The sequence below is a fragment of the Sphingobium sp. CCH11-B1 genome (assembly GCF_001556865.1).
Classification (GTDB): Bacteria; Pseudomonadota; Alphaproteobacteria; order Sphingomonadales; family Sphingomonadaceae; genus Sphingobium.
Window position 1 is genome coordinate 167740 of the sequence record NZ_LSJY01000202.1, and the last position, 101386, is coordinate 269125.

The 101386-nt window shown below is 64.7% G+C and carries 105 protein-coding genes, 2 tRNA genes and 1 pseudogene (1 of these 108 cut by a window edge); 61 read left to right on the forward strand and 47 right to left on the reverse strand.

Annotated features, from left to right (window positions below):
• A protein-coding gene (locus tag AX724_RS20435; protein WP_197421654.1) for an acyltransferase family protein crosses the window boundary here: on the forward strand, nt 1-1553 show its 3' portion. 343 nt of this gene lie to the left of the window's left edge; only the last 1553 of its 1896 coding nucleotides appear in the window; the start codon falls outside the window, past its left edge; it ends in the stop codon at nt 1551-1553.
• Here the strand turns inward: AX724_RS20435 and AX724_RS20440 are convergent.
• On the reverse strand, nt 1532-2425 hold the full coding sequence (locus AX724_RS20440; RefSeq protein ID WP_066770737.1) for an N-formylglutamate amidohydrolase: 894 nt from the start codon (nt 2423-2425) through the stop codon (nt 1532-1534). The genes AX724_RS20435 and AX724_RS20440 overlap by 22 nt on opposite strands.
• 137 nt (nt 2426-2562) lie before the next feature.
• On the opposite strand from AX724_RS20440, the gene cpdR reads away from it, so the two are divergent.
• Nucleotides 2563-2940 (forward strand): cell cycle two-component system response regulator CpdR, encoded by a 378-nt coding sequence (gene cpdR / locus AX724_RS20445; protein ID WP_066770441.1) that lies wholly within the window; start codon nt 2563-2565, stop codon nt 2938-2940.
• A gap of 11 nt (nt 2941-2951) precedes the next feature.
• Here cpdR and AX724_RS20450 read toward each other — a convergent pair whose 3' ends face one another.
• On the reverse strand, nt 2952-4283 hold the full coding sequence (locus AX724_RS20450) for a dicarboxylate/amino acid:cation symporter (protein WP_066770443.1): 1332 nt from the start codon (nt 4281-4283) through the stop codon (nt 2952-2954).
• 130 nt (nt 4284-4413) lie between these two features.
• On the opposite strand from AX724_RS20450, the gene AX724_RS20455 reads away from it, so the two are divergent.
• A tRNA-Val gene (locus AX724_RS20455) sits at nt 4414-4488 on the forward strand.
• Nucleotides 4489-4576: 88 nt separating this feature from the next.
• On the opposite strand, the gene AX724_RS20460 is transcribed toward AX724_RS20455, so the two are convergent.
• Entirely contained in the window at nt 4577-5497 is a 921-nt protein-coding gene (locus tag AX724_RS20460) for a class I SAM-dependent methyltransferase (protein ID WP_066770445.1), read from the reverse strand.
• Nucleotides 5498-5559: 62 nt separating this feature from the next.
• On the opposite strand from AX724_RS20460, the gene AX724_RS20465 reads away from it, so the two are divergent.
• The 10 genes from AX724_RS20465 (at nt 5560) to AX724_RS20510 (ending at nt 15777) form a co-directional block, all read left to right on the forward strand.
• The gene (locus AX724_RS20465; RefSeq protein ID WP_066770448.1) at nt 5560-6408 is read left to right on the forward strand and encodes a transketolase; all 849 of its coding nucleotides are present in this window, start codon (nt 5560-5562) and stop codon (nt 6406-6408) included.
• A complete protein-coding gene (locus tag AX724_RS20470) occupies nt 6401-7264 on the forward strand; it encodes a transketolase family protein (protein ID WP_066770450.1) in 864 nt (287 codons plus the stop codon). Before AX724_RS20465 ends, AX724_RS20470 begins: the two co-directional genes overlap by 8 nt.
• Nucleotides 7265-7301: 37 nt before the next feature.
• Entirely contained in the window at nt 7302-8078 is a 777-nt protein-coding gene (rfbF, locus tag AX724_RS20475) for a glucose-1-phosphate cytidylyltransferase (RefSeq protein ID WP_066770457.1), read from the forward strand.
• Nucleotides 8060-9154, forward strand: a complete 1095-nt coding sequence (gene rfbG / locus AX724_RS20480; protein ID WP_066770460.1) for a CDP-glucose 4,6-dehydratase — start codon at nt 8060-8062, stop codon at nt 9152-9154. The genes rfbF and rfbG overlap by 19 nt, the downstream gene beginning before the upstream one ends.
• Nucleotides 9151-10065: an NAD-dependent epimerase/dehydratase family protein gene (locus AX724_RS20485; RefSeq protein WP_066770462.1), complete on the forward strand. Its 915-nt coding sequence runs from the start codon at nt 9151-9153 to the stop codon at nt 10063-10065. The genes rfbG and AX724_RS20485 overlap by 4 nt, the downstream gene beginning before the upstream one ends.
• Nucleotides 10062-10448, forward strand: coding sequence for a GtrA family protein (locus AX724_RS20490; RefSeq protein WP_197421655.1), 387 nt, complete (start codon nt 10062-10064; stop codon nt 10446-10448). Before AX724_RS20485 ends, AX724_RS20490 begins: the two co-directional genes overlap by 4 nt.
• Nucleotides 10445-11449, forward strand: coding sequence for a glycosyltransferase family 2 protein (locus tag AX724_RS20495; RefSeq protein ID WP_066770467.1), 1005 nt, complete (start codon nt 10445-10447; stop codon nt 11447-11449). Before AX724_RS20490 ends, AX724_RS20495 begins: the two co-directional genes overlap by 4 nt.
• 118 nt (nt 11450-11567) lie before the next feature.
• Nucleotides 11568-13031, forward strand: coding sequence for a hypothetical protein (locus tag AX724_RS20500; RefSeq protein ID WP_197421656.1), 1464 nt, complete (start codon nt 11568-11570; stop codon nt 13029-13031).
• Nucleotides 13028-14983 carry a hypothetical protein gene (locus tag AX724_RS20505; RefSeq protein ID WP_066770471.1) on the forward strand — a complete coding sequence of 652 codons (1956 nt, stop codon included), beginning with the start codon at nt 13028-13030 and terminating at the stop codon, nt 14981-14983. Before AX724_RS20500 ends, AX724_RS20505 begins: the two co-directional genes overlap by 4 nt.
• 164 nt (nt 14984-15147) lie before the next feature.
• On the forward strand, nt 15148-15777 hold the full coding sequence (locus AX724_RS20510) for a 5'-methylthioadenosine/S-adenosylhomocysteine nucleosidase (RefSeq protein WP_066770474.1): 630 nt from the start codon (nt 15148-15150) through the stop codon (nt 15775-15777).
• Nucleotides 15778-15802: 25 nt separating this feature from the next.
• Here AX724_RS20510 and AX724_RS20515 read toward each other — a convergent pair whose 3' ends face one another.
• From AX724_RS20515 to petA, 4 genes are all read right to left on the reverse strand, one after another.
• Nucleotides 15803-16336, reverse strand: coding sequence for an adenine phosphoribosyltransferase (locus AX724_RS20515; RefSeq protein ID WP_066770476.1), 534 nt, complete (start codon nt 16334-16336; stop codon nt 15803-15805).
• A gap of 73 nt (nt 16337-16409) precedes the next feature.
• Entirely contained in the window at nt 16410-17258 is an 849-nt protein-coding gene (locus AX724_RS20520; protein ID WP_066770478.1) for a cytochrome c1, read from the reverse strand.
• 14 nt (nt 17259-17272) lie between these two features.
• Nucleotides 17273-18592: a cytochrome b gene (locus AX724_RS20525; protein ID WP_066770480.1), complete on the reverse strand. Its 1320-nt coding sequence runs from the start codon at nt 18590-18592 to the stop codon at nt 17273-17275.
• An 11-nt stretch (nt 18593-18603) separates the two neighbouring features.
• On the reverse strand, nt 18604-19170 hold the full coding sequence (petA, locus tag AX724_RS20530) for a ubiquinol-cytochrome c reductase iron-sulfur subunit (protein ID WP_066770485.1): 567 nt from the start codon (nt 19168-19170) through the stop codon (nt 18604-18606).
• A gap of 204 nt (nt 19171-19374) precedes the next feature.
• Here petA and AX724_RS20535 point away from each other — a divergent pair, with 204 nt between their 5' ends.
• From AX724_RS20535 to AX724_RS20545, 3 genes are read left to right on the forward strand one after another with little or no spacing between them, the layout of a single operon-like run.
• Nucleotides 19375-19833, forward strand: coding sequence for a tRNA (cytidine(34)-2'-O)-methyltransferase (locus AX724_RS20535; RefSeq protein ID WP_066770487.1), 459 nt, complete (start codon nt 19375-19377; stop codon nt 19831-19833).
• A complete protein-coding gene (gene hemF / locus AX724_RS20540; protein WP_066770488.1) occupies nt 19830-20714 on the forward strand; it encodes an oxygen-dependent coproporphyrinogen oxidase in 885 nt (294 codons plus the stop codon). The genes AX724_RS20535 and hemF overlap by 4 nt, the downstream gene beginning before the upstream one ends.
• Nucleotides 20715-20718: 4 nt before the next feature.
• Entirely contained in the window at nt 20719-21315 is a 597-nt protein-coding gene (locus tag AX724_RS20545) for a GNAT family N-acetyltransferase (protein ID WP_066770492.1), read from the forward strand.
• Here AX724_RS20545 and AX724_RS20550 read toward each other — a convergent pair.
• The gene (locus AX724_RS20550; RefSeq protein WP_066770497.1) at nt 21300-22061 is read right to left on the reverse strand and encodes a hypothetical protein; all 762 of its coding nucleotides are present in this window, start codon (nt 22059-22061) and stop codon (nt 21300-21302) included. The genes AX724_RS20545 and AX724_RS20550 overlap by 16 nt on opposite strands.
• A gap of 79 nt (nt 22062-22140) precedes the next feature.
• On the opposite strand from AX724_RS20550, the gene lipB reads away from it, so the two are divergent.
• The 3 genes from lipB to AX724_RS20565 all read left to right on the forward strand — a co-directional run bounded on the left by lipB (nt 22141) and on the right by AX724_RS20565 (nt 23978).
• Entirely contained in the window at nt 22141-22848 is a 708-nt protein-coding gene (lipB, locus tag AX724_RS20555; protein ID WP_066770500.1) for a lipoyl(octanoyl) transferase LipB, read from the forward strand.
• A 58-nt stretch (nt 22849-22906) separates the two neighbouring features.
• Nucleotides 22907-23194, forward strand: a complete 288-nt coding sequence (locus tag AX724_RS20560) for a hypothetical protein (RefSeq protein WP_066770503.1) — start codon at nt 22907-22909, stop codon at nt 23192-23194.
• An 88-nt stretch (nt 23195-23282) separates the two neighbouring features.
• Complete coding sequence (locus AX724_RS20565; RefSeq protein ID WP_066770506.1) at nt 23283-23978, forward strand: hypothetical protein; 696 nt, start codon at nt 23283-23285, stop codon at nt 23976-23978.
• A gap of 4 nt (nt 23979-23982) precedes the next feature.
• On the opposite strand, the gene queE is transcribed toward AX724_RS20565, so the two are convergent.
• From queE to AX724_RS20690, 25 genes are all read right to left on the reverse strand, one after another.
• Nucleotides 23983-24630, reverse strand: a complete 648-nt coding sequence (queE, locus tag AX724_RS20570; RefSeq protein ID WP_066770508.1) for a 7-carboxy-7-deazaguanine synthase — start codon at nt 24628-24630, stop codon at nt 23983-23985.
• 15 nt (nt 24631-24645) lie between these two features.
• Nucleotides 24646-25338, reverse strand: coding sequence for a 7-cyano-7-deazaguanine synthase QueC (gene queC / locus AX724_RS20575; RefSeq protein ID WP_066770510.1), 693 nt, complete (start codon nt 25336-25338; stop codon nt 24646-24648).
• Between the two features lie 50 nt (nt 25339-25388).
• Nucleotides 25389-25796 (reverse strand): DUF3617 domain-containing protein, encoded by a 408-nt coding sequence (locus AX724_RS20580; RefSeq protein WP_066770741.1) that lies wholly within the window; start codon nt 25794-25796, stop codon nt 25389-25391.
• A 134-nt stretch (nt 25797-25930) separates the two neighbouring features.
• Complete coding sequence (hslO, locus tag AX724_RS20585; protein ID WP_066770513.1) at nt 25931-26836, reverse strand: Hsp33 family molecular chaperone HslO; 906 nt, start codon at nt 26834-26836, stop codon at nt 25931-25933.
• A 96-nt stretch (nt 26837-26932) separates the two neighbouring features.
• Complete coding sequence (gene argF / locus AX724_RS20590) at nt 26933-27862, reverse strand: ornithine carbamoyltransferase (protein WP_066770517.1); 930 nt, start codon at nt 27860-27862, stop codon at nt 26933-26935.
• Between the two features lie 112 nt (nt 27863-27974).
• Nucleotides 27975-29171, reverse strand: coding sequence for an aspartate aminotransferase family protein (locus AX724_RS20595; protein WP_066770519.1), 1197 nt, complete (start codon nt 29169-29171; stop codon nt 27975-27977).
• A gap of 160 nt (nt 29172-29331) precedes the next feature.
• Nucleotides 29332-29727, reverse strand: a complete 396-nt coding sequence (locus AX724_RS20600) for a flagellar export chaperone FliS (RefSeq protein ID WP_066770521.1) — start codon at nt 29725-29727, stop codon at nt 29332-29334.
• 17 nt (nt 29728-29744) lie between these two features.
• Nucleotides 29745-31163: a flagellar filament capping protein FliD gene (gene fliD / locus AX724_RS20605; protein WP_066770522.1), complete on the reverse strand. Its 1419-nt coding sequence runs from the start codon at nt 31161-31163 to the stop codon at nt 29745-29747.
• Between the two features lie 78 nt (nt 31164-31241).
• Complete coding sequence (locus AX724_RS20610; protein WP_066770525.1) at nt 31242-31691, reverse strand: hypothetical protein; 450 nt, start codon at nt 31689-31691, stop codon at nt 31242-31244.
• 232 nt (nt 31692-31923) lie between these two features.
• A complete protein-coding gene (locus tag AX724_RS20615) occupies nt 31924-33060 on the reverse strand; it encodes an EscU/YscU/HrcU family type III secretion system export apparatus switch protein (RefSeq protein ID WP_066770527.1) in 1137 nt (378 codons plus the stop codon).
• A gap of 1 nt (nt 33061) precedes the next feature.
• Nucleotides 33062-33844, reverse strand: coding sequence for a flagellar biosynthetic protein FliR (fliR, locus tag AX724_RS20620; protein ID WP_066770529.1), 783 nt, complete (start codon nt 33842-33844; stop codon nt 33062-33064).
• The gene (gene fliQ / locus AX724_RS20625) at nt 33841-34113 is read right to left on the reverse strand and encodes a flagellar biosynthesis protein FliQ (protein ID WP_066770532.1); all 273 of its coding nucleotides are present in this window, start codon (nt 34111-34113) and stop codon (nt 33841-33843) included. Before fliQ ends, fliR begins: the two co-directional genes overlap by 4 nt.
• A 41-nt stretch (nt 34114-34154) precedes the next feature.
• The gene (fliP, locus tag AX724_RS20630) at nt 34155-34943 is read right to left on the reverse strand and encodes a flagellar type III secretion system pore protein FliP (protein WP_066770535.1); all 789 of its coding nucleotides are present in this window, start codon (nt 34941-34943) and stop codon (nt 34155-34157) included.
• Nucleotides 34933-35199 carry a FliO/MopB family protein gene (locus AX724_RS20635; protein WP_066770538.1) on the reverse strand — a complete coding sequence of 89 codons (267 nt, stop codon included), beginning with the start codon at nt 35197-35199 and terminating at the stop codon, nt 34933-34935. The genes fliP and AX724_RS20635 overlap by 11 nt, the downstream gene beginning before the upstream one ends.
• 85 nt (nt 35200-35284) lie before the next feature.
• Entirely contained in the window at nt 35285-35620 is a 336-nt protein-coding gene (gene fliN, locus AX724_RS20640; RefSeq protein ID WP_066770545.1) for a flagellar motor switch protein FliN, read from the reverse strand.
• A complete protein-coding gene (locus tag AX724_RS20645) occupies nt 35617-36501 on the reverse strand; it encodes a flagellar motor switch protein FliM (protein ID WP_066770548.1) in 885 nt (294 codons plus the stop codon). The genes fliN and AX724_RS20645 overlap by 4 nt, the downstream gene beginning before the upstream one ends.
• A 120-nt stretch (nt 36502-36621) precedes the next feature.
• Nucleotides 36622-37272, reverse strand: a complete 651-nt coding sequence (locus AX724_RS20650; protein ID WP_066770552.1) for a flagellar basal body-associated FliL family protein — start codon at nt 37270-37272, stop codon at nt 36622-36624.
• 28 nt (nt 37273-37300) lie between these two features.
• Nucleotides 37301-39253, reverse strand: coding sequence for a flagellar hook-length control protein FliK (locus tag AX724_RS20655; RefSeq protein ID WP_066770553.1), 1953 nt, complete (start codon nt 39251-39253; stop codon nt 37301-37303).
• Between the two features lie 4 nt (nt 39254-39257).
• Complete coding sequence (locus AX724_RS20660; RefSeq protein ID WP_066770556.1) at nt 39258-39683, reverse strand: hypothetical protein; 426 nt, start codon at nt 39681-39683, stop codon at nt 39258-39260.
• Nucleotides 39680-41008, reverse strand: coding sequence for a FliI/YscN family ATPase (locus AX724_RS20665; protein ID WP_066770558.1), 1329 nt, complete (start codon nt 41006-41008; stop codon nt 39680-39682). The genes AX724_RS20660 and AX724_RS20665 overlap by 4 nt, the downstream gene beginning before the upstream one ends.
• Complete coding sequence (locus AX724_RS20670) at nt 41005-41700, reverse strand: FliH/SctL family protein (protein WP_156448196.1); 696 nt, start codon at nt 41698-41700, stop codon at nt 41005-41007. Before AX724_RS20670 ends, AX724_RS20665 begins: the two co-directional genes overlap by 4 nt.
• Nucleotides 41687-42703, reverse strand: coding sequence for a flagellar motor switch protein FliG (gene fliG, locus AX724_RS20675; RefSeq protein WP_066770560.1), 1017 nt, complete (start codon nt 42701-42703; stop codon nt 41687-41689). Before fliG ends, AX724_RS20670 begins: the two co-directional genes overlap by 14 nt.
• Nucleotides 42696-44465 carry a flagellar basal-body MS-ring/collar protein FliF gene (fliF, locus tag AX724_RS20680; protein WP_066770571.1) on the reverse strand — a complete coding sequence of 590 codons (1770 nt, stop codon included), beginning with the start codon at nt 44463-44465 and terminating at the stop codon, nt 42696-42698. Before fliF ends, fliG begins: the two co-directional genes overlap by 8 nt.
• Nucleotides 44466-44468: 3 nt before the next feature.
• The gene (gene fliE / locus AX724_RS20685; RefSeq protein ID WP_066770746.1) at nt 44469-44828 is read right to left on the reverse strand and encodes a flagellar hook-basal body complex protein FliE; all 360 of its coding nucleotides are present in this window, start codon (nt 44826-44828) and stop codon (nt 44469-44471) included.
• Between the two features lie 20 nt (nt 44829-44848).
• Complete coding sequence (locus AX724_RS20690) at nt 44849-46126, reverse strand: sigma-54 interaction domain-containing protein (RefSeq protein WP_066770749.1); 1278 nt, start codon at nt 46124-46126, stop codon at nt 44849-44851.
• 56 nt (nt 46127-46182) lie between these two features.
• Between AX724_RS20690 and AX724_RS23795 the strand changes: the two genes are divergently transcribed.
• From AX724_RS23795 to mdoH, 4 genes are all read left to right on the forward strand, one after another.
• Nucleotides 46183-46380 carry a hypothetical protein gene (locus AX724_RS23795; protein ID WP_156448197.1) on the forward strand — a complete coding sequence of 66 codons (198 nt, stop codon included), beginning with the start codon at nt 46183-46185 and terminating at the stop codon, nt 46378-46380.
• 86 nt (nt 46381-46466) lie between these two features.
• Nucleotides 46467-47291 carry a flagellin N-terminal helical domain-containing protein gene (locus AX724_RS20695; protein WP_066770574.1) on the forward strand — a complete coding sequence of 275 codons (825 nt, stop codon included), beginning with the start codon at nt 46467-46469 and terminating at the stop codon, nt 47289-47291.
• Between the two features lie 232 nt (nt 47292-47523).
• Complete coding sequence (locus AX724_RS20700; protein WP_066770752.1) at nt 47524-49011, forward strand: glucan biosynthesis protein; 1488 nt, start codon at nt 47524-47526, stop codon at nt 49009-49011.
• Between the two features lie 59 nt (nt 49012-49070).
• Nucleotides 49071-50951: a glucans biosynthesis glucosyltransferase MdoH gene (gene mdoH, locus AX724_RS20705; protein ID WP_066770580.1), complete on the forward strand. Its 1881-nt coding sequence runs from the start codon at nt 49071-49073 to the stop codon at nt 50949-50951.
• Nucleotides 50952-50972: 21 nt separating this feature from the next.
• Here the strand turns inward: mdoH and AX724_RS20710 are convergent, their stop codons facing one another.
• The 8 genes from AX724_RS20710 to AX724_RS20745 form a co-directional block, all read right to left on the reverse strand.
• Nucleotides 50973-51704, reverse strand: coding sequence for a sigma-70 family RNA polymerase sigma factor (locus AX724_RS20710; RefSeq protein ID WP_066770582.1), 732 nt, complete (start codon nt 51702-51704; stop codon nt 50973-50975).
• Nucleotides 51705-51718: 14 nt separating this feature from the next.
• Entirely contained in the window at nt 51719-53839 is a 2121-nt protein-coding gene (gene flhA / locus AX724_RS20715) for a flagellar biosynthesis protein FlhA (RefSeq protein WP_066770583.1), read from the reverse strand.
• A gap of 9 nt (nt 53840-53848) precedes the next feature.
• Entirely contained in the window at nt 53849-54664 is an 816-nt protein-coding gene (locus tag AX724_RS20720; RefSeq protein WP_066770755.1) for a flagellar biosynthesis protein FlgJ, read from the reverse strand.
• A gap of 146 nt (nt 54665-54810) precedes the next feature.
• The gene (locus AX724_RS20725; protein WP_066770585.1) at nt 54811-55119 is read right to left on the reverse strand and encodes a hypothetical protein; all 309 of its coding nucleotides are present in this window, start codon (nt 55117-55119) and stop codon (nt 54811-54813) included.
• A gap of 10 nt (nt 55120-55129) precedes the next feature.
• Entirely contained in the window at nt 55130-55402 is a 273-nt protein-coding gene (gene flgM / locus AX724_RS20730) for a flagellar biosynthesis anti-sigma factor FlgM (RefSeq protein WP_066770592.1), read from the reverse strand.
• A 45-nt stretch (nt 55403-55447) separates the two neighbouring features.
• A complete protein-coding gene (locus AX724_RS20735; protein ID WP_066770758.1) occupies nt 55448-55984 on the reverse strand; it encodes a flagella basal body P-ring formation protein FlgA in 537 nt (178 codons plus the stop codon).
• 101 nt (nt 55985-56085) lie between these two features.
• On the reverse strand, nt 56086-56583 hold the full coding sequence (locus AX724_RS20740; protein WP_066770595.1) for a flagellar motor protein MotB: 498 nt from the start codon (nt 56581-56583) through the stop codon (nt 56086-56088).
• Complete coding sequence (locus tag AX724_RS20745) at nt 56580-57248, reverse strand: MotA/TolQ/ExbB proton channel family protein (protein WP_066770598.1); 669 nt, start codon at nt 57246-57248, stop codon at nt 56580-56582. Before AX724_RS20745 ends, AX724_RS20740 begins: the two co-directional genes overlap by 4 nt.
• Nucleotides 57249-57489: 241 nt before the next feature.
• Here AX724_RS20745 and flgB point away from each other — a divergent pair, with 241 nt between their 5' ends.
• The 14 genes from flgB (at nt 57490) to AX724_RS20815 (ending at nt 68981) form a co-directional block, all read left to right on the forward strand.
• Nucleotides 57490-57858, forward strand: a complete 369-nt coding sequence (flgB, locus tag AX724_RS20750) for a flagellar basal body rod protein FlgB (protein WP_066770766.1) — start codon at nt 57490-57492, stop codon at nt 57856-57858.
• Nucleotides 57859-57875: 17 nt separating this feature from the next.
• A complete protein-coding gene (flgC, locus tag AX724_RS20755; RefSeq protein WP_380914367.1) occupies nt 57876-58268 on the forward strand; it encodes a flagellar basal body rod protein FlgC in 393 nt (130 codons plus the stop codon).
• A complete protein-coding gene (locus AX724_RS20760) occupies nt 58265-58921 on the forward strand; it encodes a flagellar hook assembly protein FlgD (RefSeq protein WP_066770606.1) in 657 nt (218 codons plus the stop codon). The genes flgC and AX724_RS20760 overlap by 4 nt, the downstream gene beginning before the upstream one ends.
• Before the next feature lie 39 nt (nt 58922-58960).
• Nucleotides 58961-59791 carry a flagellar hook-basal body complex protein gene (locus AX724_RS20765; protein WP_066770608.1) on the forward strand — a complete coding sequence of 277 codons (831 nt, stop codon included), beginning with the start codon at nt 58961-58963 and terminating at the stop codon, nt 59789-59791.
• Between the two features lie 23 nt (nt 59792-59814).
• A complete protein-coding gene (locus AX724_RS20770; RefSeq protein WP_066770610.1) occupies nt 59815-60558 on the forward strand; it encodes a flagellar basal body rod protein FlgF in 744 nt (247 codons plus the stop codon).
• Nucleotides 60559-60642: 84 nt separating this feature from the next.
• Entirely contained in the window at nt 60643-61431 is a 789-nt protein-coding gene (gene flgG, locus AX724_RS20775; protein ID WP_066770620.1) for a flagellar basal-body rod protein FlgG, read from the forward strand.
• 9 nt (nt 61432-61440) lie between these two features.
• Nucleotides 61441-62118 carry a flagellar basal body L-ring protein FlgH gene (locus AX724_RS20780; protein ID WP_066770623.1) on the forward strand — a complete coding sequence of 226 codons (678 nt, stop codon included), beginning with the start codon at nt 61441-61443 and terminating at the stop codon, nt 62116-62118.
• A gap of 20 nt (nt 62119-62138) precedes the next feature.
• Nucleotides 62139-63239: a flagellar basal body P-ring protein FlgI gene (locus AX724_RS20785; protein ID WP_066770771.1), complete on the forward strand. Its 1101-nt coding sequence runs from the start codon at nt 62139-62141 to the stop codon at nt 63237-63239.
• Nucleotides 63239-63583, forward strand: a complete 345-nt coding sequence (locus tag AX724_RS20790; RefSeq protein ID WP_066770624.1) for a rod-binding protein — start codon at nt 63239-63241, stop codon at nt 63581-63583. Before AX724_RS20785 ends, AX724_RS20790 begins: the two co-directional genes overlap by 1 nt.
• Nucleotides 63580-64914, forward strand: coding sequence for a flagellar hook-associated protein FlgK (gene flgK / locus AX724_RS20795; RefSeq protein ID WP_066770625.1), 1335 nt, complete (start codon nt 63580-63582; stop codon nt 64912-64914). The genes AX724_RS20790 and flgK overlap by 4 nt, the downstream gene beginning before the upstream one ends.
• Before the next feature lie 17 nt (nt 64915-64931).
• Nucleotides 64932-65777 (forward strand): flagellin, encoded by an 846-nt coding sequence (locus tag AX724_RS20800; protein WP_066770627.1) that lies wholly within the window; start codon nt 64932-64934, stop codon nt 65775-65777.
• 121 nt (nt 65778-65898) lie between these two features.
• Nucleotides 65899-66762 carry a flagellar motor stator protein MotA gene (gene motA, locus AX724_RS20805; RefSeq protein ID WP_066770629.1) on the forward strand — a complete coding sequence of 288 codons (864 nt, stop codon included), beginning with the start codon at nt 65899-65901 and terminating at the stop codon, nt 66760-66762.
• Between the two features lie 3 nt (nt 66763-66765).
• Nucleotides 66766-67812 (forward strand): flagellar motor protein MotB, encoded by a 1047-nt coding sequence (locus AX724_RS20810; RefSeq protein ID WP_066770632.1) that lies wholly within the window; start codon nt 66766-66768, stop codon nt 67810-67812.
• Between the two features lie 272 nt (nt 67813-68084).
• On the forward strand, nt 68085-68981 hold the full coding sequence (locus tag AX724_RS20815) for a LysR family transcriptional regulator (protein WP_066770635.1): 897 nt from the start codon (nt 68085-68087) through the stop codon (nt 68979-68981).
• On the opposite strand, the gene AX724_RS20820 is transcribed toward AX724_RS20815, so the two are convergent.
• Entirely contained in the window at nt 68947-70191 is a 1245-nt protein-coding gene (locus AX724_RS20820; protein ID WP_066770641.1) for a cation:dicarboxylate symporter family transporter, read from the reverse strand. The two genes, AX724_RS20815 and AX724_RS20820, sit on opposite strands and share 35 nt — an antisense overlap.
• A 153-nt stretch (nt 70192-70344) precedes the next feature.
• Here AX724_RS20820 and AX724_RS20825 point away from each other — a divergent pair, with 153 nt between their 5' ends.
• From AX724_RS20825 to AX724_RS20860, 10 genes and pseudogenes are all read left to right on the forward strand, one after another.
• Complete coding sequence (locus AX724_RS20825) at nt 70345-71202, forward strand: substrate-binding domain-containing protein (RefSeq protein ID WP_231736779.1); 858 nt, start codon at nt 70345-70347, stop codon at nt 71200-71202.
• Complete coding sequence (locus AX724_RS20830) at nt 71199-72515, forward strand: MFS transporter (protein ID WP_066770642.1); 1317 nt, start codon at nt 71199-71201, stop codon at nt 72513-72515. The genes AX724_RS20825 and AX724_RS20830 overlap by 4 nt, the downstream gene beginning before the upstream one ends.
• 50 nt (nt 72516-72565) lie before the next feature.
• Complete coding sequence (locus AX724_RS20835) at nt 72566-75445, forward strand: TonB-dependent receptor plug domain-containing protein (protein WP_082733627.1); 2880 nt, start codon at nt 72566-72568, stop codon at nt 75443-75445.
• Between the two features lie 54 nt (nt 75446-75499).
• Nucleotides 75500-75712 carry a hypothetical protein gene (locus tag AX724_RS20840; protein WP_066770647.1) on the forward strand — a complete coding sequence of 71 codons (213 nt, stop codon included), beginning with the start codon at nt 75500-75502 and terminating at the stop codon, nt 75710-75712.
• 74 nt (nt 75713-75786) lie between these two features.
• A complete protein-coding gene (locus AX724_RS20845; RefSeq protein ID WP_231736780.1) occupies nt 75787-77166 on the forward strand; it encodes an MFS transporter in 1380 nt (459 codons plus the stop codon).
• 283 nt (nt 77167-77449) lie between these two features.
• Nucleotides 77450-77527, forward strand: a pseudogene (locus AX724_RS24645) (hypothetical protein); the annotation flags it as partial.
• A gap of 16 nt (nt 77528-77543) precedes the next feature.
• The gene (locus AX724_RS24650) at nt 77544-78155 is read left to right on the forward strand and encodes a hypothetical protein (protein WP_231736785.1); all 612 of its coding nucleotides are present in this window, start codon (nt 77544-77546) and stop codon (nt 78153-78155) included.
• Nucleotides 78055-78381, forward strand: coding sequence for a DUF1214 domain-containing protein (locus tag AX724_RS24655; RefSeq protein WP_231736784.1), 327 nt, complete (start codon nt 78055-78057; stop codon nt 78379-78381). The genes AX724_RS24650 and AX724_RS24655 overlap by 101 nt, the downstream gene beginning before the upstream one ends.
• Nucleotides 78378-79106, forward strand: a complete 729-nt coding sequence (locus AX724_RS20855) for a phosphotransferase family protein (RefSeq protein WP_066770653.1) — start codon at nt 78378-78380, stop codon at nt 79104-79106. The genes AX724_RS24655 and AX724_RS20855 overlap by 4 nt, the downstream gene beginning before the upstream one ends.
• Nucleotides 79103-79885 carry an enoyl-CoA hydratase/isomerase family protein gene (locus AX724_RS20860; RefSeq protein WP_066770655.1) on the forward strand — a complete coding sequence of 261 codons (783 nt, stop codon included), beginning with the start codon at nt 79103-79105 and terminating at the stop codon, nt 79883-79885. Before AX724_RS20855 ends, AX724_RS20860 begins: the two co-directional genes overlap by 4 nt.
• Nucleotides 79886-80276: 391 nt before the next feature.
• Here the strand turns inward: AX724_RS20860 and AX724_RS20865 are convergent, their stop codons facing one another.
• A complete protein-coding gene (locus AX724_RS20865; protein WP_066770774.1) occupies nt 80277-81092 on the reverse strand; it encodes a hypothetical protein in 816 nt (271 codons plus the stop codon).
• A 131-nt stretch (nt 81093-81223) separates the two neighbouring features.
• Here AX724_RS20865 and AX724_RS20870 point away from each other — a divergent pair, with 131 nt between their 5' ends.
• The 8 genes from AX724_RS20870 (at nt 81224) to AX724_RS20905 (ending at nt 89374) form a co-directional block, all read left to right on the forward strand.
• Nucleotides 81224-82480 (forward strand): glycosyltransferase, encoded by a 1257-nt coding sequence (locus AX724_RS20870; RefSeq protein ID WP_066770663.1) that lies wholly within the window; start codon nt 81224-81226, stop codon nt 82478-82480.
• Nucleotides 82477-83415, forward strand: coding sequence for a hypothetical protein (locus tag AX724_RS20875; protein ID WP_066770666.1), 939 nt, complete (start codon nt 82477-82479; stop codon nt 83413-83415). The genes AX724_RS20870 and AX724_RS20875 overlap by 4 nt, the downstream gene beginning before the upstream one ends.
• A complete protein-coding gene (locus AX724_RS20880) occupies nt 83412-83957 on the forward strand; it encodes a DUF2141 domain-containing protein (protein ID WP_066770669.1) in 546 nt (181 codons plus the stop codon). The genes AX724_RS20875 and AX724_RS20880 overlap by 4 nt, the downstream gene beginning before the upstream one ends.
• 3 nt (nt 83958-83960) lie before the next feature.
• On the forward strand, nt 83961-85136 hold the full coding sequence (locus tag AX724_RS20885) for a glycosyltransferase (protein WP_066770672.1): 1176 nt from the start codon (nt 83961-83963) through the stop codon (nt 85134-85136).
• Between the two features lie 121 nt (nt 85137-85257).
• Nucleotides 85258-86355, forward strand: a complete 1098-nt coding sequence (locus tag AX724_RS20890; protein ID WP_066770776.1) for an endonuclease/exonuclease/phosphatase family protein — start codon at nt 85258-85260, stop codon at nt 86353-86355.
• The gene (locus AX724_RS20895; protein WP_066770675.1) at nt 86355-87527 is read left to right on the forward strand and encodes a TonB-dependent receptor domain-containing protein; all 1173 of its coding nucleotides are present in this window, start codon (nt 86355-86357) and stop codon (nt 87525-87527) included. The genes AX724_RS20890 and AX724_RS20895 overlap by 1 nt, the downstream gene beginning before the upstream one ends.
• Nucleotides 87528-87541: 14 nt before the next feature.
• A complete protein-coding gene (locus AX724_RS20900) occupies nt 87542-89035 on the forward strand; it encodes a glycosyltransferase family 39 protein (protein WP_066770678.1) in 1494 nt (497 codons plus the stop codon).
• A gap of 141 nt (nt 89036-89176) precedes the next feature.
• Nucleotides 89177-89374, forward strand: coding sequence for a hypothetical protein (locus AX724_RS20905; RefSeq protein ID WP_066770681.1), 198 nt, complete (start codon nt 89177-89179; stop codon nt 89372-89374).
• Nucleotides 89375-89853: 479 nt separating this feature from the next.
• Here AX724_RS20905 and AX724_RS20910 read toward each other — a convergent pair.
• A tRNA-Ser gene (locus tag AX724_RS20910) sits at nt 89854-89943 on the reverse strand.
• A gap of 122 nt (nt 89944-90065) precedes the next feature.
• Here AX724_RS20910 and hspQ point away from each other — a divergent pair.
• The 5 genes from hspQ to AX724_RS20930 all read left to right on the forward strand — a co-directional run bounded on the left by hspQ (nt 90066) and on the right by AX724_RS20930 (nt 93598).
• A complete protein-coding gene (gene hspQ, locus AX724_RS20915) occupies nt 90066-90455 on the forward strand; it encodes a heat shock protein HspQ (protein WP_066770684.1) in 390 nt (129 codons plus the stop codon).
• A complete protein-coding gene (locus AX724_RS20920; RefSeq protein ID WP_443018774.1) occupies nt 90418-91050 on the forward strand; it encodes a GDSL-type esterase/lipase family protein in 633 nt (210 codons plus the stop codon). The genes hspQ and AX724_RS20920 overlap by 38 nt, the downstream gene beginning before the upstream one ends.
• A 107-nt stretch (nt 91051-91157) precedes the next feature.
• The gene (locus tag AX724_RS20925) at nt 91158-93095 is read left to right on the forward strand and encodes an OPT family oligopeptide transporter (protein WP_066770690.1); all 1938 of its coding nucleotides are present in this window, start codon (nt 91158-91160) and stop codon (nt 93093-93095) included.
• 84 nt (nt 93096-93179) lie between these two features.
• Nucleotides 93180-93356 carry a DUF3606 domain-containing protein gene (locus AX724_RS23175; RefSeq protein WP_082733628.1) on the forward strand — a complete coding sequence of 59 codons (177 nt, stop codon included), beginning with the start codon at nt 93180-93182 and terminating at the stop codon, nt 93354-93356.
• Nucleotides 93357-93403: 47 nt separating this feature from the next.
• Nucleotides 93404-93598 (forward strand): hypothetical protein, encoded by a 195-nt coding sequence (locus AX724_RS20930; RefSeq protein ID WP_066770693.1) that lies wholly within the window; start codon nt 93404-93406, stop codon nt 93596-93598.
• A 169-nt stretch (nt 93599-93767) separates the two neighbouring features.
• Here the strand turns inward: AX724_RS20930 and AX724_RS20935 are convergent, their stop codons facing one another.
• Nucleotides 93768-96539 (reverse strand): TonB-dependent receptor, encoded by a 2772-nt coding sequence (locus AX724_RS20935; RefSeq protein ID WP_066770696.1) that lies wholly within the window; start codon nt 96537-96539, stop codon nt 93768-93770.
• Between the two features lie 199 nt (nt 96540-96738).
• Between AX724_RS20935 and AX724_RS20940 the strand changes: the two genes are divergently transcribed.
• Nucleotides 96739-97815 (forward strand): phytase, encoded by a 1077-nt coding sequence (locus AX724_RS20940; protein ID WP_066770697.1) that lies wholly within the window; start codon nt 96739-96741, stop codon nt 97813-97815.
• A 38-nt stretch (nt 97816-97853) separates the two neighbouring features.
• On the opposite strand, the gene AX724_RS20945 is transcribed toward AX724_RS20940, so the two are convergent.
• Nucleotides 97854-100505: a M1 family metallopeptidase gene (locus tag AX724_RS20945; protein WP_066770701.1), complete on the reverse strand. Its 2652-nt coding sequence runs from the start codon at nt 100503-100505 to the stop codon at nt 97854-97856.
• A gap of 159 nt (nt 100506-100664) precedes the next feature.
• Nucleotides 100665-101126, reverse strand: a complete 462-nt coding sequence (gene queF, locus AX724_RS20950) for a preQ(1) synthase (protein WP_066770703.1) — start codon at nt 101124-101126, stop codon at nt 100665-100667.
• Between the last annotated feature and the right edge of the window lie 260 nt (nt 101127-101386).

Genomic DNA, 101386 nt, shown 5'->3' on the forward strand with positions numbered 1-101386 from the left:
AATCCGCGTTGGCGGCGACCCTCTTCGCCTCCAACCTCTGGTTCTTCACCGACACAGGCTATTTCGCGGGCGGCGCGGACGTGAAGCCGCTGCTTCACACCTGGTCGCTCGCGGTGGAGGAGCAATATTATATCGGCTTCCCGATCCTGCTGATCCTGATCGCCCGCTACGCGCCCCGCCGGCGCGGCGCGATCATGGCGGCAGCCATGCTGGCCTCCTTCGCCCTGGCCGCGGCCATGCAGCGCGACACGAGCGGCTTCACCTTCTACCTCCTGCCCGCGCGTGCGTGGGAATTGCTTGCCGGCGCCCTCCTTGCGCTTGGCATAGTGCCGCCCGTTTCCCGCCGCTGGATGCGCGAAGCGCTGGGGCTTGCCGGGCTGCTGGCGATCGGCGCGACCGTCCTGCTTTATGACAAGAACAGCCCCTTCCCCGGCCTTGGCGCGCTCCCACCCGTTCTCGGCGCGGCGGCGCTCCTCCACTGCACGCCGGGCACAGGCACGGGAAGACTATTGTCGCTGCCACCGCTGGTAGCCACAGGCCTGCTGTCCTACTCGCTCTATCTCTGGCACTGGCCCCTGATCGTATTCACCGAATATGCGACCGACCTGCCTCTATCGGGATCGGGCCGGTGGATCGTCATCGCCGCGTCGTTCGCCTCCGCCTATCTGTCGTGGCGCTTCGTCGAACGGCCGTTCCGCGACAGCCGCAAGATCACCGGAAAGGCCATCTTCATGATCACCGGCCTATCTGTCGCCTGCCTGAGCAGCCTGTCGCTAGCCCTGATGACCGCCGGAGGATGGCCCACGCGTTTCTCCCCCGCTGTGCTGGCCCAAGTGGCGGGGCGGGATGATTTCAGCCCGGCGCGCAAACAATGCCATGACAGCTTCATGCGTGACGCCGCCCCCTGCGCGCTGGGCGCGGACGTTCCGCCGGACGCCCTGCTCTGGGGCGACAGCCACGGCGTCGAACTGGCCTATGCGCTGTCGCTGCGCGCGCGGGACCAAGGCCACGCCCTCATCGAACGCACGACGTCCAGTTGCCCGCCGGTGCTGGACTATGAGGCCATGGATGCCCGCTGCGCGCAAGCCAATCGTGCCGCCTTTGCCGCCATCCAGGCCAATCCCGCGATCCGCACCGTCTATCTTTCCGCCTTCTGGGCCAATGGCGATTTCGACGCGCCTGCCTTTGTCGCGAAGCTTGACCGCACGGTACGGCGCCTGCGTGCGGCGGGGCGAAGGGTGACGATCATCGGCCCGGTGCCGCCGCAGCCGTTCGACGTGCCCCGCCGCCTCGCCCATCTGGCGCAACGCGGCCAACTGTCTGAAGCCAAAGGGGTTTCGCGTGCCTTTGTGGACGCAAGAACCACCCATCTGCGCGCGCTTTTCGATCGGCTCCGGCGAGAGGGCGTGGGGATCATCGACCCCGTGGCTGCCCTTTGCGACCGCCAGAACTGCGTCATCCAGCGGGACGGCAAGCCGCTCTACTTCGACTCCCACCATCTGAGCGTCAGCGGCGCAAAAAGGGTCATCGCCTATTCGGCCGCCAAGGCGTAGGTCGGTCGCCGCAATTCATCTGCCAGCGTGTCCACGATATCGCCGATCACCTTCTGGACCAGCGGCAGGCCGGCGCCCGGCCCGTCGAGCGACGGATCAAGATAAAGCGTCCGGTCGATCTCGATCTGAATGGCATGCATTCGCTGTTCGGGCCGCCCGTGCCGCTCGATCACATGATCCCCGGCATAGGGATGATTGTGCGCAACAAGCAGGCCATGCCCCTGCGCCACGTCGGCAGCGAGCGCCACCAGCCGGGATGACGCGCTGCGTCCGAACCGATCGCCGAAGATCATCGTGGCGGAAGGCTGCCCCGGCGCGGACGATGGGACGGGTGGCATCGAATGAAGGTCGATCAGGATGGCCTGCCCATGTGCATCCCGCGCCGCCAGCAGCGATTGCCGGATGGCGGCGTGATAGGGACGATGGATGTCATCGATCCGTCGACGGGCCTCGTCCCAGCGGATCGGCTGCCGCCAGAGTTCAGGCGCGCCGGGCAAGCGCCGGGGGAAGAGGCCAAGCCCGCCGCGCAACTTGGCGCTGCTCTGGACCGCAGCGCCCCGCGGCAAATCCGCGATCATCGCTGGGTCGATCTCACGCTCGTTGCGATTGAGATCGATAAGGGCACGCGCGGTGCGAGCAACGATCACATTGCTCCCGCGCTCGATCAGCGGGTGCGTGATCAGGTCCACCCAACGATCTTCGAGCCGCCGGAGCGTTGCGAGATCGACCCGGGCGCTCTCCAGCAACGCGTCGGTATAATCCCGCCCCGCATGCGGAACGGAAATGATGACGGGGTGGCGCGGCACGATCGCACCGTAGAGATCGAACGCCGGCTCGCTCACCATCGGCATCTGTGGCGCGGGATGATCCACCATGTCTTTCTTCATCGAGGCGCCAAAAAACATCTGCTCGGCTGGATAATATTTACACCTTGTCGCATATATGGGGGCTGCGCGCCACCCGGTCCGGCGCGAGCGATCGGCGGCGCGGCCGAAGGTGAAGTGGGGCGATGATCCGCATATTATTGGCAGAAGATGACGAAAGCATGCGCACCTATCTGGCGCGCGCGCTGGAAAAGTCGGGTTATGATGTCGTGTCGGTGGGCACCGGCACCGAAGCGGTGCCGCATATCGAGGCCGACCGGTTCGACCTGTTGCTGACTGACATCGTCATGCCCGAAATGGACGGGATCGAACTGGCCCAGCACGCCGCCCAAATCGCACCCGACATGCGGATCATGTTCATCACGGGCTTTGCGGCGGTGACGCTGAAAGCCGGCAAGGCCGTGCCGCAGGCGAAGGTGCTGTCGAAGCCCTTCCATCTGCGCGACCTGGTGCTGGAAGTCGAACGCATGTTCGGCACGGAAAGCCTGTCGGGGCTTAACTGAAATATCCCGCGTCAGTCGGGCACCACTTCCTCGCTGCCCGGCGCCGGCTCCAGCGGAAGCCCCGCCATGGCAGCGTTGAACCGCTCACGGTCCAACCCCTTTTCCCACGCCGACACGACGATGGTGGCAACCGCATTGCCGATGAAGTTGGTCAGGCTCCGGCATTCGCTCATGAACCGGTCGACCCCCAATATCAGCGTCATCCCGGCAACCGGGACGGAAGGCACGATGGACAGCGTCGCGGCCAGCGTGATGAAGCCCGCCCCCGTGACGCCCGCCGCGCCCTTGGAAGAGATCATTGCGACCAGCAGCAGCAGGATCTGCTCCTCCAGGCTGAGATGGACGTTGCACGCCTGCGCGATGAAAAGGGCCGCGAGCGTCATGTAGATGTTGGTGCCGTCGAGGTTGAAACTATAGCCTGTCGGCACGACCAGTCCGACCACCGACTTGCGGCATCCCGCACGCTCCATCTTCTCGATCAGGCTCGGCAGCGCGGCCTCGGACGAAGATGTGCCGAGCACCAGCAACAGTTCCGCCCGCAGATAGCGAATGAGGTGGAGGATGTTGAACCCGACCAGCCATCCCACCGCGCCGAGGATCACCAGCACGAACAGCAGTGAGGTCAGGTAGAAGGTGGCAACAAGGCCGGCCAGATTGGCGAGCGTGCCCACGCCATATTCGCCAATGGTGAAGGCCATCGCGCCAAAGGCGCCGATCGGGGCGGCCTTCATCAGGAAGCCAACCAGCTTGAAGACGGCATGGCTCGCTGAGTCAAGCACCGTCAATAATGGCGTGGCCTTATCCCCGATCATCGTCAGCGCGATCCCGAACAGGATGGCGACGAACAGAACCTGAAGGATGTTGCCATCCGCCACCGCCGATACCATGGTCGACGGGATGATGCTCATCAGGAAGCCTGTCAGGGTGCGCTCATGCGCCTGATGCGCATAATCGGCCACCTTGCCCGCGTCGAGGGTCGCGGGATCGATATTGAGGCCCGCGCCTGGCTGCACCAGATTGGCGATGATCAGGCCGACGATCAGCGCGAGCGTGGAGAAGGTCAGGAAATAGCCGAACGCCTTCGCCGCCACCCGGCCAATGGCACCCAGTTCCTTCATTCCTGCGATGCCGGTCACGATGGTCAGGAAGATCACCGGCGCGATGATCATCTTCACCAGCTTGATGAAAGCTTCGCCCAATGGCTTGAACTGACGCCCTGCGTCCGGCCAGAAATGGCCGATCAGGACGCCCAGCGCGATGGCGGTCAGAACCTGGACATAGAGCTGGCGATAGAAAGGAAGGCGCGGCGGCGTCTGGATCGGCGAGGATGTCGATGGCAGCATGTCGCGGAAGCGTCCCCCTGTTTGCGTCGCAGCATATGATCGGCCCCCGCCCTGTCCAGAAGAATATGGCCGGCCACCATTTTCCCGCTTGCACCCTGTCCCGCCCCCCGCTATTGGCCCCCTCCACAGTGGGCGTGTAGCTCAGTGGTAGAGCACTGTGTTGACATCGCAGGGGTCGCAAGTTCAATCCTTGCCACGCCCACCATCAAAAAGCCTGCCAACCTTCGGGTTGGCAGGCTTTTTGTTTTATCTTTTAGACCGCTAGCAAGGCTGGGGCATTCACGCCTTCCCCATCAATTCCCCTTGAAGCCCCAGCTCATGAAATTCCCGACGTTGAGCGGCAGATGCCATCGGTCGAACCACGATCCGCGGAGAAGCCGGGTCGCCACGCGCTTAAACGCAGCGGGCATCGGAACCAGCCGCAACCAATAGCTGGGCCGATAGCTGTTGCGGAAGCTGGCACCGCCGACTGCGTCATAGCCGTTGTGCTGAAGCAGTCGTCGAGCGCTTTGCGCCGAAAAAAGCTGCATATGCTCGATATCGACGATCGGCGAACGCCGGCCGAGCAGACGGTTGAGCCATGCCCGGCGGTCATGGGTTACGCCGACGAACACGCCGCCAGGCTTCAACAGCCGCAGCGCGGACGCCACCAAAGCGCCGGGATCCTGAACATGTTCCAGGGTCATGAAGCAGCAGATAAGGTCGAAACTTTCGGCTCGGAAATTCGCTTCTTCGAATATGCCTTCGCGTATCCATGGCCGCCGGTGGGCCGGCGCGGCCGCGATCGCGGCGCTGGAAGGTTCGATCCCCACCAGTTCCGCGAAACCTGCGTCCTTCAGCCTGTCGAGAAACGCAGCCGTCCCGGTTCCGATCTCCAGCGCAGCGCCACGGCCCTTCAGTCGTTGCAACACCGGCGCCAGCGCGCGCGCATAGGCATCTGCGGCATCCTCCGCCTCATCGGCACTGTCATAGTCCGCCGCATGATAGCTGGCGGCAAGGTACTCGACGCTTGGCGGGCGATCGACATAGGCCAGATCACACACGCGGCAGCATACCATTGCGTGACTCATATATTCCGGCACCTTGCGGGAAGCGAAGCTGGACGCGCTCAGCCGGCTCTCGTCCCGCGAATCCGACAGGAAGGGTTCGGCTTGATCGGCACCAGCCCCGCAAAGCGGACAAGGGCGGACCGTCAGGATGGGTGCGTGTTTCATGATCGCGACGCTAGGGGGCTTTGGTTGAATAAATCTTAACCATATCGGCCGATTTTGTGGCCATGAAAGAAACGCCAATCATCGGGGCTGGCCTGCAAGACACACGCGCGTTGGCCACGCGCATCCGGGGCCAGGCCCTGTGCATGGTCACGCAGGCGAAGGCATCCCATATCGGATCTGCGCTATCGATCGCCGACATCGTCGCGGTACTTTACGGCCGCGCCCTGCGGGTCAACCCTGCCGCGCCCCGGCATCCGCAGCGCGACCGCTTCATTCTCTCCAAGGGTCATGCCTGCGTCGCCGTCTATGCGGCACTTGCGGAAACCGGCTTCATCGACCGGCGGTTGCTGCAAACCTACGGTACGGATGGATCGATGCTGATGGCCCATATCAGCCACAAGGTGCCGGGCGCCGAATTCTCGACCGGGGCGTTGGGCCACGGCCTGCCTTTCGGCACCGGCAAGGCGATGGCGGCAAAGCGTCGGGGCGAGGGCTGGCGCACTGTCGTCCTGACCAGCGACGGCGAATGGGGCGAAGGAAGCAACTGGGAAGCCGCGCTGTTCGCTGCGCACCATGGGCTCGATAACCTTGTGTGCATCATCGACTATAACAAGCTGCAAAGCCTCAAGAGCGTGGACGAGACATTGCGACTGGAACCATTGCATTCCAAATTCGAAGCCTTCGGCTGGGCTGTGCGAGAGGTCGATGGGCATGATCATGATGCCCTGATCCAGAAGCTCGAAGGGCCGCCCTGGGAATCAGGCAAGCCGATGATGCTCATCGCCCACACCACCAAGGGCAAGGGCGTCAGCTTCATGGAGAACAAGGTGGAGTGGCACTACCGCAACCCCACGGCCGAACTGCTGGACGTCGCTCTGGCGGAGATCGAGGGACCGGCAGGCAATGCGTAATGCCTTCATCGAAGAACTGACCGCGCTCGCGGAAGCCCGGGACAATATCGCCCTGATTGTCGGTGATCTGGGCTATAGCGTGATCGAGGAGTTTGCCGACCGGTTCCCCGACCGCTTCATAAACGCGGGCGTCGCGGAACAGAATATGACCGGCCTGGCCGCCGGGATGGCGAGCGAGGGCTATCATGTCTTCACCTATTCCATCGCCAATTTCCCGACCTTCCGTTGCGCCGAACAGATTCGAAACGATGTCGATCATCACCGACTGCCGGTGACCATAGTCGCCGTGGGCGGCGGCGTGGCCTACGGCGCGCTTGGCTATTCCCATCATGCGGTGCAGGACTATGCGCTCATGCGGGCGATGCCGAACATGACCATCGCGGCTCCAGGCGATCCGCTGGAAACGCGTGCTTGCCTGCGCTGGCTGGTCGCCAATCCAGGCCCCTCCTATCTGCGGCTCGGCAAGGCCGGAGAGCCGCAATTTCACGACAGCATCCCCGCCGTCATGCCTGGCCGATGGGTGCCGGTGCGTGAAGGCGATGGCGACGCAATCCTGCTGTCCACCGGCGCGGCGCTGGGCGCTGCCATTGCGCGCGCAGAGGGCAGGCCCGTATGGTCACTCCCCCTCTGGAGCATGGCGACCAAGCAGCAGCAGCCCGAACAGCTTGCACGCCACGCACGAATAACGACTTTGGAGGATCATCTGGCCGATGGCGGCTTCGGCTCCTGGCTCACCGAAGCCGTCGCGGGCACGCCCGCCGCCGCCTGTATCGAGCCGATCGCTTTGTCCGCGGAGATTTGCGACCTGGTCGCCGGACAATCCACGCTCAACCGTATCGGGGGCCTCACCCTTTAACGGCTTCTTTACCACGCCTGTTCATAGCATATCCCCTATGAAAGCGATCATCCTTGCAGGGGGCCTCGGCACCCGCCTCGCCGAGGAAACCTCGGTCCGGCCCAAGCCCATGGTGGAGATCGGCGGCAAGCCGATTCTTTGGCATATCATGAAGATATATGCCCAGCATGGCGTGGACGAGTTCATCGTGTGCCTTGGTTACAAGGGCTACATGATCAAGGAATATTTCTTCAACTACGCGCTCCACATGTCCGACGTCACCATCGATCTGCGGCGCGGCACGATGGATGTCCATCGCAATGCCTGCGAAGACTGGAAAGTCTCTCTGATCGACACGGGCGCGGAAACGATGACCGGGGGCCGCCTGCGTCAGGCAATGCAGTATCTGGGCGAGGACGAGGACTTTTGCCTGACTTATGGCGATGGCGTCAGCGATCTCAATGTTCGCGCCGCCATCGATTTTCACCGCAGCCACGGCCGCAAGGCGACGGTAACCGCCGTGCGGCCCGCCAGCCGCTATGGGCAGCTGGACCTCGAAGGCGATCGCGTTGCCGCCTTTGCCGAAAAGCCGGTGGAGGAAGGTGGCTGGATCAACGGCGGCTTCTTCGTCCTTAACCGCTCCATCCGCAATTATCTGGCTAACAGCGACGCATGCATATGGGAACGCGAACCGCTGGAAGCGCTCGCATCCGATGACGAGTTGCGCTCCTTCTTCCATGACGGTTTCTGGCAGCCCATGGACACGCTGCGTGACCGGCAAATGCTCGAAGGCATGTGGGAACGGGACGAGGCTCCATGGAAAACCTGGCACTAAAGCGCCAGGGCGCGCTGGCGCTCACGCCCGATCCCGCTTTCTGGACCGGGCGACGCGTACTGGTTACCGGCCATACCGGCTTCAAGGGCAGCTGGCTGCTCGTGCTCCTCCAGGCTTTAGGCGCGCGAACGACGGGGCTGGCGTTGCCGCCGGACACGACGCCCTCGATGTTCGAGCTCATCGGCGGCGCTGCGCTGTGCGACCATCACCTTGCCGATATCGCCGATGCGGCTGCGGTCGAGGCGATCGTCGCCGCGGCACGGCCGGAAATCGTCCTGCATCTTGCCGCACAGCCGCTGGTCCGCGCTTCCTATGCCGACCCGCTCGGCACCTATCGCACCAATGTCATGGGTACGGCGCATGTGCTGGAGGCCTGCCGCAAGGTGGGATCGGTGCGCACCATCGTCTCGGTCACGACCGACAAATGCTACGCCAATGACGGCCGCGCCCAAGGCTATCGCGAGGATGCGCCGCTTGGCGGCCATGACCCCTATTCCAACAGCAAGGCTTGTGCCGAACTGGTCAGCGCCTGCTGGCGCGACAGTTTCCTCGGTGCGCAGGGTGTAGGTCTCGCTACGGCCCGTGCAGGCAACGTCATCGGCGGCGGCGACTGGTCGCCCGACCGGCTCGTACCCGACGCGATCCGCGCTTTTTCCGCGGGCCGCTCGCTCGAAATCCGCAACCCGCAAGCCGTTCGTCCCTGGCAACATGTGCTGGAACCCCTGACAGGCTATCTGCTGCTTGCCGAAGCGCTCGCCGCCGATCCTGCGCGCTTCGCACGGGGATGGAATTTCGGCCCGGCAGCAGGCGACATGGCGAGTGTATGCGAGGTCATCGATCTGCTCGCGGGCCATTGGGGCATGACGCAGCCATGGACCAGACAGGCTGGTGAGCATCCGCACGAGGCTTCCATGCTGACGCTCGATTCGGCGGCGGCGGCAGAAGCGCTGGGATGGCGCCCGCGCCTGACGCTCAGCCGAGCCCTGCAGGTCACGGCCGACTGGTATCGCGCTGGCGACAAGCGGGCAGCCACGCAGGCTCAAGCCGAGGATTTCCTCGCCATGGCGCCGGCATGAGCCGCATTCTTGTCACTGGCGCGGGCGGATTCGTAGGAGCCGCAGTTGCCGATCTCGCGGCACGGCGGGGGCACCAAGTTACCATGATGGTGCGCAATCCCGCTTCGCCGCGCGTCGTGGCGCTGCGCGGACGCTGCGCCATTGTCGTGGCTGATCTGGCAGATGACGAAGCGGTGCGCACCGCCCTGGCGCAGGCGCGGCCCGACATCGTCATCCATTCAGCCTGGGAAGGAGTCGGCGGTCCTGCCCGAGCGGGCACTATCCAGCTCGACAACATCCGTACGACTGTAGCGCTGCTCGATGCGACGATCGCGACGGGCGCGCGCCGCTTCATCGGCATCGGCAGTCAGGCCGAATATGGGCGACACGATCGTCGCATCGATGAAAGCGCCGCAACCGAACCGTTTCTTCTCTATGGCGCCGCCAAGCTTTCCGCTTACCATCTGACCCGCCAGCGTGCGGGCGAAGCCGGAATCGGCTTTGCCTGGCTCAGGCTCTTTTCCCCCTACGGGCCGGGCGACAATCCAAACTGGCTGATTCCGTCGGTCGCTGCGCAAATTCTTGACGGACGCGCACCGCGCACCAGCGCCGGCACCCAGAAATGGGACTATCTGCACATCACCGACTGCGCGGAAGGGGTATTGGCTGCGGGCTTAACCGACAGCGCCCAAGGCGTGTTCAACCTTTCAAGCGGGCGGGCGGTGTCGGTACGTTCGATCGTCGAGCGTATTCGCGACCTGGCCTGCCCGAACCTGCAGCTCAGATTCGGCGACATTCCCTTCGGCCCGAACCAGATCATGCATCTGGAAGGAGACTGCGGCCGACTTTGCGCCGCGACGGGATGGGCTCCCCGCATCGCCATCGAAGACGGCCTCGCTACGGTGGTCGACGCCCTGAGGCTGGCGGCATGATCATGCGCAATGTCGACATTCGATTCATCGGCTTTCTGATTGCAGGCGGCATCAATACGCTGTTTGGCTACGCCGTATTTGGCGGCCTCATGCTGCTGGGCGTGTCGCCTCATATCGCCCTGATCGGCAGCACGGCTTCGGGCGTACTATTCAATTTCCTGACGACCAGCGCCGTATTCCGTTCGCGTGACCCGCGCAGGCTGCCGCGCTTCCTGCTTGTCTATGCAGGCGTGCTTGGCCTCAACATGGCTCTGCTGGATCTGGGCATGCGCGCGGGGCTGCCCGCCCTTCTGGCGCAGGCGGTCATTTTGCCGATCTTCGCCCTCACCTTCCTTGTCATGCGCCGCTTCGTGTTCGCGGCCTCGCCGGAGCAGACATCATGAAGACTATCTCCATCGTGACGCCCTGCTTCAACGAAGCGGACAATGTCCAGGCCTGTCGCGACGCTGTCGCAGCCTTGTTCGCCCCCGGCGGGCCGCTGGCGAGCTATGGCCGCGAACATATCTTCGCCGACAATGACAGCAGCGACGGAACGCAGGACATTCTTCGTACGCTTGCCGCCGGCGACCCGTCGATGAAGGTGATCCTGAACGCCCGCAATTACGGCCCCTTCCGGTCCAATTTCAATGCGCTTCGGGCCGCCACCGGCGATGCGGTGGTCGTGTTCCTTCCCGCCGATCTCCAGGATCCCGCGGAAATGATCCCCGAATTCGTGAAGCTGTGGGAAAGTGGCGTTGAAGTGGTGGCTGGTGCTCGCGTGAACCGGCAGGAAAGCCTGGCCCTGCGCAGTTGCCGGGCAATCTTCTATCGCACCGTCCGCACACTCAGCGATATCGACATCCCGCTCAACGTCGGCGAGTTCCAGCTGCTGGACCGCAAGGTGTGGGAAGCCGTCGTCAGCCATGACGACCATTATCCCTATATCCGCGGCATCATCGCCTCGGTGGGCTTCCGCCGGGCCATCGTTCCCTACACCTGGGCGGCACGTCGATCGGGCATATCCAAGAACAATCTGCCCCGTCTCATCGATCAGGCGCTCAACGGCATCTTCAGCTTCACCAATGCGCCGATGCGGCTCTGCACCTTTGCGGGCGTCACCATGGCGGCGCTGTGCATGCTGTACGCCATCGCATCCATAGGCCTGTATATCGCGCGGCCCGATCTCGCCCCGCGCGGCATCATGACCCTAATCGTCGCTCTCTTCTTCCTGTCCGGCGTCCAACTCGCTTTCATGGGCATATTGGGCGAATATGTGACATCCATCCACGCTCAGGTCCGCAAGCGGCCGCTGGTGGTAGAGCGCGAGCGGATCAACATGGGCCTTGAGCAACCCGAAAATCCAGTCCACGCGCTTCAGCGCAAGCTGGATGCCGAGGCTGCGTGACGCGGCTAAATCATCCGGATTGTTGATCGTGTCCGCTGCACTTCAAGCCGCGCCGGCCAGGCCGGGCCGCGCTACGCGCCAGCGCATTATCCCGGCTTCGCTATCCTTGCGGACGCTGGTGGCAACACTTGTCGCCTTGTTGGCGCTCGACAACGTGCTGCTGCTTGGGTTGCTCGGCCTGCCACCCCCGCTGGTCGGAACGCTGGCTTTCGCCGTCCCGGCGGCGCTAGCCTTGCTCATCCGGGCGGCAATGCCCGGCAAGATTGAGGTCGGCACATCCACTATTCTCGTCTGCTTCCTGGTCGCCGCCCTGCTGCTGATTTTGGGTGGCGAAGGTCGCCTTTTCTACGCCACGGCCGACTGGCAGATCCGCGACGCCGTGCTGGCCGACATGGGCAATCATCGATGGCCGTTCGACTATTGGCTCGAAGACAGGTCGCAGATGCTGCGTGCGCCGGTCGGCATGTATCTGGTTCCCGCGCTGCTGGGCGGCGCAAGCCAGGCCGGCCGCGACTGGGCGCTGCTGGCACATAATAGCGTGGCGTTCGGGCTGGTTTTCGCCGTCGGCTCGGCTCTTTTTCCGTCGCGCGGGGCGCGGTTGATCGCGCTTGTCGTGTTCGTGATGTTCAGCGGCCTCGACATAGTCGGCAGCATCATCCATCAGTGGGTCGCCGGGTGGGCCGACTGGGATCATATCGAACATTGGGCCGGCGCATATCAATATAGCGCCCACATCACCCAGATGTTCTGGGTGCCCCAGCACTGCCTTGCGGGTTGGACGCTGGCGCTCGCCTATCTGCTCTGGCGCAAGGGCATAGCGCCCATCGGCCTTTTTGGAGCGACGCTCCCGCTCATGGCGATCTGGTCCCCCCTCGCGGTGATGGGTGCCCTGCCCTTCGCCCTATATGCCGGTTTCGTCGCCCTTCGGACCAAGGTCTGGGCCTGGCGCGATGTCCTGCTGTGTACGACAGCAATGCTGCTGGCCATTCCCGCATTCCTGTATCTCTCCGCAGATGCCGCGTCCGTCGGCTCGGGCATCCGCCCTCCCAATGCGGCCTACAGCCTCTTCATTCTGCTGGAAGTCCTGCCTTTCCTGGCCCCCTTGTTGCGGGACCAGGATAATGCGGCCGATCGCGCGACGATCATGATTGCCGGCGCATGCCTTTTCCTCATGCCGCTCTGGGGAATTGGCTCGAGCATAGATTTTCAGATGCGCGCGTCCATCATGCCGCTGGCGCTGGTCGCCATTGCCTTTGCCAGATGGGGAAGTCAGCGGAAAAATTGGCCGGGCAAAGCCTGGTTCGGCGCGGTTGTCGCACTTGGGGCGATAACCGGCACCGCAGAAACGGCGCGCGCGCTGCGCCTTGCTCCTTCGCCCGTACCGCGCTGCTCGCTTGCCGGCGTATGGGACCGTCAGACCGGATTTGTCGTGCCGCACGCCTCCTACTTCGCCAAGCGCAGTGCCTTTCCGATCAGGATTGACCCGGTAGATCGGGTGACGGTCGCGCAGCCAGCTCGCTGCTGGGATCGACCATGGCCCATGGCAAAGGACGCTCACACGGACAGGCGGGATCGCCGATGACATCTTCCCTCACGATCCTCGCCGCCTACGCAATCCTCCTCGCTGCCGTGCTGCTGGCGCCCTATGCGTCGTTCGGTGTCCGGCCGGAGCGCTTTTCGGGACGCCTGCTCTGTGCATTTTTGCTGGGCGGCGCGATCATTCTGACGATCGTCCGGCAGGACCTGCCGGGGCTGGCCGCGTTCCTGCTGTTACCGCTTGCCGGACTGGGAGTGGCCGCTCTGCTGGGCGGCGTGACGGCGGCGCTGCTGTTCGCCACCGTCATCTGGTGGTGGTCCACCTTTCAGATCAGCACTGGTCCGGCCATATTTTTCGCTGCGCTCGCGCTCGCGGCCAGCGCTCTGCCGCGCTGGAAGCGCCTCTCGGCAATCAGCGATCGCGACCCCCGCCTGCTCGCGCCCATGCTGGCATGCCTGTTGATTGGCCTGGGCGCAGGGTTGGTCACCGTCCCCTTCGAGTCTCAAGACCCGCTCTATACCGCCTGGCATCACTGGAGCGCCCTCCTCGCCCCGGTTGAGGCCTGGCGCGGCGGCGGCGTGCCGTATCGCGACTTTCCCATCCAATATGGGCTTGGGCCGACAACGCTTTTGCTGACCACCTGCGGCACCGATTGCTGGCGCGGCCTGTTCTACACGGCTGTCGTCGCCAACGCGCTCTATTTCGCCACTCTGGCAGGCAGCGCGATCATCCTGACCGCGCGTGCGCCTCTTGGCGTCCGCTGGCTGGCGCTGCTGGCTCTGTTCTGCGCCAGCTTCATCTGGACAGGCTTTCCGATCCAATATGCGGGGCCCGTCATAACGCCGGCGGTAGCCGGCCTGCGCTTCCTGACCATCTCCGCCCTGTTGTTTCACATACTGCTTTCAGAACAGCGACAGGTCCGACGCGACTGGATAGGCCATGCGATCTGGCTGGCCGATTTGTTCTGGTCGCCGGAAGCCGCCTTTTTCGCCACCGTGATCTGGTGGCCCTACCTGGCCCTGCGCGACGCGACCGCTGCCCATGATCGGCGCGCAGCCTTCCTCGCCCTGGCGCGCGGCGCCGGGCGCGGCGCCATCGCGCTGGCCGGCGGGGTCGGCGCCCTTATGCTCGTCCTGTGGCTGCTATCGGGTGGCAGCATCACGCTGGCTGACTTTTTCGCCTATATTCAGCATCCGCCGGGAATGCGGCCGATCAAGCCCACCGGTACGATCTGGATCGCGCTGGCTTCGATTGCGCTCGCCATGCTGGTGCTGGCGCGGCACGGTCTGTCGCCCGCAGCGCGTTCCTTCTATGCCTGCCTTTCGGGGTTCGTCGCTGCGGGCATCTATTATCTCAGCCGCAGCCACGACAATAATATCCTGAACCTCTTTCCGCTGCTGATTCCAGTGCTGCTCGCAACGCTGGCGGGTGCCTTCCTCAGGGGTTTCGTCCATACCGCGCTTGCGGCGATGGTCGCGTTCGTGGCCACGTTCAACTACCAGCCATGGCGGGAAGGCCTCGCCAGGGCCGGGTTTGTGACAGGGCCAGATCGGTTGCTGTCCCGCCTCGCGCCGGAACGCGGGGACAGCGCCATTCTATCGCCGGATGCCGTCGGGGCGCTGGACTATCTTCGCGGCCGCAACGCCGGGACGGTCATGCTGTTCGATGAGCGCCGGGTCGTACCCCGTGCGCCCGGCAGCATGCCCTGGACCAGCGTCAACAACGTCGCGAACTTCGAGCCCCTGCCCGGCGCGATGATTCTGGACTATGTCCAGCGAAGCGCGGCAACCTACCGGCGTCCGGGCTGGATCGTCGTCGGACCGGGATTCCAGCCTTGGGCGAACGCCTTTCGAACCGCCTATGACGTTCGGGAGCGGAAAAGCCTGGGCAGGTACGAGGCCTTTTACCTTACACCCCGCAGCACGCCGGCCAATATACCGGAAATCCGCCGCGTCGCGCAGGAACTCGACCGCGCGGCAGAGCATCGCGATCGTTAGGCGGGTGCATGGCCCAACGGGTTTCGGGTTAAGCCTGCCGCGTTTCATGCGCGGAGCGCCGTGCCGCCCTCCCCTTCATCCGGCCTCTCCCTCAAATAGGCCTCAAGGACGCATCTTGCCCGCATCCCGCGACCTTTCTAAGGCGCGTGGCTGGAGGACGCTCGATGCCCTTGGGATGCGAAACGATCGGTGGCAGACGCGTGCTGTTCGTCATGGCGGTCGAAGCGGAATATGGCGCGCATTTGCGCGCGCGCTTTTCGCCGCTGCTCACCGGCGTCGGCCCTGTCGAAGCTGCGCTGGCGACCGGCATCGCGTTTCAGGAGCTTGAGCGCCAGAATGCCCTGCCGGATCTTGTCGTTTCCCTGGGATCGGCGGGGTCGAGAACCTGCCCGCTGGGTGACATTTTCCAGATTGCGAGCGTGTCGTGGCGCGACATGGACGCATCCCGGCTGGGTTTTGCCAGGGGCGTGACTCCCTTCGCCGACCATCCGGTCGACATTCCGCTCGTTACCCCCCTTCCGCTGCCGCTCGCCCGGCTTTCCACCGGCGCCAATGTCGTAGGCGGCGACGATTATGCCTCGATAGACGCGGACATGGTCGACATGGAGACGTTCGCGGTGGCGCGCGCCTGTGCGCGTTTCGACGTGCCGCTCATGGGACTGCGTGGCGTTTCCGATGGCCCGGGTGAGCTGGACGGCATCCACAGCTGGATGGAGTTGCTGGGCCTCATCGACGAAAGACTGGCCGTGGCGGTGGATGGTCTGGAGCCTGCCTTGCGCGACTGGCAAGTCTAGCGGTGCAACGGCCAAAGAAGGCCGATCAATGTCCGTCGAAGGTCAGGATCGCGCGCACCGGAACTCCTTCGGCCTCCAACGCGGCGCGGCCGCCAAGGTTCGGCAGATCGATCGCGAACAGCGCCATCGAGATGCTCGCCCCCTGTTCGCGCAGCAGCTGAGCGGTCGCTATGGCGGTGCCACCGGTGGCGATCAGATCATCGACCAGAATGACGCGGCTTCCCGCGGGCACTTGCCCGCGATGCAGTTCCAGGCGGTCCGTGCCATATTCCAGAACATAATCGATGCCGACGGTCGGCCCCGGCAGCTTGCCCGCCTTGCGGACGGGGACGAAGCCCTTGCCGATGGCATGCGCGATCGCCGCGCCCAGAATGAAACCGCGCGCCTCTATGCCGATGACAAGGTCGGGGTCGAGAGGAGCGGCGATCGCCGCGAGTTCATCGACCAGATCCCGGAAGCCCTCGCCATCGGCCAGCAGGGTTGTGATGTCGCGAAACTGGACGCCTGGTTTTGGGAAGTCCGGGATCGTGCGGATCAGATCGGCGAGATGGGTGCTCATGCCGTCTCCATAGGGAAAGGGCGCAGCCTCCTCAAGGAAGCCACGCCCTTCATCCTGTTTGCAGATGGCGCGCTCAGGCCGCCTTCTTCTTGTCCGCCCAGATATTCTGGTAGGCCATGTAGGCGAGCGCGGTCGCGATCAGCAGGAAGATCACGCTGGCGACGCCCGCGCGGTGGCGGTTCTCCAGCTTCGGCTCGGCGGTCCAGGTCAGGAACGCGGCAACGTCCTGCGCCATCTGATCGACCGTCGCCTTGGTGCCATCCCCATAGCTGACCTGACCTTCGGCCGTCAGCGGCGGCGCCATGGCGAGGTTCAGGTTGGCGAAATAGGGATTGTAGTGCAGCCCCTCCGGCGTCTTGGAGTCCGGGAACTCCTTGAGCAGTGCGGCCGGCTGCGCCTGAAAGCCCGTGAGCAGCGAGTAGACATAGGCCGACCCGTGGTGACGCGCCTTGGTCATCAGCGACAGGTCAGGCGGGATGGCGTTGTTGTTCGCCGCCGCCGCCGCGACATTATTCGCGAAGGGCTTGGGGAAATGATCGGCTGGAACCGGATCGCGCGTCGACATCTCGCCGGTCTTGGGATCAACGTCGGGAGTCTTGATCGCCCACTGCTTGGCGATCGCCTTCACTTCCGCCTCATTGTAGCCGAGCGCTTCCAGATCGCGGAACGCCACGAACTTCAGGCTGTGGCAGGCCGAACAGACTTCCTTGAACACCTGGAAGCCGCGCTGCAGCTGGCGGCGGTCATATTTGCCGAAAGGGCCGTCGAAGGAGAAGGAGACATGCTTGGGCTGAAGGTGGAACTCATGTTCCACCGTAGGCTGCGGCGGCTCGCTGACATAAGCCGCAGCCCCCACCAGGAAGGAGATCAGCAGCCAGCCCGCGAAGAAGAGGCCGACAAGAAATGCGCCGATGCGAACCATTGATGCTGTCCCCCTTAACCGGCGTGCGAAGGCTGCGGATCGGCGCCCATGCCGGGCAGCGCATCCTCTTCGCCTTTTATGTTGTGGCGATTAAGCACCGATTCCGTGATCGATCCCGGCAGCGGCAACGGCTTTTCGAAGCGCGCGATGAGCGGCAGGATGATGAGGAAGTGCGCGAAATAATAAGCTGCCGCGACCTGTGAGATCATCACATAGGGCTCTTCCGCCGGCGCGCCGCCGCAATAGCCCAGGATCAGCACGTCGAGGATGAGGATCCAGAAGAACTTCTTGAAAGTGGGGCGGTAGTTACCCGACCGCACCGGCGACGTGTCGAGCCAGGGCAGGAAGAAAAGCAGCAGGATCGAGGCGAACATCGCCAGCACGCCCAGCAGCTTTGCCGGCACGAAGAAGAAGTCCACCGTGAAGGCGCGCAGGATCGCGTAGAAGGGCCAGAAATACCATTCCGGCACGATGTGCGCGGGCGTCGAGAGCGGGTTCGCCTCGATATAATTGTCCGGGTGGCCCAGATAATTGGGCGCGAAGAACAGCATGATCGCAAAGAGGATCAGGAACACGCCGACTCCGAAGCCATCCTTGGCGGTGTAATAGGGGTGGAAAGGCACGGTGTCCTGCGGCCCCTTCACCTCAACGCCGGTCGGGTTCGACGATCCCGGGATGTGCAGCGCCCAGATGTGCAGGATGATGACGCCTGCGATGACGAAGGGCAGCAGGAAGTGCAGCGAGAAGAAACGGTTCAGGGACGCGTTGCCCGGCGCGAAACCACCGAGCAGCCAGGTCTGGATCGGCTCGCCGACCACAGGGATCGCGCCGAACAGGCCGGTGATGACCTTCGCCCCCCAATAGCTCATCTGCCCCCAGGGCAGCACATAACCCATGAAGGCGGTGGCCATCATGAGAAGGAAGATGACGAGGCCCAGCAGCCACACCATTTCGCGCGGCGCTTTATACGACCCGTAGAACAGGCCGCGGAAGATATGGAGATAGACGACGATGAAGAAGAAGCTCGCGCCGTTGGCGTGCGCATAGCGCATCAGCCAGCCGGCGTTGACATCGCGCATCGTCTGCTCGACCGTGCCGAACGCGACCAGGTCGTTCGCGCCATAATGCATCGCCATGACGACGCCAGTGACGATCTGGATCACCAGCGCAAGGCCCGCGAGCACGCCGAAATTCCAGAAATAGTTGAGGTTGCGCGGCACGGGATAGCCCGCGCCGATCGCATTGTAGACGAGGCGCGGAAGCGGCAGCTTTTCGTCCACCCACTGCATCAGCGGATGCTTTGGCGTGTAATGTTCAGCCCAGGGAAAGCTCATCGTTTCTTACCTCAGCCTACGAGAATGGCGGTGTCGGAAGTGAAGCTGAACTTCGGAACTTCCAGATTCTTGGGCGCGGGGCCTTTGCGGATTCGCGCGGCGGTATCGTAGGACGATCCGTGGCAGGGGCAGAAATAACCGCCAAACTCGCCGCGATTCTCACCCTCGCCCGCACCCAGCGGCACGCAGCCCAGGTGAGTGCACACGCCCATGGTGATCAGCCACTGCTTCTTGCCATCGACGGTGCGCTCTTCCAGCGTCTGCGGATCGCGCAGAGTGGAAGGATCGACCTTGTCCGCTTCCGCGATTTCCTTCTCGGTCAACTGCCGCACGAACAGCGGCTGCGAGCGGAAGGTGGTCTTGATCGCCTGGCCCGGCTGGATCGCCGAAAGATCGACCTCTGTCGAAGCAAGCGCCAGCACGTCGGCACTGGGGTTCATCTGGTCGATAAGCGGCAAGACAACCGCAACCGCGCCAACCCCGGCGAAGCTGACCGCAGCGATATTGATAAAATCGCGGCGACGCACACCTTCTTCGCCGGATAGATCGTGACCGTCAGAATGCTCTACGCTCGCCATGCACCTCTACCCTTGCAAGACTTCCCTGGCACACCGCATGCCGTTACCGGCGCTGATTATCAAGGGAAATGGGTCGCCGGTCATGGCTGCCCCGCCTTCCCCCCGGCGTGGTTCGAGGGCCTGATAACCGGACTGCAAGCGCTTTGCCAACAGCAAACTCGCGCGCACTATGACAATTTGCCGCAGTGCATTAAGGCGCTGCCCATGCGTATCGCCCTTTATCAACCGGAGATCGCCGGCAATGTCGGCGCAATTTTGCGCCTCGCGGCCTGCTTTTCCGTGCCTGTGGACATCATCATGCCGACGGGTTTCGCTTTTTCCGACGCGCGGCTGAAACGTGCGGCCATGGATTATGGGGAGGCCGCCGACGTGACCCGCCATGCCAATTTCGCGGCATTCGACGACGAAAGGCGTGCGCGTGGCAGGCGACTGCTCCTGATGAGCGCCCATGCCTCGCAGCGTTTGCCCGACGTGCGGTTTCAGCGGGACGACGTCTTGCTGATGGGATCGGAAAGCGCGGGCGTGCCGCCCGAAGTGCGCGACTTGGCCGATATTCGTGTGCGCATTCCTATGGCGGCGGGTTTCCGGTCGCTCAACGTGGCCGTTTCCACCGGCATCGCCATTGCCGAAGCACTGCGCCAGACCGAAAGCTTCCCATCATGACCAATCCCGTTCCTTCCGTACCCTTCGCCCTCGATCCGCGTCAGCAGGCCGCGCGCGCCTGGTTCGAATCGCTTCGAGACCGCATCTGCGCCGAGTTCGAGGCGATCGAGCGGGAGGCCGGGAGCGATGCGCGCTTCGACTTCACGCCCTGGGACCGCGAAGCGGCAGGCCAGGCCCCCGGCGAAGGCGGCGGCGGCGTGCGCGGCGTCATGAAGGGGCAGGTTTTCGAAAAGGTCGGCGTGAACGTCTCCACCGTGGGCGGCGAGTTCGCGCCGGGATTTGCCGAGACGATCCATGGCGCGGCGGAAAACCCTGCCTTCTTCGCCACCGGCATCAGCCTGGTCGCGCACATGGCCAATCCGAACGTGCCCGCGGTGCACATGAACACCCGCTACCTCGTCACGACCAAGGCCTGGTTCGGCGGCGGCGCGGACCTTAATCCCCCCCTGCCGCGGCAGGAGGATACGGACCATTTCCATGCCGTGCTGAAGGCGGCGTGCGACGCCCATCACCCGGATCATTATCCCCGGTTCAAGGCATGGGCGGATGATTATTTCTTCCTCCCCCACCGGGGCGTTCATCGCGGCGTTGGCGGCATCTTCTACGACCATCTCGAATGTGCCGACGATGCGGCATTCGACGCGACCTTCGCCTTCACCCGCGATGTGGGGGACGCGTTCCTGGCCGCCTTCCCGCCGATCGTGCGCCGCCGCATGCACGAAAACTGGTCTGACGCCGATTACGCCACCATGCTGGAATGGCGTGGGCGCTACGCCGAATTCAACCTTGTCTACGATCGCGGTACCTTGTTCGGCCTCAAGACGGGCGGCAACATCGACGCCATCCTGATGAGCCTGCCGCCCGTGGCGCGCTGGAACTGACGGCATGGCGCTGATACCGGTGGAACCGGGCATGGTCGCGACCATCGTCACGCATCTGGAAATGCTGGATCGGCCCAGGCCCGCGCCGATACCCGCCGCGCCGCTGCGCCTCGTCCGGTGGAAGACGCCGGACCCCGACGCCTATCGCACCCTGTTCCGCCGCGTGGGCGAGCCGTGGCTGTGGTTTTCCCGCCTCGTCATGCCGGACGCCATGCTGCGCGCGATCATCCATCACCCCGATGTGGAGGTCTATGCCGTCACGGATCCACGGGGCGCGGAAGTGGGATTGCTGGAACTGGACTTCCGCTCGGCCCCGGATTGCGAGTTGAGCTTCTTCGGCCTCGCGCCCGGACTGACCGGCAAGGGGTTCGGCCAATGGCTGATGGCGCAGGCCAAATCGCTTGCCTGGCGCAAGGGCGTCGACCGTTTCTGGGTCCATACCTGCACGCTCGACAGCCCGGCCGCCCTGGGATTCTACATCAAGGCGGGCTTCGTCCCCTATGCGCGGGAAGTCGAGACCTTTGCCGACCCGCGGCTCGCCGGCGTCCTGCCACGCGACGCCGCGCCCCATGTGCCGCTGCTGGATCAGCCCGCCGCCTGACGGTAGAGCCGCGCCAGCATCACTAGCATATAGACCTGCACCACGGCCGACACGCCGGCCGACGCGATGCCGCCCACCAGCCGCGCGCCATCGACGCCCGCGACCAGCCCGCCGAGGACGCCGAACACGGCCTGCGCCGCCGATCCCGCTATGGTCGACAGCACCAGCACGATCGCAAGGAAGCCGAAGATGCGCCAAAAGCCGCCCTTCGTCAGCGCCCAGGCGCGCTTGAGCGACGCCAGTACGCCCAGATTGTCGTCGATCACCACCGGATTGAGGAGCGCTAGCCGCGTCCCGATGAACAGCCCCACGCCCACCATGGCGATGACTGGCCCCGCATAGCCCGCCACCATGACGAGAGGGGCGGACACCACAAGGAGGGCGACGAACAGAAGCAGCCCCGCCAGCACGCTCGTTCCGATGAGCACCGGCAAGCGATGCAGCGCGAGCCTCAATGCCTCGGCAACGCTGATCCCCGGTCGCAGCGCCAGGGCGAAAAGCGTCAAAGACCCGAACCAGATCAGCAGGATCGCAAGTGTCAGACTAAGCCAGTAACTGGGGGGCACCGGCGGCATCGGCCCCTTCATTGTCGAGGACCATTGCACCAGCGCGGCCGGCGTCATCTCCTGAAGCAGGACGATCGGCAGCGCCACGAACAGCAGGGCGACAGGCAGCAGCAAAGCCGCTTCCCGCGCGACGAAGGCTACCGCTTCCTCCCACGCCTTGCCGATCGACATCGTCGCCATATCTTGGTGCTCGCCTGAACTATCCTGAAAATGCGGCCCGAGACTTGATCGCTCGCCCCGCCCAAGTCAAGGAAAGCCCATGTCCGTCGCCGCGTCCGACCCATCCGCCTTTCCCGCATCCGTCGAATGGCGAATGCAAACCGCGCCAGTCGATTATCCTTCGGCGCTGGCCGACATGGAAGCGCGCGCCGCCGCCATCTTCGAAGGTCAGGCGCCCGAACGCGTGTGGCTGCTGGAGCATCCGCCGCTTTACACGGCCGGCACCAGCGCCAACCCTGCAGAGCTCATCGACCCCCGCTTCCCGGTCCACGACGCGGGCCGTGGCGGGCGCTACACCTATCATGGGCCAGGCCAGCGGATCGGCTACCTCAACATCGACCTGCGCGAGCGGGGACGGGACGTCCGTAATTTCGTGCATCATCTGGAAGGCTGGATGATCGCCGCGCTGGCCGAACTGGGCGTCGCCGCCCGCCGAGCGGACGGACGTATCGGCATATGGACCGAGGACCGGGACGGGCGCGAGGCGAAGATCGGCGCGCTCGGCATTCGCGTCCGCCGCTGGGTGACGCTGCACGGATTTTCGATCAACGTCGATCCCGACCTGTCCCATTTCGGCGGCATCGTTCCGTGCGGCATCAGCGAATTTCCCGTCACCAGCGTCGCAGCGGTGGGCGGGAACGCGTCGATGGCGGCGCTCGACGCTGCTCTCAGGGCCCACTTCCCGTCCTTTCTCAACAATCTACGGCGGTGCGGCCCGGCACTTGAGCAATGTGCAACCGGCGGCTAGGGTTGCCCCGTCATTTGCCGGTTGGCCACCGGACATCAACCCTTCCGAGGAGAACCGGATGCGCCGCACCGCTACGACCGCCCTTACCGCTGCGCTGCTTCTCGGCTGCCTTCCCCTTGCCGCCTGCGGAAAGCAGGATGAGACAAGCACGAAAGTGCAGATGAAAGACATGGAGGTCGTGGACGGCACGGCCACCGACGCGATGACCGATCTGGACGGCGTACAGGGCGAAGGCGCGTCCGCCGCCATGCCGGGCGGCAACGCAACCTCCAACACCAGCGCGCCGGCAGCGCCCGCGCAGGAGAAGGCGACGACGGAACCGACGGAAGTCGTTTCGGATCAATAGGGGTAGGCTGTCATTCAGCGCCCGTGCAGGCGCATGATGAGAAACAAGATGCGGGAGCGCAGGCGGGCTTCCTTGAGAGGGTGGATTCATGACATTTGGTTTGTTTTTACGCCGCATCGCAACTGCGTCGGCGATCCTGATCGCGCCATTGCTGTCGCAACCGGCGCAGGCGCAATTTTTCTGGACTCCCCCTGACCTGAGCGCGCCGCCATTTACCGACGCAACGGCCGCAACGGCCTTGGGCTTGCCCGGCGCGACCGCAGCGGAGGTCAAGGCCGGGCTCGCCTGGAATCTGCGCGCCGCGCTCAATGTCGCCGCGCTCCAATGCGATTTCGACCGCACGCTGCTGACGACGAGCAACTATAACGCCATGATCGCGCATCATGATGCGGAGCTGGACGCGGCTCAGGCAGCGCTGCTCGGCTATTTCCAACGCACGGTGGGCAAGGGAAAGGCAGGCCAGTCCGCTTCCGACATGTACAACACCCGCATCTATTCCAGCTACTCGACGGTTCAGGCACAGAAGGGATTCTGCCAGGCCGCAGCGGTCGTGGGGCGGGATGCGATCTTTGCCGATCGCGGCACGCTGAGCGATGTCGCGCGCAAGGGGCTTGGCTCTATCAAGAAGGCAACGATACTCGCCGGCGAGCAATTCTACGGAACGCCGGGCTATGACTATGCGGTCGCCATGCCGTCGCTAGACCCTGCTTGCTGGAAGAAGGGCGTGCTTCAGCCCGCCTGCCATCGGGCATGGAACGAGAAGACCGGCGTGGGCCAACCCTGAACGGTCAACGCAGGCCCAGATATTTATGGGCCTGCACCGTCAGCCGCCACTGCGGCCGTTCCATGACCAGCGCAATGGCCGAACGGGCATTGTCGATGGCCCGAACATCGTCCAGCGGCTGGATCAGATGATGGTCGAACGGCCACGCCGCCATGGCATCGACCTCGGCCACGCTGTGTCCACCCCCCGGTTGCGGCCATACCAGCTTGAGTTCATGGCCTGACCGCTGAACGACATCGCTGCCCGCCTTGGGGCTGATACAGATCCAATCGACGCCCGGATGCACTGGCAGCGTACCGTTGCTTTCGATGGCAATGGTGAAATGCCGGGCATGCAGCGCATCGACCAGCGCATCGTCGATCTGGAGCATCGGCTCGCCGCCCGTCAGGACGATGTAGCGCCCTTCCCGTCCGTCTCCCCAAAAACCCAGCGCGGCGTCCGCCAGACTGTCCGCATCGGCAAACTTCCCGCCGCCAAGGCCATCTGTACCCACGAAATCCGTGTCGCAGAAACGGCAGATCGCGCTCGCCCGGTCCTGTTCGCGCCCGCTCCACAGGTTGCAGCCGGCAAAGCGCAGGAACACGGCGCGACGGCCCGCCTGCACGCCTTCACCCTGCAGGGTCAGGAACATCTCCTTGACCGCGTAGCTCATCGTCCCGCCGCCTTTTCAGGGCCGCGCGGCGTAGCGTGTGGGGTCCGGCACGCCTGCCTCCTCGAACCCCTTCGATCGCAGCCGGCAGCTGTCACACAGCCCGCAATGCCGGCCGTCGGGCGTCGGGTCGTAGCAGGACCAACTGATCCCGGCGTCCAGCCCCAGCCGGTCGGCTTCCCGCACGATGTCGGCCTTGCTCATATATTGCAGCGGCGTGTTGATCCGTATGGGATGACCCTCGACCCCCGCCTTGGTGGCCAGCGTCGCCATTTTCTGGAAAGCGTCGATGAACTCCGGCCGGCAATCCGGATAGCCCGAATAATCGAGGGCATTGACGCCGATGAAGACATCGCTCGCCCCCGCAACTTCGGCAAGGCCCAGGGTCAGCGAGAGGAAGATGGCGTTGCGCGCCGGAACATAGGTGACGGGGATATCCGCCCCCACCCCGCTCTTTGGCACGGCAATATCTGCCGTCAGCGCCGATCCGCCAAAAGCCGTGAGATCGAGTGGCAGCACGATATGCCGGATGGCGTTCAGCGATTCGGCCACTCGCGCGGCCGCGCGCAGCTCGACCCGGTGGCGCTGGTTATAGTCGATCGACAGGGCAAGGAGGCGGTAGCCGGATTCCCGCGCCAGCGCACCTGCAACCATGGAGTCGAGCCCACCCGAAAGCAGGACGACGGCGAATTTTCCGTTATTGGCAACCATGGCTTCGCGCTAAAGCCCGCGTCGCCGCAAAGCAAGCGGCGGCGCATGCCTCATCCCGCGCAAGCGCCGACCCGCCGGCCTTCCGCAGCGAAGGCGAAGGGCGCGCCTTCGGCCACGCCCTGCGACCGGATTTGCACCAGACGGGATGTTTCCACCCGAAGGTCGGTGCGCCCGTTCCCCGCGGCCGCGCAATCATAGGTCACGGACGTGTCGTGTGGCGCATCGCTTATTATAAAGCTGCGGCAGAGCGCCTTGCCGTGGCGGACCTGAAGCAACTGGCGCAGGTCGGTGACGCACAGCTTGCGCACCTCCGCCCCTTCGCCCCGGCCGCGCAATTCCCATTCGCCCGGCTCCAGCGTCTGCAGGGCGGCAGGTACCGGCGCGTTTGCCGCACTGGCGCTTGCGGCCGCCATCATCGCCGCCGCGACCCAGAATGTCCGCACCAAAGCCGTGGTCATGCTTACGCCCGTTCCGATCGATTCGCCGCCGGCGTCGACGCCCGGCACTGTGCCCTTGGCGGGCAATTGCGGCGATTTCATAACGAAAGTGGCACGGTTCGCCTCAATTTCAAAGCGGCGGCGGCAACCGTTCATCAATGCGTCTGAAAACTTTCGAGTGTCAGCGGAAAGACGCGCGAGCAGAAAGCGCAATCGACCCCGATCACCCCTTCCTCGTCCGCCATCTCGGCACGCTCCGCCGCCGGAAAACGGCCGATCACGTCGCGGATGTGCGCCAGGTCGCAACGGCATCCCTTGGCTACGGCGCCTTCCTCCGTCACCCGCACTTCCTCTTCCTCGTGGAACAGGCGCCACAAAATGTCTGTCAGCGGCAGCGTATGATCCGTTAGCTCTTCCGGCTTCAGCGTCTCCGCCAGCACCTGCACATGCTCCCACTCGGGATGGTCATGCCGCACATGAAGCCGCTCGCGACCGACCTCGCCCTCCGGAAGATGCTGGAGCAGCATGCCCGCGGCGACGCAGCCCTCGCCCGCATCGTGGCGTGTCGCGATCCGGATGACGCTCGGGATCTGTTCCGACTGGAAGAAATAATGTTCGGCCGCCTCGGCCAACGACTGGCCTTCCAGTGGCACGATGCCCTGATACCGTTCACCGGTTTCGGCGAGGTCGAAGGTGATCGCCAGATAGCCTTTGCCGAACAGACCGAAGAGCGACGGGTCCGTGCCCAGCTCCGCCAGGCGGTCGGCGTCGAACTTGGCATAGCCGCGCAGGTCGCCATTCTTGTAATCCGCGACCAGCAGGCTGACGACGCCCGTTTCCGTCTGCGCCTGCAGGGTCAACTGCCCACCTTCCTGCTTCAGCGTGCTCCCGAGCAGCGCCGCGAGCACAAGCGCTGACGCCAGCAGCCGTTCGACCGGCGGCGGATAGGCATGGGCGGCAAGAATCTGGTCCAGCACGGGGCCAAGCCGCACCACCCGCCCGCGCGCGTGCCGCGCGGGGATGGTGAAGCCAAGGCACTGGTCAATATGGTCGGCGGTCAAGATAAGGCTCCGTTCGTCCGGCGCGCGAAGCGACAGAACAGATAAGCATCCGATGATGCGGGCAGACCGCCTAGATAGGGCGGCCCTCCTCATTTCTCAATCGAGCCGCCCGAGCGCCCAGAGCAACACGGATTTCTGCGCATGAATGCGGTTTTCCGCCTCGTCCCATATCAGCGATTGCGGACCGTCGATCACGTCCGCCACCACTTCCTCGCCGCGATGCGCGGGCAGGCAATGCAGGAACTTGGCGGTGGGCTTGGCCAGCGCCATCAGCGCAGGCGTCACCTGATAGGGCATCATCGCCGCGAGCTTTTCCTCGGCGTGGGCCTGCCCCATGGATATCCACGTGTCGGTAACGACGACATCCGCCCCTTTCACTGCCTCCGCTGCATCGCGCGTCAGGGTGATATTGGCGCCCGCAGCGCGGGCCGCCTCGGCAAAGGTGGGATCGGGATCATAGCCTTCCGGCACGCCCACGCGCACGTCGAACTTCAGCAGGCCCGCCGCCTCGATGATCGAATGAAGGACATTGTTGCCGTCACCCAACCACGCCCACTGGCTACCCGGCAAGGCCAGCCCATGTTCGACCACCGTCAGCAGGTCCGCGACGATCTGGCACGGGTGCGACAGGTCGGTGAGGCCGTTGACGACGGGGACAGTGGCATGACGCGTCATTTCCTCGATCTTGGCATGATCGTCGGTGCGGATCATGATCGCGTCGACCATGCGGGAAAGGACGCGGGCGGTGTCCGCGATGCTTTCGCCGCGTCCAAGCTGACTAGTCGCGCCGTCGAGGATGAGCGAGGTGCCGCCAAGCTGGCGGATCGCCATGTCGAAGCTGACACGGGTGCGGGTCGAATTCTTCTCGAAAATCATTGCGAGCGTATGGCCCGCGAGCGGGGCGTCGGCATCCGCAGCGCCCCTGGGCTTGCCGATCCGCGCCGCCTTCCGGTCGATCGCGTCGGCGATCATCGCGGCGATGGCGTCGCCGCCCGCGTCGGACAGGTTCAGAAAATGTCTTGGCATGTCATGCCCCTAAACAATGTCGCGCTCCTGCAAAAAGCAGGAGCCCAAGGTTCCGGACATTACGCCCAAAGGCCCTGGGCTCCGGCTCAAAGCCGGAGCACGGAAGTTCTGGTCAGGCCGCTTTCGCCTCGGCGAAGCTCCGCGCGCCGGCGGAAATCTTCTCCATGGCTTCGGCGATATGGCTTTCCTCGATGACGAGCGGCGGCAGGATGCGCACGACATTCTGCCCCGCCGATACCGCAAGCAGGCCGTGATGATCGCGCAGATGCGCCACGAACCCACGCGCGTCATAGGCCTCGTTCATGCGGATGCCGAGCATCAGGCCCATGCCCCGCACATCCTGGAACATGCCGTCATGATTGGGGATGAGCTGTTCCAGCGAGGAGCGCAGACGCGCGCCCATCGCCTTCACATGATCGAGGAAACCGTCGGCCAGCACTTCTTCCAGCACGGCCAGGCCCACCGCCATGGCAAGCGGGTTGCCGCCATAGGTGGAGCCGTGGGTGCCGAACACCATGCCCTTGGCCGCCTCTTCCGTGGCGAGGCATGCGCCGAGCGGGAAACCCGCGCCGATCCCCTTGGCGACCGCCATGATGTCCGGCGTCACGCCATATTGCTCATGCGCGAAGAAGGTGCCGGTGCGGGCATAGCCGCACTGCACCTCGTCCAGGATCAGCAACAACCCCTTCTCATCGCACAGCTGGCGCAGGCCCTTGAGGAATTCCTGCGTCGCCGGCGTCACGCCGCCCTCGCCCTGCACCGGCTCCAGCAGGAAGCCGGCGGTGCTGTCGTCGACAGCCGCCGTTGCAGCATCCAGATCGTTGAACGGCACAACCTGAAAGCCGGGCAGCAGCGGTTCGAACCCGTCGCGCATCTTGGGCTGGCTGGTGGCCGAAATCGTGCCCAGCGTCCGCCCGTGAAAGGCGTTGTCGAAGCTGATGATCTTGTGCCGGTGCGCCTCGTCATTGGCATAATGGTAACGGCGCGCGGTCTTGATCGCGCACTCTACCGCTTCGGCCCCCGAATTGGTGAAGAAGACAGTGTCCGCGAAGGTCGTATCGACAAGGCGCTGCGCGAACTTCTCCCCCAGCGGCATGCCGTAAAGGTTCGACGTATGCATCAGGGTCGCGGCCTGATCCGCGATCGCCTGCACCAGCCGCGGGTGACCATGGCCCAGCAGGTTGACCGCGATCCCGCTCGCGAAATCCAGATAGCGCTCGCCGCGCTCCCCGATCAGGTAGCAGCCCTCGCCTCGGACCGGACGCACATCGCACCGGGGGTAAACGGGCATGAGCGGCGTAATCGACATGGTCCTTCCCTTTCTGGACTGATGTGGTCGTCACAAGCGCGTGATTGCGCGAAACGCAAAAAGGCGGCCCCCGCCGGGCCGCCCTTTGCGAGCGCCGCCTATACCCTCGCCCGACAGGGGGTGCAACCCCGCTGGACCGGGCCAGCCAGCAGCAATTGGATCAGCCGATCTGGTTCCAGGCTTCGGCGATTTCTCCCACGATCGCACGGGCGCGATCGACGGGCGCTGCAGATCGCTCCTGGGCGCCGCTCAGCAGAAGACGGCGCGCTTCACGGTAGATTTGCGCGAGCCCGGTAGCGACATCGCCGCCCTTTTCGAAGTCCAGGCTGGATTCGAGCGCGAACAGGATGGACATGGCGCGGGCCTGCTTGTCCGAAACCTTCGTCCGGTCGCCGTTACGTTCCGCCAGCGCCGCCGCATCCATCGCCAGCAGCAGTTCGTCGAACAGGATCTTCACCAGCCCGTGCGGCGTCGCGCCTTCGGTCCGGCTGCCCGAATGGACCGCCGCATAACGCCGCGCCGCAGCACCGCCTGCATAACCCTGACTATAGAACATCGCCTTATCGTCCCGATTCAATCATTATTACTGTTGGTCCAAACCTTGACCTGCTGTTCAAGGTAACTCTGCGTCGCCTTGAGCGCGCTGAGGCGCGTGTCCATGGCGGCGTAGATTTTGGTGAGCTGCGCCTCATAGTCGGTCATCTGCTCGTCCAGCTTCTTGAGCTGTTCGGTGAAGTCCTTGGCCAGCGTGTCATACCGCTTCTGCGCCTGCTTCATGGCGCCGTCGTCCTGCTCGATCGTATCGCGAACCGTGTCCATCAGCTTGGACAAGCCCGGATTGGCGGTCGTGGAAACCTTTGGATTGACCATGTTGGTCACAGCTTGCGGATCGCGTTCGATCGCGCTGGCGAGCTGGGCCGTATCGAGCTTGAGCGTGCCGTCCCGGTTGGTGGCGATGCCGATGTCCGCCAACGTCCTGAAACTGCCGCTTGCGCTGAGCTGGGCAGAGGTGATGCTGGATAGCTGGCGCTTCATGTCGCGGACGGCGGCCACGCCGTTCAGCACCCCTGCGCTGGAGGAGTCAACGCCCGCCGCGGTCGCCGTGTTCAACGCCTTCATCAAGGTGTTATAGGCGTCGACAAATTCCTTGAGCAGGTCCGAAATGCCCGATGTCGGCTGCGACAGGGACAGCGTGACCGTGGAGGACGGCGCCGCCTTGTTGAGGTCGATGCGCAGATAGTCGATCGCCCCGTCGATGCTGTTGCTGGCATATTCATGGTCCACGCCATCCAGCGTGATCATGGCGTTTTGGGGGGCCGAATTGCTGGTGAGCGAACCGGTTTCCGTCGCCGCATCGAAGCTGAGGCCGGCGAGGACGCCGCTGCTGCCGGATGCGGGCGTCATGCTGAAATCGTTGGCTTCGCCGGTCGCGCCCTTGAACACCAGGCGCGTGCCGTCGGCGTCGGTGACAACGCGGGCGGTCACGCCGCTATCGGCGGCGTTGATCGCGGCCGCAAGACCCGCATAGCTGTTGTTGCTGGCGTCGATCGTGATCGTCTTGGGGGTGCCGTTGCCAACCGTGATGGTGATCTGTCCGGTTCCGACCTGGCTCGCGCTGGTCGCCGCCGGGTCGGCGGCCGATGACAGGACACGCGCGGTGGCCAGCTGCTTGACCGTCAACTGCGCGGGCAGGCCGCTCGGCGATCCGCCGCTCAGCAATGTCACCGACGCGATGCTGGCGTCGTTGGAACTGGCCGATCCGATATAGCTCGGTCCGGCAAGCACTTCGTTCAGAGCGTTGGCGAAGGTGTCGAGCGAGCTGATCGCAGAGGCCAGGGCCGAAATGCGCGAGCTGTTGAGGCTTTGACGGCTGGTGATGGACTGCTGCTTGGGGTCGCGCGTCGCGCTCACCAGGCTTTGGACGAGCGCTGAGGTGTCGATGCCCGACCCCGCGCCAAGCGCTCCCAAAACCGTGCTGCCTATCGAACTCATCCGCCGTCCTTTCAAGAGGGTAGAACGGCAGTAGCGGCGAGACCTTTAGGAATGATTTTCAGCGACGTGACCGACCGGTCAAGGCGCGGTGATCTGCTCGACCGCACCGCGCGATACGTGCGCTTGGGCGGAATGCGCATAAGAGGCGCGCTCGACGATCCGCCGGGCCACCGCCTTGGCGTGCTCCACGTCTTCCCGGCTGGCGGGCGGCAGCGGGACGAGCACCATTGGCCGGGGGATCATGGCCTGGATCGCACCGGCGGCATCATCGACGCCCATCAGGCCGTTGCCCAGATCGGCCAGGATTTCGGACACGCGCGCATGCACTTCGACATATTCAGCGACGCTCGCCACATCCGAATCGACGGCGACAAGGACGGCGGGATTGGCTGCGGAACGCGTATCGTCATCCGCCCGGTCGCTTGCGCGGCTGGCCGTCACGGGCTTGATCGCCTGTGTGGGCGCAGCCGACCGCACCACCGTCCGGTCGACCGGCGACAGTTCAGCCCGCGATATGAAATCGTCCATGACGCATCATCCTTACACGTCCCCAACATCCTAGGACGGACGGATGCGCAAAAACTTTAGGGCCGGATCGAAAAATTTTTAAATTTTTTGCAAATGTTTGAAAGATATATGATTTTTAACTTAGAACAACGACATGAGACAGGGAAATGGACAGCCGAAATGGCGTCGAACGCCGTTGACGGCCGCGACGGGATAGCTGTCTACTTCGTTGTCGCCTTATCCGGATGCCGCGCTAAATCTTGCGGCCGTCAGCATCGAAGCGCAGATCTTCGGGAATCGTGATGAAGGGCCTGTCCATTTCGCTGGCCATCCGGTTTTCGACACGGAACACGAAGGCCAGCACCGTCGCCACAGCCATATAGAGACCTTCGTTGACGATCTGGCCGGCGCGGCTGGTGAAGTAAATGGCGCGGGCGAGTTCAGGATATTGCAGCACCGGCACGCCGCTGGCGTCGCCAAGTTCGCGGATGGCCCCGGCGATGGCATCGTTGCCGCGTGCGACGACGACAGGCGCTGCATCGACGCCAGGCTTGTAGCGCAGCGCGACCGCGAAATGGGTGGGGTTGGTCAGGATGACGCTGGCGTCCTGCACCGCCTTGCGCGTCGATCCGCTCAGCACCTCGAACTGGCGACGGCGGATATGGCCTTTGAGCTCAGGCGAACCTTCGCTTTCCTTATGTTCGTCCTTCACTTCCTGCTTGGTCATGCCAAGGCGTTTGGCGCGCTGCATGATCTGCGCGGGTACGTCGATGCCAGCAATCAGGAACAGGCCGCCCGCCATGACCAGGCAGGTGAAGATGAAGATGTTGCCAACGTCGGCGATGGCGGCGGTTACGCCTGCCTTCCCCAGCCCGCTGATCTCCGCCAGCCGGTCCCAGATGATCCAAACGCCGATGCTGCCCAGCAGCAGCACCTTTGCGATGGACTTCACCAGCTCGATCAGGCCCTGCATGCCGAAAATGCGCTTGAGGCCCGCGGCCGGGTTAAGCTTTTCGGGCTTGGGCGTGAACGCGCCGGGACGAAAGCCGAGCGATCCCAGCAGCGCGGGCGCGGCGACCGCGGCAAGGAAGGTCGCCAACATGACGCCCGCAACCGGCAGCAATATGCCCGTCAGCAATTCCACGCCCCGCCGGGCCGGCGAGAAATCGACGATATCTTCCCGCTTGAAGCGCAATCCTTCCACCAACATGGCGGACAGCGCGTCGATCAGCGCCGGGCCGATTACGGCCATGCAGCCGATCCCGGCCATCACCACCAGCGCGGTGCCGAGTTCGCGCGACTGGAGGATATCGCCCTTCTTGGCGGCATCCTGCAATTTCTTGGCTGTCGGCTTTTCGGTCTTTTCGCCGCCTTCGCTCCCGCCGGCCATGTCAGCGGCCCTCCGACAGGTCGCGCGCCTGTTCCAGGCCGGCCTTGAGCGCGGCGGTCATCCCTTCCGCCAGGATCGGCACCGAAATGGCGAGCAGGACGAGGCCGGCCATCATCGCCATCGGCATGCCGACTGCAAACAGGTTGAGCGAGGGCGCCGCGCGCGACAGCATGCCCATGACGATCTGCACCAATATCAGCGCGAAGGCGACCGGCAGCGCCACCGTCACGCCAGCGCCAAGCAGCGATCCGCCGAATTCGATCATGCGCCAGATGGTGTCGTTGGACAGCAGCGCGCCACCCGGCGGAATAGCGACATAGCTTTGCACGACGAAGCTGGCGAGCAGCAGGTGACCGTCCATGCCGAGCAACAGGAAGGTCGCGAGGATCGACAGGAACTGGCCCACCGCCTGGGTGCCCTGACCCGAAGACGGATCGACCATGGCCGCGAAGTTGAGGCCCATGGCGTTGCCGATCGTCTCCCCCGCCACGAAGGCGGCGGCGTAGCCGATCTGCACGGCAAACCCCATGGCAAGGCCGGCCAGCACTTCCCCCATCACCATCAGCACGCCCGCGAAGCTGGCGACGCCATCTTGCGGCAGCTGGATCGTGACGCTGTTGAGCGCCGCGAGGCCGAGCGCGAGGGCCAGGATCAGGCGCAACTGGAGCGGGACGGCGGGCGCGCCGAATACCGGCGCTGCGATGAAGGCCGCGCCTGGCCGGATCATGGCGATCAGCCAGACCCAGAGCTGCGTCTCCACGCCCACAAAGCCCGGCGCGATCATTGGAGGAGGTCCGGGATGCGCTCGAAGATTTCACGGGTGAAGTCGGCGATCAGCACCATCATGGAGCCGCCGAACAGCACCAGCATGCCGCCCACGACCAGCAGCTTGGGAATGAAGCTCAACGTCTGTTCATTGATCGACGTCGCGGCCTGCACCATGCCGATGACGAGGCCCGCGATCAGCGCCGGGATCAGCACGGGCGCGGCCGCAAGCGCCGTGATCCACAGCGCCTGTTGGGCCAGACCCATGAAGAAATCGGCGTTTTCCATGCGCTATCGCTCGCCGAACGGAAAAGGCACGCCCCCGCGCGTCATGTCGCGAACGACCCGGCAAGCGACCCCATGGTCAGCGCCCACCCATCGACCAGCACGAACAGCAGCAGCTTGAAGGGCATGGATATGATGGTGGGCGACAGCATCATCATGCCGAGCGCCATCAGCGTGGAAGCGACGACCAGGTCGATGATGAGGAAGGGCAGGAATATCATGAAGCCGATCTGGAACGCCGTCTTGAGTTCGCTCGTCACGAAGGCCGGCAGCAGGATCGAGAAAGGGATGTCGGCGGGCGTGCGGAACGCCGGCGCCTTGGCAAGGTTGGCGAAGAGCTTGAGGTCGCTTTCCCGCGTCTGCTTGCTCATGAAGCCGTGCAGCACCTTGCCCGACCGGCCGACCGCTTCCTCGATGCTGATCTGCCCCTTGCCATAAGGATCGAAGGCCTGCGCATTGATGGTGTCGATCGCGGGCCGCATGACGAACAGCGACAGGAACAGCGCCAACCCCACCAGCACCTGGTTGGGCGGCGTCTGCTGCAGGCCCAGCGCCTGGCGCAACAGCGAAAGGACGATGATGATGCGGGTGAAGCTGGTCATCATGAGCACGAGCGACGGCAGCACCGTCAGCAGGCTCATGAGGATCAGGATCTGAAGCGACAGGGACAGCGAGCGGCCGTCGCCCGACACCTGGCCCAGCGCGCGGGTCAGCGCGCCGCCATTGTCCACCGGCGCGGGCGCGGCAGGCAAGGCCTGGGCCAGCGCCGGATCGGCAAGACCAAGGCCGACGACGAGCAGCGCGCCGCCGATCAGCCAGATCCTAGCGCGCACGATAGGGCTCGCCTTCCGCGATCTTCTCGATCCGGTTGCGGGTGACGGCGACAAGGATCTTCCTGCCCTCGAATTCCACCACCGCAAGCTTGCCGAACGTGCCCATTGGCAGCGCTTCTAGCAGTTTGAGGGAACGGTCGCCCTGCCCCGCGCCGATCATGCCAGGCTGATATTTGCGCCACAGCCACAGCGCGCCGAACGCCATACCGCCGACCAGCGGCAGGAGGATCAGCAGTTTGACGAAATACCAGACCATGGAAGGGCCGCCCGCTTGTCGTGGTTAATGCCTGTCGATTCGCACTTTCCGCGTCCAAGGCAAGCGCAAAATCCAAAGCGCGCGATCAACCGCGCCGTTCGATCCCGGCCAGGCGGTTTTCGGTGGCGGCGATATCGACGATGCGGATGCCATAGCGGCCGTTCACCGTCACCACTTCGCCCTTGGCGATCAGCGCGCCGTTGACCATGATGTCGAGCAGGTCGTCCGCCTGCCGGTCCAGTTCCACGATGCTGCCTTCCGACAGGTCCATGACCTCCGCAAGACGCAGCGAGGTCGATCCGACCTCAACCGACATGCGGACCGGAATGTCTGCCAGCAGCTTGAACTGGCGGTTGCTGGTCATCCGGCTGACCGGATCGTCCAGCCGGTCCATCCGGGGGGCTTCGCTCATATCGCTCATTGGTCGGTTTCCTGTGCAAGCTTTTCGATCTGGAATGCGGCGCGGCCGTCCTGTTCGCCGATGCTGCCGTGCGCGACGATGCGGTTGCCCACGATGAGCGGCAGCGACCGGCCGATGGTGACGGGAATGACATCGCCGACCTTCAACTGCATGAGGTCGGAGATGGAAAGATTGGGCCGTGCCAGTACGGTGCGGGCGGGCAGGCGAATGTCGCGCATCCGGCGCGCGATCCGCGTCTGCCATACGGGATCGCGATGTTCATCGTCGGCGGGCAGGCTCGTGCCGGTCAGCGCTTCCACGGCGCGCAGGGCCGACAGCGGGAAAAGGATGTCTATCGGCCATTCCTGTTCGCGGGTGAGCGAGACCGTGAAGCGCTGCAACACCATCTGGTCGGTCGGCTGGGCGGCCGCGGCGTAGCCGATGCCGCTTTCGCGCAGGATCAGGCTGCGGTCGAGCGGCAATATGTCGGTCCAGGTATCAACCAGCCGGGCCGCGATGGAATCGGCAAGCCGGGCGATCAGGCGATCTTCGGTGGGCGTGAATTCCCCGCGCGTCGGCAAGGGGCGGTTGCCGATGCCGCCGTAGAAACAATCCACCAGCGTGGAGATCATGCCGGCATCCAGGCACAGCATCATCTGCCCCTTGAGCGGCAACATGCGGTAAAGGGAGAGGCTGCAAAAGGCCGGCACGTCCGCCGACCAGGCGCCGAATTCGATGACACGCGTATCCTGCACCGCGACATGCGGGCGGACGCCGGCGATCGGCTCGATCAGCGCGCGCATGCGCCGGCCGAGCTTTTCCGCCAGCCGGTCGAGGCCCGACAGCATGATCGGCGCCTGCGTGTCCCCCCGCCCGAAGGCGTAGGCCTGAACTTCGGTCATAATGGTCCCCTGCTCCATGGCGGAGCGGGGGACGTCCCGTTCCGTGTGGAGCGGGCCTATAAAATAACGAAAATGGTAAAAGTCCGGTTAATCCGAGCGTCGCGCCTGCGCAGTTGGCGCTTACTGGATCACGAAATTGGTGAAGTAGACATTGTCGACGCCGCCATAGCCGGTCTTCTGCTTCAGCACGTCGTTCACCACGTCGCGAATCTTCTTCTGCAGCATCTGCTTGCCCTGCGGCGTGTCGAGCACTTCCTGCGGCTGTTGCGCCAGCATCATCAGCACCTGGCTGCGGATGGGCGTTTCATGCTGCTTGACCGCGGCGATCACGCGATAGTCATAATAGGTCGACACCGCGACGCTGATCTGGGCAAAGGCGTCCGTGTCCGACATGTTGGACGTGAAGGGCGCCTGCAGCTGGAAATAGGTCGCCTGATAGGCCGCGGGATTGGCGGGCGTGGGAAGGTCAATGCCCTTGCCCGGCGCATGACCGGCGGACACGGCATGGCTTTCGCCGCCGCCACCGCCATGGCCGCCGCTTTCGCCGGCCCAGCCGTGCGCGGTCGCGACGGCCTGCGCGTCTTCTCCTGCCAGGACCAGCACGGGCTTGTTGGGGTCCACCTTGGGGCCTTCGGCCTTGGGGCTGAAGAAGCCGGCGGCATAGAGCCCGCCAGCCGCGCCTGCGCCACCAACGACCACACCGACGACCAGCAGCAGGATCATCTTCATGCTCCCGCCTTTTTTCTTCTTGGCCTTCGGCTCGTTGCTCATGTCACCTGTCCCCTGAATTCATCGCGGCTTACGCATAGCGCGCGCGCGGTGGCTCCACGGCGTGTCCACCGCTCTGCTCATGGTTAAGAACGGCCGGATCCCCGCCGCTTTTAGCCGTTGCGCCGAAATTTTCGCGGCCTTGCCCACGCCCCTGCATGTGCGATTGCGCCGACGACTGGCCCCAGCCCTGTCCCTGCATCGTCCACGCGCCGCCCTGGGACTGCGATCCCGTCGATTGCTGACCGGAAGACTGTGCGCCGGCCCCGTCCGACCGTGACGGTTCGCTCACGATATGCGCGCGTTCCACCTTCACGTCGCTGATCCGCACCGCCGCCAGACCCGCGTCCAGCTTCAGCCGGTCGCCTTCCTGCCGCAGCATCTGTTCGGCAACGTCGCTGGCGACGGTCAGGCTGACGGCCGCGCCGTCGACACCCTGGCGGATATCGACCTGAACGGGACCGAGCTGCCCGGCGTCGATTCGAAAACGCCCCTGCGCCCCGTCCGCGGAAAAGCTGGCTATATCGCGCGCCAGGCCATCGATCCACTGCCCCGAGATGCCCATGTCAACGACCTGCGCGCCAAGGCTGGCCGAAAGATCGACCACGGCGGGCGCGGCAAAAAGCTGCGCCGTTCCTTGGGACATCACCACATGCTGAGACATCAGGGGCATGAACGGCCGGTCCGTCCCCGTCGGCGTGGCGACAGCGGGGTCGCTGCTCCGCTCCGGCAGCGCCGGGCTGCGGTCGCCTGTCCGATCATGCAGTTGGTCGCGCGCCAGTTGCAGCAGCGACAGCGCCTCGGCGATCGAGGGCCGCGACGCGGCATGTGTTGCCCGGATGTCATCCATGCCCGAAGGGACCGGACGCTCCTGTGCCGACATACGCGCATCGGCCATTGCAGGGGCGACACCAGCACCGGGCTGTGCAGACACAATGGGTGCCGAAGCCGCCTGAAACGTCTGCAGGTCGGTTTTCATGGCCTGGGTGGGAGCCGGCGGTGATGGCGCATCGGCAATCCGCCGCGACTGGGGTTCGGAGTTGCGCGGCGCCGCCGGGGTTTCGCCTGCGAGAGACCCGTTACCGACAGCTTTAACGTCGGAATCCTCCGATGGCGCGATTGCCGTGGCGGTCGGGACGACTGTCCCGGCGCCTTCGAGAGGACTCGCTGTCGACGATGCGTCGTCGCTCCGCGATAAAACCCCGCCGGATTTCGTTGGAACAGCAGGAATGCTGCCCGAACCTCGCTCCGTAGGGGCATCCTTTACGTCAACGCTTCCTGCCGAGGCGGCGGAAGGCGCAGCAGCGGCGACATTGGAAAGTGGGACGGGAAGAGGCGGAACGAGCTGGGGCGTGGCGACGTCCTTTGGCTGAGCGTCATGGACGTGCCCCAGGGGTGCGTCGTCCTGCTGACCCGTATCGCGTTCACCCACAGCCTCTTCGATCGTACCTTCATCCAGCCGGGACATCGCCAGGCCGGCGGATGCCCCGGCTTGGTGTTGCGCGGCGGCGTTGTTCGGCTTCGGCGTTGTTCCGGTAGCCGGCATTGGTTCGGACGCGGAGGGAGGCAAGCTATCGGGCAGCGCCGCATCCATGGCCACAGGTGCCGGCACAAGCGGTTCGCTCACCTCGCCCGCCGCCTGATCGGCCATGGGCGGTTGGATCTCGGCTGCTATGGCGGCTTGCGGCGCGCCATCGACCGGCGGCGCCACCTCCACCGTCACCGGCGGCACCGGCAGCGGCAGCGGCGCGCTTGATCGATCCGGGGGAAGCGCCCCGGTCAAAGGAGAAGGCGCGGGCGCGGCTTCTGCGTCCAGTTTTGCAGGCGCGGGGGCTTGCCCGGCGGCGGCCTTCAGCATGTCCGTGACGCCGTTCAGCAGGGCGGAAAAGTCGATGCCTTCGGCGGCACCGGCGATGGCGGTAGGCGCCTGGCCAACAGCGGTCGCGGGAAATAGCAGCGCCTTCAGGCTGGTCAGCATGTTCATGTCTTTATGCCCCCTCTGTCCGTTGCATGCGGCGATAGCGCGGCAGCGCGGCCAGCTTGTTTTCGCGCCATTCCTCCAGGTTCGCGCGGGCGCGGTCCTTGAGGCGCGTGGCGATTTCCTTTTCGCGGTTCGCCGCGAGCGTCAGCCCTTCCTTGGTCTCGACCTTCTTCTGCGCATCATAGAGCGCGCCGTCGAGTTGACGTCCGGCCTTCTCCAGCCGGGTCGCCAGTTCCTGCATCGCAGCGAAGGAAGCGCCGGTCGCAAGTCCCTGCGATTCGAACAACTCGTTGCGCACGCGGGCGAGCCGTTCGATATTGTGCGCGATGCCTGCCGCCTCGTCGCGCGCGCGCGCCGTTTCGGCGACGGCCATGGCATGCTGCACATGGCGGACGCGCAATACGCGCTGGCGGCGGCCTACCATCCCCTTCATGCGCCGAAGCCTGCGACGAGCGCGTCGGCGCTGGCGACAAGATCGACGCGGCTCTTCTGATCCTGCCGGATGAAGTCCAACATGTCCTGACGGCGGCGCACCGCCTCGTCGATCACGGGATCGTTGCCCGGGCGATAGGCACCCATCAGGATGAGATCGCGATTTTCCTCGTAGGCGGCCCAGAGGCGGCGATAGCCCGCCGCCGCCTGCCGATGTTCGTCATCCACCACATCGGCCATGACGCGCGACAGGGATTTGCCGATGTCGATGGCGGGAAAGATCGCCTGTTCCGAAAGATGCCGGGACAGCACGAAATGCCCGTCGACGATGGCGCGCGCTGCATCGACGATGGGGTCGTCGGTGTCGTCGCCATCGGCCAGGACGGTGTAGAGCGCGGTGATCGACCCGCCAGTGCGGGTATCCACCCCCGCCCGTTCCACCAGGCGCGGGATCAGGGCGAGTGCGGAGGGCGGATAGCCTTTCATCGCGGGCGGTTCGCCCAGGGCCAGCCCGATCTCACGCTGGGCATGGGCACAGCGGGTCAGGCTGTCGATCAGGAGCAGCACCTTCTTGCCCCGCGCGCGGAAGTATTCGGCGATGGCGGTGGCGCGGGCGGCGGCGCGCAGGCGCAGCACGGGCGGATGATCGGCGGGCACGGCGACGACGATGGACTTGTGCATCGCGCCCTTGAGCTTGGTTTCTAGGAAATCACTGACTTCGCGGCCGCGTTCGCCGATCAGTCCGGTCACGACGATATCGGCTTCGGCCCCGGCGATCATCTGGCCCATCAGCACCGATTTGCCCACGCCCGATCCAGCGATGATGGCGATGCGCTGGCCGCGCCCGGCGGTCAGCAGCGCATTGACGGCGCGAACGCCAAGATCGAAAGGTTCGGTGACCCGTCCCCGGTCCAGGACATTGCCCTTGACGCCGTTGAGCGGCCACAGCCCACCGGCGATGATCGGCCCCTTGCGGTCGAGCGGCTGGCCCATGGCGTCGATGACCCGGCCGATGAGGCCGTCGCCCACCTGCACCATATTGGCCTGGCTGTCCGGTTCGACGCGGATGCCGTTTTCCAGCGGCGCGTCGGCGTCGAGCGGCACCAGCAGCGTGCGGTCGCCGCGAAAGCCCACCACCTCGGCCCGGCAGACGGACCCGTCGCTGGCCAATACGCGCGCGCCCGAACCGATCGGACGGCGAAAGCCGCTGACTTCCAGCATCCCGGCGTCATGGCTGACCAGGCGGCCGACATGGCGCGGCGCGCGATTCTGCACCTGAAGGTGATCGAACAGGCTTTCCGCCTGCATCAGCGCCGCGCGGATCATGCCTTCCCTTCCATATCGTCGAGCAATGCCCGCAAACGGGAGAGGCGCACGTCCGGACCGTCCTCGACCCACCCATCGGCGGTTTCAAGCCGCACGCAGCCGCGCTGCATCGTCTTGTCCGCGACCAGGGGCACGCCGATCGCCTCGTCCTTCAACAGGTCTGCGTCTTCGGGATGGACGTGCAGCGCGCTGCGGTCCTGATTGCTCTCGATGAAGGCGGCGACCGTGTCGCAGCGCTGCACCAGCCGCTCCATGTCGATCTCGACCTCGCCGACAATCTGTTCGACGAGGCGCACGACCGTGGCCGACAACATGGTGGACAGCATGCCGCTCGGCGCGGGCGAAAGCATCTCCAGCGCCTCGGCCAGCCGGGCCTGCGCCTCGACATCGGCGGCATGGCCTTCGGATGTGATGCGGCACCCTTCCTCGAACCCCATGGTGAAGGCTTCCATCCGCGCTTCTTCCATCGCGTCGACGGGCTCCGCCGACATCAGTTCGCCGCGCAGCGCGGCGGTCTGCTGTCCGGCTGGCGCGGTGTACAGACTGCGGAATCCGCCCTCTACCGGCCGGAACCCGGCGACCGCGACGGGCGCTGCATCATGGGTGATCTCTGCGCCCCAGATTCGTCCTGTTGGCGCATTTTCCGTGTCTTCGGCAAAAAGCCGACTTGAAAATGCGTTAGACAAAGTCATTGCCCTTTCCGCCAAGCATGATGGTGCCGGCGTCGGCCATGCGGCGCGCGGTGGCGATGATCAGCTTTTGCGCGTCGATCACTTCGGCAAGGCGGATGGGTCCGCGTTCCTCGATCTCGTCGGCAATGGCCTGCGCGGCGCGGGCGGACATGGAACCGAATATCTTGGCCTTCAGCATGTCGTTCGCGCCCTTCAGCGCCACGACCAGCACGCTGCTGTCGATCGTGCGCATCAGCGTGCCCAGATTCTTGTCGTCCATGTCGATGAGGTTGTCGAAGACGAACATCTCCTCCTCGATGGTCTGGGCGATCATCTTGTCGCGCTTGGCGACGGCCTTCATGATCCGCTGCTCATTGTCCTTGCGGACATTGTTCATGATCGCGGCCGCTTCGACCGTGCCGCCGCGCTGCGATGCCGCGCCCTGTTTGTTGACCGGGCCGCGCAGCAGCAGGTTCTCCAGATCCTCCAGCGCCTCGTTCGACACCGGGCCGAGCGTGGCGATGCGATAGACGATCTCTTCCTGATATTCGGAAGGCAGCAGTTGCAGCACGTCGGCAGCGACCGGCGCTTCGAGATGGGCGAGCACGATCGCCATGATCTGCGGATGCTCCGCCTCGATCAGCACGGCGATTTCCTTCGCGTCCATCCACTTCAGCATTTCCAGCTGGGTGGACCGGGTCGGCGGGGTGATGCGCGCCAGGATCGTCTCCGCGCGCTCCTCGCCCAGAGCCTTGGTCATCGCGCCGCGAATATGCCGGGTCGCGCCATAGCCGATGGTGGTGCGCTTTTTCGCCTTGTTGACGAAATGGTCCAGCGCCTCGTTCACTTCCTCGGGTTCGACATCCTGCACGTCATACATGGCGTAACCGAGCTGACGCACTTCGTCGGGTTCCAGGCGGGAAAGGATTTGCGCGGCCTCGTCCTCGTCGAACAGCATCAGGAGGACCGCGGCGGCGGCGCTGCCCTTGAGCGCCTCGGGACGGCCGGGGACGATCTCAGGCATTTTCCTTTTCCTTCTTGGCTTCCTTCAGAAGGTCGCGGACGACGAGCGCCGCGCGGTCAGGATCCTGCTTCACGAAGTTGCGGATCAGGTCAGCGCGCTGGGCATAGTCATAGGTGGAGGAAATCATGTCGAGCGTGACCTTCGGCTCGCCCCCGCTCATGGTGGCGACGGCGGCCTGGCGGGACAATTCGCCTGAAATCTCGCGGCCGATGCGCTGTCCGGCTTCGGCGCTCTGTTCGCTGGCGGCGGCCTGGGCCGCGGCGCGGCGCTTGAGCAGCGGACGGCCAATACCGAAGATGACCAGCAGCGCGACCAGCAGGGCGGAAATGTTGCGGGCCAGCGGCGCGATCCAGTCCGCTTCATACCATGGGGCGGCAACCACCGCTTCCTTGACGAAGCTGCGCGACGACAGCGCGACCACGTCGCCACGCGCCTGATCGAAGCCGACAGCGCCCTTCACCAGCGCTTCCAGTGCCGCGATCTCCTGCGCCGAGCGGGGCTTGCCATCGGGGCCATTGTCCAGCGCGACCGCCACGGACAGCCGCTTGACAGTGCCGATCGCATCCTTGGTCACGGACACTTCACGGCCCAGTTCGAAGCTGCGGTTGAAGGTTTCCTCGGTCTTCATCAGCGGATTGGGCGGCGTGCCGGGCTGCCCCGCCTGCGCGCCCTGCGCCGTTTGCCCCTGCGCCACGGCTTGACCGTTCGGATTGGTCTGCGTCACGGTCGGATTGACCGGCGCCTGGTTGCTGAGAGCGCCCGGAATGCCGGAAGCCTCCCCAGCGCCCTGTCCGCGCGGATCGGACGCCCAGCTGCCGGTTTCGGCGCGCAGGCGCGCCTCATCCTGCGGATAGGTTTCGCGCGTCGCCTGGCGCTCGGCGAAATTCAGCTCAGCATGCACCTCGGTCGAAAAATTGCCCTGCCCCAGGATCGGGGTCAGCAGCGCGATCACCGACTGGCGATAGCGATCCTCCATCTTCGACTGGACGGCAAGCTGACGATCGTCGGCGGCATTGCCGTCATTGTTGCTCAGCAGGCGGCCATTCTGGTCCACCAGCGAAATGTCGTCCGGGCTCAGTTCCGGGATGGAGGAGGCGACGAGATGGACGATGGCGCTCACCTGCTGGTCGGTCAGCGTACGACCGTTGGCGAGGCGCAACATGACGGACGCGGACGGCTTCGCCCGATCCCGCAGGAAAACGCTGGGCGGTTCGACCGCGAGGTGCACCTTGGCGCTCTCCACGCTGTCGATCGCCTCGATCGTGCGGGCGAGGTCCATTTCCCGGGCGGAGCGCAGCTTTTCGCCCTCCACCGCCCGGCTCGCGCCCATGGGCAGGCTGTCGATCATGCTGTTGCCGTCGGGCGCACTCTTGGGCAGGCCCTGGGCGGCGAGCATCATCTTCGCCTTGAAATAATCGCCCTCGCCAACGGTCATCGCGCCGCTATTGTCGAAGTCATATTTGATGCCGTTCTGGTCCAGCACCTGCGCCACCGCCGACTTGTCGGCATCGGGCAGGCCGCGGAACAGGTCGCGCTGCGGCGGTTCGCGCAGCGCCAGCCAGGCCGCGCCGGCGACCGCGACCGTGCCGAGCAGGCCGATCAGCGGCAGGCTCTTGGCAACCGCAGGCTGTTTGATGAAGCCTGTGAAGCGCGCCTTGATGGCGTCCATGCCCTTGGGTCCGCTTCCGAAGGATGCGGCCGGGGCGGCGGGCAGAGCGGGCGCAGCGGCGCCGACCGAGGTGGAGAGTGCGTTCTCGCTCATCGTTTATACCGGCATGCTCATGATGTCCTTGTAAGCGGACAGGAGTTTGTTGCGGACCTGAAGGGTCGCTTCGAAGCTGACCGACGCCTGCTGCTTGGCCAGCATCACGGCGGCAATGTCCGTGGTTTCGCCCCGTTCGAACGCGGCGGCGGCTTCGCCGGCCTGGTTCTGGAGGCCATTGACTTGCTGCAGTGCGTTGCTGAGCGCTTCGGTGAAGGCACCGGGCTTGGCGTCCTGCGCGCCGCCAATCGGAGCGTTGCCGCCGACAGCGCCGGCCGAGGACACGTCGCGAAGCGCGGCGTTTTTCTGCAGGATAGCGTTGCGGATCGCCATCACGCTGTCAGTGGGTGACATGCCGTTGATCGCCATGGTTCAGCGCTCCTTCAAGCCGCGGCCAACTCGCGCATCTCGGCGAGCCGGTAGCGCAGCGTGCGTTCGGAAATGCCCAGCTTGCGGGCGGCGGCGGCACGGTGACCGTCCGTTTCGCGCAGGGCGGTGCGGATCGCCTCCAGCTTGGAATGGCGGGCGACGTCGCGCAGCCGGATGGGCTCGGCGGGCGCCAGGGAGGCGGGAGCAAAGATCGGTTGCGCGATCACGGGCGCGATTTGCGGAGCCGATCCCATGTGCAGGTCGCCTGCCTCGATCCGGTCGCCGTCGCGCAGCACCAACGCGCGCTGGAGGATATTGCCAAGCTCGCGGGCGTTGCCGGGCCAGCCATGGGCGGCCAGCTTGTCGATCGCGTCGGCGGTCGGCCAGACGAGGCCGGCCTTGCCCATGTCGGACAGGCGCAAGAGCATGGCGGCGGTGATGGCGCTCACGTCGCCGCGCCGCTGGTTGAGCGGACGCAGTTCCAGCGGCATGACGTTGAGGCGCCAGTAAAGGTCTTCACGGAAGCGGCCTGCGGCGACTTCCTCGGCAAGATTGCGGTTGCAGGCGGCAACGACACGGACATTGACCGGCACCGGATGGGTCGCGCCGACCGGCAGCACTTCGCCTTCCTGCAACGCGCGCAGCAGCTTGGCCTGGAGAGCGATCGGCAGTTCAGCGATTTCGTCGAGAAACAGCGTGCCGCCATCGGCCGCCAGGAAAAGGCCGTCCGACGCGTTGGCCGCGCCGGTGAAGCTGCCCTTCTTGTGGCCGAAGAGCATGGCTTCCATCATGGTTTCGGGAAGCGCGGCGCAATTGACGGCGATGAAGTCGTGGTCGGCGCGACCGGACTGGGCGTGAAGGAATCGGGCCATCCCTTCCTTGCCCGTGCCGGTGTCGCCCTGGATCAGGACGGTGGCGTCGCTGCGCGCGACCCGGCCGGCCAGCGTCATGAGACGCGCGCTGCCCGCGTCGCCGACGGCGGGGACGAAGGCGGGGCGCGCCAGTTCGGCGATCAGGGCGAAGGCGAAGCCCATGTCCGCGATGCCGAAGGCGACCCGCGCAGGCAGGCCGTTCGCCGCGGCGACGAGCGACGGGGCGCCGTCGACAAGCGTGATCAGGATGTCGCGATGGGTGGCATGACCGATTTCGGTCGCCAGCAGCACGCGGCGGCTCTCTTTGTCGCGCGGGCTGGCGGCATCCACGATCCGCACGGCGTAGAGCGCATTTTCGAGCCAGTGCTGCAGCCCGGGAACGAGCGCGCAGACGCCACGGCTCACGTCAAGCGATGACATGAACAGAAACCCCAAATTCCACTGGCTTGTACCCCCGTACGCCCCAGGCACCTTCGATGGTTAATGTTTACCCCGTGCGTGGTTATCAGATGGTTAATGCCGTCCGGCAGCTTGCCGCAGGGCGGCAATTTTTTTCCGGTAGAAACGGCAATATCCTCGGCTTTGATATGACCCGCGCGCGTGACGCGCACGTAAGGGGCGGGAAACAGCCGCCGATTCGCCCGGCCGATCAAAAAAATCGCGGTGCGCGTTAAAGGCTCCCGACCCCTTGCCGTTATCCCCTTTCGAGGCCGCAAGCGCCCTGATGGCAGCGACCTGATAGACACGGAAAGGGAACATCATGACTGTTATCGGAACCAACTCTCCGGCCCTGCGCGCCGCCAACTCTTCGAACAGCGCCAACAAGGCTCTGCAGACCGCGATGGAACGCCTGTCGACCGGCAAGCGCATCAACAGCGCGAAGGACGATGCCGCCGGCCTCGCCATTGCCTCCAGCATGACCGCCTCGATCCGCGGCATGACCCAGGGCATCCGCAACGCCAACGACGGCATTTCGATGGCGCAGACGGCGGAAGGCGCGCTCGGCGAAGTCAGCAACATGCTGCAGCGTATGCGTGAACTGCAGGTCCAGGCGCTGAACGGCACCTATTCGACCACCGATACGGCGAACCTCCGTTCGGAGCAGCTGGAACTCAAGAACCAGATCAACGACATCGTCACGAAGACCTCGTTCAACGGCAAGCTGCTGTTCGACGCCACCGCCGCCACCGGCTTCTCGATCCAGACCGGCGCCAGCGCCACCGACACCGTCACGCTGAAGTCGGTCGATCTGACCGCAGCCGCCGGCGGCGTGGGCGTCATCAACGCCGAAACCTTCGCCGACGCGGCGAACGTCGCGACACTGGCGGAATATGACACCGCTCTGTCGCAGATCTCGAACGCCCGCGCCGCTCTCGGTGCGACGCAGAACCGCCTGGAATCGGCTGTCAACAACATGACCGCGAACGTCACCAACCTGACCGACGCCCGCAGCCGCATCGAAGACGCCGACTTCTCGGCCGAAACGACCATGCTCGCCAAGCAGCAGATCCTGAGCCAGGCTTCGACCGCGATGCTGGCGCAGGCCAACCAGAGCCAGCAGGGCGTGCTGAAGCTGATCGGCTAAGCCCCGCCTAAAGATTGGTCGGCTGGGGTCATGGTCACCTGACAGCCGCCCAAGTGGCCTCCGGCGCATCAACAGTCCCCACCGCGCCGGGGGCGACACCTTCGATCGAACGACCAGAAATCCCGAAGCCTCCGTCCCCCCGGGCGGAGGCTTCATCGCGTCGGCCGGGCATCGGGGCGGACCGTGGATACAAGACTTGGCTTGGTCGTTCTGGCGTTCCATGATCGATCCCATGACAAAGCTAGACCGGCGCGCGATGATCGCCGCCACCGGTGCCGCCATGTTCCTCCCCTTTCCCGCCGCCGCGCAGGACGGATCGCGTCCATTTTCGTGGGAGGCGGCGGTGGCGCAGGCACGGGCACTGTCCCGCGCGCCCTATCGGCAAACCCCGCTCTATCCCGGCGCGGCGAAGGTCAATTATGATGCATTGCATGCCGCTCGCTTCCGCGACGACCGCACGCTCTGGGGCGATCTTCCCGGTGACACGGGCATCCGCTTCTTTCCGCTGTCGGCCAACGCGGCCCAGCCGGTGCAGATCGCAATTGTGGCGAAGGGACGCGCGACGCCGTTGCGCTACGATCCCGGCATGTTCGACGCACCCGCCGGCAATGCCGTCGCCGCCCTTGGGCCAGATGCCGGCTTTGCCGGGTTCCGCATCATGAACGCCGCGCGCGATGGCGACTGGCTCTCCTTCCTGGGCGCGAGCTATTTCCGCGCGCCCGGCCCCACCAAGCAATTCGGCCTGTCGGCCCGTGCCATCGCGGTGAACACCAGCATGCCGGGCCGGGAGGAGTTTCCACGCTTTACCCATTTTTGGCTCGAACGGACCGGGGCAAGCAGCGTCACGGTTTACGCCCTGCTCGATGGCGCATCCATCACTGGCGCCTATCGATTCGTCAACAGCCTGGGCCGGGAAGGCGTGAAGCAGGAGGTGACCGCCGCCCTCTTCCCCCGCCGTGCGATCGAGGAACTCGGCCTGATGCCGATGACCAGCATGTTCTGGTACGACCAGTCGAGCCGGGCCAAGGGAACCGACTGGCGGCCGGAAATCCACGATTCCGACCTCCTCTCCATCGCCAGTGCGGACGGCACGGCCCAGGCGCGGCCGATCGTCAACCCGTCCACCCCGCATTTCAGCGCCTTTCGCGAAACCAGTCCCAGGGGGTTCGGCCTCCTGCAGCGGGACCGGGATTTCGATCATTATCAGGATGACGGCGTTTTCTACGACCGGCGGCCATCATTATGGGCGACCCCGACCCGCCCGCTCGGCGCGGGCCAGGTCCGCCTGTACGCCTTCCCGACCGACAGCGAATATACGGACAATGTCGCTGCATTCTGGACCCCCGATGCCCCTGCCAGAGCGGGTTCGCGGATCGACCTGGCCTATCGGCTCGATTGGACGGCCGACCCTGCGCCTGCGGGCGGCGGCATGGCGATATTGCAGGATGTCTGGCGCGGGCGCGGCGACGGTGCCGGGTCCGACAGGCTGATACTGGACTTTTCAGGGTTGCCCGCAGGGACAAAGCCCGACATCTGGACCGATGTCGCGCGTGGCACATTGCTGAAAAGCGCCGGCTATCCGCTGGTGAACAAGCCCGGCATCTATCGCGTGATCCTCGACTTGAGGCGCGAGGGCACCGCCCCGGCCGATATTCGCGTGCAATTGCGGTCCGGCAATCGCGCATTCAGCGAATATGTGCATTATCCCTTGGGTGCGTAACGGAACCGACTGGCTTAACATAGGTTCCCATGCCTGGGTTAATAGCGGACGAATGGATCATGGCAAATCGAGGCACGCCGACGGCAGGCGCCCCGGCAGAGGACCGGCCGTTGGCGCACGCGTTTGAAAGCGTGCCGGCCGAAAGCCCGTTGGCCATGCCGGAACAGGATTTCGCGTCCCGGCCCCTCTCGACCGACCGCCGCCCCCTCAACATAGATATCTGGGCGCGCCGCCTGTTGGTCGTGGCTCTCGCCCTGCTGCCGGCGGCGGTCGCCGCGCACGAAATGCGCCGGTCCATCGGCCTGGACGGGATCAGCCCGATGGAGGGCATCTATCTGGCCCTGTTCATTTCTCTGTTCGCCTGGATCGCGTTTGGCTTTTCCACCGCGACCATCGGCTTTCTGCTGCTGACAGTCGGCAAGGGCCGGGGCGTCACCCCCCGCCCGTTGCACGCATCGGAACGGCTGCAGGGCAGGACGGCGATCCTGCTGCCGGTATGCAACGAGGATTTCCTGGGCGTGCTCGGCCGGCTGTCGATCATGGAGCGGTCACTGGCTCAGGTTCTGGGCGGCGAACGGTTCGAATTCTTCATCCTGTCGGATTCGAACGCAGACAATGGCGAGGCGGAACGGCGCGCCTATCTGGAAATGCGCGACTCCTTCTCCCGCCCCGTTCATTATCGTCGCCGTGCGATCAACATCGGCCGCAAGCCGGGCAATATCGCCGAGTGGGTCCAGCGGTTCGGCGGCGCTTACGACCATATGGTCGTGCTGGACGCCGACAGCGTGATGAGCGGCCAGACCATGGCACGCCTTGCCGCCGATATGGAACGCCACCCGCATGTGGGCCTCATTCAGACAGTGCCGACCGTAATGGGCGCGGCGACGCTGTTCGCCCGCTGGCAGCAATTCGCCAGCCGGCTGTTCGGGCCGATCTCGGCTGCCGGCATGATCTGGTGGGCGGGATCCGAAGGCATGTTCTGGGGGCATAACGCCATCGTGCGGGTCCGTGCCTTCGCGGAAAGCTGTGGGCTGCCCGAACTGCCCGGCCGCGCGCCCTTCGGCGGCCATATCATGAGCCACGACATGCTGGAGGCGGCACTGCTCCGCCGGCGCGGCTGGGACGTGCATATGGTGACGGCGGACGACAGTTTCGAGGAATTCCCGCCTTCCATGCCCGATGTCTTCACGCGGGACCGGCGCTGGTGCCAGGGCAATATCCAGCATGTGCCGCTGCTCTTTCGCATTGCCGGCCTGCATCCGGTCAGCCGGTTCCAGCTGTTCGTGGGAGCAAGCGCCTATTGCACATCGCCCATGTGGCTGGCGCTCATCCTGGTGGTGCTGGGAGGTGCGGCCAGCGGCCTGTGGCCCCCTGCCGCGGTGCTGCCGTCTGGTGGCTTATTGGCGGTGACGGCGGTGCTGCTGTTCGGCCCCAAGATCCTGGCGATCCTGTGGGCGATGGCGGACCCGGCGCGGCGCATCGGCTTTGGCGGCGCGGCGACCATGATCCGCGGGGTCATTGCGGACATCATCCTCTCCATCCTCATGGCGCCGGTCGCGATGCTGACGCAGACGATCAACCTGTTCGGCATCCTGATGGGTCGGAAGAGCAGCTGGAACGGTCAGACGCGCGATCGGGACGGAATGGCGATCTTCAGCGCTGTCTGGCTGTTCAAATGGCATCTGTTGCTGGGCGTCGGGCTTACCGCCCTCGCGATCCGCGCTGGCGCGCTTGGCTGGACGCTTCCCGTTGTCGCCGGGCTGTTCGCCGCGCCGCTGCTGGCGGCGATCACCGCGCGCAAGGATCTGGGACGCAAGGCGGAAGAAGGCGGCCTGTTCAGGGTGGCCGATCCCTGGTGGCGCACGCAAAGCTATCGCCCCCTGCGCTTCCGCTGGCCCACGCGTGCCAAGCGGCCGGTCATCGTCGCGAACGACGAATGAAATGGCCGCGCCTCGACTGCCTTAATCGCTCCAGTCGCGCAGCTTCTCGCGCAGCTTGTCGAGCGCGGACTTCTTGATCTGGCACACGCGCGCCGCGCCGATGTCCAGCGTCCGCCCTATTTCTTCCAGGTTGAGTTCCTCGACGAAATAAAGCTGGAGCACGATCGCTTCACGCTGCGGCAATTCACCGATGCAGGCGGCCAGCGCCTTCTTGAGCGATTCGCGCTCCATCACTTCGTCTGCGCGGTCCTCGACGTCGGCGAACCACATGGACTGGTCCGAATAGACCTCGTCCATGCTGCTGTGCTGAACCATCTCGACGCTGTCGGCGACTTCGCGATAGGCGGCGGGTTCCAGCCCCATGTCGGCGGACATTTCCGCTTCGGTCGGCAAGCGGCCGAGCTTCTGCTCCAGCCGGTTGCGCACGCCCGCCAGTTCCTTGCGTTTGGCCATGGCGGAGCGGCAGAGCGTTGCCTGCCGCCGCAGATGGTCGATCATCGCGCCACGCACGCGCAACTGCGCGTAAGCCGCAAAGCCCAGCCCCCGGTCCTCGAAGCTGTTCGCCGCCTCGACAAGCGCGACCATGCCGATCTGCAGCAAATCCTCCACTTCGATGGCGGTCGAAACCCGGCCATGGACGTGCCAGGCGATCTTGCGCACCAGCGGCATATACTGGCGGGCGAGCCGTTCGGGGCTGTTTTCCCCAGGCTTGCCGTAGGTGTGGGCGCCGGCCGCGATCTTGTTCATGTACATGGCTCAGTCTTCCCTCAGGCCACCCGTTCCCGTTGCGGCAGCGGATCGTGCCGCGGCGTGGGCCGTGATTCGTTTCCTACGACCGCAACCACTTCCACTCCCTTACCGTCCGGGATTTCCAGGAAGGACAGGACGGGGGTTTCGGGCAGGTGCGGCTTGAACAGGCGGGCGAGCGCGCGACGCGCCACCGGCGAGGTCACAATGGCGAAGTTACGGGCCTGCCCCATGATGGGACGGGCGGCCTGAATGACCTGTTCGACGATACGGTTGGCAAGGCTGGGTTCGATCGGATGCTTGGCGTCGCCCGCCACGCGCATCGCCTGCGCCAGCATGGCCTCCAGTTCGCCATCGAGCGTGATGACGGGCAGCGGCATCTTCACAGGCACCAGACCCTGGATGATGAGCGCACCGATGCGCTGGCGCACCGCCTCGACCAGTTGTTCATGGCTCATGTCTGGCCGCGCCGCGTCGACCATCGCCTCGCAGATGCGGCGGAAGTCCTTGAGCGCGATCCCTTCGGACAAGAGCGCGCGGCACAGCGCACTGATCTGCGTCAGGCTGAGCAGCCCCGGCGTCAGCCCGTCGACCAGTTGCGGGGCGGCGTCCTTCAAATTGTCGAGCAGCTTGCGCGCTTCGTCCAGGCCGAACATTTCCGAAGCGTTCATGGCGATAAGCTGGTTGAGGTGCGTCGCGACGACCGTCGGCGGATCGACCACGGTATAGCCGGCGATCACCGCCTCGCTGCGCTTCGCCTGCGAAATCCAGACCGCGTCGAGGCCAAAGGTCGGATCCTTGGCCACGCGGCCCTGCACCGTGCCTTCCAGCGCGCCGCTGTCCAGCGCCAGCAGGTCGTCGGGCCAAATCTCGTCCTCGCCCACGACCACGCCGGCGATGGTGATCCGATATTGATGCGGCTCCAGCGCCAGATTGTCCTTCACGCGCACCATCGGCACAACGAAGCCCAGTTCCTTCGACAGCTGGCGACGGATGCCTGTGATGCGCGCCATCAGGGGCGCGCCCTTGCGCTCGTCGACCAGGGAGATGAGCCCATAGCCGATCTCCAGCCCCAGGATCGCACCGTCCGACACATCGTCCCATTCGATCAGCGCCGGGTTGGGCGCAGGCGGCGGCGGGGCCGGCTCTGCGGCCTTCTTCTGGCTCGCCTTGCGCAATTGCCAGGCGATGCCGCCGGCGACCGCCGCAGCGGGCAGGATGATCATGTGCGGCATGCCGGGCAGGATGCCCAGGAAGCCGAGGATGGCGGCGACGGGGACCCACGCCTTGCCGGTGCCGAACTGGCCCGCGACCTGCGCCGACAGATCCTGCTCGCTCTTGACCCGGGTGACGATGGAAGCCGCGGCGATCGAGAGCAGCAGCGCGGGGATCTGCGCGACCAGCGCGTCGCCGATCGCAAGGATGATATAGGTCTGCGCGGCTTCGCCGATCGGCAGCTTGTGGCTGACGACGCCCAGGATGATGCCGCCCACGATGTTGATGGCCAGGATCAGGATGCCCGCGACCGCATCGCCCTTCACGAACTTGCTCGCGCCGTCCATGGAACCGTAGAAGTCGGCTTCGGTCGCGACTTCCTGCCGGCGGACCTTGGCCTCTTCGGGCGTGAGCAGGCCTGCATTCAGGTCGGCGTCAATCGCCATCTGTTTGCCCGGCAGCGCATCCAGGGTGAAGCGCGCCGACACTTCCGACACGCGGCCCGCGCCTTTGGTAATGACGACCAGGTTGATGATCATCAGGATCGCGAAGACAAAGATGCCCACGACATAGTCGCCGCCGATCAGGAAGTGGCCGAAGGCTTCGATCACCTGACCCGCAGCGTCCGATCCTTCATGCCCCTGTACCAGCACGACGCGCGTCGAAGCGACGTTGAGCGCCAGGCGCAGCAGCGTCGCGAACAGCAGGACCGTCGGAAAACTGGAAAAATCGAGCGGCTTGGCCGCGTTCAGCGCCACCATCAGCACGGCAAGGCTGATCATGATGTTGGTGATGAAACCGATGTCCAGCATGATCGCGGGGACCGGCACCATCATGAACAGCACGACCATCAGCGTGGCGATGGGCAGCACCGCCCCCTTGGCGGCGCTCATCCAGATCTTCGCTTTGACTTGGGCGGGAGTCATATCGGGCCGTTACCTTCCGAGGGTGGCGAGCATGAGATAGGCGAGACGCGCGGTCTGCGGCTGCGGCGCGACGGTCACGTCGGGCCGTTCGGAGAGGCGCTGGGTTTCGATCCGCACATAGTCGGCGGGTTGCACGGTCTTCGCGCCCGAAGGCAGCGAAGCGTCGGCATATTGGACAGGACCGCCGAGCGCGTCGGAACCCTTCTGCAGCTTGGCGGCAAAGCGATCGCGGATTTCGGTGAAGCTGCGCGGCGTGCCTTGCCGGTCGTAGAAGATGGAGCGGTTGGCGCGCGCCGCCGCCGGAAACAGCGATGCGGCCGTGGCGTCGGGCGCGCGGTCATGCGCGGACAGGAATTTGGCCGCGCCGCCCACGCCCAGGAAATGGGCAAGATAGAGGTCCACCGGCTGCGTTTCGCGGCCGAGGCGACTTTCCAGATAGGCCTTGTTGTCGGCGGCATGTTCGGCCGCCATGACCGACGCCGTTTCAGGATGCTTGCGCAGGTCGAGTATCTGCTGCCGCAATTCGGGGTCGGCGACATAATAGCGGCCGCCGCTCTGCTGGATGGCATCGGCCGCCCAGCCCAGACCATATTGCGCGCCGTGCTTGTCAACGATGGCGAGCCAGCTCTGGTCGATGAATTGGTAAAGGCCGGTCGCGGAGGATGTCGTTGCGCGAGCGGCGGGATTAAGGCTCGACTCGATCTTCGCCTGCCCCAGCAGATAGCTGAAGTCGACGCCGGTGCGCCGGCTCGCCATGGCAATCGCGTTGGTAACGCGATTGCCCGCCGATGCTGCGGTTGCCGAAATGTCAGCGAAAAGCGACACGAACGCGAATATCCTCACTTGCTAGCGAGGACATTAGAGCAAGGCTTGTGCCAAGATTTGGTTAACGCGCCTTCATGAAAAAGACCCGCATAACGAAAAACGGCGCCAATCGGCGCCGCTTTAGGGACAGGTGAAATTTTTTTCGTTCAGCGGCCGTAGGTCAACGGCGCGGTGCTGGACCCGTGCGAGGCGAGCAGGGCAAGACGCTGATTCGCATGATCGGCGAGCAGGCTGGTGCGGATGCGCGCGCTTTCCAGTAACGGCAGCATCGCCTTCAGCCGTTCGGTCACGGCGGCATCGGATCGCCACGCGCCGATGGCGCGAACGGCAGCCGTCGCGCGGCTCACCCGCCCGCTGGCTGCTTCGATCATGGCCGGGTCATTCCCGTCCAGCGTAGCGCGAAGCTCCTCGAACGCATCGAAGAGGTCATCCAGCGCGGCCAGACCAAGGGGCATGGGACGCAGCTCAGGCCGGCAGGTCGAGCGCGATCATGCGCTCGGCAATGGCGTCGGGATCGACCGGATAGTTGCCCGAAGCGATCGCGGCCTTGATCTGCGCGATTCGGTCCAGGTCGACAGGCGCGCCTTCTGCGGCCATGCGGGCGGCTGGGCTGGCCGAAGCCGATGCGGACGCGGACAGGCTGGATCCACCCACGGCGGATGCACGGGTCTTGCCGCTTTCACGCAGGCTGTTCGCGCCGATCGCGCTGCTGATGCCTTGGCCAACGGAGTTGATCATTGGGTTCAATCCTTCACTCGTCCCTGTCGACTATAACGGACAAGTTCAAAAATCATTAAATCCCGGAATGCGCACAACCCCCATTTCCACGACCTGCGCGAAAATCGGCGCACTTTTCTTGTCTTCGCGCACGCGAATGGTCTCGCCGGCGGCACCATCCTCGTCCGCGACCATCATGCGCGACACGCTGAAGGCGGCGTTGCCGGCCATCAATTGCACCGGATCGCCCCGGCGCACCACCGCTTCGCGCGATGGCGCGGCGGCCGGGCGTGCGAACCGGGATTGAGGCGCCGCGGCTGTGCGCGGCAATGGACCGGAAGCGCCCGCAGCCGCGCCTGCCGCCAGCGGCACGCGGATGCGCCAGCCCAGCGCGTCGCACTTGACCATCGCAGCACCGAAGACCGGCCCTTCTACGGTTGGGGTTGCAGGGCAGGCCGCCAGCCGCAGGCGGCGGTCGACCGGCGCGGCGGGGCCGCCCGGCTCGCCCAGATTGGCGCCCACCGTCATCGCGACCAGACTGTCGATGCGATCGAGATTTTCGAATTTCTGCTGCGCCAGTGCGGGCTGCACGCCCACCAGCATGGCCACGGCGGCAAGAAGGAACGAAACGCGGAACACGGCCTGTCTCCTGATAAGGCGGACAATCTATACCGCGTTATCAGCAAAATCCGTGCCATCCGGTATCAGCGCGGGCCGGAGGGCCTTGTCGCGATGCGGATCGTCTGCCCCTTGCCCGCTTGGTCCTGCGCCTGATCCAGCCCGCGTATGACCAGGCGATCCTGCGCCACGCCGTTCGCGCGCAAGGCTCGCGCGACAGCCCCAAGACGAGCCGCCGCCAGATCCCATCCATCGAAGCGACGGGCGGACGGATCGATCCCGTCGCTGCGCAACTCGATCCTGTCCTGCCGCCCGATATCATGTGCGATGCGCGTGAGACGCGCCTGCCCGCTCGCGCTCAGCAACGCCTCATCCGGCAGGAAAAGGTCCGCCGCGTGCAGCTCGATGCCGCGTGGCGCGGTCTTTCCGCCAAATCGTGCGCTCACCTGCGCCAGCATGGCGTCCCGCTTGCTGCCGCTCGCCTGCAGCAGGACGAAAAAGCCGAGCAGCAGCAGCAACAGGTCGGCAAAGCTTATTGCCCAGCGATTGCGCCGGGCAGCAGTAGTTGAGGCGGGGCCGGTCATGCGACCTCGCGGATCGTCGCACGGCGCAGCGGCGCATTTTCCCGCCGCGCGATCAGCAGCATCCGGTCGGCGACCTCGCGCTGCCACGCCAGTTCCCGTTCCGACAGGTCGGCAAGCCTGGCCGCGATGGGCGCGGCGATCATGTTGGCGATGATGACGCCATAGAGGGTGGTGAGCAGCGCCAGCGCCATTGAAGGCCCCAGCCTGGCGGGGTCGTCCATTGCCGCGAACATGCCGACAAGGCCGATGATGGTTCCCGCCATGCCCAGCGCGGGCGCGGCGTCGGCGATCGACAGCCATAATTTGTGCGCGGCGCCGTGCCGTTGGGCCCGATCGGACAGCGTCTGTGCCGCCCACTGCTCGAACTGCTCGGCGCGCTCGCAATTGGCCAGCTTGCGCGCGGCCTCGGTCAGGAATGCGTTGGCGGTTTTCACGCGATCCGTGCAGGCAAGGCCGCGTAGCTGCGCCACCTGGTCGATCTTCAGCATGGCGGCGCGCGCGCCATCCCTGGCGCGATCGGGATCGGCGATGAGCAGGGGCCTCAACGCCGCGAAGCCGCGCCCCATCGATGCCCAGCCATTCTGGAACAACGCCACAAGGGCGATCCCGACCAGCATCGCTCCAAGGGTAACGGGATCGAACAAATGGCCGATAATCGCGATCATAATGTCCCTCCCTCGTCAGCCGCACCTGTGGCGGCAACAGCCTGCCGCTGGCCGGCAAATAATTGCCGCCCTTGCCGCCCGCCCACGCGGAAGCCCGGTTTTCCGCCGATTTCCGCGCCAACCATGCGTCACCCACGCAAATTGGCACGGCTCTTGCTGATTACAGGCTGGATCACCCGCAGGAGACGCCATCAGGCTTCAGAACGGCGGGTGAAGGCGAAACTTTAGAGCGAATATGAACATGTCGGTTGAAGACAATCTGTTCGGGATACATGGGAAGGCGCTGGCCCTGCGGTCGCAGCGCCTGTCCCTGCTCGCGTCCAACATCGCCAATGCCTCCACGCCCGGCTACAAGGCGCGGGACATCGATTTCGAGGCGGCGCTGAAGGAAGCCACCGCCCGGGGCGGCGGCTCCGCGACCGACGTGTCGAAGGCCGTCGACGATTCGATGGGCTATCGCGTCCCGCTCCAGCCCAGCCTTGACGGTAACACGGTCGAGCTCAGCACCGAACAGACGCTCTTTGCGGAGAATGCGGTCAAATATCGCACGACCCTCTCCTTCCTGGAGGGCCGCATCAACACCATCAACCGCGCGCTGAAGGGAGAATGAGCATGAGCAATCCGCCCATGAACGTCTTCGACATCGCCGGCCGCGCGATGAGCGCGCAGCTGGTCCGGCTCAACGCCACCGCATCGAACATGGCGAACGCCGGCAATGTCACCGGAAGCGCGGGCGAAGCCTATCGCGCGATCAAGCCGGTGTTCGAATCCGTCACCGACACGCCCGGCGTATCGACCGTGAAGGTCAAGAACGTCGTCACCACCAACGCGCAGCCGACGAAGCGCCACGACCCCAACCATCCGCTCGCCGACGCGAACGGGGATGTGTGGGAAGCGGCGGTGGACGAGAATGCCGAGCTGGTCGACATGATCGAGACCGCCCGCATGTACCAGAACAACGTCCAGGTGCTGAATACCGCCAAGTCGCTGATGATGGAAACCATAAGGATCGGCAAATGACGACGACCACCGCAACCGACAGCGCGGGCCTTTCGGTTTACAAACCCACGGCGAATGTCGGCACCGGCAGCGCGACGATGGACCAGTCCAGCTTCCTGACGCTGCTGACCGCGCAGATGCAGTTCCAGGACCCGTTCGAACCGGTGAAGAACAGCGACATGGTGGCCCAGATGGCGACCATCACCAATTCGTCCGGCATCGCGGAAATGAACGCATCCATAAAGACGCTTACCAAGGAAATGACCGGCACCCGGCTGGGCGACGCCGCCAGCTGGATCGGCAAGTCGATGCTGGTGAACAGCAACATCGCCGCACCCGACGTCGCCGGCACCTATGCGGGTCAGGTCACCCTGCCCGCCGCGACGGATGGCGCGTCGATCGATCTGGTCGATGCCGCAGGCAACACCGTCAAGACCATCGACATGGGTCCGCAACAGGCCGGTGACGTCACCTTCTACTGGGACGGCAAGAACGACGCCGGCCAGACGGTCTCCACCTCCGCCCTTCAGGTCAAGGTGAATGGCGCGACGCCCACCAGGGTCGCGACCTGGGCAACCATCGCCGCCGTGCAGTCTCCTGCCGACGGCTCGTCCTCAAAACTCATCACCGCGCTCGGCAGCTACAGCCCGTCCGACGCGATCAGCCTCATGTAATTTTTCCGAACCCTTCCTTTTCACCCAAGGAGCAACGCCATGTCCTTCTACATCTCTCTCTCGGGCCTCAAGGCTTCGCAGGTCGATCTTTCGACGATCTCGAACAACGTCGCCAATGTGAACAGCACCGCGTTCAAAAAGAGCAAGACGATCTTCGGCGACATCTTCGCCGCCGCGCCGATGCAGACCACCAACCAGGTCTCGGGGCAAGGCGTCCGGGTCCAGGGCGTGACCCAGCAGTTCACGCAGGGCACGCTGGAAACCACCGACAAGACGCTGGATATGGCCATCGCGGGCGAAGGCTATTTCACGGTGAAAGGCGAGGATGGCACCATCAGCTATACCCGCAACGGCGCCTTTGCCGTCGACGACAACCGGTTCGCCGTCGACACGACCGGCGCGCGCATCCAGATTTTTCCCGTCGATCCGCAGACCGGCGTTCCGACCGGCAATCCAGCGACCGCGACGCCCGCCGACCTTACCGACCTCAATATTCCCACCAGTGCCAACAATGCGCAGCTGACCAGCGTCGGCGTCGACAAGAAAGGCATGGTCTCGGCCGTCTATGCCGATGGCAGCACGGTCTATCTGGGCCAGGTCGCCATGGCGACCTTCAACAGCCAGGAAGGCCTGCGCCAGGAAGGCGATGCCCACTGGAGCGCGAATGTCGCCAGCGGCGATCCGATCTTCGGCACCGCCAATCAGGGCATGTACGGCAGCGTCAACAGCGGCATGCTGGAACGCTCCAACGTCGACATCACCGATGAACTGGTGGCGCTGATCGCTGCCCAGCGCAACTTCCAGGCGAACAGCAAGGCGATCGAGGCAGCCAACACGCTGACCACGACCATCGTCAACCTGCGCACCTGATCGGAAGGTAGAAGGGTCAGCCCATGGATCGGCTCGTCAACACGGCACTCACGGCGATGCGCGGCGCGATGGCGCGGCAGGCGTCGGTCGCGAACAACCTGGCGAACGTCAACACTGTCGGCTTTCGCGCGGAGATCGCCAATGCCGAGACGCGCTGGATCCAGGGCGACACCTTCGACACGCGGGCGCAGGCGTCCGAGCAGGTGATCGCCGCCGACATGGCGCAAGGCGCGGTCACCGCCACCGGCAACCCGCTCGACGTAGCCATGGACGGAGACGCTTTGCTCTCCGTCCAGGCCGCGGACGGCAGCGAAGCCTATAGTCGCCGGGGCGACTTGCGGGTCACGGACAGCGGCCTCCTCACCACGGGCGAGGGCCTTGCCGTGCTCGGTGAAGGCGGTCCCATCGTCCTGCCGCAGATGGACAGCATCTCGATCGCGCAGGATGGCAGCATCTGGGGCGTGCCGCAGGGCGGCGACCCCGCCAACCCGCAGCAGGTCGACAAGCTCAAGCTCGTCAACGCGGCCGGATCCAGCATCGCCAAGGGCAAGGACGGCCTCTTCCGCGAAGTCAATGGCGGCGCGCTCCCTTCCGACCCGCTGGCGACCGTCACGTCGGGATCACTGGAAGGATCGAACGTCAACGCGACGGCCGCGCTGATCCAGATGATCGAGGCCAGCCGCGCCTACGAGACGCAGGTCAAGATGATCGATACCGCCAAGCAGCTGGATGACGGCGGCGCGTCGCTGATGCGCCTCGACGGCTAGGAAGAATGGTTAACATTGGCACGCCTCTTGCTTTGATGCGTGCATGATCAGCCCGATCAAGGGCCGTGTCACGGAGAAGTCTAGATGAGCAACGCCGCCCTTCATGTCGCCCGCACCGGCCTCGACGCGCAGAACACGAAGATGCGCGTGATCGCCAACAACCTGGCGAACGTCAACACGACCGGCTTCAAGAAGGACCGTGCGGATTTCGAGACGCTGGCCTATCAGCAGATCGTCCAGGCCGGCTCCAATTCCGACAGCGAAAACAAATTCGCCAACGGCCTGAACCTGGGATCGGGCGTCGCCCTGCAGGGCACCAGCAAGATCAATACGCAGGGCACGCTGAACCAGACCAGCAATGTGCTGGACATGGCGATCGAAGGATCGGGCTATTTCCAGGTGCAGAAGCCCGACGGCTCCATTGCCTACACCCGCGCCGGCAATTTCAGCGTCACGGCGGAAGGCACGATTGTCACCGCTGACGGATTGCCGCTGATCCCGCAGATCACTGTGCCGCAGGGCGCGACGTCCGTTTCCATCGGCAATGACGGCACCGTGGCGGCGACGCTGCAGGGCGAAAGCGAACCCAGCCAGCTGGGCCAGATCGAACTGGCAAGCTTCATGAACCCGGCCGGCCTTCAGTCGCTGGGCGGCAACCTGCTTGCGGAAACCGCCGCCAGCGGCACGCCGCAGGTCGGCGTGGCGGGGCTTGAAGGGCGCGGCATGATCCGCTCGGGCTATCTCGAAACCTCCAACGTCAACATCGTGGAGGAACTGGTCGACATGATCGAGACGCAGCGCGCCTATGAGGTCAATTCCAAGATGATCAAGGCCACCGACGAAATGCTCCAATACGCCAATCAGAATATCTGAGCCTGATCGATGCGCCTCTCCCCCATCCTTGCCGCCCTGCCGGTTCTCGCGCTTGCCGCCGCTCCCGCCGATGCGGGGCGCAAGAAGCGCGACGTCGAACGCGAATATTACGCGCCGACCGTGGTCGCACAGCCGGCCGCGCCGGCGGCGAACGGCTCCATATTCCAGGCTTCGATGGGTTATACCCCGCTGACCAGCGGCGCGCGCGCGACCAGCGTGGGCGACATCATCACCATCGTCCTGGTCGAACGCACACAGGCGACCAAGAGCACCAGCGCCGATACCAGCCGCGCCGGCAATATCGGCCTGACCCCTCCCAGCACCGGCATCCTGTCCAAGCTCTTCTCGGCGAGCGATGTGGCGGCCGGCGGGCAGAACAGCTTCACCGGCAAGGGCGGGGCCAGCCAGTCCAACGCCCTGTCCGGCGAGATCACGGTGACGATCGCCGCCGTCTATCCCAATGGCACCATGCTGGTGAAGGGTGAGAAGGCGCTGACGCTCAACCGGGGCGACGAATATATCCAGCTGAGCGGCCTCGTCCGCCAGGCCGACATCGCGCCCGACAACCGTATCGCATCGACCCGCGTGGCCGACGCCAAGATCATTTACAAGGGCAAGGGCGAGATCGCCAACGCCAGCCGCCAGGGCTGGCTCCAGCGTTTCTTCTCCGCGATCAGCCCCTTCTGACGAGGGATTTGGATAGCATCATGACCCGCCTGTTCCGCTTCCTCCTCGCCGCACTCGCGATGGCTTCGGCGCCGGTCGCCCATGCCGAACGCATCAAGGATCTTGGCAGCTTTCAGGGCGTCCGCCCCAACCAGCTGACCGGCTACGGCATCGTCGTGGGCTTGGCCGGCACGGGCGACGACAGCATTCAATATGCGACGGAAGGCATGAAGGGCGTCGTCTCGCGCTTCGGCCTTACGCTGCCGCCGGGCGTGAACCCGGCGCTCAAAAATGCAGCGGCGGTGCTGGTGACGGCCGATCTGCCCGCCTTCGCCAAGCCCGGCCAGCGGCTTGACGTCACCGTCTCCGCCCTGGGCAAGGCCAAGTCGCTGCGGGGCGGCACGCTCATCATGACGCCGCTGCGCGGCGCGGACAATGAAATCTACGGCATGGCGCAGGGCAATCTCGCCGTCGGCGGCCTCGGCGTTTCGGGCGCGGACGGCAGCCAGGTGTCGGTCAACATTCCGTCTGCCGGCCGCATTCCCGGTGGCGCGACGGTGGAGCGCGCGGTCGCGACCGGCTTCGACACCGCGCCCGTGCTGACCTTCAACCTCGCCGAAGCAGACCTTACCACCGCGCTGCGCGTCGCGGACGGCATCAACCGCGCCTTCGGTGACAAGCGCGCCAGCGCCGTCGACGCTGTGTCGGTCTCGATCGCCGCGCAGCCGGGCGCGGAAACCCGTATCATGATGATGGGCATGATCGAGAATATCGAGATCGCGCCCGCCGATGCCCCTGCCAAGGTGATCGTCAACGCGCGCACGGGAACGGTCGTCATCAATGGCGCGGTCAAGATCCATCCCGCCGCCGTGGCGCATGGCAAACTGACCGTCAGCGTCAACGAAAGCCCGCGCGTCGTTCAGCCCGCGCCTTTCAGCCAGGGGCGCACGGCGGTCGAACAGTCGAGCAGCATCAGCATCGACGAGCAGAAAAAACCTATGGTTAATTTTAAAGGCGGGGCCTCGCTGGCCGATATAGTCAAGGCGGTGAACGCCATCGGCGCTTCGCCGGCGGACATGGTCGCGATCCTTGAGGCGCTCAAACAGGCGGGCGCGATGAAAGCGGAACTGGTGGTGCTCTGATGCAGGTTTCTACACTTTCTCCCGCGTCGGCTCCCGCCGCCGCCGGCCAACCCGGCAAGGCCGCGCTCGAAAAGGTCGCGCAGCAGTTCGAGGCGGTGTTCCTGCGCCAGATGATCGGCGCGATGCGCTCGGCGTCCCTCGCCGAGGGCATCACCGATTCGAGCGCAACCCAGCAGTTTCAGGACATGGCCGACGCGCGCACCGCCGATGCCATGGCGTCCAAGGGCGCGATGGGCATTGCCGAGCTTCTGATTCAGCAGTTCGGTTCGCGCGTCGCCCCTGCCCCCGTCGACAAGCCCTCACCCAACGCGCCGGACGGCCCCACCCCGGCTGAAGGCGCATGAGCGACCTTTTCATCATTGGCGCATCGGGAACGAAGGCCTATCGGTCCGCGATGGCGGCCATTTCCGAGAATATCGCGAACGCAAGCACCGCCGGCTACGCCCGCCGGTCGGTATCCACGGTCGAGTCCGGGTCGTCGACGGCGACTATGGCGACCTATGTCTCGCTCGCCAATTTCGGCGGCACGCAGGTGAAAAGCATCAACCGCGCGGCCGACCCCTATCTGGACGCCACCATGCGGTCGACCGGCATGGCGCTGGGCAGCGCGACGGCGCGCCTGCGCTGGCTGAGCGACGCGGAAAATGCGCTCAACGACAGCAGCACCGGCATCGGCCAGCTGATGAGCGGCATGTATCAGAATTTCGAGAAGCTGGCCGCCAGCCCATCGGACAAGTCGCTGCGCGTCACCACGCTCGACAGCATCACGCGCGTCGCGCAGGCCTTCAACCAGACCGCGTCCGACCTTCAGACCGTATCCAGCGGCATCGCCACCGAAGCCAATTCGTCGGTCGATACGATCAACGAATCCCTGTCGGCGCTTGCCAGCATCAACAACAGCCTGCTTCGCGCCCAGCCGGGAACGTCGGCCTATGCGCAGTTGCTGGACAGCCGCGACGCCGCGCTTCAGGATCTGTCCGCCAATCTCAACGTGACCGTCACTTTCGGCGCGCATGACAGCGCGCAGATCACTTATGGCAGCCAAACGCTGGTCAGCGGCGATCAGGCGACAACCGTCGCCGCGACGGCGGGCACGGACGGCCGACTCTCGCTCACGCTGACGGGTGGCGGGGCGCTCGATACGCCGGCAAGCGGCACATTGGGCGGACTCTTCTCCGCAGCGGCGACCGTGGCGACGCGGCGAGAAAGCCTGGACAGCCTGGCGGCACAGTTCACCGCCAACCTCAATGCCTGGCATGCCCAGGGTCGGACCGATGCCGGGACGGCGGGCACGCCGCTGCTGTCGGGCACGACCGCCGCCACGCTCACCGCGCTCATCAGCGATCCGACGGCGCTTGCGACCCGGTCCGCCGATGGCAAGCTCAACGGCAATCTGATCGCGGCGAACACCGTCCTGCGCGGCAACGGCAGCGTCGAACAGAATTGGACCGCGCTGATCTCCGGGCACGCGACGCTGCTTGCCTCGACCAAGGCGGAACATGACACCGCCACAAGTCGCAACGATCAGGCCGTCGCCGCGCGCGAAGCCGTCAGCGGCGTCGATCTCGACATGGAGGCGGCGGATCTGCTGCGCATCCAGCAGGCCTATTCGGCCAGCGCCAAGGTGCTTCAGATCGCCAAGGAAACCATCGACTCCATCCTCAACATCATCTGACCGCGAAAGGCTGACCCATGGTAGGCATCACCAGCAAGATCATGATCGCCGAAATGCGTCGGCAGCAGCAACTGTCGCAGAGCATCGTCGATGGTCAGACCGCCATTTCCAGCGGCGTGTCCCTGACCAAGCCGTCGCAGGACGTGCTTGCCTGGGTGCAATTGTCCGAGGTGGGTCGCGCCCAGGCGCAGCAATCCGCCTGGCAATCCAATGTCAGCTATGGATCGGCCCGCGCCGGCAATGCCGAGGCCAACCTGTCGGAAATGGACAATCTGTTGAAGCGCGCGCAGGAACTGGTGACGTCGGCGCGCAACGGGTCGCTGAACGACACCAGCCGCGCGGCGTTGACGGAAGAATTGTCGACCATCCGTACGACCGTCAACGAACTGCTGAACCAGAAGGATTATCAGGGTACTCCCGTCTTCGACGACGGACAAAGCGTGCTGGTGCCCGTCAGCCGCGGCCTCAACCTCGCCGTCGTCGGAACGAAGCAGGAAGTATCGGAAGGCATCGACGTCAACGGCACGCCCATGTCCATCGACGACATCCTGGCCCAGAGCATCGCCGCGATCCAGAATGGCGGCGACGCCGGGATGGAGGACGCGCTGAAGGCCGTTCAGGCCGCGCAGGGACATATCGTCCTTGAACAGGCCAAGCAGGGCGTGCGCGCCGACCGGCTTGAAACGGTGGGCGATCGTCTTACCGACGTCGACCTGGACCTGAGCGACCGTCGGGAAGATCTGCAATCGACCAACCTGCAGGAAGTCATCTCGCGGGTGCAGGCGCAACTGCTCCAGTTGGAAGCGGCGCAATCGGCCTTCGCCCGCATCAATCGGCAAACCCTGTTCGACCTTATCCGCTAAATAAAAAAGGCGGCGGCTTTCCTAAACCGGATGTCAACCAGGCCGTATTAACCATCTGACAGGCATCCGGTGCGATGCTCAAACGGCTTGGCGCCTTCGGGCCATTTTTTCGGGGATATTCATGTTCGCAATCATCGGCCTAGTCGTCCTGCTCGGCATGGTGTTCGGCGGCTTCATCTTCACCGGCGGCGACATCGGTCCGGTGCTGCACGCGCTTCCCCATGAAATGATCATCATCGGCGGCGCAGCCGTCGGCGCGCTCATCATCGGCAACAGCGGCGCGGACCTCAAGGCGCTGGGCGGCGGCCTGGGCAAGGTGTTCAAGGGGCCGCAATATAAGAAGCAGGATTTTCTCGACTGCATCTTCCTTGTCAGCAAGCTCATGAAGACGCTGCGGGTCGAAGGGCCGGTGGCGCTGGAGCCGCATATCGAGGATCCGGCCAGCTCGACCATCTTCTCCGAATATCCCAAGCTGATGAAGGACAAGACGCTGATCCACCTTATCAGCGACACGCTGCGCCTGGTGGTCGTGTCGTCCGGCACGCTCGATCCCCACGCGGTCGAGGAGGTGATGGACAACAGCCTCAAGACCCATCATCACGAAGCCCTGAAGCCCGCCGACAATTTGCAGGGCCTGGCCGACGCCCTCCCCGCGCTCGGCATCGTCGCGGCGGTGCTGGGCGTGGTCAAGACCATGGGCTCGATCGACCAGCCGCCATCGGTGCTGGGCGCGATGATCGGCTCGGCGCTGGTCGGCACTTTCCTCGGCGTGCTGCTTGCCTATGGCATGGTCAACCCCTTCGCCAATCGTTGCCGCGCGGTGATCGAGCAGGACGGCGCCATGTATCATGTCGTCAAGCAGATCATCATCGCCTCGCTCCACGGCCATCCCCAGCCGCTGGTGATCGAAGCCGCGCGCTCCAGCCTGATGCACGCCAATCAGCCCGGCTTTGCCGAGGTGTTTGACGGCATGCGGGGCAAATAAGCGATGGCCGAGAAGAAGCGCGGCGCGAACGAGCCCGAACCCAGGCCGATCATCGTCAAGAAGATCATCGTCGATGGCCATGGCGGCCATCATGGCGGCGCATGGAAGGTCGCCTATGCCGACTTCGTGACGGCGATGATGGCCTTCTTCCTGCTGATGTGGCTGCTGGGCGCGACCACCGAAAAGCAGCGCAAGGGCCTGGCCGACTATTTCACGCCGACGCTGGTCGAGCTGAAGATGGCGTCGGCCGGTTCGACTGGCTTGATGGGCGGCGACAGCATGATGAGCAAGGAAAATTACCCGACCACAGGCGGCCAGGGCAATCTTGCCATCACCATCCCGCGCGACGCCACCGGCACCAAGGATCAGGGCGGAAAGGCGACGCGCGCCGCCGACCGGCAGAAGTTCGAGGCGATCAAGAAGAGCCTTGAGGAGCGCATGGCGAAGAAGGGCTTGGCCAAGCTGCGCCGCAACATCCGCTTCACCGAAACGCGCGAGGGACTGCGCATCGACCTGATCGACGAAGCCGATTTCGCCATGTTCAAGTCGGGCACGGACCAGTTGGTGCCGCAGGCGCGGGCGCTGATCGCGGAAGTGTCGCAAGCGCTTCAGACCATGCCCAACCCATTGATCGTGCGCGGCCATACCGATGGCCTGCCCTATGCGGCCGGTCGGACGATGAACAACTGGATGCTCTCTTCCGCACGCGCCGAATCGACGCGTCAGGTGCTGAGCCAGAGCGGTATTCCCAACGCCCGCTTCGCCCGGATCGAAGGGGTCGCCGACCGCGAACCCTTCATCAAGAACGATGCCTATGACCCCCGCAACCGACGCATGTCGATCATCCTGGGCTGGACCCGGGGCGGCGGCAGCGGCGACGACGAAATGGACGCGGAAACCCGCGCCGCGATCAAGGAACGGGACGATCCGGCCAGGGTCGCGAAGGAAGCCGCGCGCAAGCTCGACATGGGCGGCACCGCATTGCCAAGCGGCGTCCAGCTGATCAATCCCACCGCCAGCAGCCATGAAGGCAAGGTCGGCAAGCATTAAATATACGGGCATTGGGCTTGCCGAGGGCGACGCCGCCTCCCTTCCACATGTCGGGCACCAGGGCGCTGCCCCTGTGCTGTCGTGGAAAATCAACCCATAGGGGCACAGCAGCGGATGGGCGTCGGGATCGGCGGCATCGCTCCTGAGGCGCGGGCGCGGGACAATATTCGACCACCGCCCGATGGTGTCGGATGACAGGCTTGTCAGTGCTTCATCCGACATGTCACTTGCACATCATCGCACAGTACCGCTTCAACCGCAGGACGAGCCCGATGATAAATTGCGAATTGCTTGATCTAAGGGCCTTGGTCGCGGTGGCTGAAGGCCGCAGTTTTCATCGTGCGGCACAGCAACTGAACCTGTCGCAACCTGCGCTCAGCAGGCGTATTCAGAAGCTGGAGCATTCGGTCGGCACTGTCCTGATAGAACGCACCACCCGCCACGTCCGCCTCACCGCGGCGGGTCGGGAAGTGGTGCCGCTCATCCGGCGCATGCTGGATGAAGTGGACGGATCTCTGGTCGGGCTAATGGCGGACGGCGAACGGCAGGCAGGCCGCATCACGCTCGCGAGCGTGCCAAGCGCGACCGTGCGTTTCCTTCCTGAAGTGCTGCAACGGTTCGGGCAGGACTATCGCAACACCCGCGTCCGGATCCTCGATCTGTCCGCGACGGACTGCGCGGAAGCGGTCCGCACCGGGGAGGCCGAATTCGGCTTGTCCTTGCCGGTGTCGACCGATGCCGACCTGTCATACGAGCCGCTGCACGACGATCCCTATGGTCTCGTCTGCCGGAAGGACGATCCGCTTGCGTCGATGGCGGATGTCGCGTGGAGCGATCTGGCGGATTTGCGCCTCGTCACCGTGCATAGGGCCAGTGGCAACCGGACGACGCTGGAGGCCGGGTTGGCGGCGCAAGGCATTCATCTGACCTGGTTCTATGAAGTCACGCGGCTCACCTCCGCGCTCGCCCTTGTCGACGCGGGGCTGGGGCCGTCGATCCTGCCCCGGCTCGCCTGCGCCGGGCCGGAAGCGCGCGACCTTGTCTGGCGGCCCTTGGGAGAGCCCGTAATTTTTCGGACCATCGGTCTTCTCAAACGGCCGTCCGCGCCCATTTCTCCTGCCGCGGCACGCCTCGTCACGCTTCTGGCGGAGGCTTGGCAGGCGGCGTGATCCGCTCGATCCGGGCTCCGTCCCATCGTGCCACCAGCAAGGTGGCGCTGATGTTCGCCAGACCGCTGGTCGTCGCGCGGATGGGCGAGAGGATGCGATCCACCGCGATCAGCATCGCAGCTGCGCTCAAGGGGATATCCGGCAGCAGGGACAAGGTCAGCAAAAGCGCCGAGAAGCCGCTGCCAGTCACGCCGGCCGCCGTCTTCGACGTCGCCAGCATGACCAGCAGGTAAGGCGCCAGCCTGTCGGGCGGCAAGGGGATGCCGAGCGCTTCCGACAGGAACAATGTTGCGACAACGAGATAGACAGCCGTTCCGGCGAGATTGAGCGTGTAGCCGAGCGGCACGGTCAGGCCGACGACCGCCGGACTGACGCCCATCGCCTCCAGCTTCGTTATGAGCCGCGGAAGAACCACTTCGCTCGACGACGTGCCGACCACGATCAGCAATTCGTCCCGGAAATGACGCAGCAGCGCCCAGCCATGCAGGCCAGTGGCGATCTGTACGGTAAGGACGAGGATGCCGGCAAGAACGAGGCAGGCGACCGCGAGCGTGGCGACCAGCATGCCCAGTGAACCGATGAAGCCGATGCCATAGGCCCCGACCGTGTAGGCGATGGCGCCGAAGGCTCCGACCGGGGCCAGGCGGACGAGAAAGCCGAAGATCGCGAACTGCAACTGCGTAAGCGCTCGAAGTCCCTTCGCGATCGGTTCTCCCGCCGGGCCGATGCGGATGAGGCCGAAGCCGACCAGCCCGGCGATGAAAAGCACGGGAAGGACATCCCCCGCCGTAAAGGCGGAGAAGAAGGTGTCCGGAATCATCCGCAGCAGGAAATCGCCCGGTCCATTGATCGGCGCGCCGCTCTGCTGGACATGCGGCGCAACGTCCAAGGCGACCGACCTCAGATTCAGCCCCGTGCCCGGCTGCATCACCATGCCGACCATCATGCCCGACAGCAGGGCGACCATGGTTATGGCCAGGAAGATGACGAGCGCACGGGCGATGGTGGAGCCTGTGCGCAATGCGCCGCCATGGAGCACGATCCCGTTGACGATAGTGCAGAAGAGGATCGGGGGAACCATCATCCGCATGATCTTTATGAAGGCAAGCCCAAGCGGCGCGAGCGCGATGCCCGCCGCCGGCCAGGCATAGCCAAGCACTGTGCCGGCCAGCACCCCCACCACCATCTGCACATAAAGCTGACGGAACAATCGCGCCTCCCCATTTATGCGCAAAATGGATCACATGGCCCATTCATTGCATTTGATAAAAATATTGGGCGGCGCGTAGATCGTCAACACAATGCGCTGCCGGTCGCGTCACAAGCGGCCACAGCGAAGAGGCCGAAGAGAGGAGAGGCGGCAATGCGCTCGCCAGATGAGCGACTTGGCATGACCGGGTCGACACGCACGACGCGGCGCGCATTTTGTCGCATGCCGATGCTGGCGGCGGCAGCCCTCCTGCTGGCCGGCTGCCAGACCCATGCCGGCTCCTCGGCGCGCCCCGCCGAACTTCACGTCTTTACCTCGGGCGGATTCAGCGCCGCCTTCGACACCCTGGCGTCGCAATATAGCGCCCAGACCGGCATCAGGATCGTGACCGGCCATGGCCCGTCGATGGGCGATACGGCCAACGCCATTCCCGCCCGCCTCGCCCGGCGTGAGCCCGCCGATGTCGTCATCCTCGCCCGTTCCGCGCTGGACAAGCTGGCCGCCGCGGGTCAGGTGGCGCCCGGCACGGAGATCGACCTTGGCCTGTCCAAGATCGCGGTCGCGGTAAAGGAAGGCGCGCCCCTTCCCGACATTTCGACGGCCGAGGCCGTACGGGCGACATTGCTCAAGGCCAAGTCCGTCGCCTGGTCCGACAGTGCCAGCGGCGTCTATATCCAGACGACCATGCTCGACCGGCTGGGCGTCGCCGATCAGGTCCGTCCCAAGGGCACGATGATCCCGGCGACCCCGGTGGGGGAAATCGTCGCCCAGGGCAAGGCCGAGATCGGCTTTCAGCAACTGTCCGAGCTGAAGCCGGTCAAGGGCATCCGCATCGTCGGCCTGCTGCCCGATTCGCTTCAGAAAGTGACGCCCTTTTCCGGCGGTGTTGTCGCCTATTCGCCTCGCCAAAAGCCGGCCAAGGCGCTCCTCGCCTATCTTTCTTCCCCCAGGGCCTATGCGGCGATCCGCGACACGGGCCTGGAACCGGCATCGCAAAAGGTGACCCCATGACCGCGCACAGCATTTCGTCGTCCACCGATCGTCCGGCGGAAGACGCCGAAAAGAAGAAGTCGGCCTTCAAGTCCATTTTCATCGTTGCCAGCGGCAACTTCCTGGAGATGTTCGACTTCATGGTGTTCGGCTATTACGCCACCTACATCTCGAAGGCGTTCTTTCCGACAGGCAGCGAGTTTGCGTCGCTCCTGCTGACGCTGATGACCTTCGGTGCTGGCTTCCTGATGCGCCCCGTCGGCGCGCTGGTGCTGGGCGCCTATGTCGATCATCATGGTCGCCGCAAGGGGCTTTTGCTGGTGCTTGGCCTGATGGCGCTGGGCACGCTCGCCATCGCGGTCACCCCGACCTATGAACAGATCGGCCTTGCCGCGCCGATCATCATCCTGGTCGGACGCCTGATCCAAGGCCTGTCCGCCGGCGTGGAGGTGGGCGGCGTATCCGTCTATCTCAATGAAATCGCACCGCCGCACCGCAAGGGCTTCTTCACGTCGTGGCAATCCGCCAGCCAGCAGGCAGCGGTGGTGTTCGCCGCACTCATCGGCCTTGCGGTTTCGACCAGCCTGTCGCCCGAAACGATGCAGGCCTGGGGCTGGCGCGTGCCCTTCATCATCGGCTGCGTGATGATCCCCTTCCTGTTCGTCATCCGCACCCATGTCGAGGAAACCGAGGCGTTCCTGAACCGCAAGGAGCATCCGCAGATCGGCCAGATCATGCGCATCATCGGCGCCAACTGGGGCATCGTCCTCCAGGGTGCGCTGATGGCGGTGATGACCACGGTCTTTTTCTACATGATCACCGCCTACACCCCGACCTTCGGCAGCAAGGTGCTGAACCTGGGTGCGGGCGAAAGCCTCTTCGTCACCGCCTGCGTTGGCGTCACCAACTTCGTCCTGCTGCCGGTCATGGGCGCGCTGTCGGACAAGATCGGCCGCCGCCCGCTGCTGATCACCGCCACGCTGCTTGGCGCGGCACTCGCCTATCCGCTGATGAGCTGGCTGGTGGCCGCGCCGACCTTTGGCAAGCTGCTGGCCGTCGAGCTTCTGCTGGCGGCGATCTACGCCACCTACAACGGCGCCTTCATCGTCTATCTGACCGAAGTGATCCCCGGCCATGTCCGCACCGTCGGCTTCAGCCTGGCCTACAGCATGGCGACCGCGATCTTCGGCGGCTTCACGCCGGCGATCAGCACCGCCCTGATCGGCGCGACGGGGGACAAGGCGATCCCCGGCGCCTGGTGCGCCGCCGCCGCCTTGCTGTCCCTGCTCGCGCTGCTGATCGGCAGCCGGGTCAACCGGGCAAAGGCCGAATAACCGCAGATTGATCGAATTCGACATAACAACATAAAATTGGGAGACTGAAGATGAACCGCACTCTGAAAGGCATGATTTATCAAGGCGCGGCACTCGCGCCGCTGGCGATCGCGCTGGCCCTTGGCGCGCCTGTCGCCGCGCAGGTGCAGGATGCGACGCCCCCCGCCGCCGAACCGGCCAGCGCCACGCCCACTGACGCGGCGGCGCTGGACGCCAGCGCCGAAGCCAGCGCGCCTGCCGCTTCCGATGGCGACATCGTCGTCACCGGCAGCCGCGTCGCCAACGGTTTCAAGACGCCCACGCCCGTCACCATGGCGAGTTCCGAACAGCTGCGCGTCGCAGCGCCGACCAACCTTGCCGATGGCCTGAACCAGCTTCCCGCCTTCAACGGCAGCACCAAGACGTCCAACCCCTCGACCACCAACAGCCGTGGCGGCAGCAGCGGCCAGAACCTGCTCAACCTGCGTGGCCTGGGTGCGCAGCGGACGCTGATCCTGCTCGACGGTCGCCGCCTGCCCGCGACCAACAGCGGTGGGTCGGTGGACATCAACATCATTCCGCAGGGATTGGTGAGCCGCGTCGACGTCGTGACCGGCGGCGCGTCGGCCGCCTATGGCTCGGACGCGGTGGCCGGCGTCGTAAACTTCGTGCTCGACACCAAGCTCAAGGGTTTCAAGGCCGAAGCGCTGACGGGCATTTCGACCCATGGCGACCTGCCGTCCTTCGGCGGATCGCTGGCTTATGGCACATCGGGCGCGGACGACCGGCTGCGCTTCATCGCTGGCATCGACTATTTCTACCAGAAGGGCCTGCGCGCCGACCAGGAGACCCATCGCGACTGGTTCGACGACAATGCGGGGCAGATCGTCAATCCGGTGGCGGGCGCCCGCCCGCTCAACCTTATCATCCCCTCCATCCGCAGCTCGATCGGCACCTATGGCGGCCTGATCAGCGCAGGGCCGCTGCGGGGCACGCAGTTTCTCGAAGGTGGCCGCTCCGCGCCGTTCAACTATGGCACGATCACCGGCACGGCCTTCCAGAGCGGCGGCGATGGCGCGCGCGCCAATATCGGGCTTCAGCCCACGCAGGAACGCTATAATGGCTTTGCCCGCGTCGAATTCGAAGCGTCACCCGCCTTCACCCTTTTCGCCGAAGGGCTTTACGCGCGCAGCCATACCAACCAGGGCGCGTTCGTCAGCCAGAATGTGGGCTCCAACGCCGCCTACACCATCTATCGCGACAACGCCTACCTGCCCGCCGACATCCTGGCGCGCATGATCGCGGCCAACGTCCAGTCCTTCCAGCTCGGCCGGTTCGAAGGCGAATTACCGCTGGTCGAGAATGAATCGACCATCGACGTCTATCACGCCTCCGTTGGCGCGCGCGGCGACATCGGCGGAACGTGGAAGTGGGACGCTTCCTATAATTTCGGCCAGTCCGATCAGGAGTTGCGGTCCAATCACCTTACCATCGCCCGCAACCTCTACGCCTCGGCCGACGCGGTTCGTGCGCCCTCCGGGCAGATCGTGTGCCGTTCGACGCTGGCCGGCCTCGACCCGGGCTGCACCCCGCGCAACCTCTTTGGCCCGCAGGCCCCGAACCAGGCGATTAGCGATTATGTGACGGGCGACAACGTCCTCAACCTGCGGCTGAGGCAGCATGTGGTGTCGGCCAATATTCGCGGCGACCTGGGCGAAAATCTGCAACTGGCCGGTCCCATCGCGGTCGCGGCTGGCGTTGAATATCGCAAGGAATCGGCCGATCAGACCACCGATGCCCTCTCGCCCACGCGCATCGATTTTACCGGCATTCGCGGTGGCCCGGCTGCGCTCAACGGACGTCAGGGCCCCTATCGCTTCTTCAACCCGCTTCCCTTCTCCGGCGAATATGACATTCGCGAAGGCTATCTGGAGGTCGCGATCCCGGTCCTCAGGGACAGCGCGATCGCCCAGTCGCTCGACCTGAACGGGGCCATCCGCTACGCCGACTACAGCACGTCGGGCGGCGTCACGACATGGAAACTGGGCGGCAGCTGGCAGGTGAATGACGCCGTGCGCTTCCGCGGCACCTGGTCGCAGGATATCCGCGCACCCAACCTGCTCGAACTGTTCAATCCCGCGACGCAGCTTAACGGCAATGTCGTTTACCGGGGCGTGACGACACCGCAGGTGAACTTTGCCACCGGCAACCCGAACCTGAAGCCGGAGCGCGCCCGCACGCTGACCTTTGGCGGCGTCTATCAGCCTGGCTGGCTGCCCGGCTTCCAGGCGTCGGTCGACTATTACAAGATCAAGCTCAAGGACGCGATCACGACGCTAGCGGAACAGCGCGTGGTCGACGAATGCGCGGCGGGCAACCAGACCCAGTGCGCCAACATCACGGTGCTGCCTTCGGGATCGCTCAGCATCCTGCGCCCCAACCTCAACCTGGCGGTGCAGACCGTCGCCGGCATCGATTTCGAACTCGGCTACAAGACCGAGTTTGCCGGCGGCGACCTTAACGTGCGACTGATCGGAAACCACGCGACCGAAAACAACTCGCAGACTCCCGGATCGCCGGTACGCGAGGCGCTGGGCGAAACCATCACGCCCAAATGGAGCGGCGTACTTCAGGCCAACTGGTCGAACGAGGCCTTCTCGCTGTTCGTGCAGGAGCGTTTCATCAGCGCGGCGAAGCTGGACGCGACGCGGATCGAGGGTATCGACATCAATGACAATACGACGCCCGCGGTCTTCTACACCAACGTCACCGCAACCTATAATCTCAATCTGGGCGGCGGGAAGCAGCAGGTCTACCTGTCGGTCGCCAACCTGTTCGACCGCGATCCCCCGCTCTCGCCGCCGCCCGTGACGACTTTTACCACAGCGGCCAGCAGCGCCTATGATCCGATCGGCCGCTACATCACGGCCGGCGTGCGGCTATCGTTCTGATCCTCCCTATGGGGGTGCGGTCCGCCGCGCCCCCGCCCTTTTATGGAGCATTCCATGGTCACCGCCCCACCCGCCGGCATGAGGCCGGTGCAACGGCAAGTGCTGGATCATATGCTGGCCCAGATGCGCGGCCAGACGAGCGATGTTCTGATGATGCAATATGGCATCAGCTATAATACATGGCGCAAGATCCGGGCAGGCGATCCGATCCGCAACTCGGTCGCCGAACGATTGGAGCAGCGGGTTTTTGACGGTATCAGTCGGTAGGGCATCGCGATCATTGGAGGTGAGCCGGGGCAATTGTCCTTGCTTACCGCATGTCATCGAATTTTGGTCGGCCCATGCCTGATTCCCCCCGCTCTTACCGCGTCATTGCCCTGGTCGTCGCGTTCGCGCTGTTCATGCAGCAGCTGGACTCCACCGTGCTGTCGATCGCCCTGCCTGCCATGTCCCGCGACTTCTGCATCCCGGCATCGGGCCTCAGCCTCGCGCTTACATCCTATCTGGTTGCGCTTGCCGTGTTCATTCCCGCAAGCGGCAGCTTGTCGGACCGGTTCGGATCCCGCACGATTTTCTGCGCCGCGATCGTTGTCTTCATGGCCGGCTCCATCGCATGCGCGCAATCCTCCACTCTTGCCGCCCTCGTCACCGCGCGCTTTCTGCAGGGGATAGGCGGGGCGATGATGGTGCCCGTCGGGCGGCTGGTGCTGCTGCGCAGCGTCGACAAGGACGATCTGGTCGCAGCCCTGTCCTGGCTGGTCATGCCGGCGCTCGTCGGCCCCATCGTGGGTCCGCCGATCGGCGGCTTTATCGTGACCTATCTCGACTGGCGGTGGATTTTCTACATCAACGTGCCCATTGGCCTGGTCGGCCTTGCTCTCGCGATCGGCCTGATACCCCAGATCAAAACGACGGTCGCGACGCGGTTCGATTTGCCGGGCTTTCTGCTCTCCGGCATCGCGCTCGGCTGCGCCGTCTTTGGCCTGGAACTGGCGAGCCATGCCGTTCCCACCGCCTTGATCGTCGGGCTTCTCGCCTGTGGCATCCTGTTCGGGGCCGCATATGGCCGGCGCGCGCGGCGCGTTGCCGATCCGATCCTGGACCTGTCCCTGTTGCGGATACCGACCTTCGGTCTATCCGTGGCTGGCGGGACGCTCGTCCGCATCGCGCAGGGAGGGCAGCCGTTCCTCCTGCCACTCCTGTTCCAGCTCGGTTTTGGATTGTCGGCCGCCACCGCAGGCACGATCATGATGGCCAACGCCCTGGGCGCTCTGGCGATGAAGCCGCTCGCGCCTGCAATCATTCGCCGGTTCGGTTACCGCAACAGCCTTACCGGCGCCAGCATCGGTGCCGCGATCGCAATCGGCAGTTGCGCCCTGTTCAGGCCTGATTGGCCCCACCTGGCGGTGGCGGCGATCCTGTTTGCGTCCGGCTTTTTCACATCGCTGCTCTTTACCGGCTACAACGCCCTGGCCTTCGTCGATGTGGATCAGATGAAGATGAGCGCGGCTACCGGCCTCTATGCCACCTTTCAGCAGCTCAGCCTGTCGCTCGGAATATGCTTTGCCGCCACCTTGCTCGAACTGAATGGCGCCGTGTCCGTTGACGCGATCGCAGCAGTCTTCATCGCCATCGGCCTGACGGCCTTCTGCGCGACATTCACGAACCGGCTGCTGAAATCCGACGCCAGCAACGTGGTGACCAACAGGGATGAACAGTAATTTGCGTCAGGCTCGGGCGCTGGCGATAGAGCATTGCGCTGCGCTGTAACGCTTTCTCGTCGTCTTCATTCCCGTCCATTCCTTGGGTCGGAATGAGCTTAACACCCTGTCCAGATTTCCAGCACAACCTCAAACAGGCATGGTCTGCGCTGGCTGATCGGATACAAACATGGTTCGGCATGCTTGACATCCTTGTGAACAACGCCGGGTTCGGAAAATTCTCGTCGATCGCTGACACGACGCTCGCGCAATCGACCTGAGCAAGGCTCCGGTCGAAATCGCCATACCGGCAACCCGGTTCAAATATTTCACGCTCAACATCTTCGATATTTTCGGCAATCCCAGCAACCTCAGCAATCGCACCATCGCCGTCAAGGGTGGCCGCTTCCTGCTCGTGCCGCGCGGCTGGCGGGGAACCTGTCTCTTATACACATCTGACGCTGCCGACGATTCTGGTGCGCGCCTTCGCCCAGTCCGACGCCGAAGTCCGGACCGCGCGCGCTTTTCAGGATGCGGTCAGGATCATCGCTCCGCAAGGCGACGGAACGGCGGGCTCCGATGGCGACGCATTGCCACCACCACCCGTCCCCGGCGCCATCGGCTATATCCGGGCGCTCGACCATGTGCTTCGGGCCAATGGCTTGCAGCCGGGCGAGGAGGCGCTCGTGGCGCGTTTCCGGCCGCTCGGCATAATGGGCGACCGCCCCTTCGATCCCGATACGCTGTCCCCCGCGACGCGAGCGGCGATCGAAGGCGGTTATGCGGATGCGCTGGGCATTCTTACACCTGCCAAGTCGCAACTGGGCGAGCCGACCGGCACGGGCTGGATGAAGGTCAACAAGGGTGTGTACGGCTTCAATTATCTGCGCCGTTCCGTTATCAACATGGCTGGGCTCGGCGCAAACGTGCGCGAAGAGAACGCCGCCGCCCGTCAACAGCTTCTGGTCCGTCACGCTCTACGACGCGAAGACCTTCGCCCTTTATCCTAACCCCCTGCGCCGCTATCTGGTAAGCGACCGGACCAAGGGGTTGAAGGTACAGAAGGATGGGTCGATCGACATCCGCATACAGCACGCTACATCGTCCGGGGGAAACTGGCTTCCTGCGCCCGCGGGCCCATTTTTCGTCGTGATTCGCGCCTACGGGCCAAAGCCTGAGAGGCTGACCGGCCAATGGCTGCCCCCGCCCATTTCGAAGGAAGACGACGCGCGATGAACGCCCTTGTCGAAGACAATAGCGGCACTGCCGCCGTGCGTCCGGGATATGAGTTGGATCTGGGAGCACTGGACGCTTGGATGCGCGCCAATGTCGCTGACTATGGCGCACCGCTGACTGTTGAACAGTTCAGGGGCGGGCAATCCAACCCCACCTACAAGCTGATCACGCCCGCCAAGACCTACGTCCTGGGCAAGCAACCGCCCGGCCCCCTGCTCAAGGGCGCCCACGCGCTCGACCGGGAGGCAAGAGTGCTCACCGGCCTCTCGCAGGCGGGCTTTCCGGTCGCCGCCGTCCATGGCCTGTGCACCGATCCCACCGTCATCGGCACGATCTTCTACGTCATGGACATGGTCGAAGGCCGCATCTTCTGGGATGCTGCGATTCCTGAAGTATCCCATGCGGAAAGAGCCGCGCTATTCGATGCGATGAACGCGACGATCGCCGACCTCCACAGCATCGATCATGTGGCGGCCGCCCTCGGCATAGCCGATGAAGAGGCCTATCTCGCCGCCTATTGCCGGCGCAGGGGATTGGCAGACATGCCGGGCTACGACTTCTATATCGCCTTCAACGTCTTTCGCCTCGCGGCCATCTTCCACGGAATCAAGGGTCGGGTCATCCGAGGCAACGCCTCCTCCGCGCAGGCGCGCGAGCGCGTCGCCGTGCTGCCGGAGCTGATGCACCTCGCGTGGCGGCAGGCGGAAAGAGCCGGCGCTCGATGAACGGTCCGGCCATCACTCTCGACATTGATGACGGCATCGCATGGCTGACGCTGGCACGCCCCGAAAAGCGCAACGCCGTCGATCCTGAATTCGCATTCCGCCTGTATGAACTGGCGGAGCGATGCGCGTCGGACCCGGCCATACGCTGCGTCGTCCTCAGCGGAAGCGGCAAGTTCTTTTGCGTCGGCGGCGACATTGATGCTTTCTCCGCCGCCGGGGAAGATGCCGAAGCAGCGGTCGGGGCCCTCGCCCGCAGTTTCCACACCGGCATTCATCGGCTTGCCACGATGGAAAAGCCTTTGGTCACGGCGATCAATGGTCCTGCCGCCGGCGCCGGGCTCAGCCTTGCGATACTGGGGGACATCGCCCTTGCGGCCGCCTCTGCGCATTTCACCTCGGCCTACAGCGCCGTTGGGCTCACGCCGGATGGTGGCGCGTCATGGTGGCTCCCCCGCCTGATCGGTATGCGCCGGGCGCAGGAGATGATCTTGACCAATCGACGGATCGGGGCGGAGGAAGCGGCCACCATCGGCCTGGTAACGCGCGTGGTTCCCGACGACGCGCTCCGTACCGAAGCATCGACTGTTGCCTCCGCGCTTGCGAAGGGGCCGATCCGCGCGCTCGCCAGATGTCGCGCTTTGCTGGTCGAATCGGCAACCGCCGACCTTTCCACCCAACTGGATCGCGAAGCCGCCTCTATTGCCGAGTCCGCCGGAGCGGCCGAAGGGCGGGAAGGAGTCGCCGCTTTCTTGGCGAAACGACCACCGCATTTCGTATGACCGCAGGTTGACGGACAAGGCACGCTACAAGCCGCATGAACGTCGACCAGCCTCAGATCGCTCGCCTCCGCCAGCAACGCCGCAACATGATCGGCTTGCTCCAAAAGGTTGGAGCGACGATCGCCTCCCATCGACCGCGCCGAGTATGTCTGGGTCGGCCGATAAAGCCGATGCCAAGGTCATTGCGGTGCTCGGCGCTATCCCAAACGCGTCTCTCACTGCCCGGCAGGCGCCACCACCCTCCATCGCCGCCACAATACGCACCCGCAAATCATCAATAGGGCCTGCCCATATATCGCCAGCCTCAAACTCGGCTGAAAGCCTCAATCAGTTTTCACGACAGATGGGAATCCTCCCAACGATTCAACTCGGTCGGATACGAGTCTAGCACTTATTTGTGCATGCCTTCATTCCAGCGGATTTCACTTGCCACGATGACAGACTGGTCGCGCGTGATCGACCAGAGGCGATGTGGCATTTTGGGATCCCAGTCGATCGCCTGACCTTCGGTGGCGATGGGGATGGTCGTCGCCAGTTCCAGCGTCGATCCGGCTTCGGGCAGACGCATGACGTAGAGTTCAGGCCTGTCATGTCCTGTGACGTAAAGGCGGCCGTCCGCCCCCCAGCTCATGCCGGAACAGCTGAAAGGCGCGAAGCGTGCCAGCACCTCGGCAGGAAACAGCCAGCCGCGCAGCCGCCGGAAATCATCGTCAAGCTGCACCAGCGTGGTGTAGCGATGGTCGCGGCCAGCTTCCCCGCCCTTCCCGTCATAATTGGCGAACATCGCCCACCACGTTCCGTCATGGCGATCAAGGGCCGTTAGCGACCCCGGCCCCATGCCCAGGCTGATGCTGCGGACATGGCGCAGGCTTTTCGTATCGAAGATTTCGACGGCGCTGGTTTGCGGCACGGCAGGATAGTTGGAGGCGGCGCATATTAGTTCGCTGCCCACGATTGTGCAGCTGTTCATATGCGGGAAAAGTCTCCGGTCGCCCTTCCACTGCGCGATACGGACGCCGTCGCTGATCCGGTATTTTCCGATCCGGTCATTGTCGATCGCATAGATATGGACGCCATCGGACGCGACGCCCTGCCGCGCTTCCTCGGCTGCTATGCGCAACGTAACCGGCGCGCTGTTCGCAGGGGATGGCGGTGCTTCGATGCCCTGAACGGCAAGCAGAAATGGCAGGAGGAGCGGCGCAAACATGACCCATATATATCCCGATATTTGTGACGGGATCATGATCGGTGCAATCATGACATGCCATTCGTTCAGACTTCATCGTTCCGTCACGAATAGTGCATCAGCCTGTTACCAACGTCCGACATGGGCGGTTTATGCAGTGCTTCCGTGAGCCGCTATCGCCGAACGATAAAGCTATCGTCGATAGCGATGGCGAAGTCAGTTCGCCGCCACATATCCTGGTCTTTCTTCACGCCCCCGGACCAGGTGGAGTAGAGCGTATTGCGTTGCGGCTGGTCACGGGCTGGCAGAAAGTCGGGATTGACGTGCGCCTGATGCTAGGGAATCCGGCAGGCCCGATGCAGCATGACCTGCCGCCCGGCAATGCCACCCAATATATGCCATCCTGGCCGCTGATCGGTCGCCGCCTGGCTAGCCTCCACCTCCTGGTCGCGACATTGCGCGCCATCGATGCGCGACGACCCGACATTCTGTTTTGCGCTGGCAACGTCTATGCGATCATTGCCGTGCTACTGAAATTGCGGCTGGGACGGCGCTGTCCGCTCATTCTGGCCAAGGTCAGCAACGACCTCATGCGATCCGACATGCACTGGATCATGCGGCCCCTTTATGGCTTCTGGCTGCGCATGCAGGGCAAAATGATCGACCATTTCGCCGCCCTGTCCGATCCCATGGCGCGGGAAGTGGCGGCACGGATGGGCGTCGATCGGGCGCGCGTGCATGTGGTGCCCAATCCGGTGCTGGCGCTGACGGATCTGGATGCCGTCGTGGCGCCACCTTCATCGTCATCACCGCAACAGGGCAGGCGTTTCGTGGCTGTCGGCCGGCTGGAACGCCAGAAAAATTATCCGCTGATGCTGCGCGCCTTCGCAGAGGGGCGTGGGCCAGACGACAGGCTGACCATTTTCGGGGAAGGCCGTGCGCGTTTTCAGCTGGAACGCCTGGCCGACCGCCTCGGCATTGCGGCGAAGGTGCATTTTGCCGGGTTCAGCGCCGATATTCGTCGCCAACTGCCGCACCATGACCTGCTGCTGCTCTCATCCCGCTATGAAGGGCAGCCAGGCGTCGTGGTCGAAGCGCTGGCGTGCGGCCTTCCGGTCATCGCCACCCGCTGCTGCGCGAGCATGTCCTCCCTGCTGGACGATGGCGCGCTCGGCACGCTGATCGATGGTGGCGACGAGACCGCATTCGCCAATGCCATCCGCACCGCGGACCCGGATAGTCAGGACCGCCCGCGCGCTCGTGACAAGGCGGCGTCGTTCACCATCGAACGCGCTGTTCCCGCCTACCGCGCGCTCTTCCATCACATGCTGGCAACGCACCCCCACCGGCGGCGCGCTGCCCTTGCCAAACCTTGTTCGCAATCTCTTTTTGAGGCGCAGCTATCATGAGCCATGCCGATGCGCTTGTCCCGCTGATCAATGCGCAGGGTACGCGCGCGATGCTGGACCCCACCCCGCTTGTCCGGTCCGGTCGCAACTGGACGGCATGGTTCGGCCCGCTCATCTCCTTTGCGATACTGGCGGTCGTGTTCGTTCAGATCGGCTCCTTCGATTTTCACAAACTCATCGCGATGCTGCCGCGCACGCCGCTTTTCTGGCTGGTGTTCGCTGTGACATACAGCCTGACGCCGCTATGCGACTGGGTCATCTTCAACCGGCTGTGGTCGATCCCCGCCGGCGGCCTGTCTGCCCTGTTCCGCAAGCGGATCAGCAACGAACTGCTGCTCGGCTATGTGGGCGACGTCTATTTCTACGCCTGGGCGCGGCGGCATGTGTCGATGGCCGGATCACCCTTTGGCGCGGTCAAGGATTCAGCGATATTGTCGGGCGTGATGGGCAACATTGTCACGCTGGCGATGCTGCTCTTCACGCTGCCCCTCCTGTCATCGCTGCGACTGGCGATGGACGGGCGGGCGCTGGGGATATCGCTGACCATCCTTGTTGTGACCTCCTTTGGCCCGGTCCTGTTCAGTCGCAAGGTATTCAGCCTGCCCTGGCGGGAGCGGCGGATGGTGGCAGGGGTCCATCTGGCGCGGATCATCGCCAATGTGCTGCTCTATGCAACGTTGTGGCACCTGCTGCTGCCCGATGTCGCGTTGAGCTGGTGGTTCATGCTTTCGACGCTACGGCTGGTCCTGTCCCGCCTGCCGATGGTGCCGAACAAGGATGTGCTGTTTGCAGGCGTCGCGGTGTTCCTGGTCGGGCGTGAGCTGGAAATTGCGGAGGTGCTGGCGATGGTCGCCAGCCTGCTGCTCGCCGCGCATCTGCTGGTCGGACTGATCCTTGGCCTGAGCGGCGTCGTGAAACATCGGAGGCGGGCATGACCGTCCTGGCGATCTGGGTAACCAGCATGATCGCCGCCGCTGCGGTGCCGATCATCCCTTCAACCCCCGATCTGGGCAAGGCGGAGGCACGCTGTCGCCCCGGTGAGAACGGCCCGTCCTTGCTGCTCGACATAGTGGGACTGAAGGACCGAAAGGGCCGCCTGAAGGCGGAAGTCTATCCCGCCAACGATCAGGACTTTCTTCAGGACGACAATATCCTGATCTCTCAGGGCAAGATTTTCCGCCGGGTCGAGGTGCCGGTCGGGCAAGGTTCCACGCAAAATGACCATAGCGCGCAAATATGCGTCCGTGTGCCGGGGCCGGGCCGTTATGCGGTCAGCGTGCTGCACGATCGCGACGGTAACCGGAAATTCGGGTTGTCGGTTGATGGCGTCGGCTTTGGCGGCAATCCCAAATTGGGCATGGGCAAGCCAAAGGCGGCGTCGGCCACCCTGGTTGTTGGCACCGGCCCTACGCGCGGGCGGATCATCATGAATTACCGTCGGGGATTATTGTCCTTCGGCCCGCTCAAGGCGCTTTAGGCCATGCGGATCGTCGATATATGCGCCTTTTACGCACCGCAGGGCGGGGGCGTCAAAACCTATGTCCGGCACAAGATGCTGGCGGGCCCCGCGCGCGGCCATGAAGTCATCATCCTTGCGCCGGCGGCGCAGGCGCATGTCGAATATTTCGGCGATCATGCCCGCATCGAATATGTGCCGGGTCGCCGCTTCCCGCTCGACGGGCGCTATCATTATTTCCATGACGAAGCGGCTCTACACGCCCGCCTGGACGCCTTGCGTCCCGATCTGGTGGAAGCATCGACCCCGTGGGGCAGCGCATCGATGGTCGCCAACTGGCGTGGCGATGTGCCACGCAGCCTGATCATGCACGCCGATCCGCTGGGCAACTACGCCTATCGCTGGTTTCGCAGTCTGGCCAGTCGCGAGCAGATCGACCGCGGGTTCGACTGGTTCTGGCGGCATTTGCGGCGTCTGGACGCGCGCTTCGATCATATCGTCTGCGCCAGCGACGAACTGGCGACACGGCTGGCGAATGGCGGTTTGCGGCATGTGGTCACCAACCGCATGGGGGTGCAGCCCGGCATCTTCTCCCCCCGGCACCGCGACACGGATCTGCGGCGACGGCTGCTGCAATGGTGCGATCTGGATGAAGATGCGCTGTTGCTGTTCGGCGCGGGCCGTCACGCGCCGGAAAAACGGTGGCCAATGATCATTGAGGCCGCGACCGCCTGTGGCTTTGATCGTCCGGTCGGCCTCGTCATTGCTGGCGATGGCCGCGCGCGCGCCAGCGTGCAACGCGCCGCGGCGGACAATCCGCATGTCCGGTTGATGGCACCTGTCACCGACCGCCAGGCCTTCGCCAGTCTGCTCGCAAGCGCCGATGCGCTGGTCCATGGCAGCGAATCCGAAACCTTCTGCATGATCGCGGCAGAGGCGCGGGCCAGTGGCATTCCGATGTTCCTGCCCGATGGCGGCGCGGCGGCGGATCATCTGGTGCCGGGCGCTGGCCATCATTACCGCGCGGCGGACGCATCCAGCCTGGCGGCCGCCATTCGCCTGTTCCTGACGCAGGGGCCAGCCGATCATCTCGCCAACGCCTGCTCAGTGGCCGCCGGCACGCGCACGATGGACGCGCATTTCGCTGAGCTTTTCACCCTCTATGAAGGGACCAGACGGAGACTTCCCCTCGCTGCATGACAATTGCTGGTCGGATCGGTGACGGGGTCCGCCTTCGAACTTTCATCATATTGCAGCGCACAAGAAACGCGCACGACTCAATGGCGGGCTATGACGAAGCCAGCCATTGGGGGGCATCATCATGTACAAGACTATGCGAGCCGTGCTGTTTGCAGGGCTGGTCAGTTTCGTCGCGACCGGATCGACCAGTAGCAGCCTGCCATATCGTCTCGATACGGCGCAGCTATTGCCGCACGGCGGCAATACGACGCTCTCCATGATGACCTATAATATCAAGGGTTTGCCGTGGCCGCTCGCCTTTGACCGCGACGCCGCGCTGGCGCGGATAGGCGGACGTCTGCGCGCGCTGCGACAACGGGGGCAGCAACCCCATATCCTGTTATTGCAGGAAGCCTTCACGCCACAGGCGGCAGAGATTGCGCGGACGTCCGGCTATCGACACATGACCTTCGGACCGGATCGACTGATGCGTTCGTCGATCGCGCCCGCAACGGCGGACCAGGCGTTTCTTGCTGACGCCCGGTGGGATCGCGGCGAGGCGATGGGGAAACAGACCGACAGCGGCCTCATCATCCTGTCTGACTATCCCATCCTCCGCGTCCAGCGCCTCGCCTTCCCCGATTTCGCCTGCGCCGGGTTCGATTGCCTCGCCAACAAGGGCGTTGTGATCGCCGACATACAGGTTCCCGGCGAAGAGAAGCCCGTGGCCATCGTCAATACCCACCTCAATGCGCGCAAGGCGTCGGGCGTCTCCGTGGCGCGATCGCTGGCGGCCTTTGCGCGGCAGGTCGATCTGACCGCGCGCTTCATTGCCCGCGCCGTCCCGCGCGACCGCACATTGATGATCGGCGGCGACATGAACATTGGCGGCAATAACGATCGCAGCCACATCTTCTTCGACAGCTTTTCCCGCCATGGCCTGTCGTTCGTCGCACCGGCGCAGGGCGGCGCGCAGATCGCGCTGCAACAGGCAGCCGTCCCCGTTCGGCAGGTGCGCGATGACCTCATCCACGCGGCCCAGCGTCGCAAGGACTGGATCTTCGCGCGCGCCGGGCACGGCACCTCGCTCGTCGTGAAAGGCGCGCATGTGCCGTTCGGGTCGGAGCCTGACGGCGAGCCGCTCTCCGATCATTTCGGCTATGTCATCGCCTATGACCGCCAGCGCCCACAATTGGCGCTTGCCGATGCCAGCCCTGCGCTGAAAAGCGAATATCGCTGATGCGCGGCCTGTATCTACTGGGCCTGGTCGCGCTCGCGCTCCAGGCCGGTACCGCATCGGCGCAGGATCTGTTCGTCGACCAAAGCATCAGCTTCACGCTGAAGCCTGCGATCCGGCGATCGCCCCTGCTCGAAGCGCGGAGCATCAGGCCGGATCAGGGCTGGATCGGCGCGATCCGCCCGGTGCCCCGTGACGAGCCAGACCATGTCGTCGCCCTGCGCCTCCAGCGCCAGAGCCGGCGGTTCATCGGGGCGCAGGCGGACATTGCACCCCAGATGGACAAATCGGCTTACGACCATCGCCCGCGCAGCCGTACAAGGATGCTTTCGGTCGAGGATCATTTCGCCCTCTCCGATCAGATGGCGATGACGCTGGGCTTTGCCGGCCTGAAAGTCAGTAACCGCAATGCCAATGTGACCATCGGCAGTGGCGATGATCGCCTGCGCGCGCGGGACTGGTTTTTGCCCCACGCCGTCGTCCACTACCGTCCAACGCCTGCAATCACGCTGTCGATGGACTATAATGAGTCCATGCGCGCCTATGGCGATACCGGCTTTACCGGCCCGCTCGGCCTTTCGCGCCCCGAATTCGAGACTTTGCGCCGCACCCTCCGCCCTGAAAAAGGCCGGATCGCGTCGATTGGCGGTCAATGGTCGGGCGGGGACATGATGGTAACGACCAGCCTCTATCGGGCCGACATTCGCAACCGCCTTTCCTTTGCCGATCGTGCCTATCTGCCGACCAATATCGGGTCTGCCAGCCTGTTTGGCGTCAAAATGACGGCCCGGCATCAGCTGACGCCGCATCTCGACTGGTCCGTCCGCTATCAGCAGGCAGCGGTGGACACCATGAGCGGGCGATCCGTGCAGGAACGGGAAATGGCCCTTGCAGCCGCATGGACCAGCGGCGCGTGGCGTGTCGCGGCGCAGACATCGCGCAGCAGCCGCGCGGCGCTGGCAGCATTGGGCACCCGACAATCGCCCCTGCGCGCCGAAGGCAGCATCGAATATACGCCCGTGCAACGGGATGGCCAGCGATTGCGCTTTGCCGCGCGCTTCATCAATCCCAGCCGCCTCGTCAGCATCGGCCTGTCCGGCCCGACCGCGATGGGGAGCCTTCATGCCGTCGACCATACCCGCGCCGTCATGTTCAGCGCCGACATGGGCTGGTAAGCACCGGCCCGGACATGACAAAGGCTGTCCGCGCATCCCCCTTGTGCGTCGTCCTGCTGTTGCTGACGGTGCTGCTGGGCATTGCCGCCCTCCGGCCGATCGACCATGACGAAGGGCAATATGTCGCTGCTGTGGCCCTGATGCGATCGGGCTTGCCCTACCGCGATTTCGCCTATCTCCAGACGCCATTGCAACCCCTGCTCTTCGCGCCGCTGGCATGGCTGTGCGAGGGCTGGCTGTTCCTTGCCCTGCGCGTCGTCAATGCCCTGTGTGCGGCGGGCGCAGCGGCGCTGCTATATCATGCAACGCGCCAAGTGGGAGGATCGCGGCGCAGCGCCGGGATTGCGGCCATGGCGCTCGTCACCAGCCATGCTTTCCTGTTCGCAGCCACGGTTGCGCGGAACGATGCCCTGCCTTTGCTCCTGCACATGGCCGGTCTCACGCTGCTCATCGACGCGCTCGAAAAGGTTCGTCGACCGCTGTTCTTCTTGCTTGCCGGGCTTCTGCTGGGCGCGGCATCCTCCGCGAAGATCAGCTATGGGCTGCCGGCCGCCGCCATCGGCCTGTTCGCGCTGCTGCATGTGCGGCGGTTCGGCCCGAAAAGCGTCCTCGCGCTGGCGGTGGGCGGGATCGCGGGCGGATTGCCAACCCTGGTCCTCTGGGCGATCGCGCCGGATGCGGCCTGGTTCGGCATCATCGACTATAGCCTGAAGGCGCCGCTGGAATGGCAGATGCTGAACCAGCGCGCCTATATGGCGGAAGCCCCGCTCAGCGTTTTGCGGTTCCTGCGTTTCCTTGCGCAGGGGTCGGCGCTGCTGGCGCTTCTGGCGCTGGCCATTTCTGTCCTGCGTCGATCCGCAACGCCTTCCACGACGACCGGTCTGCTCGACTATGTGATCGTTGCCGGGTTGATCGCGGCGTGGCTGCCCCGGCCCATTTATGTGCAATATCTGGTGCCGCTGCTACCCGCCTTGTTCCTGCGCTTCGGATTGATGCTGGATGCGCCCCACTGGCGCCGCCCCGCAGCGGTCACGGCGTTGGCGCTGTGCATGATGGCGGGGGCGGCGGACACGCTGATCCGCATCGCACCGAACGTCGCCAGCGGCCACAGCCCGGTCGTGTCGGCGATGCGCGATGCCCATGCGATCGGACGGAACGTGCGCGCCTCCGCCGTCGCAGGTCCGATCGTCAGCCTCTCGCCGGAGCGGGTGGTGGACAGCGGCATGCCCCTCGATCCGCGCTTTGCCGCCGGTCCCTTCCTGTTCCGTACGCGTGACCTTCTCACCCCGGCGCAACAGCGCGCATTCCATGTGCTGAATGGCGCAAGCGTTGCAGAAGGGCTGACCCGGCATCCGCCCGCCGCGATCATAACGGGGCAAGAAAGCGCGCCTTCCCCAGCCAGTCCGCAGGGTCTCGACTCATCCCTGATCGCCTGGGCCGTCGCCCATGGCTACCGCCCTGCGTCGCTCCCCTCGGGTGAGGGGACGCTCTATCTCAGGCAGGAATGATTATCGGGGGCAGCGGCGCACAAGGCTGTTGCGGCGTCAGGTCACCTCGCATCGCCTCAAACGCGATCCGACTGCCCGTTTTGTCGAGCCTCCCATGCTGACTAATCCCGGTAATGGAGCATTGGCGAGGGCCCGCGCGGCTTGGCCGATCCGATCAATATGCTCGATGAAAGGGGCTGCGTAGTGGATATGGTGGGCATGATGCCGGGGCGCGAAAACACCTGGTCGAGCGACAGGCGCTTTACCGATGTTCTCTACTACAACATTGGCCAAAACCGGGGGATACTCGCCTATGACGATGCACAGCATCCTTATGCCAGATCCGGGGCAACTCGCTAGCGGACTTGCCATCCCCGGCGCGCCACTGGAAGGCGCTGGGCTGGCGGCTGCCCGCCAAATCTTGCGCGAAGGCGGTTCGCGCTTCGCTGCGGAACAGGGGGCTTTATCGTCAAGCCACGCCATCACATGCTGGGACTAAACACCTAGGGCATATGATCCGCAGAAGGCGACGCGCATACGCTGTTCCATGCGTTGCTTCATTATGCCCTTGGCCGGACATGGATCGCGGCGAACGCCGGGACCCCGAATTCGCCGCGCTCATAAACCGGCTGGGCATCGCACTTGGCAAATCGCGCTATCCCGACGGTCATCAAACCGATTGGGGGCAGCAATTTTGGGCGACGCTGTGGGAGCGTGGCGGCGGGCCCGTCCTAGAATAGTCGCCGAAATCCAGCGCAGATTTCAAGTGGGATTTCATGTGGGACGACGCGCCATCCTTCCAGAAATAACTGGCGAAGTCATCTACTTATGGAAGTAATTGGCGGAGAGGGTGGGATTCGAACCCACGGTACCCGTAAAGGCACACCGCATTTCGAGTGCGGCGCATTCGACCACTCTGCCACCTCTCCGCAGAAGGTTCGGCGTTGCCGACCCGGTCGAGCGGCGGCCATTAGCGAATGAAATCACCCTTGCCAAGCGGCCAGTCCGGTATTTTTCTTGTCTCCTGCTGCAACGCCCCTAAATTGGACGTATGAAAGACATGATCCAGAATTATGGCTCCGGCAGCATCTTCGGCGCAGGTGTCACGGCACCGCCGATCGTCCATGCCCGCTTCAGCATCGGCGATGTGGTCAAGCATCGCATGTTCGGCTTTCGCGGTGTGATTTTCGACATCGATCCGGTCTTCGCCAACAGCGAGGAATGGTATGACGCCATTCCCGAAGGCGCACGGCCCGACAAGGATCAGCCCTTTTATCACCTGCTCGCCGAAAATGGCGAATCCAGCTATGTCGCCTATGTCAGCCAGCAGAATCTGGATGCGGACGACAGCGACGAGCCGGTCGACCATCCGGCCATTCTGGGGATGTTCGGCGCCTATGCCGATGGCAAATATCGCCTGCGCCCGCTCCATCGCCATTAGGCGGGTCGCCGTTGTCGCCGCGCTGGCCTGCGCCGGCGCGATGTCGGCGGCGGCGCTCCCGGCGTCCAGCATCCGCCTCTGGGACATAGCCGCCAGCTTCCAGGACACCGGCACGGTCAATCGGGGTTTTGGCGGGGCCACCACCGCGCACGTCCTCCATTATTACCGGCGGCTCCTGCCCGCCGCCCCGCCGCGCGCGGTGATCGTCTATGTCGGGGAAAATGATCTGGCCGCCGGCACTCCGCCCGATCGGGTCGCACGCGACATCGCCACCCTGCTCGGCCGTCTGCGCAAGGATTATCCCCGCGCTCCCATCGCTTTCCTGTCGCTCAAGCCCAGCCCGCTGCGCTGGGCCTTGCGCGAGCGGATGGCCATGGTGAACGCCCAGGTCGTCGACCTGACGAAGAAGCTGGACGTCCGCTATCTCGATGTCGGCCGGCTGCTGCTGGCGACCGACGGTCTGCCCGACGCCTCCCTGTTCCGGCCTGACGGACTGCATATGAACGCGCGCGGCTACCAGCGCTGGACGGCCAGCGTCGACGCGTGGCTCGACAGCCTGCCACCGCCCTCCCGCGCCCGGGCGAGCGCCTCCTGACACTTTACGATTGATCCACGCCCTCGCAACATTATTACCAGAGCGTAGGACGTGCGGATAATCGAGGGGAGTCGCGAGTGGCAACGGACAGGGCAGCAAGCGGAGCGATGGCGGAACTGACGCTGCGCGGCGTTATTCTGGGCGCGCTCATCACGCTCGTCTTCACCGCGGCGAACGTCTATCTGGGCCTCAAGATCGGCCTGACCTTCGCCACGTCGATCCCGGCGGCGGTCATTTCCATGGCGGTGCTGCGGCTGTTTTCGACCGGGACGATCCTGGAAAACAACATCGTCCAGACGATTGCGTCCGCCGCCGGCACATTGTCGGCGATCATCTTCGTTCTGCCCGGTCTGGTCATCATCGGCTGGTGGCAGGGCTTCCCCTACTGGCTGTCCGCTTTCACCATCGCGCTGGGCGGCATATTGGGCGTCATGTATTCGGTGCCGCTGCGCCGCGCGCTCGTCACCGGCTCCGACCTCCCCTATCCCGAAGGCGTCGCCGCTGCCGAAGTGCTGAAGGTCGGCGCGGGATCGCGCGAGGGCCTGGAAGAGAATAAGCGCGGCCTCGCCGCCATCCTGGCCAGCTCCCTTGCCGCCGCATCCTTCTCGATCGTCGCCAAGACCCGGCTGATCGCGGAGGAAGCCGCCACCTTCTTCCGCTTCGGCGCGGGCGCGACATCTGTCTCGACCAGCTTTTCCATGGCCCTGATCGGGGTCGGCCATCTCGTCGGCCTGTCGGTCGGCATCGCCATGTTCATCGGCCTGCTCATCAGCTGGGTCGGGCTCGTCCCCTATCTCACCGCGCCGCTGCCCGCCGGAGCCGATCTGGCGGACATCGTCGGCACCGCCTTTCGCATGAAGGCGCGCTTCATCGGCGCCGGGACGATCGGCGTGGCGGCGATCTGGACGCTGCTCAAGATATTGGGCCCGATCGTCAGCGGCATCCGGTCCGCGCTCGTCGCCAACGCCACGCGCAAGGCGGGCAATGCCGCCAGCCTGGACATTACCGAACGTGACCTGCCGATCGGCATCGTCGGCGGCACCATCCTGCTGACGCTGCTGCCCATCGGCCTCCTGCTCTGGATCTTTGCGCAGGGTGGGCCGATCGCGGCCAATCCCGTTCCCGTCATTGGCCTGACGCTCGCCTATGTGCTGGTCGCCGGCATCGTCATCGCATCGGTCTGCGGCTATATGGCGGGTCTGATCGGCGCGTCCAACAGCCCGATCTCGGGCGTCGGCATCCTTGCCGTACTCGGCGCGTCGCTGCTGCTCGCCGCCATCTACGGGTCGGGCGGCGACCCGTCGCAAACGCAGGCGCTGATCGCCTATGCCCTGTTCACCACCGCCATTGTCTTCGGCATCGCCACCATCTCCAATGACAATCTTCAGGACCTCAAGACCGGCCAGCTCGTCGGCGCGACGCCCTGGAAGCAGCAGGTCGCGCTGATATTGGGCGTGATCTTCGGCTCGCTGGTGATCCCTCCTGTGCTCGACCTGCTCAACAGCGCCTTCGGCTTTGCCGGCGCGAGCGGGGCGGGCGCGAACGCCCTGCCCGCCCCGCAGGCCGCGCTCATCTCCGCGCTGGCGAAAGGCGTGCTTGGCGGTGATCTCGACTGGAACCTCATCGGCATCGGCGCGGGGATCGGCGTGGTGGTCATCGCCGTCGACGAAGCGCTCGGCCGGGCGGGCAAGCTGCGCCTCCCTCCGCTTGCGGTCGGCATGGGCATCTACCTGCCGATGGCGCTCACGCTGCTGATCCCGGTCGGCGCGCTCGTCGGCCATCTCTACAATCGCTGGGCGCTGCGCCAGTCCAACCCCGAATTCGCCGAGCGCATGGGCGTGCTGATGGCGACCGGCTTCATCGTCGGGGAAAGCCTGTTCGGGGTCGCCTTCGCCGGCATCGTCGCAAGTACGGACAGCGATGCGCCGCTGGCGCTGGTCGGGGAAAGTCCCTGGGCCGTACCGCTCGCCATCCTGATCTTCGCCGCTGCGATCGCGGGCCTCTATGCCCGTCTGCGGCGCTGGGCATCCGCCCCGCTGGCCTGATGCCCTGTCCTAAAGGGAAGCGGAAAAACCGCCCGATTTATGCGCTTCTCTCCTTTTGACGGGAAAAGGAGAAGGATAGCCGGCATGACCGATCAGGAACCCGACCGCGTGGCGCTGGGCGACGAGGCGTCCATTCTCTACTGGACCTCCCGCTTCGACGTCTCGCGCGAGGAGCTGGAGGAAGCGGTGGAGACAGTCGGGGACAGCCCGGCGGCGGTCGCCGCCTATCTCAATGTCGATCCGGCGCGGCGGCGCGGATAGTTCGGTCCTTCCGCGCGTTGCCTTTCGAAGAGAGAAAGGAACGCGCCATGAATGAGGACCATCAACCCGACACACGCCGGGATCCGGCAGAGGACAGTCCCGACATCCCCGCACCCGAACAGGGCTCGCCCGGCGGCAACAGCGACGATGTCGACAAGGAAACCGCGAAGCGAACCGAACAGGGCGAGCATGACGACCCCAATCCGCTCGCGCCGCCCGTCAACACCGAAGCGGGAAGCTGAATCATAGCGGCCGCGCAGCAGCCACCCGCGCTGCTCGACAGGGCGGTCGGGGTTGCGGGCACGGATGTCGCCGCCGTTACCGAATGGCTGCTCCGGCAAGGAAGCCGGATAGCGAAAAGGGGGCGGGGAATCCGATTCCCCGCCCCCGCCCGTTCATGCCGCTGTCAGATCAGAAGTTGACGCGGACGCCACCGCTGTAGCGGCGTCCAAACCGTTCCCATTCGATGGTCTGGTTCGTGATGCTCTTGGTCGGAATGCCAGTCGCGGTCAGCAGGCTCGCAGGGTCGGAGAAGCGGCGACCCGGATGGTTCAGCAGGTTCGACGCATCGAAATAAATCTCGACATTCTTCGTGATCGCGTAGCGCGCCGAGAAATCCAGTTCGTCGTCCGAATCCCAATAGGTATCGCCGCCATCGGTCAGCGTGTCGGCGATGGTGTCCAGCCACTTGCTGCGGTTCTGATATTGCAGGCGCAGCGACAGGCCGTATTTCTCGTAATAGCCGCCGATATTGTAAACGAAATCGGACGTGCCGGGCAGCCGCACCTTGCGTGCAGGGATCGCACCGACGCCCGGCTTTTCCACCTTGCTGTCGTTCAGCGTGACGTTGGCTGAAATGCCGAAGCCGCCCAGAAATTCGGGCAGGCCCAGATCCTGCGTCCAGGGTTCGAGCTGCAACTGCGCCGCCGCTTCCATGCCGAATATGCGGCCGGTCCCGCCATTGACGATGCCGCTATAGACATAGTCCGACCGGTCGATGCCGTTGCTGTTGAGCGCGGTGGAATTGAATGTCCTCGACGAAGTGTAGAGCACATCCTCGATCTTCTTGTAGAAGGCGCCGATCATCAGATAGCCCTGCGGTCGGACATACCATTCGAAATAGGCATCGACGCCATAGGCCCGCTCCGGCTTCACCGCCGGGTTGCCGCCCGAAATGGTGGCGTTGGCGTCGTTGACGACGACATTGGGGCGCAACTGATCGTAATCCGCCCGCGCCGCGCCGCTGTTGAACGACAGCCGCAGCTTCTTGGTGTCGTCGAGGTTATAGTTGACGTGCAGGCTGGGGAAGGCCAGCGTCTGGCTCGCCTCCGCCACGATCAGGCCCGGCGTCGTCCCGATCGTGCCGATCGCCCGGCCCTCGTTCCTGACATGCTCGACCCGCACGCCGCCCACGACGCTGCCCCAGTCGTAGCGGACCGTGCCCATCACATAGCCGGCGAACACTTCCTCGCGGACGTTATAGTTATTGCCGGTATTGGGCGTGAAGGCGAAAGCGGCCTGCGCCGCCTGCGATGCCGCCCGCATCTTGTCCTGGTCGAAATAGCGGAACGTATATCCCATCGGGATCTTGCCCAGGAACTCCTGGTCCAGCGAGAACTGGTTGTAGTTGGTGGGCAGAACCGTCGCCGCCTGCGCCGCGTTCAGGCTAATCTGGTTTTCGTCCGCGATCTTGTTGCGACGGTCATATTGGAAGCCGGCCTTCAGCGTCGCATTGTCCAGTTCGCGCGCCAGCACGACGCGGCCGGTATAGGCCTTGGTCGTGTCCACCGCGTCCAGTACCGTGAAGCCGCTCAGCGGCTTGGTGAAGCTGTCGACCGCCGTCACCTGCGCGCCTGCCGTGTAGCGGGTGGCTGCGCCGGTGCCGGTCTGGACGGTGTTGAACAGCGTCAGCCGCGAATAGTTGGGGTCAGTGAAGTCATAGGCGACGGTCGGGCGCAGATTGCGCGTCGACGGGCTGTCCCAGGTCGCCTCACCCACGACCGAACGGTCGTCCTTCGATTCGGTGTAGTTGCCGACCCAGCTCAGCTTCCACCCGTCGGCGATCTCGTGGCTGCCCTCCAGCGTGTTGGTGAAGACCGACTGGCGGAACGCCCGCAGCGTGGACCGCTGGCGGATGTCGATGCCGTAGATGATCCCCTTTTGCGGCAGGTTGCCGGCGCAGATGTCGGCATAGCCCGACGTCGTGTTGGCCGTGCTGGCGCCGCAGGCGGCAGTGCTGTTCGACAGGTCGGCCTCGCGGTCGTCCAGGTCGAACCGGTAATTGTCGCGCGCCTCGTCGTCGGTGAAGATGGTGTAGATCGACCGCGCCGAAATCATGTTGCGGTCGTCCGGCTTCCAGTCCAGCCGACCCGACACCGACCAGTTCTTGCGGGTCAGGCGATAGAGCTTGTTCTCCGTCTCATGCACCCAGAAGCGCGTCTGGTTGCCGGGACGCAGGTCGCGCGGAACCCGCTCATAGTCATTCTCGAAATTGTCGGTGATCATGTTGCGTTCGTAATAGCTGCCCGACAGCAGCACGCCGATCTCGCCGATGCCGGTGTCGAACCGGTCCGACACGACCATATTGGCTTCATATTCCTTGCGGTCGCCCAGTTCGGCAAAGCCCAGCCCCGCCTTGCCCGCCAGATGGAAGCCGTCATAGTCGAAAGCCGAACGCGTGACGACGTTGACGTTGCCGGCCACCGTTTCGCCGGGCATGTCGGGCGTCACCGCCTTCGACACGATGATCTTGCCCGCAATGGCGGACGGGATGGAATCGAACCGCGCGTCACGTCCTTCGGGACTCACCACGTTGATGCCGTCGAACGACAGGGTGGTCCACGTCTTGGGGCTGCCGCGCAGGTTGATGTAGCGCGCCTGCCCCTGGTCGCGCTCGACGCTGATGCCGGGCAGGCGGCTGGCGGCCTGCGCGATATTCTGGTCCGGCAGGCGGCCGACCGAATCCGATGCCGCCACGGTGACCAGCGAGTCGGAATTCTTCTGGATGTCCAGCGCCAGCGCTTCGGACTCCGCGATCGGACGCGTGCCGGTGACGACGATCGCATCCGCCTCAGCCTCCGCCTCCGGCGTTTGGGCGAAGGCGACGCCGGCAGGGGCGGCGGCGCTGGCAAGCAGGCACAGGATCATGTCGCGGCGCACTGGCCGCTTGCGCGTGAAAGTCATGGTTGGTCCCCCGTCTGGATCGCGCCTCATCGGCGTTCGCCGCGGCAACTAAGCGCAGCCTGCTACGGCTACATGACCCTTTGAAGTCAGATTGAAGTCATCCCTGGTGCAATATGCGACAAAAGTGTCACGCAAGAGTCATCATGCTGTCACCCCTACTCGCCAGCAGGGCCGCGCTATCAGATCGGGGGATATATCCATGTCGAAATGCCTGTCCGTGGCCGTGCTCGCGGCCGGTGGGATCCTGCTTGCGGGATGCGCCGCCACCGAGCAGGAAGTGCCGGTGGCCGTGCGCATCGCCAACGCGACGCCGGCGGTCAGCGTCACCGCGCGGGGCGAGACGACGCCGGTGGGCACGCCGAACGCCGACGCGGCGGACGATCCCGCCATCTGGCGCAATGCCGCCGACCCGTCGCAAAGCCTGATCGTGGGTACCGACAAGAAAGCGGGCCTTTACGTCTATGGCCTTGACGGGCGGACCCGCGACTTCCTCGACGCCGGGCGGGTCAACAATGTCGATTTGAAGGACGGCGTGGTGATCGGCGGCACGCCCGGCATCCTCGTCGCCGCGTCCGACCGCAACGACATCGCCAAGGCCAGGGTCGCCCTGTTCCGCCTCGATCCGGCGACCGCGAAGCTGACGGCGCTCGGCACGGTGGATGGCGGGGCGGGCGAGGCCTATGGCATCTGTCTTGGCCGCGACGAAGCGGGCCTGTCGGCCTTCATGGTGCTCAAGGACGGCACGATCCACCAACTGCTGATCGACGCGTCAGGCGCGGCCCCCATCGGCCGGATCGTCCGTACCATGAAGCTTGGCACCCAGTCGGAAGGCTGCGCGGTCGATGACCGCACCCACATCCTCTATGTCGCGGAGGAGGATGTCGGCCTCTGGCGCTTCGACGCGCGCGCGACCGGATCGACCGCGCCCACGCAAATCGCGGCGGCCGACGGCAAAAATCTCGTCGCCGACGCCGAAGGCGTCGCCATCGCGCCGACCGGCGAAAAGGACGGCTATGTCCTTGTCTCCAGCCAGGGCGACAATGCCTATGTCGTCTATCGCCTCGACGATGACAGCTATGTCGGCCGCTTCCGCGTCGTTGACGGCACGGTCGGGGGATCGGAGGAGACCGACGGGATCGAATTGATGCTGGGCGATTTCGGCCCGGCCTATCCGGGCGGCCTCTTCATCGCGCAGGACGGTCACAATGCCGCCGCGGCGCAGAATTTCAAGCTGGTCGCGTGGGACGATATCGCGAAGGCGCTCGGCCTCCGTTAAGGCAAGGGCGGTGGATCGCTCCACCGCCCTCTCTTCCTTCAGCGCTTGCCCGCGAACCAGGCCGCCAGCGGCGCCTTCAGCCGTCCGCGCGTCTCGATCCGGGTCTTGATCGACGAAATCGCCCGGTCGACCACCTTGCGCGATTCCGGCGTCAGATATTGGGTGGCATAGGCGTCCAGCTTGGCCGCCATCGCCGGATCGGCCGATCCGCCGCCCAGCCGCGCCAGCGCCTGGCTGCGCGCCGACACGTCGATCAGCGCCTCATATTGCTGGCGATGCGCCAGCACATAATCGACCGCCAGCATCGGATGCTCATACCCCACCGCGCTGATGATCGCCGCGCTGGTCGTCTTGCCCGGCTCGTCGGTCAGCGCCAGGTCGAGCGCCTGGGCGGCCAGCTTCTGGTCCTTCGCCCCGCCCAGAAGGGCATAGGTGCTGCTCTTTTCCAGATCGGTCTTCGCGCCCGTCGCCATCGCGCGCAGCTTGTCCCAGGTGGCCTGGTCGGCACTCTTGGCGATGATCGACAGCCATGTGTTGCGCAGCGGCCCGTCGAGCGCCGCCGGGTCGGTGGCGAGCGCCGCGAAACGGCGATTGGCTTCGGCCACGACCGCCTGGTCGCCCATATCGCCCAGCGTCGACACCAGCGACTGACGCAGCACGGGAACCTGCGGGCCTTCGCCGGCCTTGGGGTCATAGCCGATCGAGGCCAGCACCGGCGTCAGCTTGCGCGACGCATAGGCGAGCACGCGGCCCTGCGCGCCCGCGTCGCCATCCAGCATGTCGTAGGCGCTGCTGAGGTAAGACGGCACCTCGGCCATCACCGCGGGCGTGGCCGATGCCGGGACCGCGTCCACCAGGTCCAGCGCCAGTCCGATCGGCTGATAGCCGCCAAGGCCGAGCTGGAAATTGTCCGCCAGCAGGCCGGTCTGGTCGATGCTGGCCAGCTTCGTGAAATCCTTCGCCAGCGCCTTCACGTTGGTTTCGGGATAGAGCGATCGGAAATAGCCCGTCTGCCCGGCATTGACGATATAGGCGCCGCAGCCCGGCAGCGTGATCTGGCCATTGCCTTGCAGGATCAGGCGCTGCGCCTCGCCGCCCACCGTCTGCGCCTTCACCGGCACGTTCCACTTGAGCGGCGTCTTGCTCTTCTGGTCGCGGCTATATTCGCTTTGGCTCAGCGTCAGGACGGTCTGGCCGCCGCGGCATTGGGCGCTGTCCACCTTGACCAGCGGAATGCCCGGCTGGCTGGTGAAGTCATGCGCGATGCTGACCAGCCCCTTCGCGCCCGCGCCCTCCACCGCCTTCCACAGGTCGTCGGTCACGGTGTTGCCATAGGCATGGGCCTTCATATAGGCCTGAATGCCGGCCTTCCACGCATCCTCGCCGGCATAGCCTTCCAGCATGGTGATGACCGCCTCGCCCTTCTGGTAGGTGATGGCGTCGAACGCCTGGTTCACCTGATCGACGGTGGTGATCTTCTGGACGACCGGATGGGTGGTGGCGAGCGAATCGAGGCTCATCGCTGCCTCCCGCCCGTCGACGCGGGTCAGCAGCATCTCCCAGTCGGGCTGCAGCTTGTCCGTCACCTTGGTCGCCATCCAGCTGGCGAAGCCTTCGTTCAGCCACAGATCGTCCCACCAGGCCATGGTGACGAGGTCGCCGAACCATTGGTGCGCCATTTCATGCGCGACGGTTTCGTAGATGCGGCGCTTGGTCGCTTCGGACGTGAAGCGCGGGTCGACCAGCAATGCGCGCTCGAACGTGAAGATCGCGCCCCAATTCTCCATCGCGCTGAAGAACTGGCTCTGGCCGGGGCCCGCGACATTGTCGAGCTTGGGCAGCGGATAGGGCACGCCGAAATAATCGTTATAATAGGGCAGGATCGCCGCCGACGCGTCGAGCGCCAGCTGCGCCTTGCCCGTATTGCCCTTGCCGGTGATGACGCCGACTTCGGTGCTGCCTGCCATCTTGGTCGCGCGGTCGAGTTCGCCAAGGCCGAAGAAGAGCAGGTAGGACGACATTTTCGGGGACGTGCCGAACGTCACTCGCGTCTTGCCGCCGCCCAGGTCGGTGGAGGATTTGACCGGCATGTTGCCGACCGCCATCTGGCCCGTCGGAATGACGGCGCTGAGGTCGAACGTCGCCTTGTAGCTCGGCTCGTCGAAGCTGGGCACGAAGCGGCGGGCGTCGGGCGCCTCGAACTGGGTGAAGAGCGCGCGCTTCGCCGCCCCGCCATTGTCCGTATAGTCGAGCGCGAACAGGCCGTTCGCCTGTTGGTTGATGACGCCGGCATAGGCGATGGCCAGCTTGTAGGCGCCCGGCGCGACCGGCTTGCCGAAATCGAAGGTCACGGTCTGCGCGTCGGCATCGATCTTCGCGGTTCCCTTGACCGGCCGGCCGCCTTGGGCCGTCAGCGTCACCTCGCCAAAGCTCAGGTCAGCGGCGTTCAGCACCAGCGCCGGCAGGCTTTGTGCGACCGTCACGTCGATCACCGTCTTGCCCGTGAATTTGAGGTTGGCGGCGTCCGGCGTCACCTCGATCATATAATGGCTGGGGGCGGCGCCGCGCGGGAGCTGGGTGGTGACGCCGGCGGCTGGCCCGGCGGGGGCTGTGCTCTGCGCCATGGCCGTGGAGGCAAGCGCGATGGGAGCGGCTGCGACCAGCAGCGGCAGGATCTTGGTCAAGGACATAGACGATGAGACTCCGACATCTGGGCGATGCGCGGCATCCTAGGCCGCGCCCGATGACTGCGGGATCAACCGTTTCGCCCCGGCGGTCAAGCGATGCGGTGACCGGGCCATGTCATTCGTCGAACCTTGTTGCCCATTCGTCAAACAGGGCAGCGCGGATCAGCCCCTGCCGCGATAGCCCGGCACGTCCTGCGGCGGCAGCCACAGCCCGGCGGGCGGCTCGCCCGACTGCCAGAAGACGTCGATCGGGATGCCGCCGCGCGGATACCAGTAGCCGCCGATGCGCAGCCAGACCGGACGCATCTCGGCAAATAGCCGCTCGCCGATGCCCACGGTGCAATCCTCGTGAAAGGCGGCATGGTTGCGGAACGCCCCCAGGAACAGCTTCAGCGACTTTGACTCGACGATCGTCCCGGCCGGGGCATAGTCGATCACCAGATGGGCGAAGTCGGGCTGGCCCGTCACCGGGCAGAGCGATGTGAATTCGGGCGCGGTGAAGCGCACCAGATAGGGCTTGCCCGGGCGCGGATTGGGCACATAATCAAGCACCGCCTCTTCCGGGCTGGCGGGCAAAGCACTGGTCTGTCCCAGGTGCAGGGGCGTCTTGCTAAGGTCGGTCATGGGCGGCCATCTACGCCATCGCACGGCCGATGTCATGCCCGCGCATTGTTCACTTGCGGTTCAGCCGATCTTGTGCCTTGGCACGGGGTCATGGGGTCCATTCGTCGTTCGTTGCTGCTGGCCGCGCCGCTGCTTGTCGCCACCGCTGTCCATGCGCAGCAGGCGCAGGACGGCGCGCCCGTCTTCACGCTGCCGCCCTCCAATGCTGCGCCGGCATCGGACCCGGCCCGGCAGGGGCCGGAACTGGATGTCTTCCGCGA

Excerpts from the sequence above, each read along its gene's own strand:
- AX724_RS20920 (WP_443018774.1), top strand. The coding sequence starts at position 90,418 with ATGGCAAATATCGCCTGCGCCCGCTCCATCGCCATTAGGCGGGTCGCC.
- fliF (WP_066770571.1), bottom strand. The coding sequence starts at position 44,465 with ATGAGCGAGAACGCACTCTCCACCTCGGTCGGCGCCGCTGCGCCCGCT.
- AX724_RS20615 (WP_066770527.1), bottom strand. The coding sequence starts at position 33,060 with ATGGCCGGCGGGAGCGAAGGCGGCGAAAAGACCGAAAAGCCGACAGCC.
- AX724_RS20690 (WP_066770749.1), bottom strand. The coding sequence starts at position 46,126 with ATGTCATCGCTTGACGTGAGCCGTGGCGTCTGCGCGCTCGTTCCCGGG.
- AX724_RS20930 (WP_066770693.1), top strand. The coding sequence starts at position 93,404 with ATGAATGAGGACCATCAACCCGACACACGCCGGGATCCGGCAGAGGAC.
- AX724_RS20535 (WP_066770487.1), top strand. The coding sequence starts at position 19,375 with ATGCGTATCGCCCTTTATCAACCGGAGATCGCCGGCAATGTCGGCGCA.
- fliN (WP_066770545.1), bottom strand. The coding sequence starts at position 35,620 with ATGAGCGATATGAGCGAAGCCCCCCGGATGGACCGGCTGGACGATCCG.
- hspQ (WP_066770684.1), top strand. The coding sequence starts at position 90,066 with ATGAAAGACATGATCCAGAATTATGGCTCCGGCAGCATCTTCGGCGCA.
- AX724_RS20525 (WP_066770480.1), bottom strand. The coding sequence starts at position 18,592 with ATGAGCTTTCCCTGGGCTGAACATTACACGCCAAAGCATCCGCTGATG.
- AX724_RS20880 (WP_066770669.1), top strand. The coding sequence starts at position 83,412 with ATGACCGTCCTGGCGATCTGGGTAACCAGCATGATCGCCGCCGCTGCG.
- queE (WP_066770508.1), bottom strand. The coding sequence starts at position 24,630 with ATGAGCTACGCGGTCAAGGAGATGTTCCTGACCCTGCAGGGTGAAGGC.
- AX724_RS20875 (WP_066770666.1), top strand. The coding sequence starts at position 82,477 with ATGAGCCATGCCGATGCGCTTGTCCCGCTGATCAATGCGCAGGGTACG.
- AX724_RS20770 (WP_066770610.1), top strand. The coding sequence starts at position 59,815 with ATGGATCGGCTCGTCAACACGGCACTCACGGCGATGCGCGGCGCGATG.
- AX724_RS20645 (WP_066770548.1), bottom strand. The coding sequence starts at position 36,501 with ATGACCGAAGTTCAGGCCTACGCCTTCGGGCGGGGGGACACGCAGGCG.
- AX724_RS20660 (WP_066770556.1), bottom strand. The coding sequence starts at position 39,683 with ATGAAGGGGATGGTAGGCCGCCGCCAGCGCGTATTGCGCGTCCGCCAT.
- AX724_RS20860 (WP_066770655.1), top strand. The coding sequence starts at position 79,103 with ATGAACGGTCCGGCCATCACTCTCGACATTGATGACGGCATCGCATGG.
- AX724_RS20580 (WP_066770741.1), bottom strand. The coding sequence starts at position 25,796 with ATGACCACGGCTTTGGTGCGGACATTCTGGGTCGCGGCGGCGATGATG.
- AX724_RS20650 (WP_066770552.1), bottom strand. The coding sequence starts at position 37,272 with ATGAGCAACGAGCCGAAGGCCAAGAAGAAAAAAGGCGGGAGCATGAAG.
- flgK (WP_066770625.1), top strand. The coding sequence starts at position 63,580 with ATGAGCGACCTTTTCATCATTGGCGCATCGGGAACGAAGGCCTATCGG.
- AX724_RS20670 (WP_156448196.1), bottom strand. The coding sequence starts at position 41,700 with ATGACTTTGTCTAACGCATTTTCAAGTCGGCTTTTTGCCGAAGACACG.
- AX724_RS20840 (WP_066770647.1), top strand. The coding sequence starts at position 75,500 with ATGGTCACCGCCCCACCCGCCGGCATGAGGCCGGTGCAACGGCAAGTG.
- AX724_RS20785 (WP_066770771.1), top strand. The coding sequence starts at position 62,139 with ATGACCCGCCTGTTCCGCTTCCTCCTCGCCGCACTCGCGATGGCTTCG.
- AX724_RS20510 (WP_066770474.1), top strand. The coding sequence starts at position 15,148 with ATGCCCTTGGGATGCGAAACGATCGGTGGCAGACGCGTGCTGTTCGTC.
- AX724_RS20600 (WP_066770521.1), bottom strand. The coding sequence starts at position 29,727 with ATGTTCTATAGTCAGGGTTATGCAGGCGGTGCTGCGGCGCGGCGTTAT.
- AX724_RS20800 (WP_066770627.1), top strand. The coding sequence starts at position 64,932 with ATGGTAGGCATCACCAGCAAGATCATGATCGCCGAAATGCGTCGGCAG.
- rfbG (WP_066770460.1), top strand. The coding sequence starts at position 8,060 with ATGGAAAACCTGGCACTAAAGCGCCAGGGCGCGCTGGCGCTCACGCCC.
- petA (WP_066770485.1), bottom strand. The coding sequence starts at position 19,170 with ATGGCGAGCGTAGAGCATTCTGACGGTCACGATCTATCCGGCGAAGAA.
- AX724_RS20665 (WP_066770558.1), bottom strand. The coding sequence starts at position 41,008 with ATGATCCGCGCGGCGCTGATGCAGGCGGAAAGCCTGTTCGATCACCTT.
- flgB (WP_066770766.1), top strand. The coding sequence starts at position 57,490 with ATGTCGGTTGAAGACAATCTGTTCGGGATACATGGGAAGGCGCTGGCC.
- AX724_RS20450 (WP_066770443.1), bottom strand. The coding sequence starts at position 4,283 with ATGCTGCCATCGACATCCTCGCCGATCCAGACGCCGCCGCGCCTTCCT.
- AX724_RS20735 (WP_066770758.1), bottom strand. The coding sequence starts at position 55,984 with ATGCTGGTGGGCGTGCAGCCCGCACTGGCGCAGCAGAAATTCGAAAAT.
- AX724_RS20505 (WP_066770471.1), top strand. The coding sequence starts at position 13,028 with ATGACATCTTCCCTCACGATCCTCGCCGCCTACGCAATCCTCCTCGCT.
- queC (WP_066770510.1), bottom strand. The coding sequence starts at position 25,338 with ATGGTTGCCAATAACGGAAAATTCGCCGTCGTCCTGCTTTCGGGTGGG.
- AX724_RS20465 (WP_066770448.1), top strand. The coding sequence starts at position 5,560 with ATGAAAGAAACGCCAATCATCGGGGCTGGCCTGCAAGACACACGCGCG.
- AX724_RS20550 (WP_066770497.1), bottom strand. The coding sequence starts at position 22,061 with ATGGCGACGATGTCGATCGGCAAGGCGTGGGAGGAAGCGGTAGCCTTC.
- fliD (WP_066770522.1), bottom strand. The coding sequence starts at position 31,163 with ATGAGTTCGATAGGCAGCACGGTTTTGGGAGCGCTTGGCGCGGGGTCG.
- AX724_RS20790 (WP_066770624.1), top strand. The coding sequence starts at position 63,239 with ATGCAGGTTTCTACACTTTCTCCCGCGTCGGCTCCCGCCGCCGCCGGC.
- AX724_RS20745 (WP_066770598.1), bottom strand. The coding sequence starts at position 57,248 with ATGATCGCGATTATCGGCCATTTGTTCGATCCCGTTACCCTTGGAGCG.
- queF (WP_066770703.1), bottom strand. The coding sequence starts at position 101,126 with ATGACCGACCTTAGCAAGACGCCCCTGCACCTGGGACAGACCAGTGCT.
- AX724_RS20610 (WP_066770525.1), bottom strand. The coding sequence starts at position 31,691 with ATGGACGATTTCATATCGCGGGCTGAACTGTCGCCGGTCGACCGGACG.
- fliR (WP_066770529.1), bottom strand. The coding sequence starts at position 33,844 with ATGATCGCGCCGGGCTTTGTGGGCGTGGAGACGCAGCTCTGGGTCTGG.
- flgG (WP_066770620.1), top strand. The coding sequence starts at position 60,643 with ATGAGCAACGCCGCCCTTCATGTCGCCCGCACCGGCCTCGACGCGCAG.
- rfbF (WP_066770457.1), top strand. The coding sequence starts at position 7,302 with ATGAAAGCGATCATCCTTGCAGGGGGCCTCGGCACCCGCCTCGCCGAG.
- AX724_RS20635 (WP_066770538.1), bottom strand. The coding sequence starts at position 35,199 with ATGGTCTGGTATTTCGTCAAACTGCTGATCCTCCTGCCGCTGGTCGGC.
- AX724_RS20495 (WP_066770467.1), top strand. The coding sequence starts at position 10,445 with ATGAAGACTATCTCCATCGTGACGCCCTGCTTCAACGAAGCGGACAAT.
- cpdR (WP_066770441.1), top strand. The coding sequence starts at position 2,563 with ATGATCCGCATATTATTGGCAGAAGATGACGAAAGCATGCGCACCTAT.
- AX724_RS23795 (WP_156448197.1), top strand. The coding sequence starts at position 46,183 with ATGGTTAATGTTTACCCCGTGCGTGGTTATCAGATGGTTAATGCCGTC.
- AX724_RS20710 (WP_066770582.1), bottom strand. The coding sequence starts at position 51,704 with ATGTACATGAACAAGATCGCGGCCGGCGCCCACACCTACGGCAAGCCT.
- fliG (WP_066770560.1), bottom strand. The coding sequence starts at position 42,703 with ATGCCTGAGATCGTCCCCGGCCGTCCCGAGGCGCTCAAGGGCAGCGCC.
- AX724_RS20765 (WP_066770608.1), top strand. The coding sequence starts at position 58,961 with ATGTCCTTCTACATCTCTCTCTCGGGCCTCAAGGCTTCGCAGGTCGAT.
- AX724_RS20890 (WP_066770776.1), top strand. The coding sequence starts at position 85,258 with ATGTACAAGACTATGCGAGCCGTGCTGTTTGCAGGGCTGGTCAGTTTC.
- AX724_RS20595 (WP_066770519.1), bottom strand. The coding sequence starts at position 29,171 with ATGTCGATTACGCCGCTCATGCCCGTTTACCCCCGGTGCGATGTGCGT.
- mdoH (WP_066770580.1), top strand. The coding sequence starts at position 49,071 with ATGGCAAATCGAGGCACGCCGACGGCAGGCGCCCCGGCAGAGGACCGG.
- AX724_RS20810 (WP_066770632.1), top strand. The coding sequence starts at position 66,766 with ATGGCCGAGAAGAAGCGCGGCGCGAACGAGCCCGAACCCAGGCCGATC.
- AX724_RS20545 (WP_066770492.1), top strand. The coding sequence starts at position 20,719 with ATGGCGCTGATACCGGTGGAACCGGGCATGGTCGCGACCATCGTCACG.
- AX724_RS20700 (WP_066770752.1), top strand. The coding sequence starts at position 47,524 with ATGACAAAGCTAGACCGGCGCGCGATGATCGCCGCCACCGGTGCCGCC.
- AX724_RS20560 (WP_066770503.1), top strand. The coding sequence starts at position 22,907 with ATGCGCCGCACCGCTACGACCGCCCTTACCGCTGCGCTGCTTCTCGGC.
- AX724_RS20885 (WP_066770672.1), top strand. The coding sequence starts at position 83,961 with ATGCGGATCGTCGATATATGCGCCTTTTACGCACCGCAGGGCGGGGGC.
- AX724_RS20460 (WP_066770445.1), bottom strand. The coding sequence starts at position 5,497 with ATGAAACACGCACCCATCCTGACGGTCCGCCCTTGTCCGCTTTGCGGG.
- fliQ (WP_066770532.1), bottom strand. The coding sequence starts at position 34,113 with ATGGAAAACGCCGATTTCTTCATGGGTCTGGCCCAACAGGCGCTGTGG.
- AX724_RS20780 (WP_066770623.1), top strand. The coding sequence starts at position 61,441 with ATGCGCCTCTCCCCCATCCTTGCCGCCCTGCCGGTTCTCGCGCTTGCC.
- AX724_RS20895 (WP_066770675.1), top strand. The coding sequence starts at position 86,355 with ATGCGCGGCCTGTATCTACTGGGCCTGGTCGCGCTCGCGCTCCAGGCC.
- motA (WP_066770629.1), top strand. The coding sequence starts at position 65,899 with ATGTTCGCAATCATCGGCCTAGTCGTCCTGCTCGGCATGGTGTTCGGC.
- flgC (WP_380914367.1), top strand. The coding sequence starts at position 57,876 with ATGAACGTCTTCGACATCGCCGGCCGCGCGATGAGCGCGCAGCTGGTC.
- lipB (WP_066770500.1), top strand. The coding sequence starts at position 22,141 with ATGTCCGTCGCCGCGTCCGACCCATCCGCCTTTCCCGCATCCGTCGAA.
- AX724_RS20925 (WP_066770690.1), top strand. The coding sequence starts at position 91,158 with ATGGCGGAACTGACGCTGCGCGGCGTTATTCTGGGCGCGCTCATCACG.
- AX724_RS20940 (WP_066770697.1), top strand. The coding sequence starts at position 96,739 with ATGTCGAAATGCCTGTCCGTGGCCGTGCTCGCGGCCGGTGGGATCCTG.
- AX724_RS20470 (WP_066770450.1), top strand. The coding sequence starts at position 6,401 with ATGCGTAATGCCTTCATCGAAGAACTGACCGCGCTCGCGGAAGCCCGG.
- AX724_RS20900 (WP_066770678.1), top strand. The coding sequence starts at position 87,542 with ATGACAAAGGCTGTCCGCGCATCCCCCTTGTGCGTCGTCCTGCTGTTG.
- AX724_RS20845 (WP_231736780.1), top strand. The coding sequence starts at position 75,787 with ATGCCTGATTCCCCCCGCTCTTACCGCGTCATTGCCCTGGTCGTCGCG.
- AX724_RS20825 (WP_231736779.1), top strand. The coding sequence starts at position 70,345 with ATGCGCTCGCCAGATGAGCGACTTGGCATGACCGGGTCGACACGCACG.
- AX724_RS20935 (WP_066770696.1), bottom strand. The coding sequence starts at position 96,539 with ATGACTTTCACGCGCAAGCGGCCAGTGCGCCGCGACATGATCCTGTGC.
- AX724_RS20865 (WP_066770774.1), bottom strand. The coding sequence starts at position 81,092 with ATGTTTGCGCCGCTCCTCCTGCCATTTCTGCTTGCCGTTCAGGGCATC.
- AX724_RS20725 (WP_066770585.1), bottom strand. The coding sequence starts at position 55,119 with ATGCCCCTTGGTCTGGCCGCGCTGGATGACCTCTTCGATGCGTTCGAG.
- AX724_RS20835 (WP_082733627.1), top strand. The coding sequence starts at position 72,566 with ATGAACCGCACTCTGAAAGGCATGATTTATCAAGGCGCGGCACTCGCG.
- AX724_RS20830 (WP_066770642.1), top strand. The coding sequence starts at position 71,199 with ATGACCGCGCACAGCATTTCGTCGTCCACCGATCGTCCGGCGGAAGAC.
- AX724_RS23175 (WP_082733628.1), top strand. The coding sequence starts at position 93,180 with ATGACCGATCAGGAACCCGACCGCGTGGCGCTGGGCGACGAGGCGTCC.
- AX724_RS20945 (WP_066770701.1), bottom strand. The coding sequence starts at position 100,505 with ATGTCCTTGACCAAGATCCTGCCGCTGCTGGTCGCAGCCGCTCCCATC.
- AX724_RS20655 (WP_066770553.1), bottom strand. The coding sequence starts at position 39,253 with ATGAACATGCTGACCAGCCTGAAGGCGCTGCTATTTCCCGCGACCGCT.
- AX724_RS20815 (WP_066770635.1), top strand. The coding sequence starts at position 68,085 with ATGATAAATTGCGAATTGCTTGATCTAAGGGCCTTGGTCGCGGTGGCT.
- hemF (WP_066770488.1), top strand. The coding sequence starts at position 19,830 with ATGACCAATCCCGTTCCTTCCGTACCCTTCGCCCTCGATCCGCGTCAG.
- AX724_RS20515 (WP_066770476.1), bottom strand. The coding sequence starts at position 16,336 with ATGAGCACCCATCTCGCCGATCTGATCCGCACGATCCCGGACTTCCCA.
- AX724_RS20740 (WP_066770595.1), bottom strand. The coding sequence starts at position 56,583 with ATGACCGGCCCCGCCTCAACTACTGCTGCCCGGCGCAATCGCTGGGCA.
- AX724_RS20490 (WP_197421655.1), top strand. The coding sequence starts at position 10,062 with ATGATCATGCGCAATGTCGACATTCGATTCATCGGCTTTCTGATTGCA.
- argF (WP_066770517.1), bottom strand. The coding sequence starts at position 27,862 with ATGCCAAGACATTTTCTGAACCTGTCCGACGCGGGCGGCGACGCCATC.
- flhA (WP_066770583.1), bottom strand. The coding sequence starts at position 53,839 with ATGACTCCCGCCCAAGTCAAAGCGAAGATCTGGATGAGCGCCGCCAAG.
- AX724_RS20520 (WP_066770478.1), bottom strand. The coding sequence starts at position 17,258 with ATGGTTCGCATCGGCGCATTTCTTGTCGGCCTCTTCTTCGCGGGCTGG.
- AX724_RS20855 (WP_066770653.1), top strand. The coding sequence starts at position 78,378 with ATGAACGCCCTTGTCGAAGACAATAGCGGCACTGCCGCCGTGCGTCCG.
- AX724_RS20760 (WP_066770606.1), top strand. The coding sequence starts at position 58,265 with ATGACGACGACCACCGCAACCGACAGCGCGGGCCTTTCGGTTTACAAA.
- AX724_RS20485 (WP_066770462.1), top strand. The coding sequence starts at position 9,151 with ATGAGCCGCATTCTTGTCACTGGCGCGGGCGGATTCGTAGGAGCCGCA.
- flgM (WP_066770592.1), bottom strand. The coding sequence starts at position 55,402 with ATGATCAACTCCGTTGGCCAAGGCATCAGCAGCGCGATCGGCGCGAAC.
- AX724_RS20695 (WP_066770574.1), top strand. The coding sequence starts at position 46,467 with ATGACTGTTATCGGAACCAACTCTCCGGCCCTGCGCGCCGCCAACTCT.
- AX724_RS20870 (WP_066770663.1), top strand. The coding sequence starts at position 81,224 with ATGCAGTGCTTCCGTGAGCCGCTATCGCCGAACGATAAAGCTATCGTC.
- AX724_RS20565 (WP_066770506.1), top strand. The coding sequence starts at position 23,283 with ATGACATTTGGTTTGTTTTTACGCCGCATCGCAACTGCGTCGGCGATC.